The sequence below is a fragment of the Rhodococcus sp. RDE2 genome (assembly GCF_020885655.1).
Taxonomy (GTDB): Bacteria; Actinomycetota; Actinomycetes; order Mycobacteriales; family Mycobacteriaceae; genus Rhodococcus; species Rhodococcus pyridinivorans.
This window is the reverse complement of sequence record NZ_AP025186.1, coordinates 3,151,328-3,266,670: the sequence shown is the minus strand read 5'-3', so window position 1 is coordinate 3,266,670 and position 115,343 is coordinate 3,151,328. Positions and strand designations below refer to the sequence as shown.

The 115,343-nt window shown below is 69.7% G+C and carries 103 protein-coding genes and 1 riboswitch (2 of these 104 running past the window's edge); of the genes, 66 read left to right on the top strand and 37 right to left on the bottom strand.

The genetic code is table 11. From position 1 onward, the window contains the following. Together sucB and LPH33_RS15205 are read right to left on the bottom strand one after the other, a co-directional pair. Positions 1–1,617, bottom strand: partial view of a 2-oxoglutarate dehydrogenase, E2 component, dihydrolipoamide succinyltransferase gene (sucB, locus tag LPH33_RS15210; RefSeq protein WP_088897260.1) — the 5' portion only. The gene continues 498 nt to the left of window position 1, outside the view; 1,617 of the gene's 2,115 nt are visible here — the first part of the coding sequence; it begins with the start codon at positions 1,615–1,617; its stop codon lies beyond the left edge, outside the window. A 297-nt stretch (positions 1,618–1,914) separates the two neighbouring features. Continuing rightward, the gene (locus LPH33_RS15205) at positions 1,915–3,426 is read right to left on the bottom strand and encodes a leucyl aminopeptidase (protein WP_160875714.1); all 1,512 of its coding nucleotides are present in this window, start codon (positions 3,424–3,426) and stop codon (positions 1,915–1,917) included. A 155-nt stretch (positions 3,427–3,581) separates the two neighbouring features. On the opposite strand from LPH33_RS15205, the gene gcvT reads away from it, so the two are divergent. Both gcvT and LPH33_RS15195 read left to right on the top strand, forming a co-directional pair. After that, positions 3,582–4,682 carry a glycine cleavage system aminomethyltransferase GcvT gene (gene gcvT / locus LPH33_RS15200; RefSeq protein WP_088897262.1) on the top strand — a complete coding sequence of 367 codons (1,101 nt, stop codon included), beginning with the start codon at positions 3,582–3,584 and terminating at the stop codon, positions 4,680–4,682. Between the two features lie 32 nt (positions 4,683–4,714). Continuing rightward, positions 4,715–5,821 carry a branched-chain amino acid aminotransferase gene (locus LPH33_RS15195; protein WP_088897263.1) on the top strand — a complete coding sequence of 369 codons (1,107 nt, stop codon included), beginning with the start codon at positions 4,715–4,717 and terminating at the stop codon, positions 5,819–5,821. 93 nt (positions 5,822–5,914) lie between these two features. Here the strand turns inward: LPH33_RS15195 and LPH33_RS15190 are convergent, their stop codons facing one another. Both LPH33_RS15190 and cobT read right to left on the bottom strand, forming a co-directional pair. Next, positions 5,915–6,679: an adenosylcobinamide-GDP ribazoletransferase gene (locus LPH33_RS15190; RefSeq protein WP_229565054.1), complete on the bottom strand. Its 765-nt coding sequence runs from the start codon at positions 6,677–6,679 to the stop codon at positions 5,915–5,917. Then, entirely contained in the window at positions 6,679–7,770 is a 1,092-nt protein-coding gene (gene cobT / locus LPH33_RS15185) for a nicotinate-nucleotide--dimethylbenzimidazole phosphoribosyltransferase (RefSeq protein ID WP_229565053.1), read from the bottom strand. Before cobT ends, LPH33_RS15190 begins: the two co-directional genes overlap by 1 nt. A gap of 123 nt (positions 7,771–7,893) precedes the next feature. On the opposite strand from cobT, the gene LPH33_RS15180 reads away from it, so the two are divergent. Next, positions 7,894–8,127, top strand: a complete 234-nt coding sequence (locus LPH33_RS15180; protein ID WP_016693857.1) for a hypothetical protein — start codon at positions 7,894–7,896, stop codon at positions 8,125–8,127. 13 nt (positions 8,128–8,140) lie between these two features. Here LPH33_RS15180 and LPH33_RS15175 read toward each other — a convergent pair whose 3' ends face one another. Beyond that, positions 8,141–8,815 (bottom strand): DUF3043 domain-containing protein, encoded by a 675-nt coding sequence (locus tag LPH33_RS15175; protein WP_088897266.1) that lies wholly within the window; start codon positions 8,813–8,815, stop codon positions 8,141–8,143. Positions 8,816–8,956: 141 nt separating this feature from the next. Here LPH33_RS15175 and LPH33_RS15170 point away from each other — a divergent pair, with 141 nt between their 5' ends. Next, a complete protein-coding gene (locus tag LPH33_RS15170; RefSeq protein ID WP_006554400.1) occupies positions 8,957–9,307 on the top strand; it encodes a HesB/IscA family protein in 351 nt (116 codons plus the stop codon). Between the two features lie 134 nt (positions 9,308–9,441). Next, complete coding sequence (locus tag LPH33_RS15165; protein WP_088897267.1) at positions 9,442–10,416, top strand: carbohydrate kinase family protein; 975 nt, start codon at positions 9,442–9,444, stop codon at positions 10,414–10,416. A gap of 73 nt (positions 10,417–10,489) precedes the next feature. Here LPH33_RS15165 and asnB read toward each other — a convergent pair whose 3' ends face one another. Beyond that, positions 10,490–12,415, bottom strand: coding sequence for an asparagine synthase (glutamine-hydrolyzing) (asnB, locus tag LPH33_RS15160; RefSeq protein ID WP_106199390.1), 1,926 nt, complete (start codon positions 12,413–12,415; stop codon positions 10,490–10,492). Between the two features lie 353 nt (positions 12,416–12,768). Here asnB and LPH33_RS15155 point away from each other — a divergent pair, with 353 nt between their 5' ends. Both LPH33_RS15155 and LPH33_RS15150 read left to right on the top strand, forming a co-directional pair. Further along, positions 12,769–13,854 (top strand): cytochrome c oxidase subunit II, encoded by a 1,086-nt coding sequence (locus LPH33_RS15155; protein ID WP_106199391.1) that lies wholly within the window; start codon positions 12,769–12,771, stop codon positions 13,852–13,854. A gap of 33 nt (positions 13,855–13,887) precedes the next feature. Beyond that, entirely contained in the window at positions 13,888–14,304 is a 417-nt protein-coding gene (locus tag LPH33_RS15150; RefSeq protein ID WP_145691205.1) for a cytochrome c oxidase subunit 4, read from the top strand. Positions 14,305–14,391: 87 nt separating this feature from the next. Here LPH33_RS15150 and LPH33_RS15145 read toward each other — a convergent pair whose 3' ends face one another. From LPH33_RS15145 to LPH33_RS15120, 6 genes are all read right to left on the bottom strand, one after another. Further along, positions 14,392–15,402: a MerR family transcriptional regulator gene (locus LPH33_RS15145; RefSeq protein ID WP_229565052.1), complete on the bottom strand. Its 1,011-nt coding sequence runs from the start codon at positions 15,400–15,402 to the stop codon at positions 14,392–14,394. 4 nt (positions 15,403–15,406) lie between these two features. Then, the gene (locus LPH33_RS15140; RefSeq protein ID WP_160875726.1) at positions 15,407–16,090 is read right to left on the bottom strand and encodes a HEAT repeat domain-containing protein; all 684 of its coding nucleotides are present in this window, start codon (positions 16,088–16,090) and stop codon (positions 15,407–15,409) included. Positions 16,091–16,252: 162 nt separating this feature from the next. Then, positions 16,253–17,914: a cytochrome b gene (locus LPH33_RS15135; RefSeq protein WP_160875728.1), complete on the bottom strand. Its 1,662-nt coding sequence runs from the start codon at positions 17,912–17,914 to the stop codon at positions 16,253–16,255. Beyond that, on the bottom strand, positions 17,911–19,038 hold the full coding sequence (locus tag LPH33_RS15130) for a ubiquinol-cytochrome c reductase iron-sulfur subunit (protein WP_059380914.1): 1,128 nt from the start codon (positions 19,036–19,038) through the stop codon (positions 17,911–17,913). Before LPH33_RS15130 ends, LPH33_RS15135 begins: the two co-directional genes overlap by 4 nt. Beyond that, positions 19,035–19,871 carry a c-type cytochrome gene (locus tag LPH33_RS15125; RefSeq protein ID WP_174479564.1) on the bottom strand — a complete coding sequence of 279 codons (837 nt, stop codon included), beginning with the start codon at positions 19,869–19,871 and terminating at the stop codon, positions 19,035–19,037. Before LPH33_RS15125 ends, LPH33_RS15130 begins: the two co-directional genes overlap by 4 nt. A 100-nt stretch (positions 19,872–19,971) precedes the next feature. Further along, a complete protein-coding gene (locus LPH33_RS15120; RefSeq protein WP_059380916.1) occupies positions 19,972–20,586 on the bottom strand; it encodes a cytochrome c oxidase subunit 3 in 615 nt (204 codons plus the stop codon). A 174-nt stretch (positions 20,587–20,760) separates the two neighbouring features. Here LPH33_RS15120 and LPH33_RS15115 point away from each other — a divergent pair, with 174 nt between their 5' ends. Together LPH33_RS15115 and trpD are read left to right on the top strand one after the other, a co-directional pair. Further along, the gene (locus tag LPH33_RS15115) at positions 20,761–21,216 is read left to right on the top strand and encodes a hypothetical protein (protein WP_160875730.1); all 456 of its coding nucleotides are present in this window, start codon (positions 20,761–20,763) and stop codon (positions 21,214–21,216) included. Positions 21,217–21,279: 63 nt separating this feature from the next. Continuing rightward, positions 21,280–22,359, top strand: coding sequence for an anthranilate phosphoribosyltransferase (trpD, locus tag LPH33_RS15110; RefSeq protein ID WP_229565051.1), 1,080 nt, complete (start codon positions 21,280–21,282; stop codon positions 22,357–22,359). 79 nt (positions 22,360–22,438) lie between these two features. Here the strand turns inward: trpD and LPH33_RS15105 are convergent, their stop codons facing one another. Both LPH33_RS15105 and LPH33_RS15100 read right to left on the bottom strand, forming a co-directional pair. Continuing rightward, the gene (locus LPH33_RS15105) at positions 22,439–22,714 is read right to left on the bottom strand and encodes an Lrp/AsnC family transcriptional regulator (protein ID WP_016693842.1); all 276 of its coding nucleotides are present in this window, start codon (positions 22,712–22,714) and stop codon (positions 22,439–22,441) included. A 32-nt stretch (positions 22,715–22,746) separates the two neighbouring features. Continuing rightward, a complete protein-coding gene (locus tag LPH33_RS15100; protein WP_160875732.1) occupies positions 22,747–24,495 on the bottom strand; it encodes a DEDD exonuclease domain-containing protein in 1,749 nt (582 codons plus the stop codon). Between the two features lie 450 nt (positions 24,496–24,945). Beyond that, positions 24,946–25,111: riboswitch (cyclic di-AMP (ydaO/yuaA leader) on the top strand. A gap of 15 nt (positions 25,112–25,126) precedes the next feature. On the opposite strand from LPH33_RS15100, the gene LPH33_RS15095 reads away from it, so the two are divergent. The 12 genes from LPH33_RS15095 to LPH33_RS15040 all read left to right on the top strand — a co-directional run bounded on the left by LPH33_RS15095 (position 25,127) and on the right by LPH33_RS15040 (position 36,173). Then, the gene (locus tag LPH33_RS15095) at positions 25,127–25,708 is read left to right on the top strand and encodes a C40 family peptidase (protein WP_059380920.1); all 582 of its coding nucleotides are present in this window, start codon (positions 25,127–25,129) and stop codon (positions 25,706–25,708) included. A gap of 275 nt (positions 25,709–25,983) precedes the next feature. Further along, positions 25,984–27,027 (top strand): NlpC/P60 family protein, encoded by a 1,044-nt coding sequence (locus LPH33_RS15090; protein ID WP_160875896.1) that lies wholly within the window; start codon positions 25,984–25,986, stop codon positions 27,025–27,027. Between the two features lie 76 nt (positions 27,028–27,103). After that, the gene (locus tag LPH33_RS15085) at positions 27,104–28,444 is read left to right on the top strand and encodes a hypothetical protein (RefSeq protein WP_016693838.1); all 1,341 of its coding nucleotides are present in this window, start codon (positions 27,104–27,106) and stop codon (positions 28,442–28,444) included. 85 nt (positions 28,445–28,529) lie between these two features. Then, positions 28,530–29,699: a glycosyltransferase family 4 protein gene (locus LPH33_RS15080; protein ID WP_229565050.1), complete on the top strand. Its 1,170-nt coding sequence runs from the start codon at positions 28,530–28,532 to the stop codon at positions 29,697–29,699. Positions 29,700–29,737: 38 nt separating this feature from the next. After that, complete coding sequence (locus tag LPH33_RS15075; RefSeq protein ID WP_198430731.1) at positions 29,738–30,127, top strand: polyketide cyclase / dehydrase and lipid transport; 390 nt, start codon at positions 29,738–29,740, stop codon at positions 30,125–30,127. A gap of 112 nt (positions 30,128–30,239) precedes the next feature. Further along, a complete protein-coding gene (locus LPH33_RS15070) occupies positions 30,240–30,677 on the top strand; it encodes an SRPBCC family protein (protein WP_016693835.1) in 438 nt (145 codons plus the stop codon). A gap of 23 nt (positions 30,678–30,700) precedes the next feature. Then, positions 30,701–31,909: an ArsA family ATPase gene (locus tag LPH33_RS15065; protein ID WP_016693834.1), complete on the top strand. Its 1,209-nt coding sequence runs from the start codon at positions 30,701–30,703 to the stop codon at positions 31,907–31,909. Then, positions 31,897–32,313, top strand: coding sequence for a hypothetical protein (locus LPH33_RS15060; protein WP_229565049.1), 417 nt, complete (start codon positions 31,897–31,899; stop codon positions 32,311–32,313). Before LPH33_RS15065 ends, LPH33_RS15060 begins: the two co-directional genes overlap by 13 nt. Next, positions 32,310–33,287: an ROK family glucokinase gene (locus LPH33_RS15055; protein ID WP_229565048.1), complete on the top strand. Its 978-nt coding sequence runs from the start codon at positions 32,310–32,312 to the stop codon at positions 33,285–33,287. The genes LPH33_RS15060 and LPH33_RS15055 overlap by 4 nt, the downstream gene beginning before the upstream one ends. A 161-nt stretch (positions 33,288–33,448) precedes the next feature. Continuing rightward, positions 33,449–34,237 (top strand): lysophospholipid acyltransferase family protein, encoded by a 789-nt coding sequence (locus LPH33_RS15050; RefSeq protein ID WP_088897298.1) that lies wholly within the window; start codon positions 33,449–33,451, stop codon positions 34,235–34,237. A 4-nt stretch (positions 34,238–34,241) separates the two neighbouring features. Further along, entirely contained in the window at positions 34,242–34,733 is a 492-nt protein-coding gene (locus tag LPH33_RS15045) for a polyadenylate-specific 3'-exoribonuclease AS (protein ID WP_026061497.1), read from the top strand. 54 nt (positions 34,734–34,787) lie between these two features. Beyond that, on the top strand, positions 34,788–36,173 hold the full coding sequence (locus LPH33_RS15040) for a class II 3-deoxy-7-phosphoheptulonate synthase (protein ID WP_016693829.1): 1,386 nt from the start codon (positions 34,788–34,790) through the stop codon (positions 36,171–36,173). A gap of 68 nt (positions 36,174–36,241) precedes the next feature. Here the strand turns inward: LPH33_RS15040 and pknB are convergent, their stop codons facing one another. Next, the gene (gene pknB / locus LPH33_RS15035; RefSeq protein WP_160875740.1) at positions 36,242–38,287 is read right to left on the bottom strand and encodes a Stk1 family PASTA domain-containing Ser/Thr kinase; all 2,046 of its coding nucleotides are present in this window, start codon (positions 38,285–38,287) and stop codon (positions 36,242–36,244) included. Positions 38,288–38,465: 178 nt separating this feature from the next. Between pknB and LPH33_RS15030 the strand changes: the two genes are divergently transcribed. Then, positions 38,466–38,837 (top strand): Rv2175c family DNA-binding protein, encoded by a 372-nt coding sequence (locus tag LPH33_RS15030; protein ID WP_229565047.1) that lies wholly within the window; start codon positions 38,466–38,468, stop codon positions 38,835–38,837. 32 nt (positions 38,838–38,869) lie between these two features. Here LPH33_RS15030 and LPH33_RS15025 read toward each other — a convergent pair whose 3' ends face one another. The 4 genes from LPH33_RS15025 to LPH33_RS15010 all read right to left on the bottom strand — a co-directional run bounded on the left by LPH33_RS15025 (position 38,870) and on the right by LPH33_RS15010 (position 44,072). After that, entirely contained in the window at positions 38,870–39,808 is a 939-nt protein-coding gene (locus LPH33_RS15025; RefSeq protein WP_016693826.1) for a phytoene/squalene synthase family protein, read from the bottom strand. After that, complete coding sequence (locus LPH33_RS15020; protein ID WP_229565046.1) at positions 39,801–41,387, bottom strand: alpha-(1->6)-mannopyranosyltransferase A; 1,587 nt, start codon at positions 41,385–41,387, stop codon at positions 39,801–39,803. Before LPH33_RS15020 ends, LPH33_RS15025 begins: the two co-directional genes overlap by 8 nt. A 100-nt stretch (positions 41,388–41,487) precedes the next feature. Then, complete coding sequence (gene crtI, locus LPH33_RS15015) at positions 41,488–43,020, bottom strand: phytoene desaturase family protein (RefSeq protein WP_229565045.1); 1,533 nt, start codon at positions 43,018–43,020, stop codon at positions 41,488–41,490. A 5-nt stretch (positions 43,021–43,025) separates the two neighbouring features. Next, a complete protein-coding gene (locus tag LPH33_RS15010) occupies positions 43,026–44,072 on the bottom strand; it encodes a polyprenyl synthetase family protein (RefSeq protein WP_160875746.1) in 1,047 nt (348 codons plus the stop codon). A gap of 219 nt (positions 44,073–44,291) precedes the next feature. Between LPH33_RS15010 and metF the strand changes: the two genes are divergently transcribed. After that, the gene (metF, locus tag LPH33_RS15005) at positions 44,292–45,236 is read left to right on the top strand and encodes a methylenetetrahydrofolate reductase [NAD(P)H] (protein ID WP_172414884.1); all 945 of its coding nucleotides are present in this window, start codon (positions 44,292–44,294) and stop codon (positions 45,234–45,236) included. Positions 45,237–45,260: 24 nt separating this feature from the next. Here metF and LPH33_RS15000 read toward each other — a convergent pair whose 3' ends face one another. Genes LPH33_RS15000 through LPH33_RS14980 form a run of 5 tightly spaced genes read right to left on the bottom strand, consistent with a single transcriptional unit; the run spans position 45,261 to position 50,281 of the window. Then, positions 45,261–46,478, bottom strand: a complete 1,218-nt coding sequence (locus tag LPH33_RS15000; protein WP_160875748.1) for a glycosyltransferase — start codon at positions 46,476–46,478, stop codon at positions 45,261–45,263. Then, entirely contained in the window at positions 46,448–47,170 is a 723-nt protein-coding gene (locus LPH33_RS14995) for an LppM family (lipo)protein (RefSeq protein ID WP_016693820.1), read from the bottom strand. Before LPH33_RS14995 ends, LPH33_RS15000 begins: the two co-directional genes overlap by 31 nt. Continuing rightward, positions 47,167–48,045 (bottom strand): carotenoid biosynthesis protein, encoded by an 879-nt coding sequence (locus LPH33_RS14990; RefSeq protein ID WP_229565044.1) that lies wholly within the window; start codon positions 48,043–48,045, stop codon positions 47,167–47,169. Before LPH33_RS14990 ends, LPH33_RS14995 begins: the two co-directional genes overlap by 4 nt. Then, the gene (locus LPH33_RS14985; protein WP_229565043.1) at positions 48,042–49,637 is read right to left on the bottom strand and encodes a phytoene desaturase family protein; all 1,596 of its coding nucleotides are present in this window, start codon (positions 49,635–49,637) and stop codon (positions 48,042–48,044) included. The genes LPH33_RS14990 and LPH33_RS14985 overlap by 4 nt, the downstream gene beginning before the upstream one ends. Beyond that, the gene (locus tag LPH33_RS14980; RefSeq protein ID WP_016693817.1) at positions 49,634–50,281 is read right to left on the bottom strand and encodes a GNAT family N-acetyltransferase; all 648 of its coding nucleotides are present in this window, start codon (positions 50,279–50,281) and stop codon (positions 49,634–49,636) included. The genes LPH33_RS14985 and LPH33_RS14980 overlap by 4 nt, the downstream gene beginning before the upstream one ends. A 323-nt stretch (positions 50,282–50,604) precedes the next feature. On the opposite strand from LPH33_RS14980, the gene LPH33_RS14975 reads away from it, so the two are divergent. The 24 genes from LPH33_RS14975 to LPH33_RS14860 all read left to right on the top strand — a co-directional run bounded on the left by LPH33_RS14975 (position 50,605) and on the right by LPH33_RS14860 (position 78,577). Next, on the top strand, positions 50,605–51,090 hold the full coding sequence (locus tag LPH33_RS14975; RefSeq protein ID WP_160875754.1) for an SAV_6107 family HEPN domain-containing protein: 486 nt from the start codon (positions 50,605–50,607) through the stop codon (positions 51,088–51,090). A 173-nt stretch (positions 51,091–51,263) separates the two neighbouring features. Continuing rightward, positions 51,264–51,683, top strand: coding sequence for a DUF3040 domain-containing protein (locus tag LPH33_RS14970; RefSeq protein WP_088897283.1), 420 nt, complete (start codon positions 51,264–51,266; stop codon positions 51,681–51,683). Between the two features lie 445 nt (positions 51,684–52,128). After that, entirely contained in the window at positions 52,129–52,560 is a 432-nt protein-coding gene (gene mraZ, locus LPH33_RS14965) for a division/cell wall cluster transcriptional repressor MraZ (protein ID WP_006554148.1), read from the top strand. 290 nt (positions 52,561–52,850) lie between these two features. Next, positions 52,851–53,891, top strand: a complete 1,041-nt coding sequence (gene rsmH / locus LPH33_RS14960; protein WP_016693815.1) for a 16S rRNA (cytosine(1402)-N(4))-methyltransferase RsmH — start codon at positions 52,851–52,853, stop codon at positions 53,889–53,891. A 3-nt stretch (positions 53,892–53,894) separates the two neighbouring features. Then, positions 53,895–54,737 carry a hypothetical protein gene (locus LPH33_RS14955; RefSeq protein ID WP_160875756.1) on the top strand — a complete coding sequence of 281 codons (843 nt, stop codon included), beginning with the start codon at positions 53,895–53,897 and terminating at the stop codon, positions 54,735–54,737. Positions 54,738–54,808: 71 nt separating this feature from the next. Next, positions 54,809–56,641, top strand: a complete 1,833-nt coding sequence (locus LPH33_RS14950) for a peptidoglycan D,D-transpeptidase FtsI family protein (RefSeq protein WP_160875758.1) — start codon at positions 54,809–54,811, stop codon at positions 56,639–56,641. A 206-nt stretch (positions 56,642–56,847) separates the two neighbouring features. Beyond that, the gene (locus LPH33_RS14945) at positions 56,848–58,473 is read left to right on the top strand and encodes a UDP-N-acetylmuramoyl-L-alanyl-D-glutamate--2,6-diaminopimelate ligase (RefSeq protein WP_229565042.1); all 1,626 of its coding nucleotides are present in this window, start codon (positions 56,848–56,850) and stop codon (positions 58,471–58,473) included. After that, positions 58,470–60,014, top strand: coding sequence for a UDP-N-acetylmuramoyl-tripeptide--D-alanyl-D-alanine ligase (locus tag LPH33_RS14940; RefSeq protein ID WP_016693811.1), 1,545 nt, complete (start codon positions 58,470–58,472; stop codon positions 60,012–60,014). Before LPH33_RS14945 ends, LPH33_RS14940 begins: the two co-directional genes overlap by 4 nt. Continuing rightward, positions 60,011–61,090 carry a phospho-N-acetylmuramoyl-pentapeptide-transferase gene (gene mraY / locus LPH33_RS14935; protein ID WP_016693810.1) on the top strand — a complete coding sequence of 360 codons (1,080 nt, stop codon included), beginning with the start codon at positions 60,011–60,013 and terminating at the stop codon, positions 61,088–61,090. The genes LPH33_RS14940 and mraY overlap by 4 nt, the downstream gene beginning before the upstream one ends. A gap of 2 nt (positions 61,091–61,092) precedes the next feature. Continuing rightward, positions 61,093–62,607 (top strand): UDP-N-acetylmuramoyl-L-alanine--D-glutamate ligase, encoded by a 1,515-nt coding sequence (gene murD, locus LPH33_RS14930; protein ID WP_229565041.1) that lies wholly within the window; start codon positions 61,093–61,095, stop codon positions 62,605–62,607. Between the two features lie 80 nt (positions 62,608–62,687). Next, entirely contained in the window at positions 62,688–64,175 is a 1,488-nt protein-coding gene (gene ftsW, locus LPH33_RS14925) for a putative lipid II flippase FtsW (protein WP_160875898.1), read from the top strand. Beyond that, positions 64,172–65,326 (top strand): undecaprenyldiphospho-muramoylpentapeptide beta-N-acetylglucosaminyltransferase, encoded by a 1,155-nt coding sequence (gene murG, locus LPH33_RS14920; protein WP_016693807.1) that lies wholly within the window; start codon positions 64,172–64,174, stop codon positions 65,324–65,326. The genes ftsW and murG overlap by 4 nt, the downstream gene beginning before the upstream one ends. Beyond that, positions 65,323–66,891, top strand: coding sequence for a UDP-N-acetylmuramate--L-alanine ligase (gene murC, locus LPH33_RS14915; protein ID WP_160875764.1), 1,569 nt, complete (start codon positions 65,323–65,325; stop codon positions 66,889–66,891). Before murG ends, murC begins: the two co-directional genes overlap by 4 nt. Further along, positions 66,888–67,661 carry a cell division protein FtsQ/DivIB gene (locus LPH33_RS14910; protein WP_419957092.1) on the top strand — a complete coding sequence of 258 codons (774 nt, stop codon included), beginning with the start codon at positions 66,888–66,890 and terminating at the stop codon, positions 67,659–67,661. The genes murC and LPH33_RS14910 overlap by 4 nt, the downstream gene beginning before the upstream one ends. 245 nt (positions 67,662–67,906) lie before the next feature. Then, positions 67,907–69,136 (top strand): cell division protein FtsZ, encoded by a 1,230-nt coding sequence (gene ftsZ, locus LPH33_RS14905; protein ID WP_160875766.1) that lies wholly within the window; start codon positions 67,907–67,909, stop codon positions 69,134–69,136. Further along, entirely contained in the window at positions 69,133–69,879 is a 747-nt protein-coding gene (pgeF, locus tag LPH33_RS14900; protein WP_229565040.1) for a peptidoglycan editing factor PgeF, read from the top strand. The genes ftsZ and pgeF overlap by 4 nt, the downstream gene beginning before the upstream one ends. Continuing rightward, positions 69,876–70,610: a YggS family pyridoxal phosphate-dependent enzyme gene (locus LPH33_RS14895; protein WP_229565039.1), complete on the top strand. Its 735-nt coding sequence runs from the start codon at positions 69,876–69,878 to the stop codon at positions 70,608–70,610. The genes pgeF and LPH33_RS14895 overlap by 4 nt, the downstream gene beginning before the upstream one ends. A gap of 32 nt (positions 70,611–70,642) precedes the next feature. After that, positions 70,643–71,305: a cell division protein SepF gene (locus LPH33_RS14890; protein ID WP_160875770.1), complete on the top strand. Its 663-nt coding sequence runs from the start codon at positions 70,643–70,645 to the stop codon at positions 71,303–71,305. A gap of 156 nt (positions 71,306–71,461) precedes the next feature. Next, the gene (locus LPH33_RS14885; RefSeq protein WP_006554132.1) at positions 71,462–71,752 is read left to right on the top strand and encodes a YggT family protein; all 291 of its coding nucleotides are present in this window, start codon (positions 71,462–71,464) and stop codon (positions 71,750–71,752) included. Between the two features lie 151 nt (positions 71,753–71,903). Next, positions 71,904–72,758 (top strand): DivIVA domain-containing protein, encoded by an 855-nt coding sequence (locus LPH33_RS14880; protein ID WP_016691808.1) that lies wholly within the window; start codon positions 71,904–71,906, stop codon positions 72,756–72,758. 63 nt (positions 72,759–72,821) lie between these two features. Beyond that, positions 72,822–73,094: a hypothetical protein gene (locus LPH33_RS14875; RefSeq protein ID WP_088898463.1), complete on the top strand. Its 273-nt coding sequence runs from the start codon at positions 72,822–72,824 to the stop codon at positions 73,092–73,094. 260 nt (positions 73,095–73,354) lie between these two features. Beyond that, positions 73,355–76,513, top strand: a complete 3,159-nt coding sequence (ileS, locus tag LPH33_RS14870) for an isoleucine--tRNA ligase (RefSeq protein ID WP_160875772.1) — start codon at positions 73,355–73,357, stop codon at positions 76,511–76,513. Between the two features lie 124 nt (positions 76,514–76,637). Continuing rightward, on the top strand, positions 76,638–77,948 hold the full coding sequence (locus LPH33_RS14865) for a DNA polymerase IV (RefSeq protein WP_160875902.1): 1,311 nt from the start codon (positions 76,638–76,640) through the stop codon (positions 77,946–77,948). A gap of 122 nt (positions 77,949–78,070) precedes the next feature. After that, entirely contained in the window at positions 78,071–78,577 is a 507-nt protein-coding gene (locus LPH33_RS14860; RefSeq protein WP_006554127.1) for a hypothetical protein, read from the top strand. Between the two features lie 82 nt (positions 78,578–78,659). Here the strand turns inward: LPH33_RS14860 and LPH33_RS14855 are convergent, their stop codons facing one another. Continuing rightward, a complete protein-coding gene (locus LPH33_RS14855; protein ID WP_229565038.1) occupies positions 78,660–79,616 on the bottom strand; it encodes a hypothetical protein in 957 nt (318 codons plus the stop codon). A gap of 66 nt (positions 79,617–79,682) precedes the next feature. Here LPH33_RS14855 and lspA point away from each other — a divergent pair, with 66 nt between their 5' ends. From lspA to dnaE, 5 genes are all read left to right on the top strand, one after another. Continuing rightward, positions 79,683–80,297 carry a signal peptidase II gene (gene lspA / locus LPH33_RS14850; RefSeq protein ID WP_016691813.1) on the top strand — a complete coding sequence of 205 codons (615 nt, stop codon included), beginning with the start codon at positions 79,683–79,685 and terminating at the stop codon, positions 80,295–80,297. 14 nt (positions 80,298–80,311) lie between these two features. Then, positions 80,312–81,220: an RluA family pseudouridine synthase gene (locus tag LPH33_RS14845; RefSeq protein WP_016691814.1), complete on the top strand. Its 909-nt coding sequence runs from the start codon at positions 80,312–80,314 to the stop codon at positions 81,218–81,220. A 3-nt stretch (positions 81,221–81,223) separates the two neighbouring features. Continuing rightward, positions 81,224–81,871, top strand: a complete 648-nt coding sequence (locus LPH33_RS14840; protein WP_160875774.1) for a hypothetical protein — start codon at positions 81,224–81,226, stop codon at positions 81,869–81,871. A 167-nt stretch (positions 81,872–82,038) separates the two neighbouring features. Next, on the top strand, positions 82,039–82,938 hold the full coding sequence (rarD, locus tag LPH33_RS14835; protein ID WP_026061060.1) for an EamA family transporter RarD: 900 nt from the start codon (positions 82,039–82,041) through the stop codon (positions 82,936–82,938). A gap of 38 nt (positions 82,939–82,976) precedes the next feature. Beyond that, complete coding sequence (dnaE, locus tag LPH33_RS14830) at positions 82,977–86,513, top strand: DNA polymerase III subunit alpha (protein ID WP_229565037.1); 3,537 nt, start codon at positions 82,977–82,979, stop codon at positions 86,511–86,513. A gap of 66 nt (positions 86,514–86,579) precedes the next feature. On the opposite strand, the gene LPH33_RS14825 is transcribed toward dnaE, so the two are convergent. After that, on the bottom strand, positions 86,580–86,807 hold the full coding sequence (locus LPH33_RS14825; RefSeq protein WP_160875778.1) for a hypothetical protein: 228 nt from the start codon (positions 86,805–86,807) through the stop codon (positions 86,580–86,582). Between the two features lie 138 nt (positions 86,808–86,945). On the opposite strand from LPH33_RS14825, the gene LPH33_RS14820 reads away from it, so the two are divergent. Both LPH33_RS14820 and ilvA read left to right on the top strand, forming a co-directional pair. Beyond that, the gene (locus tag LPH33_RS14820; protein WP_016695726.1) at positions 86,946–87,389 is read left to right on the top strand and encodes a nitroreductase family deazaflavin-dependent oxidoreductase; all 444 of its coding nucleotides are present in this window, start codon (positions 86,946–86,948) and stop codon (positions 87,387–87,389) included. Positions 87,390–87,513: 124 nt separating this feature from the next. Then, positions 87,514–88,833: a threonine ammonia-lyase IlvA gene (ilvA, locus tag LPH33_RS14815; protein WP_016695725.1), complete on the top strand. Its 1,320-nt coding sequence runs from the start codon at positions 87,514–87,516 to the stop codon at positions 88,831–88,833. 9 nt (positions 88,834–88,842) lie between these two features. Here ilvA and LPH33_RS14810 read toward each other — a convergent pair whose 3' ends face one another. After that, entirely contained in the window at positions 88,843–89,121 is a 279-nt protein-coding gene (locus LPH33_RS14810; protein ID WP_016695724.1) for a hypothetical protein, read from the bottom strand. A gap of 86 nt (positions 89,122–89,207) precedes the next feature. After that, positions 89,208–90,956, bottom strand: a complete 1,749-nt coding sequence (treZ, locus tag LPH33_RS14805) for a malto-oligosyltrehalose trehalohydrolase (protein ID WP_229565036.1) — start codon at positions 90,954–90,956, stop codon at positions 89,208–89,210. Between the two features lie 110 nt (positions 90,957–91,066). Here treZ and LPH33_RS14800 point away from each other — a divergent pair, with 110 nt between their 5' ends. Beyond that, positions 91,067–91,738 (top strand): TetR/AcrR family transcriptional regulator, encoded by a 672-nt coding sequence (locus LPH33_RS14800; protein WP_160875782.1) that lies wholly within the window; start codon positions 91,067–91,069, stop codon positions 91,736–91,738. Between the two features lie 10 nt (positions 91,739–91,748). Here the strand turns inward: LPH33_RS14800 and LPH33_RS14795 are convergent, their stop codons facing one another. Further along, positions 91,749–92,162, bottom strand: coding sequence for a YchJ family protein (locus LPH33_RS14795; protein ID WP_016695721.1), 414 nt, complete (start codon positions 92,160–92,162; stop codon positions 91,749–91,751). Between the two features lie 123 nt (positions 92,163–92,285). On the opposite strand from LPH33_RS14795, the gene LPH33_RS14790 reads away from it, so the two are divergent. Beyond that, on the top strand, positions 92,286–92,771 hold the full coding sequence (locus LPH33_RS14790) for a TIGR00725 family protein (RefSeq protein WP_060652834.1): 486 nt from the start codon (positions 92,286–92,288) through the stop codon (positions 92,769–92,771). A gap of 102 nt (positions 92,772–92,873) precedes the next feature. Here the strand turns inward: LPH33_RS14790 and LPH33_RS14785 are convergent, their stop codons facing one another. After that, positions 92,874–94,151, bottom strand: coding sequence for an amidohydrolase family protein (locus LPH33_RS14785; protein ID WP_229565035.1), 1,278 nt, complete (start codon positions 94,149–94,151; stop codon positions 92,874–92,876). A gap of 368 nt (positions 94,152–94,519) precedes the next feature. Between LPH33_RS14785 and LPH33_RS14780 the strand changes: the two genes are divergently transcribed. Together LPH33_RS14780 and LPH33_RS14775 are read left to right on the top strand one after the other, a co-directional pair. Beyond that, on the top strand, positions 94,520–94,741 hold the full coding sequence (locus LPH33_RS14780; protein WP_160875788.1) for a helix-turn-helix transcriptional regulator: 222 nt from the start codon (positions 94,520–94,522) through the stop codon (positions 94,739–94,741). Then, complete coding sequence (locus tag LPH33_RS14775) at positions 94,738–95,250, top strand: DUF2029 domain-containing protein (protein ID WP_160875790.1); 513 nt, start codon at positions 94,738–94,740, stop codon at positions 95,248–95,250. The genes LPH33_RS14780 and LPH33_RS14775 overlap by 4 nt, the downstream gene beginning before the upstream one ends. Here the strand turns inward: LPH33_RS14775 and treY are convergent. Genes treY through LPH33_RS14760 form a run of 3 tightly spaced genes read right to left on the bottom strand, consistent with a single transcriptional unit; the run spans position 95,247 to position 102,084 of the window. Then, on the bottom strand, positions 95,247–97,640 hold the full coding sequence (gene treY, locus LPH33_RS14770; RefSeq protein ID WP_420714448.1) for a malto-oligosyltrehalose synthase: 2,394 nt from the start codon (positions 97,638–97,640) through the stop codon (positions 95,247–95,249). The two genes, LPH33_RS14775 and treY, sit on opposite strands and share 4 nt — an antisense overlap. Next, entirely contained in the window at positions 97,637–99,934 is a 2,298-nt protein-coding gene (gene glgX, locus LPH33_RS14765) for a glycogen debranching protein GlgX (RefSeq protein WP_160875794.1), read from the bottom strand. The genes treY and glgX overlap by 4 nt, the downstream gene beginning before the upstream one ends. Before the next feature lie 47 nt (positions 99,935–99,981). Beyond that, complete coding sequence (locus LPH33_RS14760; protein WP_160875796.1) at positions 99,982–102,084, bottom strand: acyltransferase family protein; 2,103 nt, start codon at positions 102,082–102,084, stop codon at positions 99,982–99,984. A 148-nt stretch (positions 102,085–102,232) separates the two neighbouring features. Between LPH33_RS14760 and LPH33_RS14755 the strand changes: the two genes are divergently transcribed. Next, on the top strand, positions 102,233–103,522 hold the full coding sequence (locus tag LPH33_RS14755) for an adenosylmethionine--8-amino-7-oxononanoate transaminase (RefSeq protein ID WP_160875798.1): 1,290 nt from the start codon (positions 102,233–102,235) through the stop codon (positions 103,520–103,522). Positions 103,523–103,531: 9 nt separating this feature from the next. On the opposite strand, the gene LPH33_RS14750 is transcribed toward LPH33_RS14755, so the two are convergent. Beyond that, positions 103,532–104,320, bottom strand: coding sequence for an alpha/beta fold hydrolase (locus LPH33_RS14750; protein ID WP_160875800.1), 789 nt, complete (start codon positions 104,318–104,320; stop codon positions 103,532–103,534). Between the two features lie 99 nt (positions 104,321–104,419). Between LPH33_RS14750 and LPH33_RS14745 the strand changes: the two genes are divergently transcribed. The 6 genes from LPH33_RS14745 (at position 104,420) to LPH33_RS14720 (ending at position 110,204) form a co-directional block, all read left to right on the top strand. After that, on the top strand, positions 104,420–105,559 hold the full coding sequence (locus LPH33_RS14745; protein ID WP_229565034.1) for an 8-amino-7-oxononanoate synthase: 1,140 nt from the start codon (positions 104,420–104,422) through the stop codon (positions 105,557–105,559). After that, positions 105,556–106,269 carry a dethiobiotin synthase gene (gene bioD / locus LPH33_RS14740; RefSeq protein WP_229565033.1) on the top strand — a complete coding sequence of 238 codons (714 nt, stop codon included), beginning with the start codon at positions 105,556–105,558 and terminating at the stop codon, positions 106,267–106,269. The genes LPH33_RS14745 and bioD overlap by 4 nt, the downstream gene beginning before the upstream one ends. A 104-nt stretch (positions 106,270–106,373) precedes the next feature. Beyond that, a complete protein-coding gene (locus tag LPH33_RS14735; RefSeq protein WP_016694393.1) occupies positions 106,374–106,661 on the top strand; it encodes a hypothetical protein in 288 nt (95 codons plus the stop codon). After that, positions 106,658–107,494 (top strand): hypothetical protein, encoded by an 837-nt coding sequence (locus LPH33_RS14730; protein ID WP_145691179.1) that lies wholly within the window; start codon positions 106,658–106,660, stop codon positions 107,492–107,494. Before LPH33_RS14735 ends, LPH33_RS14730 begins: the two co-directional genes overlap by 4 nt. 45 nt (positions 107,495–107,539) lie before the next feature. Further along, a complete protein-coding gene (locus LPH33_RS14725) occupies positions 107,540–109,456 on the top strand; it encodes a fumarate reductase/succinate dehydrogenase flavoprotein subunit (protein ID WP_229565032.1) in 1,917 nt (638 codons plus the stop codon). Between the two features lies 1 nt (position 109,457). Then, on the top strand, positions 109,458–110,204 hold the full coding sequence (locus tag LPH33_RS14720) for a succinate dehydrogenase/fumarate reductase iron-sulfur subunit (protein WP_145691177.1): 747 nt from the start codon (positions 109,458–109,460) through the stop codon (positions 110,202–110,204). Between the two features lie 19 nt (positions 110,205–110,223). Here the strand turns inward: LPH33_RS14720 and LPH33_RS14715 are convergent, their stop codons facing one another. Continuing rightward, on the bottom strand, positions 110,224–111,219 hold the full coding sequence (locus tag LPH33_RS14715; RefSeq protein WP_145691175.1) for an iron-siderophore ABC transporter substrate-binding protein: 996 nt from the start codon (positions 111,217–111,219) through the stop codon (positions 110,224–110,226). A gap of 112 nt (positions 111,220–111,331) precedes the next feature. Here LPH33_RS14715 and LPH33_RS14710 point away from each other — a divergent pair, with 112 nt between their 5' ends. Then, entirely contained in the window at positions 111,332–112,936 is a 1,605-nt protein-coding gene (locus LPH33_RS14710) for an MFS transporter (protein ID WP_186455102.1), read from the top strand. Positions 112,937–112,987: 51 nt separating this feature from the next. On the opposite strand, the gene LPH33_RS14705 is transcribed toward LPH33_RS14710, so the two are convergent. Next, positions 112,988–114,145, bottom strand: coding sequence for a VWA domain-containing protein (locus LPH33_RS14705; RefSeq protein ID WP_229565031.1), 1,158 nt, complete (start codon positions 114,143–114,145; stop codon positions 112,988–112,990). Next, positions 114,142–115,343 carry the 3' portion of a DUF5682 family protein gene (locus tag LPH33_RS14700; protein ID WP_229565030.1) on the bottom strand. It continues 1,000 nt past the right edge of the window, so only the last 1,202 of its 2,202 coding nucleotides appear in the window; the start codon falls outside the window, past its right edge; the stop codon is at positions 114,142–114,144. Before LPH33_RS14700 ends, LPH33_RS14705 begins: the two co-directional genes overlap by 4 nt.

Sequence of the window (115,343 nt, the reverse complement as noted above, 5' to 3'; positions counted from 1 at the left end):
CGCGCGCAGCGCCTCGACGACGGCCTTCGCGAAGAACGGCAGGAAGGTGAGGTTGACGCCCTCGCGCTCGGAGAACGTCTTCTTCGCCTGGGCCCGCAGCTGGGCGATCTTGGTGACGTCGACCTCGAAGGTCTGGGTGAGCTGCGCGGTGGTCTGCAGCGACTCGAGGGTCTTCTTCGCCGTGATCTGGCGGATGCGGTTGACCTTCTGGGTCGTTCCGCGCAGCTTGGCGAGCTCGGGACGCACACCCGGAGCCGGACCGGCCGGAGCGGCGGGCTTCTGCTGCTCGCCACCGGCGGCCTTGCCACCCTCGGCGGCAGCGAGGACGTCCTGCTTGCGGATGCGGCCACCGACACCGGTGCCCTTCACCGTCGACAGGTCGACACCGTGCTGCGAGGCGAGCTTGCGCACGAGCGGGGTGACGTACGGGGTCGCACCGCTCGGGGTGGACTCCTCCTGAGGCGCGGGCTTCGGCGTCGTCGCCGCGGTCCCGACCGGCTTCGGTGCGGGAGCCGGGGTGGCCTGCTCCACCTTCGGGGCCTGCTGCTGGGCGGCGGGCTTCTGCGCCGGAGCCTCCTGCTTGGGAGCTTCCTGCTTCGGAGCCTCCTGCTTCGGCGCGGGCTTCTCCTCGGCCGGAGCGGACTGCTGGGCCGGGGCCTCGCTGCCGATGACGGCGAGCTGTCCGCCGACCTCGACGGTCTCGTCCTCCTGCGCGGAGATCTCGGTGAGGATGCCGGCGACGGGGGATGGGATCTCGGTGTCGACCTTGTCGGTGGAGACCTCGAGGAGCGGCTCGTCCACGGCGACCTCGTCACCGACGGCCTTGAGCCACCGGGTGACGGTGCCTTCGGTGACCGACTCGCCCAGTGCCGGCATGGTGACCGGGGTGCCCTCGCCGCTACCACCCGAGGATGCGGGCTGTGCGGGCTCGGACGGCGCCGGAGCGGCCTCCTCGGACGGCTCGGTGGTGGGCTCGGTTGCCGGCGCCTCTTCGGCGGGCGCGGACTGCTCGGCGGGGGCGCCACCGCCGATGACGGCGAGCTGTCCGCCGACCTCGACGGTCTCGTCCTCCTGCGCGGAGATCTCGGTGAGGATGCCGGCGACCGGGGAGGGGATCTCGGTGTCGACCTTGTCGGTGGAGACCTCGAGGAGCGGCTCGTCCACGGCGACCTCGTCGCCGACGGCCTTGAGCCAGCGGGTGACGGTGCCTTCGGTGACCGACTCGCCCAGTGCCGGCATGGTGACCGGGGTGCCTTCGCCGCTGCCACCCGAGGATGCGGGCTGCGCGGGAGCGGACTCCGCTGCGGGCTCCTCCGCGGGAGCCTCCTCGGCCGGCGCCTCTTCGGCGGCGGGTGCGGAATCTCCGCCGGCTTCCTCACCGGCGTCACCGATCACGGCCAGTTCGCCACCGATCTCGACCGTGTCGTCCTCCTGGGCGACGATCTTGACCAGCACGCCGGCTGCAGGCGACGGGATCTCGGTGTCGACCTTGTCCGTGGAGACTTCGAGCAGGGGCTCGTCGACTTCGACCGTGTCTCCTTCCTGCTTGAGCCATCGCGTGACAGTTCCCTCGGTGACGCTCTCACCAAGCGCTGGCATCTGGACGGAGAAGGCCATGTCTGTTGACTCCTCGACGGTTGTGTTCGTGTGTGTTGAGTTGTACCGACTCGTGGTCGCCGACCATTGTGTGGTCGTTGACCATTGTGCGCGGGGCGGGAACCCCGTGCCTGCTGGTTCACGTGTTCGGTCGGGCCGATACCGGCGGGGCATGGCCCCTCCCATCCTTGCACCTATCTTTCGGTGATGTTCGGGGAGGGGCGGATCACCTCACACCGTGGGTTCCGCTGTTGCCGATCACACCGGTCCTCTCCCTTGCCCGGGCGGGCCCGTAGGCGAGAGGACCGGTGCGGGAGATCATCCGTTGGCGGCGACGTCCTCGATCACGGCGAGCATCGTGCGCACGGGCACGCCGGTGCCGCCCTTGCCGACGTAACCGAACGGTCCGCCGGTGTTGAAGGCCGGGCCGGCGACGTCGATGTGCGCCCACTGCACACCCTCGGCGACGAACTCCTTCAGGAAGATGCCGGCCGTGAGCATGCCGCCCCACCGGTGCGGGGAGACGTTCGCGAGGTCGGCGACGCGGGACTCGAGATCACCGCGCAGTTCCTTCGGGAAGGGCATCGCCCAGCCGTTCTCGCCGACCTCCTGGGACAGCGCGGCCACGCGGTCGCGGAACTCGTCGTGACCCATGACGCCCGGCGTCCGGGTGCCGAGGGCGACCATCTGCGCGCCGGTGAGGGTCGCGGTGTCGATGAGGTAGTCGGGATCGTCCTCGCACGCACGCACGATGGCGTCGGCGAGGATCAGGCGACCCTCGGCGTCGGTGTTGATGACCTCGACGGTGGTGCCGCCGTACTGGGTCAGCACGTCGCCCGGACGCTGCGCGGTCGACGACGGCATGTTCTCGGCCATCGGCACGGTCGCGGTGACGTCGGCGGCGACACCGAGTTTCGCGGCGAGCACGACGGTCGCGACGACCGCGGCGGCGCCGGCCATGTCGGAGGTCATCGCCTCCATGCCGGCGGCGGGCTTGATGGAGATGCCGCCGGTGTCGAAGGTGATGCCCTTGCCCACGAGCGCGACCTTCGGGGCCTTGCGCTTCTTCGACGAGTAGGACAGACGGACGAGGCGCGGGGGACGCGACGAGCCCTTGCCGACGCCGACGATGCCGCCGAAGCCCTTCTTCTCGAGCGCCTTCTCGTCGAGGATCTCGACCTTCAGGCCGGCGGCCTCACCGAGTGCCTTCGCGCGCTCGGCGAACTCGGCCGGGAACAGGTGGCTCGGCGGGGTGTTCACGAACTCGCGGGCTGTCGCGACGGCCTCGGCGATCGCGACGGAGCGGGTGAGCGCCGCTTTCGCCGCGCGGTCGCGGGTCGACGGCACGAGCAGCTCCACCCGCGCGACCGGCCGTGCGTCCTCCTTGGGGGCGGACTTCTCCGACCGGAACTCGGTGTAGGTGTAGGCGCCGAGCGCGAAGCCCTCCGCCGCGGCCCCGAGGTCGACGGCGGACAGTGTGGTCGCGACCGTCTCCACACCCGTCAGTGCGCGTGCCGCGGTCCCGGCGGAGCGGCGGACCTGCTCGGCGTCGATCTTGTCGGCGTCGCCGAGACCGACGGCGAGCACGCTCGCCACGGGCAGGGAGGCAGGGGCCGGCACGCGGGTGAGTTCCTCGCCGCGGCCCTTCGCGCCCACGGCGACCAGGGAGTCGAGCAGTTCGCCGAGTACCGCCTCGTCGATCGGGGCGTCACCCGCGAGGATCTCCGGGGTGCCGTCGGACGAGGTCACGCCGATCACCAGGACATCGGCTCGTTTGGAAACCGAACCGGCGAGAACGAGTTCGGGAAGATCGGGAGTGGGTGCACTCACAGGGCATCTCCTTGGAGCTTGGTCGGGAACGAGCGAGTCGTTCTCTTGCGGCGTCGTTCGGTGCGAGGGGAATCGCCTCGATGCCATCGACCCTAATGACAACGACGCCCGGCGTCGCTGTCGGACACGGTGGCGGTGGGATAGCGTCGTACGCCATGAGCGACGAGGAACTGAAGCAGGGCCCCATCCACACCGTGCACGTCGAACTCGGTGCGACCTTCGCTCCGTTCGGCGGCTGGGAGATGCCGGTCTCCTACGCCGGGACGGTCGCCGAGCACACGGCCGTGCGCGAGAACGTGGGACTGTTCGACGTCAGCCACCTGGGCAAGGCGCTCGTCGCCGGACCGGGTGCGGCCGAGTTCCTCGACACCACGCTCAGCAACGACCTCACCCGCATCGGTCCCGGCAAGGCGCAGTACACGCTGTGCTGCACCGAGAACGGCGGTGTCGTCGACGACCTGATCGTCTACCACGTCTCCGACGACGAACTCTTCCTCGTTCCGAACGCGGCCAACACCGCGGCGGTCGTCGAGGCGCTGTCCGCCGCGGCGCCGGCGGACGTCACAGTGACGAACCAGCATCGCGACCACGCGGTGTTCGCCGTCCAGGGGCCGAAGTCCGTCGAGGTCCTCGAGGCGCTCGGCCTGCCCACCGACATCGCCTACATGGGCTTCGCCGACGCCGAGTACGAGGGTGCTCCGGTGCGCGTGTGCCGTAGCGGGTACACCGGTGAACGCGGCTACGAGGTGCTGCCGCGCTGGGACGACGCCGAACGCGTCTTCCGTGCCCTGCTCGACGCCGTCCGCGCCCAGGGTGGTCAGGCCGCCGGTCTCGGCGCCCGCGACACCCTGCGCACCGAGATGGGCTACGCGCTGCACGGGCACGAACTCTCGGTCGACATCTCCCCGCTCGAGGCGCGGGTCGGCTGGGCCGTGGGCTGGAAGAAGCCGCAGTTCTGGGGTCGCGACGCCCTGCTCCGCGAGAAGGAGACGGGCCCGGCGCGGAAACTGTGGGGCCTGCGGGCACTCGACCGCGGCGTCCTGCGTCAGGATCTGACCGTGCGTCGCGACGGCGACGAGGTCGGGCGGACCACCTCGGGCACCTTCTCTCCGACCCTCAAGATCGGTATCGCCCTCGCGCTGCTCGACACCTCCGCCGGACTCGAACCGGGCGACGAAGTGACCGTGGATGTGCGCGGACGATCGCTGCGTGCCGAAGTGGTGGCTCCGCCGTTCGTCGAGGACCACACCAGATAATGGTTTTGCGGGCGGTTGTACCATTGTCCTCCATGACAGGTGTCCTCGAATTCGCCCGCGTCCAGCATCCTTCACCGAGCTCTGCGGAGCGGCGACAGGAGATTCTGTCGAATCCCGGATTCGGGCAGCACTTCACCGATCACATGGTGTCGATCACCTACACCGACGGAATCGGCTGGCACGACGCGAAAGTCGAGCCGTACGCGCCGATCCCGCTCGACCCGGCCGCGATGGTCCTGCACTACGGGCAGGCGATCTTCGAGGGTCTCAAGGCCTACCGCCAGGCCGACGGCAGCATCGCGTCGTTCCGCGTGAACGCCAATGCCGCGCGCATGAACCGGTCCGCGGAGCGGCTCGCGATGCCGTACCTGCCGCCGGAGCTGTTCGTGAAGGCGATCACCGAGTTGGTCGAGGTCGACGACGAGTGGGTTCCCGCCGCCGGCGGTGAGGATTCTCTCTACCTGCGTCCGTTCGCGTTCGCGACCGAGCCGGCTCTCGGCGTGCGGCCCGCGAAGGAGTACAAGTTCCTCGTCATCGCGTCCCCGGCGGGTGCCTACTTCCCGCGCGGCGTGAAGCCCGTCAACGTGTGGCTCTCCCGCGAGTACGTGCGCGCCTCCCCGGGCGGCACCGGTGCCGCGAAGTTCGCCGGCAACTACGCGGCCTCGCTCGTCGCGCAGGCGCACGCTGCCGAGCAGGGCTGCGATCAGGTGGTCTGGCTCGACGCGATCGAGCGCAAGTACGTCGAGGAGATGGGCGGCATGAACCTGTACTTCGTGTACGGGTCCGGTGCCGATGCGCGCCTCGTCACGCCGGAACTGTCCGGCTCGCTGCTCCCCGGCATCACCCGCGACTCGCTGCTCACCCTCGCCAAGGACTCCGGTCTCGCGGTCGAGGAGCGTCGCATCAGCACCGACGAGTGGCGTGAGAAGGCCGGCAGCGGTGAGATCACCGAGGTGTTCGCGTGCGGTACCGCCGCGGTCATCACGCCGGTCGGCAGCGTCAAGGACAAGGACGGCGAGTTCACCATCGCCGACGGCGAGCCCGGCCCCATCACGATGGCCCTGCGCGACACCCTGACGGGCATCCAGCGCGGTACCTTCGCCGACACCCACGGATGGATGACGACGCTGCGCAAGTGACGTAGCCACGAACGACGCGAGGGGTGCTGCCGGATTCCGGCGGCACCCCTCGTCGTTTCGGGGGGAGCGCGATCTATTCGGGGGGAGCGCGATCTAGAGGAGGCTCGCCGCTGCGACTGCGACGGCGGCGACCGTGCCCTCGGTGACCGCGCCGAGCACGTCGCCGTTCGTGCCGCCGAACCGCGCGGCGCAGTGACGGGCGAAGAGCACCGCGACGACCAGCACCACCGTGACGACGACCGGTCCCGCCCAGACGGGACCGGGCAGGCACACGAGCGACAGTGCCACCGCGGCCACCGTCCACACCGCGATCGGCACGACGCCCTGCGTCCCTGCCACGAGTGCGCCGAAGCCGCTGCCGGGTGCGGCCGCTACGCCGCGCCGGCACGCGACGACCACGGCGACACGTCCCGAGAAGACCGCGAACGCGACCGCCCACCACGCGTCGGTGTCGGCGAGCGCGCCGAACGAGGCGGCCTGCAGACCGAGGACGACGACGAGCGCCGCGACACCGAAGGGACCGGCGCCGCCGCTGTGCATCACCTCGCGCGCCCGCTCGGGCGGGCCGTAGCAACCGAGACCGTCGGCGGTGTCGCTCAGCCCGTCGACGTGCATTCCCCGGGTGCCGACCGCCAACACCCCGACACACACCAGGCCCGTCACCAGTGGTGGCGTCTCGACGGCGGAACCGACCAGGCAGACGGCCGTGGCCGCGGCGGCGAGTACGGCACCGGCGATCGGCGCCGCGGAGATCGCACGTCCGGCGACCGTCCGGTCGATCTCCGACGGGCCTCGCGCGGGCAGCACCGTCAACCATGACAGGGCCAGCGCGACCCCGCCGAGCCAGGCGCGGATCATCAGTCGGCGGTCGCCGGGGTGCTCTCGTCGCGGGTGCTCACGCCCGCTTCGGAGAAGGTGGCCATCTGCGCGAGGATCGCGACCGCACCCTGCAGCACCGGCAGCGCCGTCACGGCTCCCGAGCCTTCGCCGAGGCGCATACCGAGGTCGACGATCGGCTCGAGCCGGAGGTGGCGCAACGCGATGGTGTGGGCGGGTTCGGCCGACCGGTGACCGGATATCCACCAGCGGGCCGCGCCGGGTGCGAGTTCCTCGGCGACCATCGCGGCGGCGGTGACGACGACCCCGTCGAGGATCACCGGCGTCCGGCGGACCGCGGCCTGTGCGAGGAAGCCCGCCATCGCCGCGAAGTCCGCGCCACCGGCGGTGCGCAGCAACGCGACGGGATTGCGCACGTGGGGCCGTGCCCGCCACATGGCGTCGCGGATCGCGGTGACCTTGCGCATCCACCCCGCGTCGTCGACGCCGGTGCCGCGGCCGACCGCGGCCACGGGTTCGGTGGAGGTGAGGGTGGCGATGAGAACGGTTGCAGGAGTGGTGTTCCCGATCCCCATATCGCCCGCGACGAGCAGATCCGCGCCTTCGTCGACCTCGCGGTCGGCGAGCGCACGGCCGGCCGCGATCGCGCGGACCGTCTCGTCGTGCGTCAGTGCGTCCTCGCGGTCGATGCTGCCGCTCGAACGCCGGATCTTGAACTCGGACACCTCGGGGGAGGTGTCGCTCTCGACGGCCATGTCGACGACTCGCACGCTCGCTCCCGCGGCGGCGGCGAGCACGTTCACGGCGGCGCCTCCCGCGGACAGGTTCGCGACCATCTGCGCGGTGACCTCCGGCGGGTAGGCCGAGACCCCGTTGCGCGCGACGCCGTGATCGCCTGCGAAGACCACGACCCGCGGCCGGCGGAAGGCATGGGGTGGGACCTCGCCCTGGCAGGCGGCGACCCAGCACCCGAGTTCCTCGAGCCGTCCGAGTGAACCGGCGGGCTTCGTCAGATCCCGCTGGCGTTCCTCGGCGGCGACGCGTGCTTCGAGATCGGGTAGGTCGACGCGCGGGAACTCGACGTCGGCGGGGGAATCGGAACCGCTGGTCACAGGTCACCTCTCGGACGGATCTTCACGCGAGAACGCTATCAATCGCCCGGTCTGGCAGAAATCCGACGTTGTGCGTCATTGCTGCCACTGTCGGGCGAACGAGTTCGGTCGGAGGATCGAAGCATGATCGAACTCACAGTCACCGTCGTGGTTCTGTCCACCCTGGTCGTCGGTCTCGAGGTGCTCCGCCGGCGGACCGCTCCCGCGCCGGCCTGGGTCCGGCGCGCACCCTGGCGGTTCCACTGGGAACGCCCCGCACGGACGACTCGGCCGCGGCACCGCATGTCGCAGGACATGCAGGCCGCGGCCGAGATCCGGCGGCTACCGCCGGTCGTGTGCGGTGCGCCTCACAACTGAGGTCGCTGGAAGGTCAGACGGCGTCGCCCGGGCCGACCCGGGGGAGCGGGGCACGCAGCTTCTTGATCTGGGAGGCGCGCACGAAGGCGTACCAGCCGAGCCCGAAGCCGCCGTCCGTCGAATCCGGGAAGCGCTCACGCGCCTTCTTGTTGACCATGCGCCCGAGGTAGATGCCCTCGATGATCATCAGGAACATCATCACGAACATCGCGAGCGTGACGTACTGCTGCACCACCGGTCCGAGGAACATCGACATGATGAGCACGAGCGCGAGCGGCATGAACAGACCGACGAGATTGCGCCGGCTGTCGACGATGTCGCGCACATAGGCGCGCACCGGGCCGCGGTCGCGGGGGAGCAGGTACTTCTCCTCACCCGCGAGCATCCGGTTGCGGCGCTCGGACGCGTCGGCGCGACGCTGCGCGGCGGCCGCCTTGCGTTCCTCCTTGCTCTGCGACTTGCGCGCGGCCTTGCGGCGCTCGCGTGCTTCCTTCGCAGTCAGGGGAGCAGGAGCGACGGGACCGCGACGACGGTTCTCGGCGTCGCGCCGCTTCGGCGTCGGACGCCCCTTACCGGTCGTCGTCTTCGCGGACGCGGAATCGTCGGGAGTCGCGGCCGGGGAGTCCTCGGTCGCAGGAACCTGGTGATCGGCGGAGTCGTCGGAACCACCGCGGCGTAGCAACTTCACACCACCAGGCTATGGGATAGTGGAGAGAAGCGGGAAATTCCGCACGCCATACCACGCTCGGCGCAACTCGTCCACGAGGAATAGATTCCGGCGCGGTACCGTTGAACCATCGGGTTTCGACACGAACGACAGGGAGCGCCCATGACTGTGCAGCAAGAGACCGATACTCACGGCGTCATCCTGACCGAGGCCGCCGCTGCGAAGGCGAAGGCACTGCTCGATCAGGAGGGCCGTGACGACCTCGCACTGCGTATCGCCGTGCAGCCCGGAGGCTGTGCCGGTCTGCGGTACCAGCTGTTCTTCGACGACCGCACGCTGGACGGAGACCTCACGAAGGAATTCGCCGGTGTGACGCTCGCCGTCGACCGGATGAGCGCGCCGTACGTCGAGGGTGCGTCGATCGACTTCGTCGACACCATCGAGAAGCAGGGCTTCACCATCGACAACCCGAATGCCACGGGGTCGTGTGCCTGCGGCGACTCGTTCAACTGAGCTGAGGACGCACTTCGGAACCCCGGCGCTTCACGGCGCCGGGGTTCCGTCGTTTCCGCGGTAGTACCGTGGGACCGCTACGGCTCTCCGTGTGAGCAGCCACACCATCGACATCCGCGGAAAGGCTCAGCCACGTGACCATCGCCGTGACCGGCTCCATCGCCACCGACCACCTCATGCGCTTCCCCGGCCGGTTCGCCGAGCAGCTGCTCGCCGACCAGCTCGCGCACATCTCCTTGAGCTTCCTCGTCGACGACCTCGTCGTCCGGCGCGGCGGAGTGGGCGGCAACATCGCCTTCGCGATGGGTGTCCTGGGCGGAACGCCGGTACTCGTCGGCGCCGTCGGTGCCGACTTCACCGAGTACCGCACGTGGCTCGAGGACCACGGCGTCGACTGCTCGTCGGTGCGGATCTCCCAGACCGCCCACACCGCCCGCTTCGTGTGCACCACCGACCTGGACATGGCGCAGATCGCCTCGTTCTACCCCGGTGCGATGTCCGAGGCCCGCGAGATCTCCATCGGCGACGTGGTGAACAAGCACGGCGTCGACCTCGTGCTCGTGGGCGCCAACGACCCCGACGCGATGATCCGGCACACCGAGGAGTGCCGCCGGCTCGGCGTCCCGTTCGTCGCCGATCCGTCCCAGCAGCTCGCCCGCCTGGACGGACAGCAGACCGAGCAGCTCATCGACGGCGCCGAATACCTGTTCACCAACGAGTACGAGTGGGGTCTGCTGCTGCAGAAGACCGGTCTCAGCGAGGACGAGGTGCAGGCGAAGGTCGGCATGCGCATCACCACCCTCGGCGGCGACGGCGCGAAGATCGTCGACCGCGACGGCAACCAGGTGCAGGTCGGTGTGGTTCCCGAGCGCGCCAAGGTCGACCCCACCGGTGTGGGCGACGCCTTCCGCGCCGGCTTCCTGCTCGGCCACCGCTCCGGTCTGAGCATCGAACGGGCCGCGCAGCTGGGCTCGCTGGTCGCGGTGCACGTCCTCGAGACCACCGGCACCCAGGAATGGACCTTCGACCGCACCGATGCCCTCAAGCGTCTCGCCGACGCCTACGGCACCGCGGCAGCCGACGAGATCGGCGCGGTCCTCGGCGCCTGATCGCCGGCCCCGGAACGACGAACGGCCGCGAGCACCCGGTAGGGGAGCTCGCGGCCGTGTCTCGTCGTGACCGTCAGATCTCGACCGGGTAGGCCGGCTCCTGGATCTGCGGCACGATGCGCTTCTCCACGAAGATGCCGTGCCAGATCATGAAGCACAGCACCGTCCACAAGCGGCGGCTGTGATCGATCGGGCCGGTGCGGTGCTCGTCGAGCATCTTCGCCACCGCGGCCTTGTCGAGCAGGTGGTCGGTCTGCGACTCGGCGATCACCTCGTGCGCCCAGTCGAACAGCTCCGTGCCGGCCAGCCAGTGCCGCAACGGCACCGGGAAGCCCAGCTTCGCGCGGTGCAGCACGTGCGGCGGGACGATGCCCTCCAACGCCTGCCGCAGCGCGTACTTGGTCGTCTGTTTGGTGATCTTCTGCTCCAGCGGAACCTGCGACGCCACCCGGAACACCTCGGAGTCCAGGAACGGCACGCGCAGCTCGAGCGAGTTCGCCATCGTCATCTTGTCGGCCTTGACGAGGATGTCGCCGCGCAGCCACGTGAACAGGTCGAGATGTTGCATCCGCGCCACCGGATCCCAGCCCGCCGACTGCGCGTAGATCGGCGCGGTGACGTCCTGATGCGTCCACTCCGGACGGAAGTCGCGCAGCACCGAGCGCAGCTGCGCGTCGTTGAAGCTGCGGGCGTTGCCGTAGTAGCGCTCCTCGAGCGTCATCGAGCCACGGTGCAGCAGGCTCTTGCCGCGCGTGCCCTCCGGGATCCGCTCCGACAGCTTTCCGGCGGCCCGCCGCAGCGCCGGCGGCAGGAACTCGAACGGACGCAGCGACAGCGGCTCGCGGTAGATCGTGTAACCGCCGAACAGCTCGTCGGCACCCTCACCGGACAGCACGACCTTGACGTGCTTGCGCGCCTCGCGGGCGATGAACCACAGCGGCACGAGCGCCGGATCGGCCACCGGATCGTCGAGGTACCAGATGATCTCCGGGATGGCCGCGGCGAACTCGCTGGGGGAGACCACCCGCACCACGTGCCGGGCACCGATCGCGGCGGCCGACTCCGCGGCGACGTCGACCTCGGAGTAGCCCTCCCGCTCGAAACCGGCGGTGAAGGTGATGAGCTTCGGGTTGTGGCGCATCGCCAGCGCGGCGATGGCCGTGGAGTCGATGCCACCGGAGAGGAACGACCCGACGGTCACGTCGGCGCGCATGTGCTTGGCCACCGAGTCCTCGAGGGCCTCGGCGATCTCGCGATAGCGATCCTGCTCGCGGCCGGCCGCGAACGGCCGGACCGGGAAGGTGGGGTGGAAGTAGCGCGTGATCTCGGGCTCGGCGCCGGGCGTGATGCGCGCGTAGCAGCCCGATTCGAGGCGGCGGATCCGCCGGTGCAGCGTCTCGGGCTCGGGAACGTACTGCAGCACCGTGTAGTGCTCGATCGCACGGGGATCGAGCTCGGTGTCGATGCCGATCACGTCGGCGAGCTCGAGCAGGCTCTTCTTCTCGCTGCCGAAGGCCGTACCGCCGGTACCGGTCGCGAGGAACAGCGGCTTGATGCCGAACTGGTCGCGGGCGACGAACAGCTCGCGGGTGTGCGTGTCCCAGATCGCGAAGGCGAACATGCCCCGCAGGCGCTGGACGGCGCGCACGCCCCAGTGGTGGTAGGCCGCGACGATCGCCTCGCTGTCGCCCTCGGTCGCGAAGGAGGTGCCGAAGGTCTCGGTGAGTTCCTTGCGCAGTTCGAGATAGTTGTAGATCTCACCGTTGAAGGTCAGCGCGTAGCGGTCGGGCTGCTCCGGCGGGCCCCAGCGCAGCGGCTGATGCGAGTGCGCGATGTCGATGATCGACAACCGGTTGAATCCGAAGACGAGGTCGGCGTCGTGCCAGGTGCCGTGCTCGTCGGGGCCGCGATGGCGCAGGCAGTGCATCGCGGAGTCCACCTTCGCGACGGCGTCGTCGCTGGTGCCGTCAGTGGTCAGAAACCCGAGCAATCCGCACACGCGTGGGTTACCTCATTCCGGTCGGGGGTGTCGCGAAGAACCCCGGTGGGTGCCCAGCGCGGGACACCGCACCGCGCATGACACCGGGAACTACCACTCGGGGTCCGGCGTTCGTTCTACCGAAGTATGCCGCAGACGGTCGACACCGGGCAGCCGCGCCCGGGCGCCACCGATGATCACTCGTCCGACAGGAGAAGACCGACGTCACGAGCCGGGTCTTCCGGTCGAAACGCCCAGTCCGACACTTTCTTCGTGCCCCGGCGATGGATAGCGCCCGGGTTTGGTCTACGCTGCGTAGTAATTGGGCCGGCCCTCCGGGTGTGCCCTAGTGGAATTGCGGCGATCAGGAAGGCGTGAACGTGGCGCAAGGTCGGATCCTTCGGCGGTTCGGGCTCGCAGCATCACTCGGCATTGCAGCCTTGGTGCTGACCGGGTGCTCGAGCGAAGAAATCCTTCGTTTCGGCTGGCCGGAGGGCATCACTCCTCAGGCCGAGCGTATGCGTGAACTGTGGACGTGGTCGGTTGTCGCCGCCCTCGTCATGGGAATTCTCGTGTGGGGACTCACCTTCTGGGTGATCATCGCCTACCGGCGTCGGAAGGACGATCCGGAGTTCCCGCGTCAGACGGCGTACAACGTGCCGCTCGAGCTGGCTTACACCGCGGCGCCGTTCGTCGCCGTCTGTGTTCTCTTCTACTTCACGGTCGTGGTGCAGAACTACGTCCTGGAGAAGGAGGACAACCCGAACGTCGTCGTCGACGTGACGGCATTCCAGTGGAACTGGAAGTTCGGTTACCGGACCATCGATCTGCAGGACGGCACCGCGCGGTACGACGGCACCGACGAGGTCGCCCAGGACGCGGTCGCACTGCAGCCGTACGAGCCGGGCACCGACGGCGAGCACTCGAACGACGAGGGCGGACATGGTGAGGCTCCGGGCCCCATCCACGGTAAGCCCACGGAGGACCTGTCCTACCTCCACTACGACAAGATCGAGACGATCGGCACCAGCGAAGAGATTCCGGTGCTCGTGCTTCCCACCGGCAAGCGCATCGAGTTCCAGCTGGCGTCCTCCGACGTCATCCATTCCTTCTGGGTGCCGGAGTTCCTGTTCAAGCGTGACGTGAACCCGAACCCGATCGAGAACAACTCCGATCCGGTCTTCCAGATCTCCGAGATCGATCGTGAGGGCTCGTTCGTCGGCCGCTGCGCCGAGATGTGCGGCACCTACCACGCGATGATGAACTTCGAGGTCCGCGCGGTCAGCCCGGAGGACTTCGCCCGGTACATCGAGCTCCGCAAGCCGGTCGAGGACGGCGGCGAAGGCCTGTCGAACGCTCGTGCGCTCGAAGCCATCGGCCAGAGCCCGATCGCTACCTCGACGACTCCGTTCAAGACCGACCGCACGGACCGGTCGGCGACCGTCGCCGCAGGCGAGTGACGGCCACCTCCACCGACAAGGACAAGTGCTGATATGAAGATCGAAGCCAAGCTCTTCGAGGTCGTGACGGTGTTCTTCGTGCTCGTCGCCATCGTGTACGGCACGTTCACCGGGCTGTCGGACAAGGGCATCGAATGGGCCGGCCTGACGGCCATCGTCCTCTCCGCCGGACTGACCCTGATCGTCGGAACCTACTTCCGTTTCGTCGCACGTCGTCTCGACACCCGTCCCGAGGACTACGAGGACGCGGAGATCAGCGACGGTGCGGGCGACCTCGGTTTCTTCAGTGCGGGTAGCTACTGGCCGATCCTGCTCGCCGGTGCGGCAGCTTTCGCCGCCATCGCGCTGGCCTTCTACCAGCCGTGGATGATCGTCCTCGCGGTCGCACTCATCCTGGCTGCAGCCGCCGGTCTCGTGTTCGAGTACCACATAGGACCCGAGAAGCACTGAGCCGACACTCTCGACGCACACGGGCGCCGCACCTTCGGGTGCGGCGCCCGTGTCGTTCTCGGGGTGTCGTTCTCGGGGTGTCGTTCTTCAGGGAGCCCGGCGGGTGGTGAGGACGACCCTCGCGGTCGCCGCGACCGTGCGATCCGGGTCGTCGCTCAGCGCCGCGAGAGCGTCGTCGGCGGCCGGTCCGGGGATCTCCGCGAGTGCCTGCGTGAGACGCAGCCGGACACCGGCATCGCCCGCGCCGCCGAGTGCGAGCTGCAGCGACCGCACGATCTCGACGGACGACAGCGCCCGGTCCGCGAGCACGCCCAGAACCTCGGCGGCCTCGACGTCCGACCGGCCCTCCACGATCATCTCCACGAGCACGGGTACCGCGGCGTCCACCCCGCGCGCCCCGAGCGTCAGAGCCGCCGTGGCGCGCGCCTTGGCATCGGCGTCGCCGAGAGCCTCCTCCAGGAGCGTCGTCGATTCGGGCACACGGAGTTCCGCGAGCGTCGCGATCACCCGTCGCCGCACCGGCACCTCGTCGGAACGCAGGCCCTCCGCAAGTGCCGGCAGCGCAGCGTCGACCGCACCCACCGATCGGGCGAGCGACCAACGCAGAGCGCCGGCGACGAACGGATCCTCCTCCGACAGTGCCGCCCGGACCAGCGCTGCGACCGGCAGCGTCGTGTCCTCGTCCTGGGACAGGATCGCCTGCTGGCGCCGCGAGCCGGAATCGGATTCGAACGCGCGCAGCAAGGCGACGAGGCGCAGGACGTCGTCCCAACCCGTGGGGGAGGCCGAGTCGACGCCCTCCAGGCGGGCGAGGAGCTCGGTCTCGGCGGCGATCCGTTCGCGCGTGTGCGCGATCAGCTCCTGCACCAGCTCCGCCGGCGCGAAATCCGGCTCCCGCAACGCTCGTCCGACCTCGTCGAGAGACAGACCGAGACTCCGGAGACTCTCCACGTGGAAGAGCCTCCGGAGATCGTCGTCGGTGTACTCGCGGTAACCACCCGAGGTGCGGCCCGTCGGCGTCACCAGCCCCAGGCGGTCGTAGTGCCGCAGCATGCGGGTGCTGACACCGGAGCGCCGCGAGACCTCACCGATCAGCACCGGCTCACTCCCGGATCCCGTCCGCGCCGAGTGCGGCGACGCGTTTCGCCGACTCCACGGAGAGGACGAACGCGCTGTCGGGGTCGACGCGGATCCTTTCGGTGGCCTCCGCGTGGGCGCGGACGCGCGGGTCGGAACTGTTCATCGCCGCGTGCAGGACCGGCACTGCGGCCTCGTCGAGCGCCGCGAGAGCGCGACCGAGGCTCAGTTGCAGGTCGTGGTCGCCGCGGCCCAGTTCGGCGCCGAGAGCCGCAGCGAGGCCGCTCTCCGAGCCCGGTGGCACGAGAGCGACCGCCGCGCGCCACGCGCTGCGTGCCACCTCGTCGTGCTCGTCGTGGAGCATCCCCGAGACCTTCGGCCACGCGACGGGATCGCCGATCTTCGACAACGTGTGCAGGGCCTGACTGCGCGCCTGCGAGACATCCGAACCGAGCTCGGCGAGCAGCCGCGGCACCGTCACCCCGGCCGGCAGGCGGCACAGCGCCCAGGTCAGCATGTCGCGGACGAAGAAGTCCGGCTCCACCGCGCACCGGTCGACGAGAGCCGTCACCGTCCCGGGATCGGCTGCGGTACCCGACTCGAGTGCGGCGCGCAGACGCACGGAGGCGTCGTCGGCGGACAGGGCCTCGACGAGGCAGGTGGACGGGGCCTCGACGAGGCGGGTGGACGGGTCGTGATGTGTGCGCATGGGAGGCACCTCCTTCACGACCCATTCGAGCGCTTGTCACAGTGTCAAGGTCAAGACGTACGCTACGGACGATATCCGGTGGGGGAGGGGAGAACCCCCGAACGACGAACGGGGCCCCGGACCGTGATGGTCCGGGGCCCCGTTACGAGCCGCTGATGCGGATCAGTGCTGCGACTTGTCGGGCAGCTGGGCTGCGCCGTCTCCGTTGCCGTGGACGCGCTCCTGGTACTCGCGGAGCGTGTTCCGCAGCTCGAGCTCGGCCTCGTGGTGGGCAGCCTCGAGAGCAGCGGCCTCGTCGGCCGGGTCCGGGCTCCACCAGCTGCCGGAGCCGGGCTTGCCGGCGGTGCCGAGCTTGTTCATCCGCTTCGGAACCGGGGCGGCCTGGTACTCCAGCGGGATCGGATGGCCGTGCTCGTCCACCGGGCCGAGCGGCTGGTGGATCTCGATGTACTCGCCGGTCGGCAGGCGACGGACGATGCCCGTCTCGATGCCGTGCTCGAGCACCTGACGGTCGCTGCGCTGCAGACCCAGGCAGAACCGGTACGCGATGTAGTAGGCGAGCGGCGGAAGCAGGACGAGGCCGATACGGCCCATCCAGGTCGTCGCGTTGATCGAGATGTCGAACTTGTACGCGATGATGTCGTTGACACACATGATCGTGGCGACGGCGTAGAACGCCAGGGCCATGAACCCGATACCGGTGCGGACCGGCACGTCGCGCGGACGCTGGAGCAGGTTGTGGTGTGCGTCGTCCTTCGTGAACTTCTTCTCGATCCACGGGTAGACCGTGAGCACGACGAACACCAGGCCCATGATCAGCGCGATCCAGAACGGCTGCGGGATCGTGTACCGGCCGAACAGGTACAGCTCCCAGGCGGGCCAGATACGGGCCATGCCGTCCGTCCACATCATGTAGATGTCGGGCTGCGAGCCGGCGGACACCTGCGACGGGTTGTACGGGCCGATGTTCCAGACCGGGTTGATCTGCAACAGGCCGGACATCAGGGCGAGTACCGCGAAGGTCATCGCGAAGAACGCACCCGACTTGACGGCGAAGACCGGGAGGATACGAACGCCGACGACGTTCTGCTCCGTGCGGCCGGGGCCGGGGAACTGCGTGTGCTTCTGGTACCAGACCAGCGCGAGGTGCGCGGCGATCAGGGCCAGGATGATGCCCGGGACGAGCAGCACGTGCAGCACGTAGAAGCGCGGGATGATCAGCTCACCCGGGAAGTCGCCACCGAAGATCGCCCAGTGCATCCACGAACCGATGATCGGGATCGAGAGCGTGATGCCCGAGAACGCGGCGCGGAGGCCGGTGCCCGAGAGCAGGTCGTCGGGGAGCGAGTAACCGAAGAAGCCTTCGAACATCGCCAGGATGAGCAGCAGCGAGCCGATCACCCAGTTGGCCTCACGCGGACGCCGGAACGCACCGGTGAAGAACACGCGCAGCAGGTGGACGACGATCGACGCGGCGAACATCAGTGCTGCCCAGTGGTGGATCTGTCGCACGAACAGACCACCGCGGACCTCGAAGGAGAGGTTCAGGGTCGTCTCGTAGGCGCGGGACATGCCCACACCGCGCAGCGGCGTGTAGACGCCGTCGTAGATGACGTGCGCCATCGACGGGTCGAAGAACAGGGTGAGGAAGACACCCGAGATCAACAGGATGACGAAGCTGTAGAGCGCGATCTCACCCAGGAGGAAGGACCAGTGGGTGGGGAACACCTTGTTGATCTGGCGGCGGATGCCCGCGGACAGGTGGTAGCGAGAATCGAGATTCTCGCCGATCTGTGCGGCGCGGGACGGGGTTGCAGTACTCACGGGCGACGCTCCCAGAATGCCGGGCCGAGTGCCTCGATGAAGTCACCGTTGGCGACCAGGAAGCCCTCTTCGTTCACTGTAATCGGAAGCTGCGGCAGTGCGCGAGCAGCGGGACCGAAAATCGGCTTGCCGTACTCCAGCGCATCGAACTGCGACTGGTGGCACGGGCACAGGATGCGGTGCGTCTGCTGCTCGTAGAGCGAGGTCGGGCAGCCGAGGTGCGTGCAGATCTTCGAGTACGCGAAGTAGTCGCCGTAGTTGAAGCTCTCCTGGCCCTTGCGCTTGACGACACGCTCGGTGTCCTCGGTGCGCAGGCGGATGAGCATGACGGCGTTGCGGATGCCGCGCAGGCTCTGCAGCAGAGCGTGGTCGTCACCGCGATCGGACTCGCGGAACGGGAACACCGTCTCCATACCGCCGGCGTCGAGGTCCTCCGGGCGCACCAGGACGATGTCCTGGGGACGACCGGTGTCGCGACGCAGGTAGATGGTCTCGCCGGGGTAGCGCGGGGTCCAGCCCGACACCCACAGCGACGACTGGTCACCCTCGGCCCACGGGTTCTTGATCAGGCCGCCGAGCGGCATGATCAGACCGAGGCCGAGCGCGCCACCACCGAAGATCGCGGTGCGCTTGATCAGCTTGCGACGCGGCAGGGTGGACGTCTCGAGCGAGTCGGAGAGCTCGGCGACGATCGTCTTGCGATCGACCTCGGGCGAGCCGCCGTCGTGCCGATCCTGGATCGACACCTCCTCCGGGATGAACTTCTTGGTGAACTGCACCGCGCCCACGCCGATGCCAAGGATGGCCAGACCCAGGGTCAGGCCGAGCATCGGGGTGTAGAGGCTGTACCAGCCGTAGTTCTCGTCGCCGATGCCCTGGTACTCCCACGGCCAGAACAGGTAGATCGCGATGAACGCGACACCCGCGATGCCCGCGAGGGCGAACCAGAAGGCGACGTTGCGCTCGGCCCGCTTCTCGGCACGGGTGCCTTCGACGGGCCAGCGGTCCTTGCGGAACGCGACGTCGACGCCGTCGAGGTTCGTGCCGAGCGTGACGAGGTCGTCCCGGCTCATCCGGTCGAGATCTTCGACCGTGTGCTTGTTCGGCGTTTCGCCGCCACTCATGACCTTGCTCCGATCCACAGTGCAGCGCCGACGACGGCGACCATGCCGACGACCCACATGGTCGGCCCTTCGGCACCGGGGCCGAAGCCGCCGAGCCCGTAGCCACCCGGGTCTCTCGTCTCACTGGCGGACTTGATGTACGCGATGATGTCCTGCTTCTCCTCGACCGTCAGCTGACGATCGGAGAACTTCGGCATGTTCTGGGGGCCGGTGAGCATCGCGGTGTAGATCTGCTGCTCGTTGGCCGGATCCAGGTTCGGTGCGAACTTGCCGGACGAGAGCGCGCCGCCGCGTCCGGTGAAGTTGTGGCACGACGCGCAGTTCTGGCGGAAGAGCTCCGAACCGCGTCCGATGTCGTTGCCGCGCAGCGACGACTGGGCGATCTCGCCGTTCTCGTCGCGGATGACCGTCGGGCCTCCACCGTTGGCCTGGATGTACGCGCCGAGGGCGTCGACCTGCGCACCGTCGAACTTCGGGTCCTTGCGGAGGGCCTGGGCCTCGTTGCGCATCATCGGCATGCGGCCCGAGGAGACCTGGAAGTAGACGGCGGCCTCGCCGACACCGATCAGGCTGGGACCGCGGTCCTGGACACCCTGGAGGTTGACACCGTGACAGGTCACGCAGGAGGTCTCGTAGAGCTGTTGACCCTCGCGGATCAGAGCGCTCTGGTCGTCCTGCGCTGTAGCCACCTGCGGGGCAGGTGTCAGCGCGGAGGCGATGAAGCCTGCGCTGAGGAGACCGAGCGCGAGGACCAACGCTCCGGTGACGCGCCGGCGCATCTTGCGCTGGCGGCGGGACTTCGCAGCATCGGCTGCAGAGGATCGACCGGGCATGTCACCCTCGGAGGCGAGAGGTGGGGATGAACTCATCTGTATCCCTTTTTTTATGTCGGGACGGACTGGACGTCAGGGGGCTGCCTGGGCGTTCAGCTGGCTAACGGATGAAATAAATCGTGGCAAACAGCGCGATCCAAACGATGTCGACGAAGTGCCAGTAATACGAAACGACGATGGCTGCAGTGGCCTGCGCAGGCGTGAACTTGCTGACCTTCGTGCGGAACAGCAGGAACACGAATGCGATGAGGCCGCCGATGACGTGCAGGCCGTGGAAACCGGTGGTCATGTAGAACACCGAGCCGTACACGCTGCCGGGGATGGTCGTGCCGTCCTTCACCAGGGTGATGTACTCGTAGCCCTGGCCGAGCACGAAGAAGGTGCCCATGGCGAGGGTGACGATGTACCACCGTCGCAGGCCGAAGACGTCGCCGCGCTCGGCGGCGAAGACGCCCAGCTGGCAGGTGAAGGAAGAAGCGATCAGCACCATGGTGATCGGTACCGCCAACCACAGGTTCAAGTGGGTGGGCGGGGGCGGCCACATGCCCTCCGGGGCCTGTGCCCGTGCCACGAAGTACATGGCGAAGAGCCCTGCGAAAAACATGAGCTCACTGGACAACCACACGATGGTGCCGACGCTGACCAGGTTGGGCCGGTTCAACGAGTGCACGCGCTGTGTGATTGCAGATCCTGAAGTCCCTACTGCGCTCGTCACGCTGGCTAGTATGACCCGTCGTAGTACGTCTTGGGCAATCGGGGCCGAAATCGGCGCGTCCGTGCAGGTCCCGGACCTGTATTTCTCCAGGTGGGCACTCGGTGGCGGGTGCTCGGAGGGGTGCCACACGGGACATTTCGGAGGGTCGCGGAGGTCACGTGCGATCGTGGTGACATGAGTACCGGAAAGGGTCTTCGGGGGTGGCTGCGGTCGCTGGTCGGCCGGCGCAGCGAACCGCTCGACGCGAACCGGGCCGACCTGGTCGTGGTCGTCTCGTCCTTCGACGACGCGGAGGCGTGTTCGACGGCGCTCGAGCGTGCCGCCGAGGCGACACCTGCGTGGCAGGCCGAGGACGAGACGGTTCTGCGGCACCACCTCGCCCTGCCCGCCGACAGGGTGGACCGGGCGGCGGAGTTGGCCGGGCAGGACGGCTACGTCGTGGCCGGGACCGGCGACGGGAACGTCCCACCCGCGGCCGTCGATGGCGCTTCGGTGATCCTGCAGCGCGTGCAGGTCCTCGATGCACTGCACTGTGCGCAGGAGAAGTCGCGCATGGCCTCGCTCGCCCAGCGGCTCGGTGGAACGGCCCTGGGATGGGACGCTCTGCAACCGCAGGATTCCGCTGGCTAAGCTGACCGGTCGGAGGGCACGCCGGTGCCCGGTGAGGAGCGAGATGCGGCGAGGGCAGGTGCGATGAACGCGACGCGAGACGCGGACGAGGTGACGCAGAACTGGCCCTCCGTCCTGGGAGTGCTCACCGCCGGGCAGAACCTGTCCGCCGCGGAGGCGCGATGGGCGATGAGCGAGATCTTCTCCGACAACGCCACTCCCGCTCAGATCGCGGCCTTCGGTGTCGCTCTGAAGATGAAGGGCGAGACACCCGAGGAGGTGCGGGCACTCGCCGACACGATGCTCGACTACGCCCGGTTGGTCCCGGTCGACGGTGACGTGGTCGACGTCGTGGGCACCGGTGGCGACCGCGCGAACACCGTCAACATCTCCACGATGGCCTCGCTGGTCGTCGCCGCAGCGGGTATCCGCGTGGTCAAGCACGGCAACCGCGCCGCCTCGTCCAAGAGCGGCGGCGCCGACGTGCTCGAAGCGCTCGGAGTGCACATCGACCTCGGGCCCGACGAGGTGGCCCGCTCGGTCGCCGAGGCAGGGATCGGATTCTGTTTTGCGCCGGTCTACCACCCGGCACTGCGTTTCGCGGCCGCACCGCGCAAGCAGATCGGTATCCCGACGGTCTTCAACGTCCTCGGCCCGCTCACCAATCCGGCCCGTCCGAGCGCCGGCCTGATCGGATGCGCCTTCGAACCGCTCGTCCCGACCGTCGCGGGCGTGCTCGCGCAGCGCGGCAATTCGGCGCTCGTCGTGCGCGGCGACGACGGTCTCGACGAACTGACCACCTCCACGACCTCGAGCGTGCACATCGTCCACGGTGGCGAGGTTCGGGTCGTGACGCTCGATCCGCGCGACCTCGGTATCGAACGGGTTCCGCTCGAGGCGCTCCGCGGGGGCGACGCCACGGAGAACGCGGCGGTCGCGAGGGCCGTCCTGGCGGGGGAGAAGGGACCGGTGCGCGACGCCGTGCTCCTCAACGCTGCCGGGGCGATCGCAGCCTTCCGGGGTGTCGACGGCGTGCTCGAGGATGCCCTCGCGGCCGGACTCGAGACGGCGGCGGAGGCGATCGACAGCGGCCGGGCCACGGCCGTCCTGGAGCGGTGGGCCGAGGTCACCACGCGGCTGGGTGCCGGTTCCGGACAGAAGTGACCGGAGAACAGTAAGGACACACGAACGGGCCCGCACTGCACAGGTGCGGGCCCGTCGGTCGTCGGTGGTGCTGCCGGTGTCAGTTCCCGATCGAGAAGCCGGCCTCGACGTCGGCGCTCGAGTACGACTGGAACGCGATGTGGGTGACGGTCTTCGTCACGCCGTCGATCTTGTTGATGCCCCGGGTGACGACGTCGGCGATCTTCTCGTGGTCGCGGACCCGGACGACGGCCACGAGGTCGACGTCGCCCGCGCAGGAGTACACCGTGTCGACGCCGTCGAGGTCGGCCACCGCTTGCGCGGTCTCGGGGATACGGTTCGCCTCGGCATCGATCAGGACGATCGCGTTGATCATGGGGTCTCCTTCAACCTTCCTCGGGGATTGCATCAGCCTAAGCGGTGCGGCTCGTCGGCGGAGAGGAGCCTGCGGACAGCACGGGCGTCGCGTGCGAGCTCGGCCCACGCGCTCCACCGGCCCGCACCCCGCGTCGGTTCGCACCAGCCGTCGCTGGCCCGGACGATGCGGATGCCCTCGCCGTCGAGCCATCGCGCCACCAGACCGATCTCCTCCGGGGACGCGCCGCGGAGCGGGCCGGGTGACGGCCGCACCGTCTCGGCCGCGGCGACAATCGCCTCGACGACGGGCATCGGGCGCACACCGCGCGGTGCCACTCCGGCGGACGCGAGACGACCGGCGCGGACGACGGCGAACTCCCACCCGCCCTCGGCCCGCGGTCGCGCGGCGACGAGTTCGTCGACAGCCGCCAGTGCCGCGAGGCGTTGCGTGCGCCGCAGTGCGACGAGAGCGGCGGCGAGGCGGTCGCGCAGGCGGGCGGCGTTCTCGAACAGTTGGTCGCGTACGAGGGCATCGAGGCGCTCCTGCGCCGTCTCGACGGCATCGTCGGCGGTCCCGCGGACGACTGCGCGCGCACGCTCGACCTGGGCCGCATAGGCGGAAGCGTCCTGGACCCCGAAGGAGGCGGCGGCACAGCCCCCGACGGCGACAGGCGGGCAGCGGTCGCCGTGGCGGGCCGTACGGCCGATCCTGCGCGTGCATGTGCGCAGACCGCACATCTCCGCGAGCAGTGCCGCGACGTCCGCGGCGTCGGCGCGCACCGAGAACGGGCCGACCGAGTCGGGTCCGGGGGTGCGGCTCACGGCCAGGCGCGGGAACGCCTCATCGGTGAGGATGATCCACCAACCGCGCATCGGATACTTCGATCTGCGGTTGTAAGGAGGTGTGTGGGCCGCGATCAAGCGGAGTTCGCGGACACCTGCCTCGAGCCCGTGGGCGCATTCGACGTGATCGATGCGCGTGGTGAGCGCGACCATCTCGCGCAACCGCGGTCGTGTCTCGGAGCCGGTGAAATAGGTACGGACACGCCGGTGCAGATCGACCGCCGTGCCGACGTACAGCACCTCGTCGGACGGTCCCCGGAACATGTAGACGCCCGGTCTGCGCGGCAGATGCGCGGCGAGCGCGCGTTTGGCCCTCTGCTCGGCGGTGACCACCGGCATGTAGTCGCGCAGTTCGGTGAGGCTGTGGACGCCCTGGTTGCCGACCCGCTCGATGAGGGCGTGCAGGACGTCCACGGTGGCGCGCGCGTCGTCCAGGGCGCGGTGGGTGGGCACGGTGGAGACCCGGAACAGTTCGGCCAATGCGGACAGCTTCACCGACGGCGCTTCGTCGCGTCCGAGGACGCGGCGGGCCAGCTTGACGGTGCACAGCACCTGGAAGCGGGGCCACGCGAGTTCGCACTTCGCGGTGGCGGCCTTGAGGAAGCCGACATCGAATCCGGCGTTGTGTGCGACGAGCACCGCTCCGGACGCGAATTCCAGGAAGGCGGGCAGCACCTCCTCGATCTTGGGCGCCGCATAGACCATCGCAGTGGTGATGCCGGTGAGCTGCACGATGTACGGGGGAATGGGTCGTCCCGGATCGACGAGGGTCGCGAACTCGCCGAGCACCTCGCCCCCGCGGATCTTCACCGCGCCGATCTCGGTGATGGCGTCCTCGGCAGCCTTCCCTCCCGTCGTCTCGAGGTCGACGACGACGAAGGTGGTCTCGCGCAGGGGAGTGTCGAGCTCGTCGAAACCGAGTTGCACGCCGAGGGCGGATGGTTGCGGCGAGGTCATGCGGCAGAGCCTAGGAAGCGTCACCGACACACCGCCGAGCGGGCTTCGGAGCGGCCGCCGGAGGGGGTGGAGACGAGGATCACATCGCGCTTTTCTCGGCCCGATAGGGGGTAGACGAAGGCCGGAAAACAGACCGATCGGCCTCCGAGCACGACAAACCGGCGAATCGGGCGCCTCGCCTCGTGAACAGCCGGTGGGTCCGGACGTTCTGACCTGGTTCTTCCGGAAAGGACTCGGGTGAAACGGGCGCCGGACCTCCCTCGGGTAGAGGTGTGCCGAACAGGGGCCGTTACCGCGCCGTTATCGGACCGTTGCTCCGCGACGGCATTCCCCCAGGAGCGGGCCGAAACGGTCGGCTCGCACGGCGAGGCGGTCGACTTCACCGATGCCGTTTCGTAATCTTTTCGAGACCGAGCGGAGAGTTTTCCGCCCCACCCCCGGGTCGGAGCCGCACGGTTACCGCCTAATCGCTTCTCCCCGTCCTCGGGAGCGGCGAGCCGGGGACCCACACGTAGTACTCGGGGTGAATCCCCTCCGCCGCTCGCGGGGAGGGGTAGGGCTGATCTTCCGGCCCGAACCCGTCAGCTAACTCGGTCGGCGGGTGAACGGAAGAAACGGAGAACGTCCCCTCGTGGTTTCGAACAACAGCAAGCGCACCGTCCGGCGCGCACTCGTCGCCGGTGCCATTGCTCTCGGAGCAGTCACCGTCTCGGCCGGCCCGGCGATGGCCGAGCCGATCAACATTCCCGGTGTCGGAACGTTCGACCTCCCGGCCGGTGTGACCGTGCCGCCGGAGATCGCCAACATCGTTCCGCCGGCCCCCGAGGCCGCCCCCGCGCCCCAGGCCGGTTCCTTCACCGCCCCCTTCAGCTCCGTCGGCCAGCGCGCTGCCGACGCCGCACAGTCGAAGATCGGTGCCCCCTACGTCTACGGCGCTGCCGGCCCGAGCTCCTTCGACTGCTCGGGTCTCGTGCAGTGGGCCTACAAGCAGGCCGGTCTGAGCGTCCCGCGCACCAGCTACGAGCAGGCCTCCGCCGGTGCTCCGGTCGACGTCGCGGCTCTGCAGCCCGGTGACGTCGTGTCCTTCTACGGCGGCAGCCACACCGGCATCTACATCGGCGGCGGCAACATCGTGCACGCGTCCACCTCGAGCCAGCCGGTCAAGATCGCACCGCTGAACTCGATGCCTGTCGACGGCGCCCGTCGCTTCTGATCGGTCGGCGCACGTCGCTTCTGATCGGCCGAAGCTCCCCCCGCTCCAGCGCCGACGCACTTCGCGAGGAGGGTGGGTCCGGTACGTACCGGACCCACCCTCCTCGTGTGTCTGCCCGTCCTTCCCGGTGCAGGAACTGCTTGCACAAACGGCCGTGGCGCGGGAGGGCTACTCGCAGGTAGACACAAACCTATGCAATTCCGTAACCTGATCGAGACCTTTGGGAAAGGATGCGAGCCCACGTGGTTTCCGACAGGACGAAACACCTCGTACGAGTGCAGGACAGGCGACGGACCGGCCGTCCGGCGCTCGTCGTCGCCCTCGTGATGATGGTCCTCGGTTTCACTCTGGCGCCGGCCACGGCGCAACCCGCAGGTGAGAGTCCGGCCGCACGCCTGGAGCACCTCGCGGATCTGTCGCGTCGCAGCGAACAGGCCACCGAGGCACTGCACGCCGCCGGTGCGGATCTCGAAGCGAAGGTCGCAGCGCAGCACGAGGCAGAGGTGCGTGCCGGCCAGGCCGACGAGGCCCTCGGCGCCGCTCGCGCCGAGATCGCCCGCTTCAAGCCCACCGTCGACAAGCTCGCGCGGGCCAACTACCGCGGTGCGCGCACCAACCGGTTGTTCGCCGTGATGGTGAGCGACTCGCCCCAGCAGATGCTCGACCAGATGGTCCTGCTCGACGTCCTGGGCGAGCAGACCTCGCGTGAGGTCGAAGGCTTCCGGGCGGCCACCGCCGCTGCGGCCGAGGCGGCCGTGGCCGCACAGCACGCCGCCGACGAGGCACGTGCCGCCGCTGAGCAGGCCCAGACCCTCCGCGACGAACTCCAGCGGCGACAGGCCGAACTCGAGGAGCAGATCGAAGGGGTCCTGAACGCCTTCGAGGCGCTGAGCGACGCGGAGAAGGCCGAACTCGCCGGCACTCCCTTCCCTCCGGGCCTCGACGCCGAGAAGATCCTGCAGCACCTCGTCCCCGGCAGCAACGGCGCCGCGCTCCGCGCCGCGCTGTCGCGCATCGGCTCGCCGTACGTGTGGGGCGCTACCGGCCCCGACCAGTTCGACTGCTCCGGTCTGATGGTGTGGGCGTACCAGCAGGTCGGCAAGTCGCTGCCCCGGTCGAGTCAGGCCCAGGCGCAGGGCGGCATCCCCGTCTCCCGCGGCAATCTGCAGCCCGGCGACCTCGTGATCTTCTACGACGACGCCTCCCACGTCGGCATGTACGTCGGCGACGGCAACATGGTGCACGCCTCGACCTTCGGCGTGCCGGTGAAGGTCCAGTCGATCGATCGCTTCCCATTCCACAGCGCCCGGCGGTACTGACCGGGTAGAGGCGGGATCGCCGCCGGTGGGCGAGGGCGTACGGGACCACCCTCGGACACCGACCTAGACTGACGCGGTGCCCGCGCGATCGTCCTTCACCGCCGGTACCCGCAAGTGGGAACGTCTCGGCCTGGCCGGACTCGTGGTCGCCCTGGTCACGGCAGGACTGCTGCTGGCCGTCGACCCCGTGGACACCGACGACGCCGACAGCCGGGTACGGGCCGAACTGCAGGTCGTGCTCGACGACTGGGCGCACGCCGTCCGGACCGGCGACGACGGATCCCTCGCGGAGCTGATCGACGACGCGTCCCCGGAACTCCTCGACGCCGAGCGGGAGCGGATCGCGGCGATCTCCGCCGTCCCCCTCGCCGATCTCGGTTACGAACTCACCTCCGAACCCGCGCTGCCCCTGCCGCCCGGGACGGTCGCCCGGTTCGCAGCCGACGAGGTACGGGCGCACCGCGTCCACCTGCGGTACGCCGTGGACGGTGTCGACGACGTACCCACCCGGCGACCGGTCACCGTGCTGTTCGTCCACCGGCCGCAGGGCTGGCGGATCGCCGACGACGCACCCGACCTCGCGGGGGCGCAGACCGTGACCTGGCGAGGGCCGTGGGACCACGGCAGCCTGCATCTCGCGACCGCGCAGACCGAGGGTGGTCGCTCGCTCGTGATCGGACACCCGGACAACGCCGCCTTCGTGGACGACCTGGCCGAGGACCTGCCGTCGGTGGTCGAGGCCGTCGACGACCTGTGGGGCGATTCCTGGCCGCGACGCGCACTGGTGGTCGTGACGTCCTCACGCGAGGAGTTCTCGCACCTCGTCGGTCCGCGGCACGACGGCGACGACATCGCGGCCGTCGCGGTTTCCGACGATGTCGACCACGAGCGCGGGATCGCCACCGGTCAGCGCATCGTCTTCAATCCGGCTGCGAGCGAGCGGCTCGACGACACCTCCCGACGGATCGTGCTCGCGCACGAGACGGTGCACGTCGCCGCGCGGGCCGGCACGGTGGACGGCTCACCGATGTGGGTCCTCGAGGGCTTCGCCGACTACGTCGGCCACCGCACGACCGCGGAGGGTCTCGGCACAGGGCCGGTCGACGTGCAGCGGATCGCGCCGACGCTGACCCGGCAGATGCGGGCGTCGGGTGCACCGACGTCGCTGCCCGCCGATGGCGACTTCACCGGCGACCGGTCGGCGCTCGCCTACGAGAGCTCGTGGTCGATCGCCGCGTACACCGCGGACGAGTTCGGACACGACAGCCTCGTCTCCCTGTACCGCGCCCTCGCCGCGGGTCCCGTTACCGACGAGCGGCTCGACGACGTGCTGGTCGACCTGCTCGGTGTCGACACCGCCGAGTTCGTGGACGGCTGGGGTCGCTGGCTCGGGGAACGCATCCGCGACATCCGCTGACGGGGCACCGTCCGGAACCTGCGACCGTCGCCGCCGCCCGGGACCCGTCGACGCCTTCCCGTCGCGCTGCTTCTACGGTGGTCCCATGTCGCGGACCCTGCTGGTGACGAACGATTTCCCGCCCCGACCCGGGGGCATCCAGTCCTATCTGCACGCCTTCGCGAACCAGCTTCCGTCCGACGACCTGGTCGTCTACGCGCCGCGGTGGCGCGGCGACAGCCACGTGAAGTTCGACGCGCGGGTCCCCTTCGAGGTCGTCCGTCATCCCACGACACTGATGCTGCCGACCCCCGACGTCGCGCGACGGGCCACGCGACTGCTCACCGAACACGACTGCGACACCGTCTGGTTCGGAGCGGCTGCACCGTTGGCGCTGCTGGCGCCCGTGCTGCGCCGTGCCGGCGCCCGTCGCATCGTCGCCAGCACGCACGGCCACGAGGTGGGATGGTCGATGTTGCCCGCCGCCCGGCAGGCGCTGCGGCAGATCGGCGAGCACACCGACACCGTCACCTACGTCAGTCGCTACACGAGGGGGCGGTTCGCCTCCGCCTTCGGCCCCGAAGCAGGTCTCGAACATCTGCCGTCCGGGGTGGACACCGACGTCTTCCGGCCCGATCCGGCGGCGCGCGCCGAACTGCGGGCGCGCTACGGCCTCGGCGACCGGCCGACGGTGCTGTGCCTGTCGCGCCTCGTGCCGCGCAAGGGGCAGGACGTGCTCATCCGCGCGCTGCCCGCGATCCGGAAGCGGATCGACGGTGCCGTCCTCGTGATCGTCGGCGGCGGACCGTACGAGTCGCGCCTGCGGGAGCTCGCCCGCCGCACGGATGTCGAGGAGCACGTCGTGTTCACCGGTACAGTGCCGTCGGCCGAGCTCGCCGCGCACCACACCATCGCCGACGTGTTCGCGATGCCGTGCCGGACCCGCGGCGGCGGTCTCGACGTCGAGGGCCTGGGCATCGTGTACCTCGAGGCGTCCGCGACCGGGGTGCCCGTCGTGGCCGGCCGGTCGGGCGGTGCCCCGGAGACGGTGCGCGACGGGCGCACCGGCTACGTCGTCGACGGCACCTCCGTCACGGCCGTGGCGACCGCGGTGTCCGGTGTCCTGGCCGATCCCGATCGGGCCGCCGCGATGGGGGCGGCCGGTCGTGAGTGGGTCTCCACCGATTGGAGATGGGACGTCCTGGGCGCCAGATTGCGCGGTTATCTCGACGCCTCGGCGCCCCCGAACGAGACCGTGGCGCCGTCGGCGGGGTGACCGGACGGGCCGCCGGGCGATATGTGAAGCTGTCCTGCGTGAGCAGCATTCAGGTGGCGGATCAGACTTTCGTAGCGGCGCCCCCGGAGCGCATCGCCGAGGAGGTCGCGGCCCTCGATCGGTGGCGTGCGTGGTGGCCCGATCTCGCACTGACCGTGCGGGAGGACCGGGCCGAGAAGGGCATCCGGTGGGCGGTGTCGGGTCCGCTCGAAGGGACGATGGAGGTGTGGATCGAGCCGGTCCTCGACGGCGCGGTGATCCACTACTTCCTGCACTGCGAGCCGGCGGGTGTCGCGCCCGAGCGCATCGCGGGTCTCGACCTCGCGGGAATGAACCGCACGCGCCGGGTCCAGGGGAAGGTGATGACCTTCGAGGTCAAGCAGCGTCTCGAGGCCGGTCGTCCGGCCGGTGAACCGCCGCGGCACTGAAGCCACCGAAGGAGCGTCGTCCCGATACCGTTGTTCCCACGTGTGTGATAGACCCTCGGGGCGGGACTGATCGGTGTACACCCGAGGGACCGAGAAAGGGAGCCGTCACCACATGGCCGAGAAGACGAAGAGGTCGATCACCATCGACGCGCCGGCCGAGCGTGTCATGGAGGTCATCGCAGATTTCGATGCCTATCCGACGTGGGTGTCGGCGGCGAAGACCGTGGAGGTCGTGGAGCATCGTCCCGACGGCCGGGCCGAGCGCGTGCGCTTCGTCCTCGACGCCGGCATCGTCAAGGACACCTACGTCCTGCGGTACAAGTGGGCGTCCGACAACCGTGCTGTGAGCTGGGAACTCGAGAGCGGTGAGATCCAGAAGGCCCAGTCCGGCTCGTACGTGCTGACCGAGACCCCCGACGGCACCACGGTCGTCGACTACCAGCTCACCGTGGATCTCACGATCCCGATGATCGGTCTGTTCAAGCGCAAGGCGGAGAAGGTCATCACCGACACCGCGCTGAAGGAACTCAAGAAGCAGGTGGAGGGCTGAACGTCCGGCACGCCCCGGCCCGCGTGCGATGGTTCCTCGGCAAGGGCGGCGCCGGGAAGACGACCCTGGCCGCGGCCGAGGCGCTCGCGACCGCCCGTACGGGAGAGCCCGTGCTCGTCGTGTCCATCGACCGGGCGCACTCCCTCGGCGACGTGCTCGACCTGCCTCCGGCCACGAACCGGGACACAAGCGCGACGGACATCCGCACCGTCGAGGACAACCTCGACATGGTCGAGATCGACTCGTTGCAGCTGCTCCGCACGCGGTACGCGGTCCTCGCGTCGATGGCGGCGCTCGCCGGGACGCACGAGCACGCCGATCGGTTCGACCTGCCCGAGCCCGACGAACTGACCGGACTTCCCGGCGTCGAGGAACTGTTGGTGCTCGCGGAGGTCGCGCGACTCGCGGACAGCGGGAGGTGGGTTCTCGTCGTCGTCGACGCCCCGGCCTCCGGCGACGCCCTGCGCACCCTCACCGCGCCGCGTACCGTCGCCGACTCCCTCGAACGGATCTGGCCCCAGCACAGCCGGGTGGCGGCGGCCACCGGTCCGGACCCCCGCACGAGTGTCTTCGTCGCCCTGTTCGACCGGCTGCTGTCGGGGATCACCGCGGTCCGCGACCTGCTCGACGATCGCGGACGCAGCGACGCAGTGATCGTGGCGACGCCCGACCGCGCCGGTCGTGCCGAGCTCGCCCGGATGCGGTCGTGGCTCGCCCTCTCGGGTCTCCGCGTCGACGCGGTCGTCGTCAACGGCGTCGTCCCTGCGATCGGCGGTTCGGGTGCGGCCGCGCGGCTGCTCGCCGACCAGCGGGCCGCGCACGAGGCGATCGTCGCCGAGATCGGGGCGACCGTCACCGACGTCCCCGTGATCGTGTGCGAGCGCCGTGCCGCGGAGCCGGTAGGGTTGGTAGCTCTGGAGGAGCTCGCCACGGCGCTCCGCCGCGACGCGCCCGTTCCCTCGTCGGAGACCGACGAGCCGGTCCGGGTGCAGCACGAATCGGGAACGGGGGTGGGGTCGGTGTACGCGATGCGCATGTACCTGCCGCTCGCCGACCCCGCGTCCCTGACACTCGGGCGGATCGGCGACGATCTCGTCGTCGGCGCCGACGGCATGCGCCGCCGGGTGCGACTCGCGTCGGGGCTGCGCCGGTGCACCGTCTCCGACGCCGAGTTCGACGGAACCGATCTGGTGGTGCGATTCGTACCGGATCCGGCGGTGTGGCCGCTGTGAGGGACGATCACGAAGCCCTGATCTCCGAGTTGTTGCTGCTCGCCGACGCCGTGCTCGACCGTGTCGAGGGCACGGTGCAGCAGTTCGTCGCTGCGACCGGCGAAGCAGCTCCGCATCCCGCCCCCGATGCCGCGACCGGTTCGGCGGCGCCGGGTGATACCGCGACGTCCCCGAGCGGATGCGCGTGGTGCCCGCTCTGCGCCGCCGCAGCCCTCGTTCGCGGCGAGAACCACGAACTGGTCAGCAGGCTGGCGTCGAAACTGGCGGCGTTGATCGCGCTCCTGCGGGAGTTCCTCGCACAGTTCCTGCCCTCGACCGGCGGCGTCCCGCCCGAACCGACACCCGATCCGCCGACGCGGGATCGTCCGGCCTTCGAGCCGATCTCCGTCAACCTCCTCACGTGAACACGCACGATCCCCGCCTCACCGTCGGGATCGACATCGGGGGCACGAGCATCCGGGCCGCGGCCGTCGACCGGGACGGCGACGTCGTCGACAGTGTGCGCACGCAGACGCCGTCCTCCGCGGTCGCCCTCGAAAACGCGCTGCACCGGCTCGTCGAGCATCTGCGCGACCGCAACGACATCGCGGCGGTCGGGCTGGGGGTCGCGGGTTTCCTCACCGAGGACCGCACCACCGTGCGGTTCGCGCCGCACCTGCCCTGGCGCGACACGCCGCTCGCCGAGACTCTCACCGACCGTTTCGGACTGCCGGTCGTCCTCGAGCACGACGCCAACGCAGCCGCCTGGGCCGAGTACCGCTTCGGCGCCGCCGCGGGTAGCACGATCGCGGTGATGGTCGCGCTCGGAACGGGCATCGGCGCCGCGCTGCTGCTCGACGGCAGGATCTATCGCGGTGCCTACGGTGTGGCGCCCGAACTCGGTCACCTGCAGGTCGTGCCCGACGGTCGACCCTGCCCGTGCGGCAAGCAGGGGTGTTGGGAAAGGTATTGCAGCGGAACGGGTCTCGTGGACACGACCGTTGAGATGCTCGCGGCCGAACCCGGGCGGTCCGTTCTCGCGGGCGAGATCGCCTCGGATCCCGGATCGCTCACCGGCCGGCGGATCGCCGGCGCGGCCCACGACGGCGACCCCGTCGCGCTCGCGGCCTTCGACGATTTCGCCCGCAGGCTCGGGCTCGGACTGGCGCTCGTCGCCGACGTCTACGACCCCGAGCTCATCGTCATCGGGGGAGGGGTCTCCGGTTCCGCGCCGCTGTTCCTCGACGCCGCGCGCGAGCACTACGCGGCCGTGACCACCGGCTCCGGCCATCGTCCCCTCGCGCGCGTCCGGGTCGCGCAGCTCGGCGACGCCGCCGGGCTCATCGGTGCCGCCGATCTCGCCCGATCCGCGATCGAAACCTCACGACCGCCGCTGTAGGTGAGATTCGCTGTAGGTGAGATTATCGTCACGTCGACGGTGAAAGGGTGGGGTCGGGCACTGAGGCGATGTGCGAGTGGTAGTCGCGTCGTCGTAGAGTCGACCGGCGGGCGGTGCTGCACCGATCCGCGTGGGGGATGATCGGATTCGGGAAGGATGCCATGTGGTACTGGCTGTTCAAGTACGTCCTCCTGGGACCGCTGCTGTGGCTCATAGGACGTCCGAAGTTCGAAGGCGGCGAGAACATTCCGGCCCACGGACCGGCGATCCTGGCCAGTAACCACCGGGCCGTCCTCGATTCGTTCTACCTTCCCCTCCTCGTGCGCCGGCGGATCACCTTCCTGGCCAAGAGCGAGTACTTCACCGGTACCGGACTCAAGGGCGCCTTCCAGCGCTGGTTCTTCTCCTCGGTCGGGCAGGTCCCCATCGACCGCACCGGCGCCGACGCCGCGCAGGACGCGCTCAACGCCGGGGTTCGGGTGCTCGGCCAGGGCAAGCTGCTCGGCATCTACCCCGAGGGCACCCGCTCGCCCGACGGCCGTCTCTACAAGGGCAAGACCGGCCTGGCGCGACTGGCGCTGGAGACCGGCGTCCCGGTGATCCCCGTCGCCATGATCGGCACCGACCGGATGAACCCGATCGGGTCGAAGATGTGGCGACCGGCGAAGATCACCGTGCGGATCGGCGAGCCCATCGACTTCTCCCGGTTCGAGGGCATGGGCGGCAACCGCTTCGTCGAGCGCACCGTCACCGATGAGGTCATGTATTCGCTCATGCAGTTGTCGGGCCAGGAGTACGTCGACATCTACGCCGCCTCCCTCAAGAACAAGAGCTCGGCGGACGAGTCGGGCACGGCCGGGAACACGGACGCGTCGACGAACGGCAGTGCCGCGACTGCGCCGCAGGACGGTTCCGTCGCGGACCGTGTTCCCGACACGCGTGCCGGGTGAGCAGGTGCGCTACTTCTACGACTGCGAGTTCATCGAGGACGGACGCACGATCGAACTCGTCTCGATCGGTGTCGCCTGCGAGGACGGCCGCGAGTTCTACGCGGTGTCGACCGAGTTCGACCCGACCCGGGCCGGTGCCTGGGTGCGTCGCAACGTCCTCCCGAAGCTCCCGCCCCCGGCGCACCCCGCCTGGAAGTCGCGATCGAGGATCCGCGACGACCTGCTGAAGTTCCTCGTGCCCCGACCGGGCATCCGGCCCGAACTGTGGGCGTGGATCGGGGCCTACGACCACGTCGTGCTCGTTCAGCTCTGGGGGACCATGCCCGAACTCCCGGACGTCCTGCCCCGCTTCACCCGTGAGCTCCGGCAGTACTGGGAGGACTCGGGCTCCCCGCCCCTGCCCCCGGCGCCGGACGACAACCACGACGCGCTCGCCGACGCCCGTCACAACCTCGCGAAGTTCGAGGCGATCGAGGCTGCTCGCCGATCGCGGTGACGCGGGTAACGGGGTGCTGCGCCGCTTTCGGCCGTCACGCCATATCCTGGACGGGTGAACTGGACTGTCGACGTGCCGATCGACCGCTTGCCCGAACTTCCCCCGTTGCCCGAGGAGCTGCGTGCCGACCTCGACGCGGCGCTCGCAAAGCCGGCGCTGCAGCAGCCCAGCTGGCCCGAGGAACAGGCCGCGGCGATGCGCACCGTGCTCGAGAGCGTGCCCCCCATCACCGTGCCCCGCGAGGTCGAGGAGCTGCAGACCCAGCTCGCCGCCGTCGCTCGCGGTGAGGCCTTCCTCCTCCAGGGTGGCGACTGCGCCGAGACGTTCGCGGACAACACCGAGCCGCACATCAAGGGCAACATCCGCACGTTGCTGCAGATGGCGGTGGTGCTGACCTACGGTGCGTCGACGCCGGTCGTGAAGGTCGCGCGGATCGCCGGCCAGTACGCCAAACCGCGTTCGTCCGACACCGACGCGCTCGGTCTGCCGTCCTACCGCGGCGACATGGTCAACTCGCTGGTCGCCGATGCCGAGGTGCGCAGGCACGATCCGTCGCGCCTCGTGCGCGCCTACGCGAACGCGAGCGCCGCGATGAACCTCGTGCGTGCCGTCACCGCCGCCGGTGAGGCCGACCTGCATCGCGTGCACGACTGGAACCGGGCGTTCGTCTCGGCCTCGCCCGCCGGTGCCCGGTACGAGGCGCTCGCCTCCGAGATCGACCGCGGCCTGCGGTTCATGGACGCCTGCGGTGTCGTCGACCCGAACCTGCGCGCGGCGACGATCTACGCCAGCCACGAGGCTCTCGTCCTCGACTACGAGCGCGCGATGCTGCGCCTCGACAACTCGGGCGACAAGCCGCGCCTGTACGACCTGTCGGCCCACTTCCTGTGGATCGGCGACCGCACCCGTCAGCTCGACGGTGCGCACATCGCGTTCGCGGAGCTGCTGTCGAACCCGATCGGTCTGAAGATCGGTCCGTCGACCACCCCGGAGATGGCCGTCGAGTACGTCGAGCGCCTGGATCCGCACAACACGCCGGGCCGGCTGACCCTGATCTCCCGGATGGGTCATTCGAAGGTCCGCGACCTGCTGCCCGGCATCATCGAGCGGGTCGAGGCCTCCGGTCACAAGGTGATCTGGCAGTGCGACCCGATGCACGGCAACACCCACGAGGCGTCCACCGGCTACAAGACCCGTCACTTCGACCGCATCGTCGACGAGGTGCAGGGCTTCTTCGAGGTGCATCGCGCGCTCGGCACGCATCCCGGTGGCATCCACGTCGAGCTCACCGGCGAGGACGTCACCGAGTGCCTCGGCGGTGCGCAGGACATCTCGGATCTCGACCTGCACGGTCGCTACGAGACGGCGTGCGATCCGCGGCTGAACACGCAGCAGTCGATCGAACTCGCGTTCCTCGTGGCGGAGATGCTCCGCGGTTGATCACAGGGGAGATGCTCCGCGGTTGATGACAGCGGAGATGCCCCGCGGGTAGGGGAAAGGCGGTCGGATCAGGGCAGTGCGGTCAGCGTGACCGTGCTGCCCTGTTCTGCTCTCCGGCCCGCCCCGGGATTCTGGCCGATCACGACCGAGCGGTCGGAGTCGCCGAGCTGCCGCACCTCGACCTCGAATCCGAGGCGGGTGAGCTCGTCGCGGGCCGAGCCCACCGAGCGTCCCAACATCGACGGCACCTTCACTGCATTGGATACAAGGAGGGTGACGGTTCCGCCGGCACCGACGTCTTCGCCCTCCTCCGGGTCGGTGCCGACGACCCGTCCCTCGTCGACGTCGGCGTCGAAGACCTCACGGATCTCGCCGACGGTCAGTCCCGCTTCGTCGAGGATGCGACGCGCCTCGTCGACCGGGCGTCCGGTGAGGTCGGGCAGGGTCACCGGGGGTGATCCCTTGCTGATCACGAGCGCGACCTCCGCGCCTACGGGCAGGACGGTTCCGGGGGCGGGGTCGAGCGCGGCCACTCCACCCTCGGGCACCGTGGTGCTGAACGCGGTGCCGCCCTCGACCGGTTCGAAGGTGCGGCTCCGCAGTTCGTCCTCGACGACGGACCTCTCGCCGGCGCCGGGAATGGACGGGACGGTGGGCCTGCCGAGCGACACGAGCAACGCGATCGTGTCGCCGTCGGGGACACGTGAGCCCGCGGTGGGGTCGGTGCCCAGGACGGTGTCGACGGGAACGTCGTCGGAGTACTCGCCCCGGATCTCGCTGGACAACCCGGCCGTCTCGATCGCGGACACGGCCGCCGCCCGGTCGAGTCCCAGGACGGTCGGGACGTCGGTGAGGCGGCCGGCGCCGAGCCACCACCCGGCGATCCCCATGAACAACGCGAGCACGATGATCGCGGCGATCCAGCCTGCGGCGGACCGGCGTTGACGGCGACGGTCGGCGGCGTAGTCGGGCCGGGGTGCCACCGGTTCGGTGTCGGGACGCGGATGGGTGCGGGTCGCGACCCTGGTCGGATGCGGACGTGTGGCCGGTGCATCCGGGTCGGGCGTAACCGGCACGGCGGTCTGCACGGTCGTCGGCGCGTGCGAGTTCGCGGCGGCGGAGCCGGGAAGGACCGTCGTCGCCGGAGCAGGATCGGCGTGCCCGGCAGCGGCGCCGTCGACGGTACGGGTCGGTGCCGCGGCGTCGGAGTCCACCACGGGAGGCGTCCGCACCGCGGATCGTCTCGGAGCCGGAACCCGGTAGCGGGGGAGATCGAGCGTGTCGCAGATCTCGCCGAGCGCGTCGGCCATCACCTGCGCGTCGGCGTAGCGTTCCGACGGTTCGCGTTCGGTGGCCCGGCGGACGAAGGTGTCCAGTTCGGGCGGGACCCCGTCGATGGCCGAACTCGGATCCGGCACGTCCTTCTCCACGCGCTGGTATGCCACCGACAGGGACGTGTCGCCGGTGAAGGGGGTGCGGCCGGTGAGCATCTCGTAGACGAGCACACCGGCGGAGTAGACGTCGCTGCGCGCGTCGGCGCTGCCGACGGTCACCTGCTCCGGGGACAGGTACGCCGCGGTGCCGAGAATCACGCTGCGCGAGGTGGTGGTCGCGGCGGCGACCGCCCGGACGAGCCCGAAGTCGGCGATCTTCACCTCACCATTGCCGGAGATGAGGATGTTCTCGGGCTTGATGTCGCGGTGCACGAGACCCGCCCGGTGGGCGACCGCGAGGGCTCCGAGGACCGGCGCGGCCACGGCAGCTGCGGCGTGCGGCGGCATCGGCCCGCGTTCGCGCAGCAGTTCGCGCAGGGTGCCGCCCTCGACGAGCTCCATCACGAGGAAGACGTGATCGCCGTCCTGGCCCTGGTCGTAGACCGCGACGAGCCCGGGATGCGTCAGTCGTGCGACGGACCTGGCCTCGAACTCGAACCGTGCCAGGAACTGGGGATCGGCCGCGAACTGCGGATCCATGATCTTCACGGCGACGGGGCGGTCGAGACGCAGGTCGGTGCCGCGATAGACGGTCGACATGCCGCCCCGCGCGATCTGCGATTCGATGCGATAACGCCGGTCGAGCACGACGCCGACCAGTCGGTCGCCTCCAGCGGTCACCCGGTGTACCCCCGTGTCTCGTGATGGTGGGACGCCGGTACCCGGGCCTTCGAGGTATCGACGTGACGAAGCTCCGGCTCCGCGTCGGCGGAGCGATTTCGTCCCCGTCGATCGTAGCCAGCTCCCGTGGACGGTAGCCGCGTAGCTGCCCGCGAGGCCGCAGCGATAACGTGGTGGGGTGAGTGCAATCCCTTACTGCGACGACGTTCTCGACCGCTCCGTCCCCGTGGTGCAGCTCGTCGACGTGGCCAAGAGCCTCGGCGTCGCCACCTCCCGCGTGCAGCAGATGGTGCGCGACCGGCAGCTGCTGGCGTTCAAGCGCGACCGCGTGCCGGTCCTGCCCGAGGCCTTCCTCGACGACGAGGGGGACGTTCTCAAGGGTCTTCCCGGCCTGATCGCGGTGCTGCACGACGGCGGTTACGAGGACGACGAGATCCTGCGGTGGCTCTTCACCGAGGACGATTCCCTTCCCGGTGGATGCCCGGTGGCCGCGATGCACACGCAGTCCGCGCGCGAGGTCATGCGTCGGGCGCAGGCGCTCGCCTTCTGAGTCTCCGGGCCTTCTGAGTCTCCGGGGCGCCGTTATCGCTGCCGGAGCAGTGAGCCGGCGACGTACTCGGTGAGCATGACCGCGGCACGCGTGCGGCGCGGAACCGTCGCGCGCCGGTCGAGCACCCGGAACCCGCTGCGTTCGACCTCGTCGAGGATCCGCCCGTAGAGCGTGAAGGCCGCGCGGATACCGGGCCGGATCCGGTCGGGGAGTACCGCCAGCCCGGGTTCGGCCCTGCGATACTCGGCGCGGGTCAGCGCGACCGCGTGGGCGAGCGCCCGCCGGACCCTCGGATCGACCGCGCCGGTGCGCCGGCACTCCTGCAGCAGGTCGATGTCGACCCCGAACGCCGACCACAGGTCGAGCGGGATGTAGACGCGTCCGCGCCCGAGGTCCTCGCCCACGTCGCGGATGAAGTTGGTGAGCTGGAACGCCTCCCCGAGCGCGGCTGCGGCCGGCGGGGCGGCGGGATCGTCGACGTCGAGGATCGGCAGCAGTTCGAGACCGATCACCGCCGCCGAGCCGTACATGTACTCGCGCAGTTCCTCCATGGTCCGGTAGTGGGGCCGGAACCCGGGCGTGCCGGGCACGTCCATGCGCATGGAGCGGATGAAGGCGTCGAAGTACTCGATCGGGATGCGGTACTGCCGGATCGTGTCGGCGAGCGCGCGGACCACGAGACCCGTGTCGTCGAGTGGGCCGGGATCACCCGTGAGTGCGGCGTGCAGGCGGGTGTGCGCGTCGTCGACACCGCGGATCGCGGCCTCGGGGTCGTCCACGGCGGTGACGTCGACGATGTCGTCGACATGTCTGGCGAAGCCGTAGAGCGCGTGCACGGCGTGTCGTCGCGGCGCCGGCAGCAACCGGGTCGCGAGGTTGTAGGTGCGTCCGTGTTCGGCGGTGAGCTCGGCGCAGTAGGCGTAGGCCCGGGTGAGATCGTCGGCCGCGATCCCCGTGGGGCGGTCAGGCACGGTCGTCCCGGGCGGCGACGGCGGGCGATGCCGCTCGTGGCCGCAACCGCAGACGCAGCGGGTCGTAGGTGACCAGCGACCGGGCCGCGACGATCGAGGCGAACACCGCGAGTGCGACGTGCGCGATGTTGTACATCCCGATCGACCCGTCGGGGTTGAAGATCAGCATCAACCAGGTCGACAACGCGACGAGCACCATGAGCACCCGGGGGGACATCGCGAAGGCGGCGGCGACGGCGAGCGGCCAGGAGTAGTACCAGGGCAGCGCGGCGGGCGAGAGCAGGGTCACCGCGGTCAGTGCCACCACGATCCCGAAGATCGCGTCGCGTTCGGTGCGGCGGAAGCGCCACCACGCCCACACGAGGATCACCACCAGCGCGATCGCGCAGAGCATGCGCGTGATGTCGAGGACCGATCCGAGCCGCCACGGGGTGACCCAGGTGACGGCGTGCGCCATCATCGTCGGCAGCGACAGCCAGTTGATGATCTTCGACGAGCCGGACAGGGCGGTGAGCCACCCGATGCCCACACCGGCGAGCAGCGAGGTGCCGCCGAAGACCGCGGCGAAGACGACCAGTCCCAGACCGGCGGCCTTGGCGAACAGTCGGACGGGCGCTGCCGGCTCGCGTCCCTCGGCGCGCGCACGATCGCGTTCGTGGATCATCCACACCCACACCAGGAAGGGCAGCGCCAATCCTGCGGTGGCCTTGATCGCGGCGCCGAGCGAGACCAGGGCGATGCCACTGATGTGCCGGCCCTCGAGCACGAGCACGATGCCGGCGATCATGAGACCGACCATCAGCAGTTCGTTGTGCACACCGCCGACGAGGTGGATCAGCACGAGCGGGTTCAGGACCGCGAGCCACAGGGCGATCGCGGGATTCCCACCCATGCGACGGGCGAGTTTCGGCACGGCCCACGCCATGAGCGCCAGGCCGGGAAGCATGGTCAGGCGCCACAACCAGGTGCCCGTCACCACGTTGTCGTCGGTGATGGACGTGATGCCCGCACCGAGCAGGAGGTGGACGGGCCCGTACGGCGTGGTGGTCGTCGTCCACACGTTGCTGACGTTGTCGAGCAGGACGCCCGGATTGACGACCGGGCCCACCTCGTACGGATCGAAGCCGCCGCGCAGCAGTGCGCCCTGCGCGAGGTAGGAGTAGGCGTCGCGGCTGAACATCGGGGTCGCGACCAGCAGAGGAGCGGTCCATGCGGGCAGCACCGTCCACAGATCGCGCACCGTGACGTGGCCGGCGAGGGTCGCCCGGCCGACGCGCACCCACGCCGCGATCATGACGAGCACACCGACCCACAGGATGATCCGCGAGAGTAGCTGGCCGTGGCCGAAGCGCAACCACGACAGGTAGATGTCCTCGAGCAGCGGGTCGACGCGGCGGACACTGCCCGACCCGAAACTGCCGAAGGTCATGAGTACCGCGCCCCACGCGCCGAGCAACGCGGCGTGGCCGGCGGGACTCCTCAGGAATGCCTGCTTCGGACGCTCACCCGTCGGCGCCACCGTCCCCTCCGGCGCGGTCGAGGTCTGCGGCTCGGCGTCGGGCGAGGCAGGGGACGACATCGGTACGGTTCCTCCCCCGTGGACGTGTGGATGCGCGGCGCGCAGATAGCTGGCGAACGAGGACAGTTTAGTGGAGACGCGGAGCACGGTGCGCCCGGTGTCACCGCCTTCGCGGAACACCGAGACGTTCGGCGGCGAGCCTTCCGGACAACAGCACGGTGGGGACACCGACGCCCGGCACCGTCGCCGACCCCGCGAGCACCACGCCGGGAACGGCCGGATCGAGGTTGCGACGCCGGAACGGTCCCGTCTGCCGGAAGACGTGGGCGCTCGAGAACGGGCTGCCCGCCTGCATGCCACGAGCGTGCCAGGTGGCGGGCGTGTCGATGTGGTCGACGCGGAAACCGTCCGTGATCCCGCCGTATCCGCGGCGGGCGAGGACGTCGAGCAGCTCGTTGCGGTAGGGCACCGCGAGCTCGGCCCAGGCGAGCGGAGCGCTGTCGAGGTTCGGGCACGGCGCCAGCACCGACAACGGTTCGTGTTCGACCCCCTCACGGGTGAACCGCAGGCCGGGATCGGACAGGGCCGGTCGCGTGATGAGCAGCGACGGATCCGACATCGGCCGGCCGCGTCCGCGGCTGCGGGTGATCTCCGCGAAGGTGCGGTCCCACTCGCCACCGAAGTCGATCACGTGGTGGTGTTGCGCCGCCCAGCCGCGGGTCACCCCGGTGGGGATCGACCCGTGCAGCACCACGGCCGACGGTGCGGCCAGCGTGCGGCGGCGCCGTCGGCGGGGCAGCAACCCGTCGACCACCGGGGTGTCGGGGGTCAGAACGGCCGCGTCGCACGGGAAACGCTCACCGTCGCGGGTGCGGACACCGTCGACCCGTCCGCCGGACAGATCGAGCGAGGTCACCTCCCGCCCGAGTTCGAGCCGTCCACCGGCCTCGACGAACGCCGCGGCCATCGCGCGGGCGACGGACCGCATACCGCCGTCCACCGCGTACACGCCCAGCGAGGTGTCCATGTGCGCGATCGCCCCGTAGACGGCGAGGGCCCGCGCCGGAGCAACCCCCGCGTACAGCGCCTGGAACGTGAAGACGCGGCGCAGGCGCGGGTCGGTGATCCTGCGGTTCACCTGAGCGCCGAGCCTGCCGAACCCACCCAGCCGGAGCAGACGCGCCAGGTCGCGCAGCGCCGCCGGGGACGAGACCAGGTCGAGCGGCGAGTCGAAACTCGCGTCCATGAAGCGGTCGAACTCGGCGTCGAAGATGTCGGCGAGCCACGCGCGCAACCGCAGATAGCGGCGTGCCTCCTCCGGTCCGCACACCCGCGAGATCTCCGCGACCATGGCGTCGGGATCGGAGTGCACGTCGATCGAGGTGCCGTCGGCGAACCGTGCGTGATAGGCGGGGGACAGTCGCCGGGTGCGCAGGGCCGGCCGGACGGAGTTCCGGTCGGCGCCGACCGCGGCGAGCGCGTCGTCGATCAGCTCGGGCATCGTCAGCACGGTGGCTCCGTTGTCGATCTCGTAGCCCGGGCCTCGATAGCTGCCGACTCGGCCACCGACGTCGTCGGCGCGTTCGAGCACCGTCACGTCCCTACCGGCACCGCGCAGGTACAGGGCCGCCGACAGACCGGCGAGACCGGCACCGACCACGACGACCCGGTCGGCGCCGGGAACCGTCCGCACCGTCCTCACGCCACCCGTCGGGTCGCGGCGACCGCCGACTCGCGCAGGAGGGCCTTGCCCTCCTCGGTGGCGCCGGACGACTCGAGCGCCTCGAACGCGCTGTCGGTCAGTGCCGTGATGCGGTTCTCGATCCGGGCGACCGCGCCGAGATCGACGAGCAGCGAGCGGAGCTGCTCGACCTGCCCGTCGGACAGATCGGTCCCGATGGAGGTGCGCAGCAGCTCGGCCGCGGCAGGATCGGACGCGTCGGCCGTCTCGAGCGCCAGCGCGTACAGGACGGTCCTCTTGCCCGAGCGCAGGTCGTCGCCCGAGGGCTTGCCGGTGACCTCGGGGTCGCCGAAGACACCGAGCAGGTCGTCGCGCAGCTGGAACGCCAGGCCGATGTCGGTGCCGAAGCGGCGGTAGGCGGCGATGAGGTCGTCGTCGGCGCCGGCGAGGGCAGCGCCGATGTGCAGCGGGCGTTCGATCGTGTACGCCGCGGTCTTGAACCGGTTGACCCGAGTGGCGGCCTCCACCGATTCGTCCGCCGCCACCTCGTTGGCGATGTCGAGGTACTGCCCGCCGAGCACCTCGGTGCGCATCGCGGCCCAGGCCGGGACCACGCGCGCGACGGTCGCGGGGTCGAGCCCGGCCGAGTGCAGCATGTCGTCCGCCCACACGAGGGCGAGGTCGCCGAGCAGGATCGCGACCGACTCGCCGAACTGCTCCGACCTGCCGTGCCAGCCGGCCTTCCGGTGTTGCTCGGTGAACTCGACGTGCACGGTGGGGAATCCGCGACGCGTGGTGGAGGCGTCGATGATGTCGTCGTGGACGAGTGCCGCGGCCTGCACGAGCTCGAGCGCGGAGCACGCCTGCAGGACGGCCTCGGCCTCCGGCCCGGTCGGGTCACCGCCGGCGCCGAGCCAGCCCGTCCACGCGAAGCGCGGACGCACCCGCTTGCCCCCGCGCAGCACGAACGCCTCCAGAGTGTCGACGGCCTGCCGGTATCCACCGCCCACCGAGTCGACCAGGTCGGAGCGTGAGGTGAAGAACTGCCGGAGGGAGTCCTCCACCCGATGGGGGAGCTGCTCGGCAGACAAGTGATCGGCGCCGGTAGACAGGACGAAACCTCCAGGTCGATGGGTGACGGCGCCTCGGAGGCGGGTGAGCCGGAGGTGCCGCGACCAGCCTATCCGCACAGTCGGGTCGTCGCCGGTAGCGACCGCCCCGGGGGCGCCACCTATGCTGGACCGGTGACAAGCGACTTCGTCAGGGCAACCGAGGACGGCGGGATTTCTCGGACCCCGTCGATCGTGGACCGTCTCGGGTCCGCGCGTTCGGGCCGCATTCCGTTCTCCGTCGAGTTCTCCCCGCCTCGCGACGCCGAGGCCGAGGGACGACTGTGGCGTGCCGTGCGGACGTTCGAACGTCTCGGTCCGGCCTTCGTATCGATGACCTACGGCGCCGGGGGATCCACCCGCGACCGTACGGTCCGGGTCACCGGACGTCTCGCCGAGGAGACCACCCTCCTGCCGGTCGCGCACCTCACGGCCGTCGGGCACAGCATCGACGAACTGCGCGCGATGGTCGGCGCCTACGCCGATCGCGGCATCACCAACATCCTCGCCCTGCGCGGCGACCCGCCGGGCAACCCGCTCGGCGAGTGGGAGAAGCACCCGGAGGGTCTCGAATACGCCGACGAACTCGTGCGGCTGGTGCGCGATCTCGGCGACTTCCACGTGGGCGTCGCGTCGTTCCCCGAAGGACACCATCGGTCCCCGGACCTCGACCACGACACCCGCTATCTCGTGCAGAAGCTGCGTGCGGGTGCCGAGTACTCGATCACCCAGATGTTCTTCGACGTCGAGCACTACCTGCGTCTGCGCGACCGGGTCGTGGCCTGCGACGCCGAGCAGGGACTCAAGCCGATCATCCCCGAGATCATGCCCATCACCTCGCTGCGCTCGGCGCGGCGCAGCCTCGAACTGTCGGGTTCGCATCTGCCGCCCGTACTCGAGGAGCGGCTGCGGCGCGCGGCGGGCGACGGTCCGGAGGAGAATCGGGCCGCGGTGCGCGAGGTGGGCATCGAGGTGGCGACGGAGATGTGCGAGCGGCTGATCTCCGAGGGTGCGCCGTGCCTGCACTTCATCACGCTCAACTTCGCCCGCGCGACCGGCGAGGTGCTCGACCGTCTCGGCTACGAACTCGAAGCTCCCGCCGTGGTGCAGCCAGCCTGACATCCGTCCCGTTCCGGCTGGGGGTCAGGGCAGGACGCGGGCCTTCCACGCCGCGCGTCCGCTGCGCCGGGCTCGGATCGACGACGCCGTGAGCGCACCGAAGGCCAGGACCGATGCCGGGTGTGCCGCGGCGTCCAGCAGGTCGTCGACGGGACGGTCCGGAGCATCCGGGTGTGTGCGTCCTCCCCGTTCGGTGGCGCGCGCAAGGAGCCGTGACGCCATGCCCGCGGCGGTACCGGCCACGCCCCAGCGCCGCGTCCGCCCCTCGCCGAGAAGCGCCGCCGCCGGGGGCACGAGATAGGCGAGGAGATACAGCGCGACCACCGCGGCCGCGCCGGCCGGGGAACCGAACGCCGACCACAACCAGCGGGTGTAACCGCCGATCAGCGGGCGGGGCCCGTCGTACATCCGGCACGACGCCAGCCCGCCCGCGGCCGCGACCGTCGTACGCAGTCCGGCGCGACGCAGTGCCCGGGCCAGATCCAGATCCTCCGTGGGACTCGCCGCGACCGCGGCGTGCCCGCCGATCGCCGCGTAGGCGCGCGCGTCGAAGACGAGGAACTGCCCGCACGCAACCGCCATCGACGGCCGGTGGGTGCGGTGCGAGACCGCGACGGGCAGCACCGAGAACCACGACCAGAACAGCAGCGGCTGCACGAGCCGTTCGAGCGCCGATCCTGTGAGCTGGTACGGGAACGGTGAGACGAGCGCGGCGTCCTGGCGGCGCAGCGGAGCGACGGCGGCGGCGAGCGAGTCGGGTGCGAGCCGGACGTCCGCGTCGACGAACACGACGACGCCGCTGTCGGCTGCCGTTCCGGCGTGGGCGACGGCTGCGGCACACGCGGCCGCCTTTCCGGTCCATCCTTCGGGAGGCGGCTGTGTCGACCGGACGACGGTGATGCGCTCGTCGCCCTCGGCGGCGGCCCCGGCCACCTCGGCGGTGCCGTCGGACGAGTCGTCGTCGAGGATCACCACGCGCAGGGCGCGCAGTCCTGTCTGGGCCCGCAGGTCGGAGACGATCGCGGCGATGCGGGGCGCCTCGTCGCGGGCGGGGACGACGACGGTGACCTGCTCGTCGACCACCGGTCCCGGCACGAGGCTGGGGAGCGCGACGCGGTTCGCGAGAGCGACGGCCGCGCCGTAGGAGGCGACGAGAGCGCCACCGGCGACGAGTCGCGTGAGACCGGGGGACGGGTCGCGCGGAAGGCGGGTCAGGACCGCGTCCCGTTCGCCGACGACCACTGCGGCGCGGGATTGCGGGTGAACCAGGCCGCGCCGGCGATGATCAGCGTGACACCGAAGGCGCCGCCGGCCATGATTCCGGCCCAGCCCGCGAAACCGCGCGTGTTGGGATCGGCGTAGCGCACCTCCGCGCGGAGGGTGCTCACCTCGCCGGCCGGAAGCTTCCAGGTCACGACCGAATCCGACTCGCGGGTGCCGTTGGTGGTCGCCACCCGGGCGGGGAACGCGATGGTGAACTGCACGTCGGTGCCCTGGGTGGGAGCGGACTCGAGATCCACGCGTCCGTTCAGGGCCACCAGATCGCCGGAGCGCTGCAGGTTGAGCTGGAACATGCCGGCGCTCTGATCGGACATCGTGGCGAGCTGCTGGACGTCGCCGAAGGTGAGGTCGTTGAAGAAGACCTGGCTCCCGACGTAGCCGTCCTGCGAGTACTCCTGCACCCGCACCTTCCCGGCCAGGGCCGAGGGAGCGGTGAGCTCGGGACCGGGATCGTTCTCGTCGGCGGGGATGGTCGCGGCGACGATCTGCCCCGACACACGGTCGTCGGAGGAGATCCCCATCGTCGCCTGCACGCGCAGGCAGCCGGTGAGGAGCGGGAGGCCGAGGAGGACGAGCCCCACGACCGCGACGACACGACGGCGGACGGACAGGTTGGACGACTGCACGGAGAACATGGTGCCAGGCACGGTCATCCTCGTCGGTTCTTCGGGTCGCTCGCGGCGAGTCGTGCCTCGTCGGCTCCGGGACCGGACGCGCTTCCGCGCCACGACCGGACGAGCGAGACCAGCAGGGGAACACCCAGTACCCCCATGACGAGCAACCCGTACACCGCGGAGTAGCGGAGTTCGGGAGCGTCGAGGAAGACGCTGTGGGCGAGGGCCGAACCGAGCCACGTCCACAGGAACAGCGCGATGGGCACGGCATCGTGCCGGGGCGCGTCGGCACGGTCCGAACGGGAATCGACGAGCACGAGCACGGTCGCCATGATCGCGGCGACGAGGAGCCAGCCCGCGTAGTTGGTGAGCGGAATGTGCTCGATCCCGGGCAGTCCGCCGGCGTTGCACCACGACCAGTGCCCGTCCGCCACCATCTGGGGGTCGAGATAGAGATCCCAGCCCAGCATGCCGACGGTGACCGCCGCGACCCGGCCGGGACCGTTGCGGACGAGGCGGGAGGCCACGCACCAGACGGGGTACAGACCCGCCGACCACGCCAGCGGCACCACCAGCGGGACGTCGAAGGCGGCCGGTCCGAGCCGGTCGGTGACATAGCTGTAGCAGCCGTAGGGATAGCCGGTCATCGTGCCGACCACCTCGGACAGATATCCGATGCCGGCCGAGCTGACGAACAGGACGACGGCGAAGGTGAGGCCGCGGTTCAGCGCGGCATGGACGAGGCACGCGGCGGTGAGCAGCGTGACGACCGCGACGGTCGCGGCGTCCCGGGCATCACCCGCGGTGAGGGGATAAGCGATCTGGGCGAGGACCGCGGCGACGGCCGGGACGATCGGAAGGATCGTCCGCCACCGGGCCGGCCGGGGCGGTGCGGGGACGCGGGTGTCGGTCACCGCGACACCCAGCCCTTCACGCGGTCGACGAGGCTCCCCTTGGCGTCGGCGAGGGCGACCCGGGCGGCATTGCGGCCGCTCGCACCGGAGACACCACCACCGGGATGGGTCGAGGCGCCGGTGAGATAGAGGCCGGGCGCGTCGGGCACCCGGTAACCGGACAGCTCCGGCAGCGGCCGCCACAGGAACATCTGGTCCAGCGACATCTCCACGTGCATGACGTTCCCGCCGAGCAGGCCGAGTTCGCTCTCGATATCCGCGGGGGTCTGCACGTGACAGTGCTCCACGCTCGCGGTGAATCCGGGAGAGCGCGTCTCCATCTCGGCAAGGATGCGGTCGGTCTCGGCGCCGGCGATGTCCGCCCAGCGACGTCCGCCGCGCAGCGAGTACGGATGCCACTGGGACCACAGCGTGATCTGGTGCTTGCCGTCGGGTGCGATCGTCGGGTCGAGGGCGGAGAAGCTCATCGCGAGGACGGCCGGTCGCGGCGGCAGGTCTCCCGCCATCGCGGCACCGTGCGCGGCGCGCAGATCGGCGCGGTCGTCGACGAGCAGTTGCAGACCGGAGGTCGTCAGTTCGGGTTCGTCGCAGCCGCGGTAGCGGGGCAGCGAGTCGGTGCCGAGCCGCAGGACCATGCCGATGCCCGGGCCGACCCGCATGCTGCGACGCCAGCCCTCGAGCCGGTCGCGGTCGTATCCGCCGCGGTCGAGCAGATCCAGTGTGGTCAGCACGTGGCATCCGGCGACGACCCTGCGGGCCCGCACCGAGCGTCCCGATTCGGTGCGCACGGTCCACACATCGCCGGTCCGGCGGATCTCGGTGGCGGCGTCGCCGCAGGTCACCGTGCCGCCGTCGGACCGCAGCCGCGACAGCAGGGCCTGGGTGAGCGCGCCGCTCCCGCCGATCGCGCGGCCCGGGGGCAGGGTGTGCATGAGGGCTGCGAAGCCCACCATCGCCGCGGTGCCGGGTTCGGACATGGGCGGCCCGGACTGCGCGCCGAACCAGGCGAGGGCCGCCTTGAGAGGTTCGTCGTCGAAGTACTCGTCGAGCAGGCTGTCGCCGGTGGTGAGGAACCGGCGGGACAGGGCGCTGCCGCCCTCACCGGCGTCGAGTCCCCAGAACGACGACAGCAGGTGCCGGCCGGTCGGGGGACGGGTGAACGACTTCATCACCGCCGCGCTGCGCGGGCCCCGGTCCTGCACGAAGCGGCGGTACGCGTCGGCCTCGCGACGTCCGCAGGCGGCCTCGACGGAGGCGCAGGTCCGGTCGAGATCGCGGTGGAAGACGATGCCGGGACGGTCGGAGTCCGCCGGCGGCGGCGCGTACGCCCACGGGTCGCAGTCGATGTAGCGCAGGCCGTGGGCGGCGAGATCGAGTTCCTCGACGATCCCCGAATGGCGCACCATGATGTGCGCCGAGGAACCCCGGTCGACGGCATATCCGGGGAAACGTTCGACGGTGGAGACGGCGCCGCCCGGCACGGTGTCGCGTTCGAGGATCTCCACCGACCATCCGTCGCGGGCGAGATAACACGCGGAGACCAGGGCGTTGTGGCCCGAGCCGACGACGACGACGTCGAGTGTGGAGTTCATGGGGTACCGCTTCCGTCCGGATCGTCGATCGTGTGGTGGTGGTGCGGAACGAGGTCCGGCTCGAGGGGCAGGCTCCTGCCGAGGACCGCGAACGGGCGGGCGTCGCCGGTGAAGACGAACCGGCGGACGACATCCTGGAATCCGAACCGACGGTACAGCCGCCACGCCCGGTTGTCCTCGCCCGGCACCTCGGGGGTGGACAGCAGTACGGCTGCTTCGGTGCGTTCCCGCAGCAGCGCCGACAGGAGCAGTTCACCGATGCGGCGACCCTGCATGTCGGGTCGGACGTGCAGTTCGGTGAGCTCGAAGTAGTCGGAGAGGACGCGATCGATCTCCTCGGGGGACCGTCCCGAATGGCGCATGCCGGCGCGCACCTGCTGGTTCCACCACTGGCGGGTGTCGCCCCGATAGCCGTACGCGATTCCGACGACGGTGTCCGGATCCTCGGGGAGACTCGCGGCGAACGCCTGCCATCCCGCGCGGGCCGAATGCTCGGACCACATCGGCGCGCGGTGGTACTCCGTGCCGCGGGGATACCGCATCGCCGCGACGTAGACGGCCAGCAGCTGGGGCAGGCGCGCACGGAAGTCCGCGGGGGAGAGTTCGGTGAGGATCGGGGCGTCGTGGCGGGGGTCGGTGGTCATGCGTGACTCGTTCGGGTGGCTCGCGCTGCGTCGGAGGTGCTCGGGTCTCGCTGATCGTTCGGGATGACGTGGCCGCTTTCTCTTGACGGGTTGTCGGTGGGTCCAGCTATATTGAATACGTCGAACGCATGTTCGACACCGGTGATCCGGGGATGTTCGAGGGAAGCGAACATCCCCGGATCACCCTGGGGTCTCCCGCTCGGCGTCCGTGTCGGGCCTCACTCGAGGACAGTGATCTCCGTTCCTCGGCGTTTCGGCGGGAATGCCACCGGATACCGCTCGTTGTAACGAGTGGTGAGACCACGCCGAGGAGGTGCGTGAACATGGCCAACGGTCAGGTCGCGAGTCGAGGCCCGCGTCGGACGTCTCCCACGCTCGGACCGTCCGCATGCATCGACCGTGCCACCTCGGCGCGCGCGGCGACGCTGTTGCGCAAGGCCGACGATCTGCTCTCGGGTGCCGCCGGTGCCGGCGATCCGGGCGAGCGGTTCCGGCTCGCCTATCTGGCAGCGCTGCGCGGTGCCGGTGCGGTGGTCGCCGCCGCGGAGCTGCGGTCCGGGATCCGGCCCCGCCGCCCCGCCACGCGCAACGCATGGGCACTCATGGCGCGCGCCGACGAGTCCTTCGCCGTCTGGGCCGACTACTTCGCCGATCGTTCCGCCACCCGTACCGCGGTCGAGGCGGGGGTCGCGCAGGCGGTGGGAGCCGACGAATCCGGTGCGTTCTACGACGAGGTGGGCCACTTCCTGCACGACGTGGAGGGTTATCTCGACGCCGAAGCAGAGCCGGAGGTCGGTGTCGGTGGGTGACTTTCGCCCCCTCACGAGGGCCTTCGCCGAAGAGGGGATCGAACTCACGTGTGGAGTTTGTGGTCCACAGCGACATCTGCTCGTATTATTGACTCAGGCGGCCGTACGGACGGCCCCCCGCCGGATTCGCCCCACGGATCCGGTGGCCACCGTTTAGTGCCGGGGGAGGTACCGTGCCACTCTCCGAGCACGAGCAGCGCATGCTCGATCAAATCGAGAGCGCGCTCTATGCTGAGGATCCCAAGTTCGCCTCGACCGTGCGTGGCAGCCGGTTGGGGATGGCGTCGAACCGGCGGCGGCTGCAGGCCGGCGCCTTGTTCGTGTTGGGCCTGACGCTGTTGATCGCCGGCGTTGCCCTGCCGCTCAAGCCGGGCGGCTTCCCGATCATCAGTCTGCTCGGGTTCCTCGTGATGTTCGCCGCCGGAGTCCTGTTGCTCCTCGGCGGTCGTCGGTCGTCGACTCCAGGGGCGACGGGCGGTAGTTCCGGTTCCGGAAAGACCGGTCGAAGTTCCCGCGGCGGCAAGAAGTCCTCGGGTGGTGGCTTCACCAACCGCATGGAAGAGCGGTTCCGGAGGCGTTTCGAGCAGGACTGACCTCCTCGACCATCAGGTGTATCGACGACGGCGCGACCCACGGGTCGCGCCGTCGTCGTTTCTCTGTCGACCGACCTCTGGACCTCTGCCCGTCCGTCCGCTCCACTGTCCCTCCACCACCGTGCCCCACCCGCGCGTTCCCCGTCTCCCCACCGCCTCCCACCCCGGCTCCGGACGCAGTGTTTTCCCTGGTCGCCGATTGCTCGGTCCTCGCTCCGCCGGTGGGGCGGAGCGTCGGGGCGCCGACGACGGTCAATCCGGTGTCGTCGCGCGAGGGCGTGTCCCCATTTTTCGCCACCTGCTCTGAGCTGGGAATGTGACGACAACACGCGTGGCCGGGCGGCAGTAATCCGTTTCCGGTGGGGCAAAGTGGGGTAATGTGGGGCGCGGCGGGACAAGGTGTCCTGTCGCGCGAAGCATCCGTCCGGCAGCGGGGAGGCGCCGAGTGTTCCTCGGTACCTACACCCCGAAGTTGGACGACAAGGGCCGGCTCACGCTGCCGGCGAAGTACCGAGACGAGCTGGCGGGAGGGTTGATGATCACGAAGGGGCAGGATCACAGCCTCACCGTGTTCCCTCGCGACGAGTTCGCCGCTCTGGCCGAACGCGCTGCGAGTGCCTCACGGAGCAACCCGCAGGCACGTGCGTTCCTGCGGAGTCTCGCGTCGGGAACGGAGGAGCAGCGACCCGACTCACAAGGCCGGATCACGCTGTCGTCGGCCCACCGCAAGTACGCCGGTCTCACCAAGGACTGCGTGGTGATCGGTTCGGTCAGGTACCTCGAGATCTGGGACGCGACGGCATGGGAGACCTACCTCGCCGAGCACGAAGAAGACTTCTCGGAAGCGAGAGACGAAGCACTACGCGACATCTTGTAACCACGGCTCGGGCTGCGCGGCGAGTGCCGCGAGGCCTCTGCCCGATGTGCCGGCCCTGACGCACTTCCCCAGCGCCAGGTACGGACCGGAGGGCCCTGACGCACTTCCCCGGCGTCAGGTCTCTTCGGACTCGGACAGAGACCTCGAGGCATTCGCCGTCTTCCGTATCCACCCCCGTGGCGGCGAGCACGGTAGCGAGACGAGCGACAGGCAGGCACGAGGCACACCACCGTCCACCCGACGAGTACCCCACAGACCGTAAGCGGCCCGAGCAGGATTCCGGAGGACACATGGTGGACGGCGAGCACGAATCCGTCGATGGTACGGATGAGGCCACCGGTGCCGATGTGACATCTGCGGCGGAGTTCGGCCACGTGCCCGTCATGCTCCAGCGGGCCGTCGATCTTCTCGGCCCCGCTATCGAGAGCGTCGGTCCCGACGGTGAGGGCGCGGTCTACGTCGACGCGACGCTCGGTCTCGGTGGGCACTCCGAACACTTCCTGACGATCTACCCGAAGCTGAGGCTTGTCGGCCTCGACCGCGATACCGACGCACTCGCGATCGCCCGCGAGCGACTCGCACGGTTCTCCGACCGCACCGACTTCGTCCACACCCGCTACGACGGGATCGCCGACGCGCTCGAGAGCGTCGGCCTCGACCGGTACGGCTCGGTCCACGCGGCCCTGTTCGATCTGGGCGTGTCCTCGATGCAGCTCGACGAGGCGGAGCGCGGCTTCGCCTATTCCAAGGACGCCCCGCTCGACATGCGGATGGATGCCACCACCGGCATCACCGCGGCCGATGTCCTCAACACCTACAGCCACGGCGACCTCGCCCGCATCCTGAGCACCTACGGCGAGGAGCGCTTCGCCGGCAAGATCGCCTCCGAGATCGTGCGGACCCGGGCCAAGGCTCCGTTCCGGACGAGCGGCGAACTCGTCGAACTGCTGTACCGCACGATCCCGGCCGCGACCCGCCGTACCGGTGGTCACCCGGCCAAGCGCACCTTCCAGGCGTTGCGGGTCGAGGTCAACGCGGAGCTCGACTCGTTGCGCAACGCGATCCCCGACGCTCTCGACGCTCTCGCGGTGGGCGGCCGGATCGTCTTCATGTCCTACCAGTCGCTCGAGGACAAGGTCGTCAAGCAGGAACTGACTCCGCGTGCGAAGTCCCGCAGTCCCGAAGGGCTTCCGGTCGAACTGCCCGGGATGGGGCCGGAACTGCGCATCCTCACCCGCGGTGCGGAACGGGCGACGGACGACGAGATCGAGGCCAACCCACGTTCGGCGCCCGTCCGCCTGCGTGCTGCAGAACGAATCGCCAGGAGGTAACCGATGACCGTACAGGTGGCACCCCCGCAGCGCCGGAATCCGGGGCGATCGACCGCAGCGCAGCGTGCCTATCAGCGACGGTCGCAGCGCGCAGCACAGCTCGGGGTCGAACAGGTGCAGACCCGCGGGCGCACGACGGGGGCCGGACGTGTCCGCACCCGGATCCCGTTCGTCGCCACCATCATCGGGCTCCTGGGCGTGGGCATGGCCGTGACCCTGTTGCTGACCACCCGCGCGACCGAGGACTCCTACGAGCTGAGCGCGGCGCGGTCCCTCAACGAGGAACTCGCCCAGAAGCGGGCGGTGCTCCAGCGCGACGTAGCCACGGCCGAGTCGGCTCCGGCGCTCGCGGTCGCCGCGGCGGAGCTGGGCATGATCCCCACCGGGCAGGTCGCGCGGATCGTCGTCGCTCCGGACGGTTCGGTGCAGGTGGTGGGCGATCCGGTTCCGGCCCAGGGTGCCCCGCCGGTCCCGCTGGATCCGCCCGCCCGGGAGGACGCCCGCGTCCAGACCCCGCTGGCGGGTAGCGCCGGAGCGGAGACACCGCGGCCGCTCGGGGACGTGAGCGAGGAACCCCGGCCGCGTACCGACACCGAGGACACGCGTCGGGCAGCGCCGTCGGCCGACGGCCGCCCGGTGGGCGAGGAACCGGCACCGGCTCCCGCACCCGCGCCGGAAGCTCCTGCGGGCGCCACGCCGGACGTCGAGGGTGCCGCACCCGTTCCGCCCGCGGCGGGACAATCGGTACCCGTGAGCGAACTGCCGCAATCCGAAGCGCCCCGTGAGGCCGCGCCCGAAGCACCTGTCCAGGCCGTGCCGACGGAACCCGAGGGCGGGCCTCGGTGAACAACCGCTCCACCCCTCGGCGTGCACCGCAGCGACGTTCCACCCCGGCGACGCGCGGCGGGCGCGCTCGAATGCCCGCGCCGCGCGATCGCACACAGCGAGACCGGACGAGTTTCACGTTCCGCAACAAGTGGGGCCGGCTCGGCATGTTCGGCGCTCTGGGCATAGCCGTCGCACAGTTGCTGTCCGTGCAGCTCGTCCAGGCCCCGACCCTGTCCGCCGAGGCGGCCAGCCAGCGCACCACCCGACTCGTCGAACCCGCGACCCGCGGCACCATCGCCGATCGCAACGGCGAACCGCTCGCCTACACGATGGAGGCGAAGGCGCTGACCTTCCAACCCGTGCGGGTGCGCAAGGAACTCGAGGAGGAACGAGCCAAGGATCCGTCCCGGCCCGAGGTCTCGGAATATCTCGAGGGCGTCGCGTCGGCGATCCACGAGGCGCTCGGCGCTGCGGCGCCCGAGAAGGACGTGCTCGAGATGCTCGAGAGCGACGAGACCTTCGTGTACCTCGCCCGAGGTGTCGATCCGGGGGTCGCGGCGGAGATCGTCGACGAGTACGACAAGGTCGGCACCGAACGTCAGGACATCCGTCTGTATCCGGGCGGATCGCTCGCCGCCAATCTCGTCGGCGCGACCGGCTGGGACGGGCACGGCCTGATCGGGCTCGAAGCGTCGATGGACGCCGTACTGGCGGGTACCGACGGTTCGTCCACCTACGACCGGGGGTCCGACGGCGCCGTCATCCCGGGCAGCTGGCGCGACCGCCAGCCCGCCGTCGACGGTTCCTCCGTCGAGCTCACGATCGACAACGACCTGCAGTACCACGTGCAGCAGGAGGTGCAGCGCGCCAAGGACCTGTCCGGGGCGAAGAACGCCTCCGCCGTGGTCCTCGACGCGCACACCGGCGAAGTGCTCGCCATGTCCAACGACAGCACCTTCGACCCGTCGATCGGTGTCGCGAACAACCCGCCCGACGCCGAACAGGGCAATCTCGCGGTCAGTTCGCCGTTCGAACCCGGATCCGTGAACAAGATCATCACTGCCGCCGCGGCGATCGAGGACGGCCTGACCCGCCCCGACGAGGTCCTGCAGGTCCCCGGCACGATCACCATGGCCGGCGCGACCGTCAAGGACGCCTGGGATCACGGGGTCGTGCCGTACACCACGACGGGTGTGTTCGGGAAGTCGTCGAACGTCGGCACGCTCATGCTCGCCGAGCGGATCGGTGAGGACCGCTTCGCCGAGATGCTGCAACTGTTCGGTCTCGGTCAGCGCACCGATGTCGGCCTGCCCGGCGAATCCGCGGGTCTGCTGCCCAGCCGTGAGCAGTGGTCGGGTGGCACCTTCGCGAACCTGCCCATCGGCCAGGGTCTGTCGATGACCCTGCTGCAGATGACCGCGATCTACCAGACCATCGCGAACGACGGGGAACGTGTCCCGCCGCGGGTCGTGCGCGCGACCATCGCGCCGGACGGCACGCGCACCGAGACGCCCCGTCCCGATCCGGTGCGGGTGGTGAACCCGCAGACCGCCGCGACGGTGCGCGACATGTTCCGTTCCGTCGTCCAGTCCGATACCGGCAACCAGCAGGGCACCGGTGCGGGCGCCGCCATCGAGGGCTATCGGATCTCGGGCAAGACGGGTACCGCCCAGCAGATCGACCAGAACTGCAAGTGCTACTCGAACTCCGACTACTGGATCACCTTCGCCGGCATCGCGCCGTCCGACGATCCGCGCTATGTCGTGGGCATCATGCTCGACGCCCCGACCCGCAGCTCCGACGGCAGCGGGGGCCAATCGGCCGCGCCGCTGTTCCGCAACATCGCGTCGTGGTTGCTGCAGCGCGACGGCGTGCCGCTGTCGGCCGAACCGGAGAGCAAGTTGATCCTCCAGGTCGACTGACGAGGTGACCGTGGCGCCTCGGTAGGCTGACACGTCGGTAACGTGACACGACGGTCGTCGCCGAGACCGGATCGGGAACGAACCCGGGAACATCCGTCGGAGTGCCTGCAGACGAGCTGCAGCGAAGCGAGAGGAAACTGGTGCCTGTGCCATCGAGTCCGGATCCGGCTCCTCCGGAGGAGGGGCGGAGACCCGAGCACCCACCGATGACGCAGATCTCGGTTCTCGCCGACGCCATCGGGGCGCGCGTCGAGATCGTCAATGCAGCCGCCGGAGAGGACGCGGCCCGTGCGGCCGCGATCACCGGCATCGACCTGCGCGCCCAGGGCATCCGCCCCGGCGACGTATTCGCGGCGCTGCCCGGCGCGCGCGCCCACGGCGCCTCCTACGCGGGCACCGCGCTCGAACGTGGAGCGGTCGCCGTGCTGACCGACGAGGCCGGTCGCGACCTCGTCGCCGAGGCCACCTTCGATCCGGTCGCGGTCCTCGTCCATCCCGAGCCGCGTGCCGCGCTGGGGGCGGCGTCGGCCACCGTCTACGGACATCCCTCCCGGAGCATGCAGGTCATCGGCATCACGGGCACGTCCGGTAAGACCACGACGTCCTATCTCGTCGAGGCAGGCCTCGTCGCGGCCGGACGCGTCGTCGGTCTCGTCGGGACCGTGGAGACCCGGATCGAAGGCATCCGCGTGCCGAGCACCCTCACGACCCCCGAGGCGCCGCAGCTGCACGCCCTGTTCGCCGTCATGCGCGAACGCGGTGTCGACACGGTCGTGATGGAGGTCTCCAGCCATGCCCTCGCACTCGGTCGCGTGGACGCCACCGAGTTCGCCGTCGGCGGGTTCACCAACCTGTCCCAGGACCATCTCGACTTCCACAAGGACCTCGACGACTACTTCGGCGCGAAGGCCCGGCTGTTCGCCGAGGACTCGCCGGTCCGGGCACGCCGCGCGGTGGTGTGCACCGACGACGTGTGGGGACGCCGCATGGCCGAGGTCGCATCGGCCGGCCGCGACGACGCGACCGCCGTCCGCACGGTCATCACGGGTGGCGACGGTGACGCCGCTGACGCCGCTGCCGACTGGACGGTCACCGACGACGTCCCCGACGAGACGGGCGTGCAGCAGTTCACCCTGACCGGCCCGGACGGGACCGCCCGCCGCGCCACCGTCGGCCTGCCGGGCCGCTACAACGTCACCAACGCCGCTCTCGCCGTGGCGCTCTGCGCCGAGGTGGGCGCCGACATCGACGCCGCGATCCGCGGTATCGCCGACGTCGCGGTGCCCGGCCGGGTCGAACGCGTCGAACGCGGGCAGGACTTCCTCGCCGTCGTCGACTACGCCCACAAGCCCGCCGCGCTCGAAGCGGTCATCGGAACCCTGCGCGCCGCGACCGAGGGACGCATCGCCGTCGTCGTGGGTGCGGGCGGCGACCGCGACCGGACGAAGCGGCCGATCATGGGCGAGGTCGCGGCGCGGGCCGCCGACCTACTGGTCGTGACCGACGACAACCCCCGAACCGAGAACCCCGCCGCCATCCGCGCGGCGGTCCTCGACGGTGCACACTCCGTCCCGCCGGCCGAACGCGGCGAGATTCTCGAGATCGGCGACCGCGCCGCCGCGATCGACGCCGCGGTCGCGTGGGCCCGCCCGGGCGACGTCGTCCTCGTCGCCGGCAAGGGCCACGAGACGGGGCAGGAGATCGAAGGAGTCAAGCACCCCTTCGACGACCGAGAGGTCCTCGGCGCAGCACTCGACAAGTACCGGACCGCAGGACCCGACGGTCACCATCCGCCTGCTGCGGGCGGTTCGCATCACGGAGGCAAGGCATGATCCCGATGACACTGGCTCGGATCGCGGAGGTCGTCGGGGGCACCCTGCACGACGTCGACGATCCGTCCGCGGAGGTGACCGGTTCCGTCGAGTTCGACTCGCGACGGATCGGTCCCGGCGGCCTGTTCCTGGCGCTGCCCGGTGCGCGCTCGGACGGGCACGATCACGCTGCGGCCGCCGTCGCCGCCGGTGCGGTCGCGGTCCTGGCCGCACGGCCGGTGGGTGTGCCCGCCATCGTGGTGCCGCCGATCCCGCCGACCGAGACCAACGCCCTCGCGCTCGAACACGACAGCGACGGATCCGGCGCGGCCGTGCTCGCCGGCCTCGCGAAGCTCGCCCGCACCGTGGTGGACACGCTCACCGACGCCGGCCTCACCGTCGTCGGTGTCACCGGTTCGGCGGGCAAGACGTCCACGAAGGACATGATCGCCGCCGTGCTCGCACCGCTCGGTGAGGTCGTCGCCCCGCCCGGCTCGTTCAACAACGAACTCGGCCACCCCTGGACCGCGCTCCGCGCCACCGAATCCACCCGGTTCCTCGTCCTCGAGAAGTCGGCGCGGGGTCCCGGACACATCGCGACCCTGACCCGCATCGCCCCGCCGCGGATCGGTGTCGTACTCAACGTCGGTACCGCCCACCTCGGCGAGTTCGGTTCGCAGGAGGTCATCGCCAAGACCAAGGGCGAACTCGTCGAGGCACTGCCCAGCGCCGCCGAGGGGGGAGTCGCGATCCTCAACGCCGACGACACCCTCGTGTCGAAGATGGCGACCCGCACCACCGGTCGCGTGGTGACCGTCGGGACCGGGTCCGGTGCCGCCTACCGCGCCGAGGACATCCACCTCGACGATCAGGCGCGTGCCTCCTTCACCGCCGTCGTTCCCGGCGCCGACGGACAGGAGCGGCGTGTGCCCGTGCGCCTGGCCGTGCACGGCGAACACCAGATCGGCAACGCCCTGTCGGCGATCGCCGTCGCCGTGGAATGCGGTGCGACGGTCGAGCAGGCCGCCGAGGCGCTCGCGACGGCGGGTCCCGTCTCGGCGCACCGCATGGCGGTACAGACCCGATCCGACGGGGTGACCGTCATCGACGACGCCTACAACGCCAATCCCGATTCCATGCGCGCAGCCGTGAAGGCCCTGGTCACCATGGCGCGGTCCGGCCCGGCTCCCCGGCGCACCTTCGCGGTGCTGGGGGAGATGGCCGAGCTCGGGGACGACGCCGTCGTCGCCCACGACGCCATCGGACGCCTCGCCGTGCGCCTCGACGTCACCCGCATCATCGCCGTCGGCGCCACCCGACCGGTCCGGGGTCTGTTCCAGGGCGCCGTGATGGAAGGATCGTGGGGTGAGGAAGCGAGCCACGTCCCCGATGCCGACGCCGCGATCGCGTTGCTGCGCGACGAACTGGAACCGGGCGACATCGTGCTCGTGAAGGCATCGCAGTCCGTGGGACTGTGGACCGTCGCCGAGGCCGTCCTCGCGGACGACCCGGCCGGTAACGGAAACAACGACGCTGCTGTGGGGACGGAGGACGCCCGGTGAGACAGATCCTGTTCGCGGCGGGCATCGCGCTCGCAGTCTCGATCCTGCTCACCCCCGTCCTGATCAAGATGTTCTCCCGGCAGGGCTTCGGGCAGGAGATCCGGGTCGAGGGCCCACAGAGCCACCAGTCCAAGCGCGGCACCCCCACCATGGGCGGCGTCGCGATCCTCGCCGGTCTGTGGGCCGGTTACTGGGGATCGCATCTCATCGGCATGGGATACGACGCGGAAGGTCCCACCGCCTCCGGTCTGCTCGTGCTCGGCCTGACGACCGCGCTCGGTGGCGTCGGCTTCCTCGACGACTTCATCAAGATCCGCAAGCAACGCAATCTCGGCCTGAACAAGACGGCCAAGCTCGTCGGCCAGCTCGTCGTCGCCGTGGGCTTCGGCATCCTCGCGCTGCAGTTCCGCAATGCGGACGGCCTCACCCCGGCCAGCACCGATCTGTCCTACGTGCGCGACATCGCCACGGTCTCGATGGGCTCGATCGTGTTCATCCTGTTCGTCTACCTGCTGGTCAGCGCATGGTCTAACGCGGTGAACCTCACCGACGGCCTCGACGGTCTCGCTGCCGGTTCGATGGCGCTGGTGCTCGGCGCCTACGTCATCATCACCTTCTGGCAGTACCGCAACGCGTGCGCCGTGGAACCGACCGCCGGCTGCTACGACGTCCGCGACCCGCTCGACCTGGCGTTGCTGTGCGCCGCCGGCGCCGCCGCCTGCATCGGCTTCCTGTGGTGGAACGCCGCACCGGCCAAGATCTTCATGGGTGACACCGGCTCGCTCGCCCTCGGTGGCATGCTCGCCGGTCTGTCCATCACGACCCGCACCGAGCTGCTCATGGTGGTCATCGGCGCGCTGTTCGTCGCGGAGGCCGCCTCGGTGGTCATCCAGGTCGCGGTCTTCCGGTCCAGCCGCAGGCGGGTGTTCCGGATGGCACCCTTCCATCATCACTTCGAACTCGGTGGATGGGCCGAGACCACGGTGATCATCCGGTTCTGGTTGCTCGCCGCCATCGCCTCGGCGATCGGTCTGGCCCTCTTCTACAGCGAATACCTCGCGGCGATCGGGGACTGACCGTGACCGACGAACTCGAACGGCTCAGGGGACGGGCGGTGCTCGTCGCCGGGGCAGGGGTGTCCGGCCGCGCGACGATCCAACCCCTCACCGATCTCGGCGCCCACGTCACCGTCACCGACCGCAACGAGCGGGCACTGGCCGAGTGCGCGGCGCTCGGCGCCCGGACTGTCGACCACGACAGCCTCCTCGACGACCCCACCGCGCTGCGGGAGTTCGCCCTGGTGGTCACGAGTCCCGGATTCCCGCCCGACGCGCCGTTGCTCTCGCGTGCGGCCGGTGCGGCGATACCCATCTGGGGCGACATCGAACTGTCCTGGCGCATCGACCGCGCCGAGGTCTACGGTCCGGCCCGACGCTGGCTGGTGGTCACCGGGACGAACGGCAAGACCACCACCACCATGATGCTGCACGCGATCCTCGAGGCCGCCGGTCTCGGCAGCGTCGCGTGCGGCAACATCGGTCTTCCCGTGCTCGACGCCCTGCGCCGCGACGAGCCGCGGGCCGATGTCCTCGCCGTCGAGTTGTCGTCCTTCCAGCTGCACTGGGCGCCCTCGGTTCGGCCCGAGGCCGGTGTCGTGCTCAACATCGCCGAGGACCATCTCGACTGGCACGGCGGCATCGAGAACTACATCGAGGCCAAACTCGGTGCCCTCACCGGCGCCGTCGGGGTCATCGGTCTCGACGACCCGATCGCCGGTGGTCTCGGCGACCGTTCCCGTGCCGTCCTCACCGTGGGTTTCACCCTGGGTTATCCGCAGGAGGGTGAACTCGGGATCAGCGGAGAACTGCTCGTCGACCGGGCGTTCGCCGATTCCGCTGTACTCGCTCGCGTGGACGACGTGACGCCGCCCGGCCCCGCGGGACTGTCCGACGCCCTCGCGGCCGCCGCCCTCGCGCGGGCGATCGACGTGCCGGCCTCGGCGGTGCACGACGGCCTGCGACGGCACCGCGTCGGCCCGCACCGCGCCGCGCCGGTCGGACAGGTCGACGGCGTCGAGTACATCGACGACTCGAAGGCGACCAATCCGCACGCGGCCCGCAGTTCGCTGCTCGCCCGCGACCGCGTGGTGTGGATCGCCGGTGGTCTGCTCAAGGGCGCCCGCGTGGACGACCTGGTCGCCGAGGTGGCGCCACGACTGTCCGGAGCCGTGTTGCTCGGCCGCGATGCCGGCGAAATCGCCGAAGCGCTGGCGCGACACGCCCCGCAGGTCCCGGTCGTCGTCGTCGACACGGGCGACGATGAAGCGATGACCGATGCGACGAGCGAGACCGACACCGCTTCGGTGAACGCGACAGGCACTGCTCCGGTGCGGAGGGCCGCGGCGCCGGGCGCCGACGGTCCCGCCGCGATGCGCGTGGCGGTCCGGGAAGCGGCCGCGCTCGCCTCGCCGGGGGAGACGGTGCTGCTCGCGCCGGCCGCGGCATCGCTCGACATGTTCGCCGATTACGCGGAACGCGGCCGTAGCTTCGCGTCCGCGGTCGAGGAACTCCGCGGGGGCGGGACGCAACCGTGACCCCTCGGGCAGGAGCGACCCGAGCAGGGGCGAACACCGACGAGCCGGTGGTCGGAGTACGCGGCCGGTTCGGGGCCTGGATGGCGCGACCGCTCGCGTCGTTCCATCTCGTGGTGACGATCGCCGTCCTGCTCACCGTGCTCGGCCTCGTCATGGTGCTGTCGTCGTCGAGCGTCGGCGCGGTGGCCGCGGCGGGATCGGCCTACGGACTGTTCACCTCCCAGGTGATCTTCGCCGTCCTGGGCATGGTGATCTTCTACATCGCGCTGCAGATCCCGGTCCGGGTGATGCGACGCTTCGCCTTCCCGGCGTTCGCGTTCTCGGTCGTGCTGCTCGTGCTCGTGCTCATACCGGGCATCGGTACGGTCTCGCAGGGCACCCGGGGCTGGTTCGTCATCGCCGGTATCTCGCTGCAGCCGGCGGAGATCGCCAAGATCACGCTCGCCGTATGGGGCGCGCACCTGCTCGCGTCCCGGCGCGGCGAGAACTCGACGCTGCGCGAGATGCTCGTCCCGCTCGTCCCGGCCGCCCTGCTCGTGACCGGCCTGATCGTGCTCCAGCCCGACCTCGGCACCACCGTGTCGATCGTGATCATCGTGCTCGCCCTGCTGTGGTTCGCGGGCCTGCCGCTCAAGGTGTTCCTCGGGATCGTCGGCACGGCCGCCACACTCGCGGTGATCCTCGCTCTGACGGCCGGCTACCGCTCGCAGCGTGTGCGGGCCTTCTTCAACCCCGGCGACGACCCGCAGGGCGCCGGTTATCAGGCGCGACAGGCGAAGTTCTCCCTCGCCGACGGCGGCCTGTGGGGTCGCGGGCTCGGCCAGAGCCGCGCGAAGTGGAGCTATCTGCCCAACGCCCACAACGACTTCATCTTCGCGATCATCGGTGAGGAACTCGGCTTCCTCGGCGGAGTGGCCGTCATCGGCCTGTTCGGTCTGTTCGCCTATGTCGGACTGCGGATCGCGATGCGCTCGGCCGACCCCTTCCTGCGCCTGTTCACCGCGACTGCGACGACGTGGATCATCGGCCAGGCCTTCATCAACATCGGCTACGTCGTGGGACTGCTGCCCGTGACCGGCCTGCAGCTGCCGCTCGTGTCGGCCGGTGGCACCTCGACGGCCACCACCCTGCTGATGTTCGGTCTGATCGCCAATGCGGCCAGACACGAACCCGAAGCGATCGCGGCGCTGCACGCGGGACAGGACGGCCGGTTCGCCCGGTTGTTGCGCCTGCGCAAGCCGGAGGCCTACCGGGCCGGTCGTTCCTCGGCGGCGCGTACGGTCGCAGCACGACAGCCACGAGCACGGGCCGCGGTCCCCGAGCGCAGTGCCCGCCCCGCGGCGGGTGGTGGGGGCTCGCGCAAGCGGCAGACCCCGGCGCCGAACGAGCGGCAACGGGGAGCTGCGCAGGACCGCCGGGGATCGGCGGGCCGGACGCAACCCCGCGAGGGGACCGGCCGGGCCCGGCGCACGCAACCCGCGCGCGAACCCGCCCGGGGCCGGCAGCAGACGAACCGCACGACACGCGGATCGAACGGACGAAGCGGAGAGAGAGGGAACCGTAGGTGAGTGGGGAGAGGCCGGCACTGTCGGTGGTGGTGGCCGGAGGCGGCACGGCCGGTCATATCGAACCGGCGCTCGCGGTGGCCGACGCCGTCCGCGCACTCGTGCCCGACGCGCGGATCACCGCGCTCGGCACCGAACGGGGACTCGAGACGACGCTGGTGCCGCGCCGCGGATATCCTCTCGAACTCATCCCACCGGTGCCGCTGCCCCGCAAGCCGACGACCGACCTGCTGAAGTTGCCGGGCCGGGTCGTCTCGTCGGTGCGCCGCACCCGGCAGATCCTCGACGAGGTCGAAGCCGACGTCGTCGTCGGTTTCGGCGGGTACGTGGCGCTGCCCGCCTATCTCGCAGCCGGCGCCGGTCCGCTGCGTCGACGCCGGCGCATCCCGGTCGTCGTCCACGAGGCCAACGCCGGCGCGGGCATCGCCAACCGGATCGGTGCCCTGCGGGCCGAGCGTGTGCTCGCCGCCGTCCCGCGCTCGGGCATCGTCCGGCGTGGCGACGCGCAGATCGTGGGGATCCCGGTCCGCTCGTCGATCACCGGTCTCGACCGCGCCGGGCTGCGCGCGGAGGCACGACGGCACTTCGGTCTGCCCGACGACGTGCCCGTGCTGCTCGTGTTCGGCGGGTCGCAGGGTGCCCGCTCGCTGAACGAGGCCGTGGCCGGCGCGTCCGCGGCGCTCGCGGAGGCCGGCATCGCCGTGCTGCACGCGCACGGACCGAAGAACACCGTGGACATCCCCGCCCATCCCGGTCACGCCCGCGCCCCGTACGTCACCGTGCCCTATCTCGAACGGATGGACCTCGCGTACTCCGCCGCCGACGCGGTGGTCTGCCGGTCCGGGGCCATGACGGTCGCGGAGGTCTCGGCGGTGGGGCTGCCCGCCGTGTACGTGCCGCTCCCGCACGGGAACGGTGAACAGGAACTCAACGCCCGGCCCGTCGTCGAGGCCGGTGGTGGCAGGATCGTCGCCGACGGCGACCTGAGTTCGGACTATGTCGCCACGGAAGTGGTGTCGTTGCTCGGCGACGAGCGGAGACTCGTGGAGATGGGGCGCAGCGCCGCGGCCGCCGGTCACCGCAGTGCCGCGGACGAGATGGCTCGCATAGTGCTCGAGGTTGCCGGAGTGGAACCGAACAGGAGTGAACGATGAGTGCGCAGTTGCCCGCCGAACTCGAGCGGGTGCACATGGTCGGTATCGGCGGTGCCGGGATGTCGGGCATCGCCCGGATCCTGCTCGCCCGTGGGGGACAGGTGTCGGGTTCCGACGCGAAGGAGAGCCGCGGTGTGCTCGCGCTGCGGGCGCGCGGTGCGCAGGTCCGCATCGGCCATGCCGCCGAGGCGCTCGACCTGCTCGAGGGTGGCCCCACCGCCCTGGTCACGACGTTCGCGGCCATCCCGAAGGACAATCCCGAGCTGGTCGCCGCCCGCGAGCGGGGCATCCCGATCCTGTTGCGCCCCGCGGTCCTCGCCTCGCTGATGCGAGGGAACCGCACCTTCCTGGTCTCGGGCACCCACGGCAAGACCTCCACGACGTCGATGCTCGTCGTCGCGTTGCAGCACTGCGGCTTCGATCCGTCCTTCGCGGTCGGCGGTGAACTCAACGAATCCGGGACCAACGCGCATCACGGCAGCGGGGACGTCTTCGTCGCCGAGGCCGACGAGAGCGACGGCTCGCTGCTGCAGTACGACCCGAACACCGTGATCGTCACGAACATCGAGGCCGATCACCTCGACTACTTCGGCACGCCGGAGGCGTACACGGCGGTCTTCGACGAGTTCGTCGCCCGCATCGCGCCCGGCGGCCTGCTCGTCGTGTGCCTCGACGATCCCGGCTCGGCGGCCCTCGCCGAACGCGTCGTCGCCCTCGGCCGCGACGACCTGCGGGTGCAGGGTTACGGCACCGCCGACGTCATCGGCACGGCAGGCGACCACCGCGGCGTTCCCGTCGGGGTGCGGCTGCTCGGCTGGGAGGCCAAGGATGTCGGCGGCGTCGCCGAGTTCCACCTCGCGGGTGAGGATTCGCCGCGCACCGTGCGACTGTCCGTCCCCGGCCGGCACATGGCGCTCAACGCTCTGGCTGCGCTGCTCGCCGCGCTCGAAGCGGGAGCGCAGGTCGACGAGGCGCTGGAGGGACTCGCCGGTTTCGGCGGTGTGCACCGGCGGTTCCAGTACACCGGCCGCGAACACGGCGTGCGGGTGTTCGACGACTACGCCCACCATCCCACCGAGGTCCGCGCGGTCCTCGCGGCCGCGGCCGAACTCGTCGCCGGAGAGCCGCTGCGCTACACCGAGACCGGCACCGAACGACCCCGCGTGATCGTCGTCTTCCAGCCGCACCTCTACTCGCGCACCGAGGCGTTCGCCACCGAGTTCGGGCAGGCGCTCGACCTCGCCGACGAGGTCGTGGTGCTCGACGTCTACGGCGCCCGGGAGGAACCGATCCCCGGGGTGAGCGGTGCGCTGGTCGCGCGGGCGGTGAGCAAGCCGGTGCACTACCAGCCGAATCTGTCCGCGGTGCCCCGGCAGGTCGCGCGCCTGACCCGGCCGGGCGACGTCGTGATCACGATGGGCGCCGGTGACGTCACGATGCTGGGGCGGCAGATCCTCGACGCGCTGCACAGCAAACCGGGTCGTTTCCGTCCGGCCGGGGCGGTTCCCGAGCCCGGTGGATTCCGCGCACCCGGCGGTTCCGGACCGGAGCCGATCGGCTCGTGACGCCCGCCGCCGTCTCGTCACGCCGCCGTCGCGGGCGACCGTCACGCGAATCCCGTGAGCCCGACGAAGCCCGTGAACGCAGCACCGCCCGGCGCCCGTCCGGGCGGTCGGTGCGCCTGCGGACCGTGCTCGTCGGGGCGGCTGTCGTGGCGGTGCTCCTCGGAGGCATCGCGGTGGCCTGGTTGTCGCCGTTGCTGTCCGTGCGGGTGATCGAGGTGGACGGGATCGAGGTCGTCACCTACGACGAGGTGGTCGACGCGCTCGCGGTCGCCGAGGGCACGCCGCTGCTCCGGGTCGACACGGCCGGGGCGGCCCAGCGGGTCGCGACGATTCCGCGCGCGGCGTCGGTCCGGGTCCAGCGGGTCTATCCCTCCACCGTGCGGGTGACGGTGACCGAGCGCGAGGCGATGGTCTTCTTCGATGCACCCGACGGCACCCATTCGGTCGACATCGAGGGGGTCGACTTCGCGGTCGAGCCGCCTCCGATGTTCACTCCCCGCCTCGTCACCCCGACGCCGGGCACCGGCGATCCCGCGACCCGCGCCGCCGTGGAGGTGCTCGACAGGTTGCCGCCCGAGCTGCGCGTGCAGGTGGAGACGATCGAAGCGCCCTCCCCGTCCGACATCTCGATCGTCCTCACCGACGGGCGTGTCGTGGTGTGGGGCGGAACCGATCGTTCCGAGCGGAAGGCGGCGGTCGTCGGCCCGCTGCTGACGCAGCCGGGGGAGCGATTCGACGTGGCGAGTCCCGACCTGCCGACGGTGAGGTGAGGGATCGACGAAATTCGTCCGGCGTGTCCGGCGCGTCTACTGGCTAATCCCGGTACCCGTGCCATAGCGTTTCGGACAGTCGCGTTACTTGACATAACCTTCAAGCTGTGGTTGAGGGTTTGTCGGGGCAGCGCGCTGCGGAGCCGTCCGCCCGACCGGCGGACGTGACCGACATCGAGCCAGACCCAGACCCAGCACCACCCGGACACCATGCACCACCCGGAACTTCAGGAAGGCGAGAGCACATGACGCCCCCGCACAACTACCTCGCCGTAATCAAGGTCGTCGGTATCGGCGGTGGCGGCGTGAACGCGGTCAACCGCATGATCGAGCAGGGACTCAAGGGAGTCGAGTTCATTGCCGTCAACACCGACGCGCAGGCCCTGCTCATGTCGGATGCCGACGTCAAGCTCGACGTCGGCCGCGAACTGACCCGCGGACTCGGCGCCGGCGCAGACCCGGAGGTCGGCCGCAAGGCCGCCGAGGATCACAAGGACGAGATCGAAGAGGTGCTCAAGGGCGCCGACATGGTCTTCGTGACCGCAGGCGAGGGTGGTGGAACCGGTACCGGCGGCGCTCCCGTCGTCGCGAGCATCGCCCGCAAGCTCGGTGCGCTCACCGTCGGTGTCGTCACGCGTCCGTTCTCCTTCGAGGGCAAGCGCCGCGGCAGCCAGGCCGACACCGGCATCCAGACGCTGCGCGAGTCCTGCGACACGCTCATCGTCATCCCCAACGACCGGCTCCTCCAGCTCGGCGACGCCGCCGTCAGCCTCATGGACGCCTTCCGCTCCGCCGACGAGGTGCTCCTCAACGGTGTCCAGGGCATCACCGACCTCATCACCACCCCGGGTCTGATCAACGTCGACTTCGCCGACGTCAAGGGCGTCATGTCGGGTGCCGGCTCCGCATTGATGGGCATCGGTTCGTCGCGCGGTGAGGGTCGTGCGATCAAGGCCGCGGAGGCCGCGATCAACTCGCCGCTGCTCGAAGCGTCGATGGAAGGCGCGCGCGGTGTTCTGCTGTCGATCGCCGGCGGATCCGATCTCGGCCTGTTCGAGATCAACGAGGCCGCCTCGCTCGTGCAGGAGGCCGCGCACATCGACGCCAACATCATCTTCGGCACGGTCATCGACGACTCGCTCGGCGACGAGGTCCGCGTGACCGTCATCGCCGCCGGTTTCGAGGGCGGAACGCCCACTCGTCGTCCCGTCGAGGTGGGGCAGCAGCAGCCGGGACAGGCGCAGCAGCAGCCCCAGCAACAGCAGCAGCCGACCGGTCGGCCCGGTGCGATCGGCGTGGCGCGTGCCGGCGAACTCGGCCGTCCCGAGCGCGAGCCCGTCGAACCCACCCCGGTGCGTGAGCAGCCCCCCGTCGGCAACCAGCCGCCGGCCGGAGGCGGCAACGCACCTCGCAGTGTGGACATCGACGACGACGGTGACGACGACGTCGACGTGCCGATCTTCATGCGCCGTTGACGGCTCCGCACCGCCTGCTGCGCGCCCGCCGGGTCGTGACCACACGAGCCGGCGGGGTGTCCGCAGCTCCGTACGACAGTTTCAACCTCGCCGACCACGTCGGTGACGATCCGGCCGCAGTCGCCGCCAACCGGCGGCGGCTCGCGTCCGTCATCGGGCTGCCGCCCGAGCGGTTCGTCTGGATGGAACAGATCCACAGCCGCAACGTCACCGTGGTCGACGGGCCGGTGTCCGAACCCGTTCCTGCCACCGATGCGCTCGTCACCCGCGAGACCGGGCTCGCGCTCGTGACCCTCAGCGCCGACTGCGTGTCGATCCTGCTGTCCGACGAGGTGGCCGGGGTGATCGCCGCGGTGCACGCCGGCCGGGTGGGGGCGCGCATCGGGATCCTCCCGCGCGTGCTCGACGTCATGGTCGATCTCGGCGCCCGCCCCGATCGCATCGGCGCGCTGCTCGGACCGGCCGCGAGCGGCCGGCAGTACGAGGTGCCCGCGGCGATGAGGGCCGATGTCGAGGCACACCTGCCCGGCAGCGCGACCCGCACGAACCGCGGTACTCCCGGACTCGACCTGCGTGCCGGACTGCGCCGCCAGCTCGCCGCTCACGGCGTGACCGCCGTGGTGGAGGATCCGCGCTGCACGATCGAGGACACCTCTCTGTTCAGCCACCGGCGCTCGGCACCCACGGGTCGGTTCGCCTCGGTCGTCTGGCTCGAGGAGGCCGGCGAGGAGGGAACGGCGTGAGCGCCCCCACCTCCGAGGAGCGGCGCGACGAACTCGCCGGACGTCTCGCCGCCGTACGCGAGCGGCTCGACGCCGCGGCGCGCGCGGCCGGACGTGATCCGTCGGACGTCGCGTTGCTGACGGTCACCAAGTTCTTTCCCGCCTCCGACGCCGTGCTCCTCCACGAGCTGGGATGCGAACGCTTCGGCGAGTCCCGCGAGCAGGAGGCGGGCGCGAAGATCGCCGAGTTCCGGGAGAGCGTCACCGCGCCGGTGGAGTGGCACATGATCGGGCGGGTGCAGCGCAACAAGGCCCGTGCCGTCGCCCGCTGGGCGCACACGGTGCACTCGGTCGACAGTCTCCGTCTCGTGCAGGCCTTCGAGAAGGGGGTGCGGGCCGCCCTCGACGCCGGCGAACGCACCGCCCCGCTGCGGGCGTTGCTGCAGGTCAGCCTCGACGGCGATCGGGAGCGCGGTGGCGTGGTCGCCGAGGATCTTCCCGCCCTCGCCGAGGCGGTCGCCGCGTCCGAGGTCCTCGAACTCGGAGGCCTGATGGGGGTGCCGCCGCTCGGGTGGGAGCCCGAGCGGGCATTCGAGCAGCTGCACGACATGCACGCCCGGTTGCTGCAGGACCACCCGGCGGCGGCGGAGTTGTCCGCCGGCATGTCGGGTGACCTCGAACACGCGGTTCGATGGGGTTCGACGTGCGTGCGTGTCGGAACGGCCGTCTTGGGGTATCGACCGTTAGCCTGAATGACATCCGCCGCGCGAGGGAAAGGCGATCGATGAGCACACTCCACAAGTTCAAGGCGTACTTCGGGATGGTGCCGCTCGAGGATTACGAGGACGAGTACCTCGACGATCCGGCGAGTGGCCGCCGCGACCGTAATCGCGACTACGGCGAGGCCACCTACGGCGGCTACGCGCCGTCGCACCGCGACGAGTACGCCCCGTCGCACCGCGAGGAACCGGTTCGCGAGTTCGAGCACGACGAGTTCGACCGGTACGAGCCGGCACCGCGTCCGCGGGTCGAACCCATCACGGCCCGCAGCCCCCGTCCGGCGCCCACCCCGGCCCGCGCGGTTCCCAGCCGTGCACCACTGACGGCCGAGAGCCGGCTCGAGCGTGCCGAGCCTCGGCGTGGTGCGCTCTTCGACGAGGGAGGTCCGTTGTCCAAGATCACCACGTTGCGCCCCCGCGACTACAGCGAGGCGCGCACGATCGGTGAGCGTTTCCGCGACGGAACGCCGGTCATCATGGACCTCGTCGAGATGAGCAACGCCGACGCCAAGCGTCTCGTCGACTTCGCGGCCGGGCTCGCCTTCGCGCTGCGCGGTTCGTTCGACAAGGTGGCCACGAAGGTCTTCCTGCTCTCGCCCGCCGACATCGACGTCTCCGCCGAGGAACGTCGGCGTATCGCCGAGACCGGCTTCTACAACCAGCAGTAGTCGACGCGCGCTGCGCAGGCGTGCACACGGCACGTCCGTCGCCGCATGCCCGCCGCTGTCCCTCGAGCGTCCCGACACGCCCGGCCATGATGCAGATCACTGCAGGCCGGGCGTTTCGGTTTTGATCGACCCGTCATCGTCGGGCATTGTGGGCAGGTGGCCGTTTTCGAGGTGCTGTGGTTCCTGCTGTTCATCTTCTGGCTTCTGCTGATCGGACGGATCATCGTCGAGTTCATCAGAACCTTCGCGCGGGAGTGGAAGCCGTCCGGCTTCGTGGTCGTCGTTCTCGAGGCGATCTTCACGGTCACGGATCCGCCGGTGAAGCTGCTGCGGAGACTGATTCCGCCGCTCAATCTCGGTGGTGTACGGCTCGATCTGTCCATCATGGTCTTGCTGTTCATCGTGTATTTCCTCATGGCATTCCTGCCCAGGGGCGGCGCAGCATGATGCCTGTGTCCGACGTCGTGTCGGGCCGTCCCGGAGCTGCCGTGTGCCACAATGGAGTGCCATATACAGTGGGTTTTGATACGCGTAACGCACTGTCGATTACTCAGAACGCCTGCTTGACCGCTTACTCGACGCGTGAAGGGATCCTTCCATGCCGCTGACACCAGCTGATGTGCACAATGTCGCGTTCAGCAAGCCTCCGATCGGGAAGCGTGGTTACAACGAGGACGAGGTCGACGCCTTCCTCGATCTCGTCGAGCAGGAGTTGACGAACCTCATCGAGGAGAACGCCGACCTGCGTCAGCGGGTCGCCGAACTCGACCAGGAGCTCGCCGAGGCCAAGAAGGCGCCGCGCAGCGCGTCGTCGTCCGCGCCGGCGGCCCCGTCCAAACCCGAACCCGCACGTGTCGTGGAGACACCCAAGCCGGAACCCGCTCCGGCGCCGGCTCCGGCACCCGCCCCGGTCGCCGCGGCACCGTCGAGCGGCGACGCGAGCATGCAGGCCGCCAAGGTCCTCGGACTCGCGCAGGAGATGGCCGACCGCCTCACCGGCGACGCCAAGGCCGAGGCCGAGGAGCTCGTGCGCAACGCCCGGACCAACTCCGAGCAGCTCGTCTCCGACGCCCGCACCCGCAGCGAGGCGATGATCGCCGACGCGCGGCAGAAGTCCGACGCGATGCTCGCCGATGCGCGCACCCGCTCGGAGACCCAGCTGCGTCAGGCCAAGGAGAAGGCCGATGCGCTGCAGGCCGACGCGGAGAAGAAGCACACCGAGATCATGGCCACGATCAACCAGCAGCGTTCGGTGCTGGAGGAGCGCATCGAGCGGCTCAAGACGTTCGAGCGCGAATACCGGGTGCGCCTGAAGTCCTACCTGGAGTCGCAGCTCGAAGAGCTCGAGCAGCGCGGTTCCGCCGTTCCGGTGGACGGTGGACAGGAAGTGTTCAACCAGTCCAACTCGTCGTCGTCGTTCGGATCGTCGTCCTTCGCGAAGGGCAACAGCTGACCGACGGTCTCTCCGGCTGGTGCTGTACGGCCTGGTGCTGTACCTCGGTAGAGGAGGAGCGTCGTGCTCGTCGTCACGCTGGTACTCGCAGCTGTCGGATTCGGTCTTCTCGTGATCGCGTTGATGACCGGTTCGGTGCTCTGGGCATGGGGTTGTATCGCGGTGTGCGTCGTGGGAGCGGTGCTCCTGCTGGCGAGCGCACTCGGCGGACGGAGTTCGGCCGAAGGTGAGTGGGCCGATCCCCGTTCCGTCGGGCAGGCCGGCACCTCGGGCGGACGTCCCGGTCGACGCGCACCGCGCCGGCGTCCCGGCGACCGGAATTCGTCGGATCGCTGAAGCGTCCTACAATATGCATCACCGAGCGTGAAGCTCGATCCCGCGATCGCGGGCGGCGTCGATCCGGCCATCACCGGGGAGCCTCCGGAAGAACGGCGACCTTGCCGGTCGCCCAGTAGAACCGGACGGGTGGGCCCGTCACAGCCCGAACGAGTGGCCGTCCCTCGGGACGTGCAAGCGGGGTGGTACCGCGGTGGCCGTGCACGCGTACGGCGATCGTCCCCGTGCCGAGACGTATCCAGGCACGGAGGAGCCACGCTGTGACCGAGAACCACGCTGCACCGGATCCCACCGCAGCAACCGCCGGCAGTACTGCCGGATATCCGCGCGTCGACTACGACCTGCCGCGCGATTCGGGTGTCGACTTCCCGGCGCTCGAGGAGCGTGTGCTCGCACAGTGGGCCTCCGACGGCACCTTCGAGGCCTCGCTGCGCAACCGCGACGGCGCCGACGAGTTCGTCTTCTACGACGGCCCGCCCTTCGCGAACGGCCTCCCGCACTACGGGCACCTGCTCACCGGCTACGTCAAGGACGTCGTCCCGCGCTTCCAGACCATGCTCGGCAAGAAGGTCGACCGCCGTTTCGGCTGGGACTGCCACGGCCTGCCCGCCGAGCTCGAGGCGGAGAAGCAGCTCGGCATCAAGGACAAGTCCGAGATCGACTCGATGGGACTGGCCGAGTTCAACGCCTACTGCAAGCAGTCGGTGCTGCGCTACACCGGTGAGTGGCGCGACTACGTCACCCGTCAGGCCCGCTGGGTCGACTTCGACAACGATTACAAGACCCTCGACCTCGACTTCATGGAGTCGGTCATGTGGGCGTTCAAGTCGCTGTACGAGAAGGGCCTGATCTACCAGGGCTTCCGCGTGCTGCCCTACAGCTGGTACGAGCAGACGCCGCTGTCGAACCAGGAGACCCGCCTCGACGACGCCTACAAGATGCGTCAGGACCCGGCGGTCACCGTCGACATGGTGCTGCGCGCACCCGGCTCCGAACTCGACGGCGCGTGCGCGCTCATCTGGACCACCACGCCCTGGACCCTGCCGTCCAACCTCGCGATCGCGGTGCACCCCGAGATCGAGTACGTCGCCGTGCGCGGCGCCGACGACAAGACCTACGTGCTCGCGCAGGACCGTCTCGGCCACTACGCCCGCGAACTCGGCGAGGAGCCCGAGGTGCTCGGCCGTTACCGCGGCACCGACCTCGTCGGCCTCGCCTACGAGCCGCCGTTCGACTTCTTCACCGGCCGTGAGAACGCGCACCGGGTGATCGCCGCCGATTACGTCACCACCGAGTCCGGTACCGGAATCGTCCACCTCGCACCGGCTTTCGGTGAAGAGGACATGGAGTACTGCCAGCGCAACGGCATCGAGCTCGTGCAGCCGCTCGATCCGGGCGGCAAGTTCACCTCGATGGTGCCGCCCTACGAGGGCCTGCAGGTCTTCGACGCCAACCCGGTCATCATCAAGGACCTCAAGGCCGCCGGAAAGCTGTTGCGGCACGAGACCATCGAACACTCCTACCCGCACTCGTGGCGGTCGGGTCAGCCGCTGATCTACATGGCGGTGCCGTCGTGGTTCGTCGCCGTCACCCGTTTCCGCGACCGCATGGTCGAGCTCAACCAGCAGATCACGTGGGTGCCCGAACACATCCGCGACGGTCAGTTCGGCAAGTGGCTCGAAGGCGCCCGCGACTGGAACATCAGCCGTAACCGCTACTGGGGCAGCCCGATCCCGGTGTGGGTCTCGGACGATCCGGAGTACCCGCGCGTCGACGTCTACGGTTCGCTCGACGAACTCGAACGCGACTTCGGTGTGCGGCCCACCGACCTGCACCGGCCGATGATCGACGAACTGACCCGGCCGAATCCCGACGACCCGACCGGGAAGTCGACCATGCGTCGCGTCCCCGAGGTCCTCGACTGCTGGTTCGAGTCCGGCTCGATGCCGTTCGCCCAGGTGCACTATCCCTTCGAGAACCGCGACTGGTTCGACACCCACTACCCGGGCGACTTCATCGTCGAGTACAACGGCCAGACCCGCGGCTGGTTCTACACGCTGCACGTCCTGGCCACCGCGCTGTTCGACCGTCCCGCCTTCAAATGCGTTGCCGCCCACGGCATCGTCCTCGGCGACGACGGCCTGAAGATGAGCAAGTCGAAGGGCAACTACCCCGACGTCAACGAGGTCTTCGCCCGCGACGGCTCCGACGCGATGCGCTGGTTCCTCATGTCCTCGCCGATCCTGCGCGGCGGCAACCTCGTCGTCACCGAGCAGGGCATCCGCGAGGGCGTGCGGCAGGCGCTGCTGCCGTTGTGGAACGCATGGAGCTTCCTGCAGCTGTACGCGTCGAAGCCGGGCACCTGGCGGACCGATTCGACGAACGTGCTCGACCGGTACATCCTCGCCAAGCTCGCGCAGACCCGCGACGTCATCACCGAGGCACTCGAGACCGTCGACATCGCCGGGGCGTGCGACGAGCTGCGCACCTTCTGCGACGCGCTGACCAACTGGTACGTGCGCCGCTCCCGGAACCGGTTCTGGGACGAGGACACCGACGCGATCGACACCCTCCACACGGTGCTCGAGGTCGTCACGCGCCTGGCCGCGCCGTTGCTGCCGATGGCCTCCGAGGTGATCTGGCGGGGTCTGACCGGTGGCCGGTCGGTGCACCTGGCGGACTGGCCTGCGGCCGACGACCTGCCCTCGGATCCCGCGCTCGTCGCGGCGATGGACGAGGTGCGCGGTGTGTGCTCGACCGTGCTGTCGCTGCGCAAGGCCCAGAAGCTGCGCGTGCGGCTGCCGCTGCCCGAGGTGACGGTCGCGACGCCGGGTTCGTCGCATCTCGATCCGTTCGTCGACCTCATCAAGGACGAGGTCAACGTCAAGCGGGTCGTGACCACCGACGACGTCGAGGCCCACGGCCGGTTCGAGGTGGTCGTCAACGCGCGTGCCGCCGGTCCGCGTCTGGGCAAGGACGTGCAGAAGGTCATCAAGGCCGTCAAGGCGGGCGACTGGACGCAGGCGGAGGACGGCACGGTCACCGCGGCCGGCATCGCCCTGCTGCCCGAGGAGTACACCAGCCGTCTCGTCGCGGCCGAGCCGGAATCCACCGCCGCGCTGCCGGGTGGCAACGGCCTGGTGGTCCTCGACACGGCCGTCACCGAGGAACTCGAGGCCGAGGGTTGGGCCAAGGACCGCATCCGCGAGTTCCAGGACGCGCGCCGCAACCTCGGCCTGGAGGTCTCCGACCGCATCTCGGTGCGGTTCGAGGTTCCCGCCGAACGCGCCGAATGGGCTGCCCGCCACCGGGATCTGATCGCCGGCGAGATCCTCGCCACGACCTTCGAACTCGGTGCTCCCGAGGGCGAGGCGATCGAACTCGGCGAAGGAACCCGCGCGTCCATCGTCAAGGCGTGACCGGGCCGGTGCTTCCGGAAGGGCCGAGTGCCCTTCCGGAAGCACCGACCTGCGGCCTCCCACCGGACGTGTGGGTGCGGCGCACTAGTCTCGACACGTGCCCGCTTCCGTGAGTCGGCGCTGGGTGTTGCACCTAGATCTCGATGCGTTCTTCGCGTCCGCCGAGCAGTTGACCCGGCCGACCCTGCGGGGCCGGCCGGTCCTCGTCGGTGGGCTCGGTGCCCGCGGGGTGGTGGCCGGCGCGAGCTACGAGGCCCGCGTCTACGGTGCGCGCTCGGCCATGCCGATGAGCCGCGCACGCCGCCTCGTCGGACCGGCGGCGGTCATGCTGCCTCCGCGCGGAATCCTGTACCGCGAACTGAGCGGACTCGTCTTCGACACCCTGCGCGCCCGGATCCCGATCCTCGAGACCCTCTCGCTCGACGAGGCGTTCGCCGAACCTCTCGAACTGGCCGGCGCCGACGCCGACGAGGTCGAACGCTTCTGTTCGGAGCTACGCGAACACGTCAGGGAGAAAACAGGTCTCGTCGCCTCCATCGGAGCCGGATCGGGTAAGCAGATCGCGAAGATCGGATCCGGTCTCGCGAAACCGGACGGGTTGCTCGTCGTCCGGCCCGAAGGCGAACTTCCGCTCCTGCACAGCCTGCCGGTGCGCAAGCTGTGGGGGATCGGTCCGGTGGCCGAGGACCGGTTGCGGCGACTCGGTATCGAGACCATCGGAGATCTCGCGGCGCTGCCCGTCGCCGAGGCGGCGTCGATCCTCGGCGGCACCATCGGGCCGGGACTGCACCGGCTCGCCAACGGATTCGACGACCGGCCCGTCGCCGAACGCGCCGAGGCGAAACAGGTCAGCGCCGAGACCACCTTCCCCACGGACATCGTCGCGATGCCCGGACTGCGACGGGCGATCGCCGCGTCCGCGACCGCCGCGCACACGCGCCTGCGCAAGGACGGGCGTGCCGCCCGCACGGTGGTGCTCAAGCTGCGTAAGGCCGACATGTCGGTGCTCACCCGGTCGTCGACCCTGCCCTACGCCACCGAGGACGTGCAGGTGCTCACCGCCGCCGCCCAGCGCCTCGCGCTCGATCCCCTCGAGATCGGTCCCGTCCGGCTCGTCGGGGTGGGCTATGCGGGTCTGTCCGCGATCGCGCAGGACACCCTGTTCCCCGAACTGGACCGGACGACGACCGAGGAGACCGGGCCGGCCGAGGAGGACGACGAGGAGCGCGTCGCGGCGAGCGGACCGGCCACGCGGTGGACGCCGGGCGCCGACGTCTGCCATCCGGAATTCGGGCACGGATGGGTGCAGGGTGCGGGGCACGGTGTGGTCACCGTCCGCTTCGAGACACGCAGCACGGGTCCGGGACCAGCGCGGACGCTCGACGAGAACGATCCCGACCTCACTGTCGCCGATCCGCTCGCGAGCCTGAACTGAAACATGTTCCCGGCGCCCTCATGGTCTTCTTACTACCGCCGGGTACTCTTGCGGGCGATCCGCTGCCGGATGACCGAGCACGACGAACACATCGTGCACGACCGAACGAGAAGGACGAGAAGTTGAAGCTTCGCAAGATCACCGTCGCCACCGTGGCGCTCGCCGCCGCCCTCACGATGTCCGCCTGCAGCTCGGACGACGGCGGTAGCTCCTCCGAGACGACCGCGAAGACCAGCACGACCACGACCGCCGCGGCCCCGGCCGTCGACTACCCGCCGGTGCCGACCGTCGAGGAGCTCAACGCCGATCTCGCGCGCGCCTTCGACCTGAGCGTCCCGGCCGCCGAGAAGACCGACCTGGTCCAGGGCGCCGAGGAGGATCCGGAGCTGATCAACATGGTCGCCCAGGCGGCCAACGACGCCGGTGTGCAGGTCAACGTCGTCGACGTGACCGACAACGAGAACGGCACGATCACCGCCGGTGTCGAGATGGCGCTCGCGGGCAGCGACCAGCCGTCCTTCGGCACGGTCGACTTCGTCGCCGAGGACGGCACCTGGAAGGTGTCGAAGGACTACGCGTGCTCCATCGTCATCAACATGGCGCAGCTGCAGTCCCCGGCCTGCGCGTGATGTAGTACTCGTCCCGAACGACCCGACGGCCGGCGCGGAATGTCCGCGCCGGCCGTCGGCGTTCGTCGGTCCGTCTCCCGGACTACTGCTCCGGGGTGTTCCAGCCCACCCGGTCGACCTGCGACTGCGACAGGCGTGTTCCGCCGTCCGGCTCGACGTAGGTCTGATCGCCCCGCACCGTCAGTTCTCCGCCGACGGGCAGGGGGAGCGACGCGTCGATCGTCATCGACCCCTCACCGGCCATCGTGTACTGCTCGATGTCGAGACGGCCCTGCCCGTTCGGCAGCACCCAGGTGGACTCGCGCGGTGTCTGTTCGACCCTCACGTCGACCGTGATGCGGTCGTCGTCCCGCTCGACGAGCGTCGCCGTCCCGACCTGGTCGAGGGTGATCCCCGCGCTCATCACCTGCTGGTGGATCTCCCACACGGCGCCGACACCGACGGCTTCCTCCGGGAACGAGACGATGCGGTAGACGGCCTGGTAGAACGCCTGCTCGATCGCCGACCGTGCGATGTTCGCCGCATCGGGAGCGGGCTCGAGGCGCAGCGCACTGATCGCGCCGGTCGGCCCGATCGTCAGTCCGGCTCCGGAACCCTCTGCATCGGCCAGCGCGGAGCCGAGCGTCTCGTCCGGCGACGTGGCCGATCCGACGGTGATGTCGACCACGGTGCTCGGATTCTCGTCGGAGACCGCCTGCTCGACCGTCGCCGAGAGCGGAAGGGTCAGCTCGGGAGTGGAGAAGTCCTGCTGCGGGTCGTCGCCGACGCGCTGGAAGACCTCGGACCGGGTGGTGAGGACGACGCCCTGCTGCATTCCCGCCTCGGGTGCGAGCCGCACCACCGATCGGGGTTCGGCGCCGGGGTCGAGCACCGTCGTGGTCACTGCCGACACCGGCACCGTCACCTCCGTCGATGTCGCCGCCGTGACGGCGGGCGCGCCGTCCGAAGGACCACCGCAACCGGCGACGAGAGCGGAGAGGGACAGCACAGCCGCGAGGGCACATGGCCCCGAGCGGGGGAATCTGGACAGCGCAGGCACGCCACCCAGGGTAGCCACGGCGGGTGGGGGAACCGCCGCGGTCGTCCGGTAGGGGATGATGGAGCGGTGACGAACGAAGCTTCCCGACCCGACCGCGACGCGGAGACGCCGGTTCCCGGTCGTGCCGACGAGCCGTCCCCGTCCATCGGCCGGCGCATGCTGCGGCCGCTGCTGCTCGTGGCGCTCGTCGTCTACGTCGCGGATCTGGTGACGAAGGTGCTCGCCGTCCACTACATCGACCCCGCCGACCCGATCTCGATCGTCGGCGACACGGTCACCCTGACACTCGTCCGTAATCCCGGTGCCGCGTTCTCCATGGCCACGGGCATGACCTGGCTGCTCACGCTGGTCGCGATCGCCGTCGTCGTCGGTGTCGTGAAGATCGGCCGGACCCTGAGATCGGGATGGTGGGCACTCGGCCTCGCCCTCGTCCTCGGGGGAGCGCTCGGCAATCTCACCGACCGTCTGTTCCGCTCGCCCGGACCGCTGCAGGGCCACGTCGTCGACTTCGTGTCGGTCGGATGGTGGCCGGTGTTCAACGTCGCCGACTCGGCCATCGTGTGCGGAGCGATCCTGCTCGTGGCCCTGACCGTCTTCGGCGTCGAACCCGACGGTGGTGCCTCGAAGGGCCGGGGCGCAGCGCCGGATGCGGACGAAACGAGAAAGGAATCACACCAGTGAGGGAAACCCGCGCGATGCCCGTACCCGACGGGCTCGACGGGATGCGTGTCGATGCAGGCCTCGCGCGCCTGCTCGGTCTGTCCCGGACCGTGGTCGCCACGCTCACCGAGGAGGGCGCCGTCGTGGTCGACGGCGCGGCGGTGGGCAAGTCCGACCGACTGTCCGCCGGCTCCTGGCTCGAGGTGGAACTGCCCGAGCCGCCCCGCCCCCTGACCATCGAGGCCCAGCCCGTCGAGGGCATGGAGATCCTCTACGCCGACGACGACATCGTCGCGGTCGACAAGCCCGTGGGTGTCGCCGCCCACGCGAGCGTCGGCTGGACCGGACCGACGGTGATCGGCGGCCTCGCCGCCGCCGGCTACCGGATCTCCACGTCCGGCGCCCACGAACGCCAGGGCATCGTGCATCGGCTCGACGTGGGCACCTCCGGCGTCATGGTGGTCGCGACGTCCGAACGTGCCTACACCGTCCTCAAGCGCGCGTTCAAGGAACGCACGGTCGAGAAGCGGTACCACGCGCTCGTCCAGGGGCATCCCGATCCGAGCAGCGGCACCATCGACGCCCCGATCGGCCGCCATCGCAGCAGCGACTGGAAGTTCACGGTCACCGCAGACGGCAAGCCCAGCGTGACGCACTACGACACGATCGAGGCGTTCCAGGCCGCGAGCCTGCTCGACATCCATCTCGAGACCGGTCGCACCCATCAGATCCGGGTGCACTTCTCGGCGTTGCGTCATCCCTGCTGCGGCGACCTCACCTACGGAGCCGACCCGCGTCTCGCGGCGCGTCTCGGTCTCGAGCGGCAGTGGCTGCACGCGTGCACCCTCGGGTTCTCGCACCCCACGCGTGGGCACTGGGTCGAGATCACCAGCAAGTACCCGCCGGATCTCGAACACGCGCTCGCCGTGTTGCGCAACGCCTGACCGATGGGACGCGTCCTGCCCTGGGCGGCGGTCGTCGTTCTCGTGGTCGCCGTGCTCGTCGCCGGGTGGACCTCACCGCCGCGGCCGACCCCGGTCGGCAGCGACACCCTCGGTCCCGACAACGGGGAAGTGGTCGCCGACTATCTGGCACGGGCCGCGGACAGCCTGGCCGAGGCCGAGGCGGACGGAGACCTCGAACACTGGGGACTGGTGTCGTTCACCGACACCGTCGGCATCGACCGGGTCGTCGAACTCACCGACGAGGTGCGCGTGGCGCAGGTGCTCCTCCGTGTGCCGATCGACCGCGTCCAGACACCATTGGTGCCGGTCGCGGTGCCGGAGAACGCGGAGGCGGTGCGTCGTGCCCCCTCGGTCGCCGCGGGCCGGCTGAGCCTGGTGGAGTTCGGGACCGAACGCGCCGCACGGGTCGGGGCGGTCTCCGCGCAAAGTCTTGCCGACGGCTGCGACTGTGTCGTCGCGGCGGTGCTCCGTGGCACTCCCGCACAGTTCCGGGCCGTCGCCGACGCGCCGGACGTGCGGGCCGTGGAGGTCCTGCCCGCCGACGCGATCGCCGGACGCTTCGCGGTGACCCCGTTGCTGCCCACCCACGTCGAGACGGTCGTGCCCGGACCGGACGACGGGGAGGTGTGAAGGCGCGGTGCGATCCCGTCCCGAAACGGCGGTGTCTCGAACAGCGGTGTCTCGAAACGACGGTGTCTCGAAACGACAGCGCAACGGCGGCGCCGTAGGGTGAGCCGGTGAGCGACTCGGGGCAACAGGGCGACTCGGGGGAACGGAACGACTCGGGGCAGCGGAACATCGTGCGCACGGGGGTGCTGTGCGGTCTGGGCGCCTACGGATTGTGGGGACTGTTCCCCGCCTACTTCGGTCTGCTCGAACCCGCCGGCGCCGTCGAGATCCTCGCGCACCGCGTGCTGTGGACCCTCGTGCTCATGCTGATCGTGCTCGGCGTCATGGGACGCCTGGGCACCCTGCGCGGCCTGTCCGCCCGCACCTGGGGCCTGGTCGCCGCGGCGTCCACCGCGATCGCGGTCAACTGGGGCGTCTACATCTACGGCGTCGTCTCGGGCCGGGTCGTGGAGACCGCGCTCGGCTACTTCATCAACCCGCTCGTCAGCGTGGTGTTCGGTGTCCTGTTCTTCCGGGAACGACTGCGGCCGGCGCAGATCGCGGCGCTGGTGCTCGCGGTGTGCGCGGTGGTGGTCATCACCGTCGACTACGGCCGACCGCCGATCATCGCCCTGACCCTGGCGCTGTCGTTCGCGTCCTACGGGGTGATCAAGAAGATCGTGCCGCTCGATCCGCGCACCTCCCTCACAGGGGAGGGGATCGTCGCGGCCCCGTTCGCGCTCGGGTACGTGATCTTCCTCGCGGTGACCGGCACCGGCACCTTCCTCGGGCACGGCATCGATCACACCGCCCTGCTCGTGTCGGCGGGCCTGGTGACCGCCGTACCGCTGCTGCTCTTCGGCGCGGCCGCACAGCGGGTCCCGCTCGCGACACTCGGCATGCTGCAGTACCTCACGCCGAGCCTGCAGATGACGTGGGGTGTGGTGGTGCTCGGAGAGGACATGCCCGCCTCGCGGTGGATCGGTTTCGTCCTGATCTGGATCGCACTGGCGGTCTACAGCACGGACGCGCTCGTGCGGGCCCGTCGTCAGCGTGCCGTGGTCACCGCGGAGCCTCGCGCGGCTTAGACTCGTCTCTGCCCACAGACATCCCGGGAGAGGCACGCGTGGCTGACTCGTTCGTTCATCTGCACACCCACACCGAGTACTCGATGCTCGACGGTGCCGCGAAGGTCGGACCGTTGTTCAAGGAGGCCGAACGGCTGGGGATGCCGGCCGTGGGCATGACCGACCACGGAAACATGTACGGCGCCAGCGAGTTCTACAACGTCGCCAAGAAGTTCGGCATCAAGCCGATCATCGGTATCGAGGCGTACGTCGCGCCGGAGTCGCGCTTCTCCACCAAGCGTGTGCAGTGGGGCGATCCCGGCCAGAAGTCCGACGACGTCTCCGGCTCGGGTGCCTACACCCACATGACGATGGTCGCCGAGAACTCGACGGGTCTGCGGAACCTGTTCAAGCTGTCCTCGCTCGCGTCGATCGAGGGTCAGCTCGGCAAGTGGGCCCGTATGGACGAAGAGCTCATCGCCCACCACCACGAGGGCATCATCGCCACGACCGGCTGCCCGTCGGGCGAGATCCAGACGCGCCTGCGCCTCGGCCACGAACGCGAAGCGCTCGAGGCCGCCGCGAAGTGGCAGGAGATCTGGGGCAAGGACAACTTCTTCCTCGAGCTGATGGACCACGGCCTGTCTATCGAGCGCCGGGTGCGTGAGGGCCTGATCGAGATCGGCCGCAAGCTCGACATCCCGCCGCTGGTGACCAACGACTGCCACTACGTCACCAAGGATGCGGCCGCGAACCACGAGGCGCTGCTGTGCATCCAGACCGGTAAGACCCTCTCCGACCCCACCCGCTTCAAGTTCGACGGCGACGGCTACTACCTCAAGTCGGCGCAGGAGATGCGCGAGCAGTGGGACCGCGAGGTGCCGGGTGCGTGCGACAACACGCTGCTCATCGCCGAGCGCGTGCAGTCCTACGAGGACGTGTGGACCCACCGCGACCGCATGCCGGTCTTCCCGGTGCCGGAAGGGGAGACGCAGGCGAGCTGGCTGCACAAGGAGGTCATGCGCGGCCTCGACCGGCGCTTCCCCGCCGGCCCGCCCCGCGAGTACGTCGAGCGCGCCGAGTACGAGATCAGCGTCATCAACCAGATGGGCTTCCCCGCCTACTTCCTCGTCGTCGGCGACCTCATCAACCACGCCCGCGAGGTCGGAATCCGCGTCGGCCCCGGCCGTGGTTCGGCCGCCGGTTCGCTCGTCGCCTACGCGATGGGCATCACCAACATCGACCCGATCCCGCACGGTCTGCTGTTCGAGCGGTTCCTCAACCCCGAGCGCGTGTCGATGCCCGATATCGATATCGACTTCGACGATCGCCGCCGCGGTGAGATGGTGCGCTACGCCACCGAGCGGTGGGGCAACGACAAGGTCGCCCAGGTCATCACGTTCGGCACCATCAAGACGAAGGCCGCGATCAAGGACTCCGCGCGAGTGCAGTTCGGCCAGCCCGGATTCGCGATCGCCGACCAGATCACCAAGGCCCTGCCGCCGCCGATCATGGCGAAGGACATCCCGGTCTCGGGTATCACCGACCCGAGCCACGAGCGCTACAAGGAAGCCGCCGAGGTCCGCCAGCTGATCGAGTCCAATCCGGACATCAAGAAGATCTACGACACCGCCCTCGGACTCGAGGGCCTGATTCGCAACGCCGGCGTCCACGCCTGCGCGGTGATCATGTCGTCCGAGCCGCTCATGGACGCGATCCCGCTGTGGAAGCGCGCGCAGGACGGCGCGATCATCACCGGCTGGGACTATCCGTCCTGCGAGGCCATCGGCCTGCTGAAGATGGACTTCCTCGGTCTGCGCAACCTCACCGTCATCGGCGACGCGATCGAGAACATCAAGGTCAACCGCGGGATCGATCTCGACCTCGACACCCTCCCGCTGGAGGATCCGGCGACCTACGAACTGCTCGCGCGCGGTGACACGCTCGGCGTGTTCCAGCTCGACGGCAGCGCCATGCGCGACCTGCTGCGCCGCATGCAGCCCACCGGCTTCGAGGACATCGTCGCCGTGCTCGCGCTGTACCGCCCCGGCCCGATGGGCATGAACGCGCACAACGACTACGCCGACCGCAAGAACGGGCGGCAAGAGGTCAAGCCGATCCACCCCGAGCTCGAGGAACCGCTCGAGGAGATCCTCGCCGACACCTACGGCCTGATCGTCTACCAGGAGCAGATCATGCAGATCGCTCAGAAGGTGGCCGGTTACTCGCTCGGACAGGCAGACCTGCTGCGTCGCGCGATGGGTAAGAAGAAGAAGGAGATCCTCGACGAGGCCTACGACGGCTTCGCGCAGGGCATGAAGGACAACGGCTTCTCGCAGGCGGCGATCACCGCGCTGTGGGACACCGTTCTTCCCTTCGCCGGTTACGCGTTCAACAAGTCGCACGCCGCCGGCTACGGTCTCGTCTCGTTCTGGACCGCCTACCTCAAGGCGAACTACCCGGCCGAGTACATGGCCGGTCTGCTCACCTCTGTCGGCGACGACAAGGACAAGGCCGCGGTCTACCTGTCCGACTGCCGCAAGATGGGCATCACGGTGCTGCCGCCGGACGTCAACGAGTCGCACACCAACTTCATGTCGGTGGGTGAGGACATCCGGTTCGGCCTCGGCGCCGTCCGCAACGTCGGCACGAACGTGGTCGCCTCGATCATCAAGGGACGCGAGGAGAAGGGTCGCTACACCGACTTCTCCGACTACCTCAACAAGATCGACACCGTCGCGTGTTCGAAGAAGGTCACCGAATCCCTCATCAAGGCAGGCGCATTCGACTCGCTCGGGCACCCGCGCAAGGGATTGATGCTCGTCCACGCCGACGCGATCGACGCGGTGATGAGCACGAAGAAGGCCGAGGCGATCGGCCAGTTCGACCTGTTCGGCGGCGACGACGCCGACGAATCCGTCGCCGCGGTGTTCAACGTCCGCATCCCCGAGGAGGAATGGGACACCAAGCACCGCCTCGCCCTCGAACGGGAGATGCTCGGCCTGTACGTCTCCGGGCACCCGCTCAACGGCGTCGAGCACGTCCTCGCGTCCCAGGCCGACACCCAGATCCCCGCGATCCTCGAAGGCGCGCTCAAGGACGGCAGCCAGGTCACCGTCGGCGGCATCCTCGCCTCGGTGAACCGGCGCATCAACAAGAACGGTCTCGCCTGGGCGTCCGCGCAGCTCGAGGACCTCACCGGTGGCATCGAGGTGCTGTTCTTCCCGCAGTCCTACGCCGTCTACGGCATGGACGTCGTGGAGGACTCGGTGGTGCTGGTCAAGGCCCGGGTGTCGATCCGCGACGACCGGATCTCCCTGATCGCCAACGATCTCGCCGTCCCCGACCTGTCGCAGATCGGGGTCGCGAAGCCGGTCTCGGTGTCGATGCCCACCCGGTTGTGCACCCCCGACAAGGTCGGTGCCCTCAAGAACGTGCTCACGCGCCATCCCGGTTCGTCCGACGTGCACGTGCGGCTCATCACCGGCAGCAAGGTCACCGTCCTCAAGCTCGACGACAGCCTGCGGGTCGAAGCGTCGTCGGCGCTCATGGGCGACCTCAAGGCCCTGCTCGGGCCGGGCTGCCTGGCCACCTAGCGGTCCGCCGCGCGGCGCGAGCCCTTCGGTGAGCGCCGCGCGGGAAGCCGGGGTCGGCCGGTTCGCCTACGCGCGCCGTGTGTGCTGCTGGATCCTGCGGACCCACCACACGACGACGGTGACCGCAGCGGCACCGAGGACGGCGCTCTGGACGCTGGTGGTGACGACGAGGACCACGAGCAGGGTCAGGAGACCGGCCGCGAGTGCTTCGAGCTTGTACAAAGGCCAGATCGTGCCGGCGATGTCCACACCGTCGGTGCGCTCACGGCGTATCCGGGTATCGAGCACGGACATCGCGGTGCACCTCCTGTGGACAGGGCGGCTGTAGGCCGCGCGGAATTCTTTCTTCAGGATAGGCGCAGGGAAGAGTTCGGGCCACCGAACTCGGCGATCGGGCGGCGACTGTCACAACGAGTGTGTTGACTGGTCGGTATGCCACTGCACGGAGAATACGAACCGAGTCCCGTCGAATGGAGCGCCAAGCAGGTCGAGGAGTACGAGTCGTCGGGCGGAACCCGCGGCACGACCCTCCAGGGGCGGCCGGTCATCATCCTGACCACGGTCGGCGCCAAGTCCGGCAAGCTCCGCAAGATCCCCCTCATGCGGGTCGAGCACGAGGGCAGGTACGCCGCTGTCGCCTCGCTCGGCGGGGCGCCGAAGCATCCCGTCTGGTACCACAACATCGTCGCGAACCCGCACGTCGAGGTGAGGGACCACACCGAGGTATGGGACATGACCGCCCGCGAGGTCCACGGCGAGGAGAAGGCGCAGTGGTGGGAACGTGCCGTCGAGGCGTTCCCGCCCTACGCGGAGTACCAGGAGAAGACCGACCGCGAGATCCCCGTCTTCGTTCTCGAACCGGTCGAGGGCTCGTAGACCGGGCACGATCGGACGGACTGTGCTGCCACCCCTCGATGCGGGTCCCGCCGTAGTGGGCGAATCGGGGGAGTGGCAGCATTGACGGGTGACCTCCACTTCGCGAACAGCAGAACCGACGCTTGTGACCGCCGTGCCCCGCGCGGCCGACATCGATGCGGCTGCCGAGCGAATTTCGGAGGCGGTCGCCCCCACGCCGCTCGAGCGCAGCCCTCGACTCTCGGCGCTCGTGGGCGCAAACGTCTACCTCAAGCGTGAGGACCTCACCCGGGTGCGGTCCTTCAAGCTCCGTGGGGCGTACAACGCCATGGCGCAGCTCGACGCGGCCGAGCGCGCCGCGGGCGTCGTCACGGCCAGCGCCGGTAATCACGCGCAGGGTGTCGCCTACGCGTGCCGGGTGATGGGAATCCAGGGCCGGATCTACGTGCCCACCCGCACGCCCAAGCAGAAGCGCGATCGGATCCGTGTCCACGGCGGCGACAGCGTCGAACTCATCGGTGTCGGCGACACCTTCGACGCCGCGGCCGCAGCGGCAGCCGACGATGCGATCCGCACCGGGGCGACGATGATCCCGCCCTTCGACGACGCCCGCACCGCTGCCGGGCAGGGCACCATCGCGCGCGAGGTCCTCGAACAGCTCGACGGCGATCTCGACGTCGTGCTCGTCCCCGTGGGAGGGGGCGGCCTCATCGCCGGTGTCGCCGCCTATCTGCGCGAGAGGTCCCCACGTACGTCGATCGTCGGCGTCGAGCCGGCCGGCGCAGCGTCGATGACCGCCGCGCTGGTCGCGGGCGGTCCCGTCACGCTGCCGGAGGTCGAGCCGTTCGTCGACGGTGCTGCGGTCAAGCGGATCGGTGACGTCCCCTACGCCGTCGTCTCCGAACTCGGTGCCGAGGTCGTGTCCCATTCGAGCCTGCCGCTCGTGGCCACGCTGCGCCGGGAGGGGCTCGGCCGGGCCCCGTTCGGGATGACCCAGATCGACGAGGGTGCGCTGTGCACCACGATGCTCGATCTGTACCAGAACGAGGGCATCATCGCCGAGCCCGCCGGCGCCCTGTCCGTCGCTGCCCTCGAGTCGATCTCGGTGCAGCCCGGAGCGAACGTGGTGTGCCTGGTGTCGGGCGGCAACAACGACGTCTCACGCTACGGCGAGATCATCGAGCGGTCGCTCGTCCATCGCGGGCTCAAACACTATTTCCTCGTGGACTTCCCCCAGGAGCCCGGCGCACTGCGCCGGTTCCTGGACGAAGTCCTCGGACCGGACGACGACATCACCCTGTTCGAGTACGTCAAGCGCAACAACCGGGAGACCGGCGCTGCCCTCGTCGGTATCGAACTGGGTGCCGCGGAAGACCTTTCGGCCCTTCTCAATCGCATGGACGCGTCGCCGATCGACGCGCAGCGACTCGAGCCGGGGTCGCCGGCCTACCGTTATCTCACCTAGTCGGAGCCGCTACCAGGGTGAGCACACCAGCCAGGGGCCGAACCAGAAGCAGTCGGGACGCCACGGATTGTCCCAACGGCGGTCCCAGTCCCTGTTGTGGTGCTTGCCGTGGTCGCGATCCTTCCAGTGATCGTTGTCGTGGTGCTTGTCGTAGCCGCGGTGGTCGTGGTTGACGGCGACGACGCCAGGGGAGGTGTCGACCACCGGTGACGCCGAGGCAACCCCCGCAGGGGCGAGGACGAGGGCGGTGCTGAGGAATACGCTCGCCAGAATCTTCTTGGGTTTCATGGTGATTCACCTCGAGAATTCGACGGTACTTGAGACGGTACTCGCCCACTCGTGGCATAATCAACGACTTTTTCGCCTGACGAACGTTATCGGCGTGGCGTCTCGGGAGCCTCCAGGATCGCGAAGGACCAGCCCGGGATCAGCACTGCGGACTCGGTGCGGTTGACCACCGGTTCGTCCCACCAGAGCAGCGGCCTCCCGCCGACCGGAACGGTGACGGGGTCGGGTCCGAGATTGCACGCCACGCGCAGCGCACCGCGGTGCACGACGAGCCATTTCTCGTCCTCGTCGTACGTCACGTGCACGTGCTCGAGCCAGGGATCGGTGAGCTCGGCGCGGTCCCGTCGGAGCGCGATGAGCGCGCGGTAGCACTCCAGCAACCGGGCGTGCCCGTCCTCGTCGCGTTCGTCCCAGCGGAGCTTCGAGCCGGTGAAGGTCTCCGGAGCCTGCGGGTCGGGTACGTCGGCCGCGTCCCAGCCGTGTTCGGCGAACTCGCGCCGGCGACCCTCGACGACGGCGGCGGCGAGTTCCGGTTCGGGATGCGACGTGAAGTACCGGAAGGGGGTGCTCGCACCCCACTCCTCGCCCATGAACAACATCGGCGTGAACGGGGAGGTGAGCACGAGGGCGGCCTTGAGTGCGAGCTGACCGGGTTCGAGATAGGCACCCGGCCGGTCGCCGAGCGCCCGGTTGCCGACCTGATCGTGCGTGCAGGTGTAGGCGACCAGACCGCTCGCCGGTGTGCGCCGGGTGTCGAGCGGGCGCCCGTGGACCCGGCCTCGGAAACTCGAGTACGTCCCGGCGTGGAAGAAACCGTGCCCGAGCGTGTACGCGAGGCAGTCCAGGGAACCGAAGTCGCCGTAGTAGCCCTGCCGTTCACCGGACACCGCCGCGTGGATCGCGTGGTGGACGTCGTCGGCCCACTGTGCGTGCAGTCCGTATCCACCGCCGGGCCGGGGAGTGATCAGCTTCGGATCGTTGAGGTCCGATTCGGCGATCAACGACAGGGGGCGACCGAGATGGGCGGACAAGCGGAACGTCTCGACCGACATCTCCTCGAGGAGGTGGGTGGCGGTGTGGTCGATGAGCGCGTGCACGGCGTCGAGCCTGAGCGCGTCGATGTGGAACTCGCGGAACCAGCGCAGCGCGTTGTCGAGGATGTACCGGCGTACCTCCCCGGATCCGGGGAGGTCGAGGTTGATGTTGTCGCCCCAGATGCCCGGCGCCGCGGAGAGATAGGGGCCGAAGCGCCCGAGATAGTTCCCCGACGGACCGAGGTGGTTGTAGACGACGTCGAGCGCCACTGCGAGGCCGCGCGCGTGGGCGGCGTCCACGAAACGCTGCAGGGAGTCGGGGCCGCCGTAGGGTTCGTGCACCGCGTACCAGAGCACGCCGTCGTAGCCCCATCCGTGGGTGCCGTTGAACGCGTTGAGCGGCATGAGTTCGACGAACTCGACGCCGAGGTCCACGAGTTCGTCGAGACGCTCGATCGCCGAGTCCAGAGTGCCCTCGGGTGTGAAGGTCCCCACGTGCATCTCGTAGACGATGCTTCCCGTCAGCTGCCGGCCGGTCCAGCCGTGGTCGGTCCACTTCGACTCGTCGAGCACGTGCAGCTGCGACGGCTCGTGCACGCCCTCCGGCTGGCGCGGCGACCGGGGATCGGGAAGGACCGTCCCGGTGTCGTCGTCGAGCACGAAACCGTATCGGGCGTCGGGAGCGACCTCGACGGTGGTGCGCCACCAACCGTCGCCGTCGCGTTGCATGTCGTGGAGCCGTCCGTCGGCGAACAGCCGGACGGACGACGGGATCGGAGCCCAGACCTCGAAGGTGTGCACTCGACCAGCATGCCGTGTCGACGGCGCCGGTGCAGGGGATGGCGCCGACCGGCGGCCCACCTGCCGCGCGTCAATTTTGTTGCAGCTGCTGTGCACTCGATACTGGGGGAGTGAACCCGAATCCCGAGCGAGCCCGCCGACGGTACACCTCACCGTTGCGGGAGGAAGCGGCCCGCCGAACCCGCGAGACGATCCGCGACGCCGCGGCGCGGCTGTTCGTTCGCGACGGCTACGTCAGCACCACCGTCAAGAACATCGCGGACGAGGCGGGCGTCGCGGTGCGGACGGTGTTCACCGCCTTCCCCGGCGGCAAGGCGGAGATCTTCCGCGAGGCGCTCGATCACGCGGTGGCCGGCGGCGGTGATCCGCGCGCGGCCGCGGCGGCGGACCCGGAACCGTCCCACGGCAGCGGCGCGGTGTCGCACGTCGATCTGGTGGTCGAGCAGGTGGTCCGCTACGGCACCGCGATGCTCGAACGCGCGGGCGGGTTGCTCATGACCTCCGTGGAATCATCAGGGGCCGATCCCGACATGCGTCGTTTCGCCGCGGACGACGCGAAGGCGACGGCCGAGAACGCCCGCACCCTCGCGGAAGGACTCGAACACGCAGGCTGGCTGCGCGAGGACGTCACCGTCGAGCACGCGGCCGATGTCCTGTTCACCCTGAGTTCCCCACAGGTGCACGCGCTGCTGAGGCGAGACCGCGGATGGGACGTCGACCAGTACCGTCAGTGGCTCTCGGGGACGCTGCGCGCGACGCTGTTGCGGCAACCTGCACCGTGACCGATTCGGCTCAGTCGTCGCCGCGGTCGTCGAGGTAGAGCCACTCGCCGTCCTCCCGCACGAACCGGCTGTGCTCGCGCATCGAATCGGGCACCCCGTCCGCCGTCCAGTGCGCGCGGAAGTCCACCGTGCCGGTGGTGTGCAGGAATCCGCCTCCGGTGGTGTGCAGGACCTCGAGCCCGGTCCAGCGCTGACCGGGATCGAACTCGATCGAGCGCGGACGCGTGGAGGGGTGCCAGGTGCGCAGCAGGTGCGCCGCATCACGCGTCGCGAATGCCGTGTATCGCGAACGCATCAGCCGTTCGGCGGTGGGCGCGCTCGCGCCGGCCAGCAGCGGCCCGCAGCATTCGGACAGGGGAACGCCGCGACCGCACGGGCACGGGGAGTCCGGGCTGATGTCGGCGCTGCGGTCGGCTCTGCTCATGGCCACAGTCTCCCCTGAGGGGCTCGATCGGCCGACCTCGGGGCGGTGCCTGCAGGAGCGGACGATCACCGGGCGTGAATGATGTTCTCGGACCGCGCGCTCCGGAGCGCTCCATGATGCAGAATGCCGAACATGAATGCGCAGCGCTATGTCGGGGTCGTGGGGCCGGGTGAAGCCACGCCCGAACAGCGACGCCTCGCCCGCCAGGTCGGGGGACTCCTCGCCGGACGCCGGGCCGTCGTGGTCACCGGCGGTCTGGGTGGGGTGATGGCGGCAGCCTGCCGTGGCGCTGTGGAAGCCGGTGGGACGACCCTCGGCCTGCTTCCCGGAGACGACCGTGCCGAGGGCAATCCCTATCTGACGGTGGCCGTTCCCACGGGCCTCGGAGAGATGCGCAACGCGTTGCTCGTGCGCAGCAGCGACGCGTTGATCGCGGTGGGTGGAAGCTGGGGCACCATGAGCGAGATCGCGCTCGCCGTGCGCATCGGTGTGCCGGTCATCGCGATCGGAGGCTGGCGGATGCCCGCCGCGGGAGTGCTCGACGTCGAATCGCCCGCCGAGGCCGTCGAGTGCCTGCACGCACTGCTGTGGCGCAAAGACCCGGTATGAGCCGACCGTGACACGACGGTAGGCAGGACCCAGCAGACACGACGATGCCCGCCGATCCGGATCGGCGGGCATCGTCTGTTGTGGGCTTTTGTGGAGCAGGCCCTACGAGCCGGAGTTGGCGAGCTCGTAACGGCGGCGGTACTCCTCCTTGGATGTCTCGCTGATGTCGACGTCGGTGGCGCGGGCGCGAAGGGCGCCGACGGTGGCCTCCTCGCGCGGGATGTGCTCGAACGGATCCCAGCCGAAGAACTTCGCGGCGTTCGCGAAGGTGATCTTGTCGATCTCCTCGTCGGTGCACTCGCACGCGTCGAGTTCCTCTTTGAGCATCTCGGGGGAGTTCGGCCACGTCGAGTCGGAGTGCGGGTAGTCGCATTCCCACGCGATGGTGTCGACGCCGAGCCTGTGACGGTTGTTGAGCCCGCTCGGCTCGGTGATGTAGCAGGCGAGGAAGTTCTTGCGCCACACGTCCGTCGGGCTCATCCCGGCCGGCAGGAAGCTGGTGCCGGTCCAGGACTGGTTGACGATGTGCCGGTCGAGACGGTCGAGCCACGGGGCGACCCATCCGACCCCGCCCTCGCTCATCGCGACCTTCAGATCGGGGAACTTCTGGAAGGCGCCGCTGAGCATGATGTCGGTCGCCGCAATGGTGGAGATGAGCGGCGTGAGGATCATCATGTCGTCGATGTTGAAACCGGCCGGGCGCTTGACCAGGTTGATGCCGCCGCCGATGTGCAGGGACAGCACGATGTCGTGCTCGACGCACGCCTTGAAGATCGGGTCCCAGTGCCCGGACTTGAAATCGGGATAACCCTCACCGACGCCGTACGGCGTCTCCGGGATGCTGATCGACCGGCATCCCATGGCGGCGATGCGCTCGATCTCCTTCACCGATTCATCGGCATCGTAGAACGGGACGATGCCGATGGGGATGAACCGCCCCGGGTGGGCGTCCGGGACCTCGCCGACGACCCAGTCGTTGAACGCTTTCAGGGCGGCGAGGGAGAGTTTCTTGTCGGGCAGGCTCGCCAGGTGGGTGCCGGCGAAGCCTGGGAAGGTGGCGAACAGGGTCGCGGCGAGGGTGCCGTTGGCGTCCATGTCGCGCACCCGCAGGTCCATGTCGTAGACGCCCGGCCGCATCTCGGCGTAGCCGGTGGGGTCCATGCCCCATTCGTGCTTGGGCCACGAGACGACCGCGTTGAGGCCGGAACTGCCGACAACGGTGCCCTGGAACTGCCAGGCCTGCACAGTGGGGTTGCGGGGATGCGCGGTGAGTTTGGGAGCCTGGTCCATCAGGCTCTTGGGGAAGTGCTTCTCGAAGATGTCCGCGGGTTCGACGACGTGGTCGTCGATGCTGATCATCACCATGTCTTCGGTTTTCATCGAATCCTCTCCCTGGGCTGCGCAAAGGTCCTGCCGGCGTCGGCGCTCGCGATGAGAACTAGATTTCCGTATTCGAGAACATAAATCAAGGATCGCTGCGTATCGGGTGGATTTCGTGGGCGGAGGTGTCGAATCCATCCCTCGCCGAGATGGGGATCTACTCGGAAATCGGCGCATTGTCGCACGATTCGTCGAAGACCGGAGTGTTGTCGGAGCCTTCGATCGAGAGAATGTAATTCTCGATTCCGTGATCGACTGCGTCGAGGGGTGGTCGGATGTCCGGCTCGACAGGTGTGCCGTGGTGGTTCGATGATCGAAAATGACAAGAATGCTTGACGCAAAATGACAAGCAGAGTTTACTTCTGGCCGTGACCGACACACCGAGGAGCAACAGGGTCCGCGAATTCCGCAAGCAAGCGGGACTCACCCAGGCCGCGCTCGGCGACGCGGTCGGCGTCAGCAGGCAGAGCATCGTCTCGACCGAGAAGGGCGACTACGCGCCCAGCGTCTACCTCGCCCTTCGTCTCGCCCTCAGACTCGACACCACGGTCGAGGAACTGTTCCCGCTCACCACCAAGGAGCTCTCATGACCGTCTTCCTGAAAACCGCGCGCTTCATCGGCGATCTCGACGACGAGTTCTACCGCGACGAACGTCAGCGCGACGTGTGGAACGAAGCCTCGGCCGTGGGATTCCAGTTGTCCCAATGGATCGCGCTGGTCGCGGCGGCGCTGCTCCCGTGGCTCGCCGGCCGCCCCGGGGCGTGGACGGCGCTGGGCCTCCTCGTGGCCTGGTTCGTCGTGTCGATCGTGACCCAGTTGTACGCGCGGCAACGCGACGTCGACCTGTACGCCACCGCGAAACTGTGGCGACCCCGCAGTGCCGCCGCCGCCGCGCTCTATCTCGTCGGCGTCGCCGGCATCTTCCTCCGCTTGCGCTACGAGAGCCGGCCTTTCGAGAACGACGCCGCGACCTGGGCGGGGCGCGTCGCCGGCGCGGCGGTCGTCATCGTCCTCACAGGACTGGTTCTCGCCTGGAGTCGGCGACGCACCCAGCGCCGGCTCGACGCGGAAGAAGCGCTCGACGCGCTCGAGGACTAACGGGCGCGGACGAGCGCTGCGACCGGCAGGGAGTCGAGCAGATCGGCGACCCGGACCCGACCGGTGAAGGAGCGTCCGGTCAGGGCGTCCGACCAGTCGCCGTCCGGCAGGTCGACGGTGGTGTCCTTCCACCCCGAGCGCGACAGCGCCACGGTGCGGCGGGAGGCCACCGCGAGTACGTCGAGGTCGTCCGGCGCCGGACCGCGGCCGAATGCGAGCAGGTGCTCGGCGGCCGGACCGGTCGCGAGGACCGGAACGTACGCCCCGCCGACGAAGCTCGCGGGTCGTTCGCGGCGCAACCGGAGCGCGGTGCGCACGATCGTGAACTTCGCCGGGGCCGAATCGGGGGCGTCGAGCAGTCGCCGTCGGGCGTCGAAGTCCACCGGCCGCCGGTTGTCCGGGTCGACGAGCGAGTCGTCCCACAGTTCGGTGCCCTGATAGACGTCGGGGACGCCGGGGCCGAGCAGTTGCAACAGTTTCTGGCCGCACGAGACGGCCGCGACGTGCGGTTCGACCTCGGTGACGAATGCGGTGAGCTCACCGGCGACCGGCCCGTCGAAGATCGCGTCCAGCCAGTTGCCCACGGCGGTCTCGAATTCCTCGTCGACCTCGGTCCACGTGGTGCGGGTTCCGTTCTCGCGCAGCGCCTTCTGCGCGTAGGCGTGCATCCGTTCGCGCAGTTCGGCGGTCACCACTCCGTCGAGCGGCCAGACTCCGAACAGGGTCTGCCACAGGAACAGGCCGATCGCCGGATCCGGTGCGGGCGCACGGTCGTTCCACGTCCCGAGCCGGCGGGACCACTCGTCGGCGACCTGTGAGAGCACGCCGATCCGCGCGCGGACGTCCTCGCTGCGCTTGGTGTCGTGGGTCGACAGGGTGGTCATCGCTCGCGGCCACTGCCGCGCCCGCTGGGTCCACGCGAGATGGAACTCGGCCGGGGTGACGGAGAAACGGGCGGGTTGCCCGCCGACCTCCTGCAACGAGATCAGCCGCGCCGCCCGATAGAACAGGCAGTCCTCGACGGCTTTGGCGGTCGCGGCACCGCAGACCTGGCCGAAGCGTGTCGCGGCCTCGCCGCCGAGGGCCAGCGCCCGGGCGAACACCGCGAGCGCCGGGTCGAGCGAGGGTTGTGTCCGGGCGAGGTCGCCGACGATGCGCGGCACCAGGGTCGCGAGCGGCGCGTAGTCGGCGCGGTAGACGGGAAGTTGTGCGGCGACGGCGATCACGGCCTCGTGCAGCGCCGCGTCGTCGCAGTCGGTGTCGCCGGTCTCGCGTCGGATCGCCCGCACGAGTCGGCGCACCTCCGGCGCGAGTCCGCTGCCGAGCACCGAGCGTTTGAGGTCGTGTTCGCGAGCGTGCAGCCACGCCGCGTCGCCCTCGGTGCCGGTGAACCTCCGCGATGCGGCGTTCAGTTCCGGCTCACCGGACGGATCGACGAACACCGCCGACAGTTCCCCGAGCGCGTCGTAGCCGGTGGTGCCGTCCACCGGCAGGGTCGCGTCCAGCGGTTCCGCGTCGCCGAGGATCTTCTCGATCACCAGCCACCGATCGGGACCGATCACCTCGCGCAGACGCGCGAGATAACCGGCCGGATCGGCGAGACCGTCGGGATGGTCGACGCGGATCCCGTCGACCAGATCGTCGGCGATCCACGACGCGACCTGCTCGTGCGTCGCGTCGAACACCGCCGGATCCTCCACCCGCACGGCGGCGAGATCGTCGACGGTGAAGAAGCGGCGGTATCCGATCAGGCCCGAGTCCCACGCCACGAGCCGATAGGCCTGCCGCGCATGGACCTCTTCGCCATCGCCGTCGTCGGTTCCGGGGGCGATGGGGAATCTCTTGTCGTAGTAAGCGAGCAGAGGCTCGTCGCCGGAACGGTCGACGGTCAGTTCACGGACGTCGTCGTCGGATCCGAGCACCGGCAGGGCGATCCGTCCGTCCGCGCCGTTGTCGCCGGCGAGGTCGAGATCGAAGAAGGACGCGTACCGGGACCCGGAGCCGTGCTTCAGTACGTCCCACCACCACGCGTTCTGCCGCGGATCCGCTACCCCGACATGGTTCGGGACGATGTCGACGACCAGCCCCATGCCCCGGGCGCGTGCCTCACGCGACAACCGCTCCAGCCCCTCGCGTCCCCCGAGCGACTCGGAGACGGTGCCGGGATCGACCACGTCGTATCCGTGGGTGGATCCGATCGTCGCGCTGAGGACGGGGGAGAGGTAGACGTGCGAGACACCGAGGGCGTCGAGGTAGTCGAGCAGGGCGACGGCGTCGGCGAAGGTGCACTCGTCGCCGCGCATCTGGAGTCGGTAGGTGGACAACACCGGCGCAGTATTCCCCGCGCCGCCGCCGCTCACACCTGCCGACTCCGTGCCGCCGGTCGTCACCGGGTCTTCCGGAGCACCAGCACCGAGCGCGCCTGCACCCGGACCGGCTTACCGGCGACGACCGTCTCCTCACGTAATCCGTCGGGAACGTCGGTATCGAGCGCGACCGTCCATTCCTCGGCGTGCGGGCCGTCGGGGGTGACGAACTCGATGGGTTCGTGATGGGCGTTGAAGCACATCAGGAACGAGTCGTCGACGACGCGTTGCCCCCGCTGGTCGGGTTCGGGGATACCCTCGCCGTTGAGGAAGACCGCGAGCGACTTGCCGAAACCGCTGTCCCAGTCCTCGGGCATCATCTCGTCGCCGGCCGGCGTGCGCCACGCGATGTCGCGGGACTGATCGCCGCTGCGGATGGGCCGGCCCTCGAAGAACCGGCGACGACGGAAGACCGGGTGCTCGGTGCGCAGCGCGATCACGTTACGGGTGAACGCGACCAGGTCGGCATTGGACTCGGCGAGCGACCAGTCCACCCATGACAGTTCGTTGTCCTGGCAGTACACGTTGTTGTTGCCCTGCTGGGTACGACCGAACTCGTCGCCGTGGGCGAGCATCGGCGTGCCCTGTGACAGGATCAGCGTCGCGAGCATGTTGCGTTGCTGGCGCCCGCGCAACGCGAGGACCTCGGGATCGTCCGTGGGGCCTTCCACTCCGCAGTTCCACGACCGGTTGTGCGACTCGCCGTCGCGATTGTCCTCGCCGTTGGCGTCGTTGTGCTTCTCGTTGTACGACACCAGATCCGCGAGCGTGAACCCGTCGTGGGCGGTGACGAAGTTGACCGACGCGCCGGGACGGCGACCGGTGTCCTCGTACAGATCCGACGAGCCGGTCAGGCGCGACGCGAACTCGCCGAGGGTGGCCGGTTCGCCGCGCCAGTAGTCGCGGACCGTGTCGCGGTACTTGCCGTTCCACTCCGTCCACTGACCGGGGAAGTTGCCGACCTGGTAGCCGCCCTCACCGACGTCCCACGGCTCGGCGATGAGCTTGACCTGCGAGACCACCGGGTCCTGCTGGACGAGATCGAAGAAGGCCGACAGCCGGTCGACGTCGTGCAGCTCGCGCGCCAGGGTCGACGCGAGATCGAACCGGAAGCCGTCGACGTGCATCTCGGTCACCCAGTAGCGCAGCGAGTCCATGATCAGCTGCAGGGTGTGCGGGTGACGGGCGTTGAGGCTGTTGCCCGTTCCCGTGTAGTCCATGTAGTAGGCCTTGTCGTCGTCGACGAGGCGGTAGTAGGCGGCGTTGTCGATGCCGCGGAAGCAGATGGTGGGACCGAGATGGTTCCCCTCGGCGGTGTGGTTGTAGACCACGTCGAGGATCACTTCGATGCCCGCCTCGTGGAAGGCCCGCACCATCGCCTTGAACTCGGCGACCACGGCGCTCGGCTTGGTCGACGACGAGTACTCGGCGTGCGGCGCGAAGAACCCGAAGGTGTTGTATCCCCAGTAGTTCCGCAGTCCCTGGTCGATCAGCACCTGGTCGTGCATGAACTGGTGCACGGGCATCAGCTCGATCGCGGTGACGCCGAGATCGAGGAGATGGTCGATGATCGCCGGGTGGGCGAGACCGGCGTAGGTGCCCCGCATGTGTTCCGGGACGTCCGGATGCGTGGCCGTCATGCCCTTGACGTGGGCCTCGTAGATGACCGTCTCGTTGTAGGGGCGACGGGGCTGGCGATCCATCGCCCAGTCGAAGAACGGGTTGATCACCACGGTCGTCATGGTGTGGCCCAGCGAATCCAGGCCGGGCAGCTCCGCGGCGGCGTCGGAGGTCTGCCCCGTCGCGATCGCCTCGGGCTCGGCGTCGTCGGCGGCCGCGGCCTCGCCGGTGTCGGTGTCCTCGGTGCCCGGGTCCTCGGTGTCGTCCGTGCTCTCGTCCGCGCCGCTGTCGGTCTCGGACTCGGCACCGGGCAGCGGATAGGAGAACAGCGACGGGTCGCCGTCGAACGACCCGTCGAACGCCTTCCCGTACGGGTCGAGGAGCAGCTTGCTCGGATCGCAGCGGTGGCCGTTCTCCGGATCGAACGGACCGTGCACGCGGTAGCCGTAACGCTGACCGGGGGAGACCGTCGGAAGGTAGGCGTGCCAGACGTAACCGTCCACCTCCTCGAGCGGGACGCGGGTCTCGGTCCCGTCACGGGAGATCAGGCACAGCTCGACCTTCTCGGCGATCTCGGAGAACAGTGCGAAGTTCGTGCCCGCCCCGTCGTAGGTCGCGCCGAGGGGATACGGGGATCCCGGCCACACTTCCAGGGTCTCGGGCATCTCGTCGTTAGCGCTCGCTTCGGTGGGCTCCATGTCCGCCAACAGTAGCCTTCCGGCGGTCCGGGCACCGGGTGAGCGCGTCACCACCAACCGGTGGCGGGACCGAGTTGTCGGCCGAGCTCGGGCGTCAGCGTCCGGACGTAGGTCGTGGTGAGGTGGTTCTCGTCGCGGTAGATGAGGATGTTTCCCTCCACCGCCCGGCACAGATCCTGCCGGCAGAACTTGTCGGACAGGTCGAGCAGCGACACCGTGGGCAGGTGCGCGGACGCGGCGACGGCCGGGTCGACCGGGTCCAGCGCCTCCTCACGGGGCACGCCACACGTCTCCGCGGTGCCGCCTCCGGCGAGGCAGTCGGCGGCCCGATAGGCGACGTCGCCGCGGAACAGCCACGGGTTGTCGCGGATCGCGACCACCGGGATGCCGTAATCGGCGAGCGTCTCCCACAGATCGACGTACCAGAACGGGACGAAGTCGCCCGGTCCCTCGCCCTGGTCCTTGGTGCGCGTCGACGTGGTGAACACGTAGTCGGGCGGATCGGCGCGCAGTTCCGCGAGGACGGCGGTCGACCACGTGTCGCACTCGACCGTCGGGGACTCCTCGACCAGCGGGGCGAGGGGATCGGAGAGCGGGCACCCGACCTTGAGATAGGTGTCGAGGCGGAAACCGTGTTCGATGCCGAGCGCGTCGAGCGCGGCGAGCCAGTGCTCCGAGTGCGACCCCCCGACGATCACCATGCGGCGCGTCGCGAGCGGGTCGCCGTAGGTACAGGTCAACGGTGTGCGGTTGGTGTGCTGGGCAATACAGTTCTCGAGCGTCGCAGGAGGCAGGTCGCGGTGGGCGACGAGCAGCGGAGGTTGCACCGGTTGCGGCTCGGTGGAGACGGCGGGATCGAACACCGCCGCGCCGGGATACAGCTCCGTCGGCAGGGCGGCGATGTCGTCGAGGGTCTCCGTCGAACGGTCGACATGGGTGTGCCAGAGGTTCGCGGCCCCGACGAGGGCGACGGCCAGGACCGTCACGACACCTACGAGCGCGGTGCGGGACGGCCGAGGGGGTTCGACGCGGCGGATCGGGTCCTCGAACCACCGGGTCGACGCCTCGGCGAGCAGCAGCGACAGGGCGATCACGACGAGCCCGCCCACGAGGCCGACCGACGTATGGCCGCGCACGATCAGGTAGCCGATGAGGATCGGCCAGTGCCACAGGTACAGCGCGTAGGCGATCGCCCCGAGGCGCACCATGGGCGCGGACGCCAGCAGTCGCGCCGACGGTGTGTCGTGCTCGGCGCCGGAGTCGGAGTCAGGACCGGAGCCGGAGCGGATGCCCGCGACGACGAGCGCCATCGCCGCACCGACGGGGACGAGTGCCCACGGGCCGGGGAAGAGGGAGTTGCCGTCGAGGACGAAGCCGCACGCGAGCAGCACCGCGAGGCCGAGGGCGCCGAGCACGATCCGCAGGACGCGCGGAACCCGCAGCCACGGCGACAGGCACATCAGCAGTCCACCGAGGGTCAGCTCCCACGCACGGGCGGCGCTGTCGTAGTACAGCCACGACTGCGGCCGGTCGGCGAGCACCGCATACGCCAGCGACGCCGCGGTGAGGACGGCCAGCAGCACCGTCAGTGGCAGACGGACAGGCACCGACATCCGTCGCAGCAGCCACGCGAAGCCGAACACCACCACGAGCGCCGCGATGTAGAACTGGCCCTGCACGGCGATCGACCACAGGTGCTGGAGCGGACTGACCATCGGATCGGCGGCCAGATAGTCGCTCGCCGTGCGGGCGAGGTGCCAATTCTGGAAGAACAGCAGCGACGCGCCGGTCTGGTCGGCCACCTCGAGCCACTGCGTGAACGGCCGCAGCACCACCGTGGCGGCCGCGACGGCGGTGAGCACGACGACGAGCGGCGGCAGCAGACGCCGGCCGATCCGCCGCAGGACCGGACGCGGATCGAGCGGGGCCGAGGAGTCGGCCGTCCGCAGGAGCGTGCCCACGAAGAAGAAGCCGGAGAGCGCCAGGAAGACGTCGACACCACCGGAGACGCGACCGAACCAGACGTGAAAGATCACCACGAGCGCGATCGCGAGACCGCGCAATCCGTCGATGTCGGCACGACGTGCGGGGCGCGTGCCTGCTGCCCGCGCACCACTCTCGAGTTCCGGTCCCGAGGTGTGGACGGACATGTGACGGATACCCCCGGTGTCTTACGTGTTCGGCTGTGCTGCGAACCGGCGACGAGCGCACCGGTCGATTGCCGTGAGCGTCGTTCACGGCAACTCGGGCAGACTACGCGGCTGCGGGCGGCGACTTCCAACCGCCTACAGTCTGGGCGTGGGCAACTCTCCTCTCCCGGTCGAGCGGATCCGCACCCTCGACGCTCGGCACCTCTGGCACCCCTACGGCGCGTTTCCGGCGACCACCGAATCGTTGGTGGTCGACCGTGCCCACGGTACCCGGATCGTCCTCGCCGACGGTCGTGAGCTGGTCGACGGCATGAGTTCGTGGTGGGCCGCGGTGCACGGATACGGGCATCCGGTCCTCGACGCCGCCGTCCGCGATCAGCTCGACCGCATGAGCCACGTGATGTTCGGCGGTCTCACCCACGAGCCCGCCGCACGGCTCGCGGAACTGCTCGTCGACATCACCCCCGACGGTCTCGACACGGTCTTCCTCGCCGACTCGGGTTCGGTGTCGGTGGAGGTGGCCATGAAGATGGCGGTGCAGTACCAGCGTGCCGTCGGCAGACCGGGACGGCGTCGCCTGCTCACCTGGCGCGGCGGCTACCACGGCGACACCTTCGCCCCGATGAGCGTGTGCGACCCGGAAGGCGGCATGCATGCACTGTGGACCGACATGCTCGCACGGCAGGTCTTCGCGCCGGCCCCACCGGCTCACTTCGATCCCGGCTACGTCGCGCAGTTCGAGGCGGTTCTGCTCGAGCACGTCGACGAGCTCGCCGCGATCGTCGTCGAGCCGGTCGTCCAGGGTGCCGGCGGCATGCGCTTCCACGACCCGCGGTATCTGCGCGAGCTGCGCAGGATGTGCGACGAGCACGGACTGGTGCTGATCTTCGACGAGATCGCGACCGGTTTCGGGCGCACCGGCGAACTCTTCGCCGCCGACCATGCACAGGTGAGCCCGGACGTGATGTGCGTGGGCAAGGCACTCACCGGCGGATACATGACCCTCGCCGCGACACTGTGCACGCGGGCCGTCGCCGAGGCGATCAGCGCGGGGGAGGGCGGTGGCGTGATGCACGGTCCGACCTTCATGGGCAACCCGCTCGCGTGCGCCGTCGCCGTCGCGGCGGTCGAACTGCTGCTCTCCCGCGACTGGAGGGCCGAGGTGGCGGCGGTGAACGCGGGACTGACGGAAGGGCTCGCGCCGGCACGCGAGTTGCCGGGGGTCGCGGACGTCCGCGTCCTCGGAGGCATCGGCGTGATCGAACTCACCGATCCGGTGGACATGCGCGCGACCACCGACGCCGCTGTGGCGGCCGGGGTGTGGCTGCGGCCGTTCCGCAATCTCGTCTACGCGATGCCGCCCTACATCTGCTCGGCCGACGATCTCGCGGCGATCACCTCGGGGATGATCGCCGCCGTCGGCGCGAACACCCGGTGACCGCCGCGGTCAGCGGACCGCGGTGAGGAACTCCGCGATCGCGTCGGCCACCGCCGTGGGGGTGGTGACGTGCGCGAAGTGCTCGTGCCCCGAGAACTCGACCAACCGGGTGTCGGGCATGACGGCCCGCAGGGCCTCGGTGGCCACGACGTGGTGCTGCGCGGTCCGCGAGCCCTGCAGGAACAGGGTCGGGGTCGTGACGGAGGCGTACCTCGCGACATCCGGCCCGTGACCGTCGATGACGCGCAGTTCGCGCACCCAGGTGGGTGCCAGCTCCGCCATCCGGGACCAGATCGGGGTGCCGCGCAGCCGATCGACCCCTGCTGCGGGGACGCGGAGGATGTCGATCATGGCGATGGTGAGCGCGCGGTCGAGGTCCCCGGCGTCCACTGCTGCCGCATACGGTGCGAGGGCGGCTCCGGCGAGCGGCCCGGCGACCGGCACCGGCGGTTCGTAGAGGACGAGTCCGGGCACGTCGACTCCCGAGGCGACCGCCGCGAGGGCGCACAGTGCGCCGTAGGAGTGCCCGACGAGCGAGGCGTCCGGTCCGGCGGCGTCGAGAACCGCGGCGATGTCGGCGATCTCGGTGTCGATCGAGTACGCGTCGGCGTCGCCGCTGAGCCCGCGCCCGCGCCGGTCCACGAGATGGACGGTGAAGCGGTCCGCCAGGACGGAGGCCACGCGCGACCATTCGTCCCCGGTCGCGATGCTGCCGTGCACGACGACGAGACCCGGTCCCTGCCCGAGCCTGCGGAATCCGATCGTCGTTCCGTCCCGGGACTCGATGTGGACGACCACGTCACCTGCCTTTCGTCGGGGTCTGCCGGACCGTCCGAGCCTACGATCCGAGCCGACCGATATGGCGACTTGAACGGTGTTCAAGTATGGTCACCGCTCATGACCGCACATCCCGCCCTGGCGTGGCTCGACGACACCGCGGCGGCGCGACGCGCAGCGGGTCTGCACCGCGACCCCGTCGTCCGCACCCCCGGCTCGACCGTCGTCGACCTCGCCTCCAACGACTATCTCGGCCTGACCGGCCATCCCGAGGTCCTCGCGGGAGCCACCGCTGCCCTGCGGCGATGGGGAGCCGGTGCCACCGGATCGCGTCTGGTCACCGGCACCACCGCCGAACACGAACTCCTCGAACGTGAACTCGCCGACTTCGTGGGGGCCGACAGCGGCCTGGTGTTCTCGAGCGGATATGCCGCGAACCTCGGTGCCGTCGCCGCCCTCGGCGGCAGGGACGCACTGATCGTCTCGGACGCCGGTGGCCACGCCTCGCTCGTCGACGCGTGCCGACTGTCCCGCTCGAGGATCGTCGTCACGCCCCACAACGACGTCGACGCGGTCGCGCACGCCCTCGCGACGCGCACCGAGGCCCGCGCGCTCGTCCTGACCGACTCGGTGTTCAGCACCGACGGCGACCTCGCGCCGTTGCGGGAACTGCATCGCGTCTGCCGAGCACACGGCGCGTTGCTCCTCGTCGACGAGGCCCACGGAGTGGGGGTCCGCGGCGCGGGGGGCCGCGGACTCGTCCACGAAACGGGCCTCGCCGGCGAGCCCGATGTGGTCGTCACCGCGACGCTGTCGAAATCCCTTGCCTCCCAGGGTGGAGCCGTCCTCGCCGACGGGCGTGTGCGGGAACATCTCGTGGACACCGCCCGCACCTTCATCTTCGACACCGGACTCGCCCCGGCCGCCGTCGGTGCCGCCCGGGGCGCGCTGAAGGTGCTGCGCGCTGAACCCGCCCGTGCCGCTGCCGTGCTCGAGCAGGCCGCGCACCTGGCTCGTCTCACGGGCGTCGAGGCGCCGCCGTCCGCGGTGGTGTCGGTGATCCTCGGCGATCCGCACGTCGCCGCCGACGCCGCGGCGCGATGCCGCGACCGCGGTGTGCACGTCGGCTGCTTCCGTCCGCCCTCGGTGCCGGCCGGCACCTCGCGGCTGCGCCTGACGGCCCGCGCGAACCTCACCGCCGACGAACGCGCCCTCGTCGACGAGGTGCTCACCGACGTCCTCGCGGGAGCCCGCGCGTGAGCGTCCTCGTCGTCACCGGCACGTCGACCGATGTGGGCAAGACCGTCGCGACCGCCGCGCTCGCCGCGAACGCCGTGGCTGCGGGACTGCGGGTCGCGGTGTGCAAACCCGCCCAGACGGGCGTGAGGGACGACGGGCCGGGTGACCTGCAGGAGATCCGGCGACTGGCCGGGGACCGTGTCCGGCTCGTCGAACTCGCGCGGTACCCCGATCCGCTCGCACCCGACACCGCCGCGCGGCGCAGCGGACGCCCGCTGCTCACCCTCGACGAGATCGTCGGCACCGTCCGGAGGCTCGACGCCGAGCACGACCTCACCCTGGTCGAAGGTGCGGGAGGTCTGCTCGTCCGGCTCGGCGCGGGTGGCTTCACTCTCGCCGACGTCGCGGCCGCGCTCGGAGCGCCGGCGGTGATCGTCGCCGCCGCCGGATTGGGCACACTCAACCACACCGCGCTCACCGTGGCGGCGCTCCGCTCGGCGGGGGTCGAGTGCATGGGGGTGATCATCGGATCCTGGCCTGCCGCACCGGATCTGGCGGAACAATGCAATCTCCACGACCTCCCCGACGTCACCGGCGTCCCTGTCGTGGGCCGGATCCCGGCCGGCAGCGGCGCACTCGCTGCCCGTGTCTTCGCCGCCCGTGCCTCCCGGTGGTCGGATCTGCCGCTCCCGACGAAACGGCGTGCGGGCGGATCTTCCGCTGTACTGTGATGGATGCCACACTGCAACTGGCCTGTTCCCATCGTGTCGGCCGGCGCGACATGCCGATACCCGCTACGGAAGGGACATGTCGACCGCTCGGCCCGGAGGTACGGATGTCCATCAGCGAATTGCAGGAACTTCAGCGCACCGCCGCCCACCTGCGCCAATGCCTCGGATCCCTACGATCGCGCTACGGGGACGCAGCCCCGGTGAAGAGGCTGTCGAACGACGTCGAACGTCTCGACATCGACATACGCGACTTCGCCGAACATCCTCCGCGCGAGGTCGTCAACAGTCTCGGTGAACGCATCCCGATTCCCGATACGCCGTACGACGATTCGTTGTTCCGCGGAACGGATACGGACGACGAAGGTCTCGGCGGGCTGCACGGCTCGCGGTGAGCACCTCCGAGGCGACGCCGGCGGCGCGCGGTGAGCCGGCCACCGGCGTCCGCTCCGAGGGCCGCGCACGGATCGCCGCGCGGACGCTGCGGATCGATCGCTGGTGGCAGACACCCGCACTCACCGTCCTCGGTCTCGGTGTGTTCGTGGTGTACGCGACGATCCGCTCGTTCGTGCGTAGCGCCTACTACGTCGAGGACTACCACTACCTCACACCGTTCTACTCGCCGTGCGTGAGCGCGTCGTGCGTAGAGGGCGCCCGCCATTTCGGCACGTGGGTCGGCGAACTCCCGATGTGGATCCCGCTCGCCTTCCTGTCGCTGCCGTTCCTCCTCGGCTTCCGGCTGACCTGCTACTACTACCGCAAGGCCTACTACCGATCGTTCTGGTTGTCGCCGCCCGCGTGCGCGGTCGCCGAACCGCACCGGCGCTACACCGGCGAGACGCGGTTCCCGCTGATCCTGCAGAACTCGCACCGCTACTTCTTCTACGCCGGCTTCGTGGTGTCGCTGATCAACACCTACGACGTCGTCCTGTCCTTCCGCGGTCCGAGCGGGTTCGGCATCGGACTCGGCAACCTGATCCTGCTGGTCAACGTCGTGCTGCTCTGGGGCTACACGTTGTCGTGCCACTCCTGCCGGCACGTCACAGGCGGCCGGCTGCGGCACTTCTCGAAACACCCCGTGCGCTACCGGATCTGGACGTTCGTCTCGAAACTCAACACCAGGCACATGCAGTTCGCGTGGATCACGCTGGGAACCCTGATCCTCACGGACTTCTACATCATGCTCGTGGCGAGCGACACCATCGCCGATCTGCGGTTCATCGGCTGACGCGCACGGCACGACACCGGCGGCACCGGAGGAGGGGGAACACGGATGGTGGATGTCGAACGGCACAAGGTCGACGTCGTGGTGATCGGAGCAGGCGGTGCCGGGCTGCGCGCGGTGATCGAGGCGCGGCAACGCGGCTTCTCCGTCGCGGTGGTGTGCAAGTCGCTGTTCGGCAAGGCCCACACCGTGATGGCCGAGGGCGGATGCGCCGCCGCGATGGGCAACGCCAACCCCCGCGACTCCTGGCAGGTGCACTTCCAGGACACGATGCGCGGTGGCAAGTTCCTCAACAACTGGCGGATGGCCGAACTGCATGCCCGCGAGGCCCCCGACCGCGTGTGGGAGCTGGAGACCTACGGAGCGTTGTTCGACCGCACCTCCGACGGCCGGATCAGCCAGCGCAACTTCGGCGGTCACACCTATCCGCGGCTCGCGCACGTCGGCGATCGCACCGGACTCGAACTCATCCGCACGATGCAGCAGAAGATCGTGTCACTGCAGCAGGAGGATCACGCCGAGCACGGCGACTACGAGGCCCGGGTGCGGGTCTTCGCCGAATGCACCATCACCGAACTGCTGAAGGACGCGGAGGGACGCATCGCCGGCGCGTTCGGATACTGGCGCGAGACCGGACGATTCGTGTTGTTCGAGGCGCCCGCGGTCGTCATCGCCACCGGTGGTATCGGCAAGTCGTGGAAGGTCACGTCGAACTCGTGGGAGTACACGGGCGACGGTCACGCCCTCGCCCTGCGTGCCGGCGCCACCCTGATCAACATGGAGTTCGTCCAGTTCCACCCGACGGGGATGATCTGGCCGCCGAGCGTGAAGGGCATCCTCGTCACCGAGGGTGTGCGCGGCGACGGCGGAGTGCTGAAGAACTCCGAGGGGGAGCGGTTCATGTTCTCCTACATCCCGCCGGTGTTCAAAGGCCAGTACGCGGAGACAGAGGAGGAGGCCGACCGCTGGTACGAGGACCAGGAGAACAATCGCCGCACGCCCGACCTGCTCCCGCGCGACGAGGTCGCCCGCGCCATCAACTCCGAGGTCAAGGACGGCCGGGGGACTCCGCACGGCGGTGTCTTCCTCGACATCGCCTCGCGGATGCCGGCCGACGAGATCATGCGCCGCCTGCCGTCGATGCACCACCAGTTCAAGGAACTCGCCGACGTCGACATCACCGCCGAGGCCATGGAGGTCGGCCCGACCTGCCACTACGTGATGGGCGGCATCGAGGTCGACCCCGACACCGCCGCTGCGGCAGTCCCGGGGCTGTTCGCCGCCGGGGAATGTTCCGGTGGCATGCACGGATCGAACCGGCTGGGCGGGAATTCGCTGTCCGATCTGCTGGTCTTCGGTCGCCGAGCAGGTCTCGGCGCCGCCGACTACGTGCAGGGCCTCACGTCGCGGCCGATCGTCGGCGACGCCGACATCGACGCCGCCGCCCGCGCGGCGCTCTCGCCCTTCGATCCGGCCGATGCCGATCGCGCCGAGAACCCGTACACCCTGCACACCGACCTGCAACAGGTCATGCAGGATCTCGTGGGCATCATCCGGCGCGCGGACGAGATCGAACGCGCGCTGCGCGAACTCGACACCCTGCGCGCACGGATCCGCAACGTCGCGGTGGAGGGCCACCGCCAGTTCAACCCGGGCTGGCATCTCGCCCTGGACCTGCGGAACATGCTCCTCGTGTGCGAGTGCGTCGCGCGGGCCGCGTTGCAGCGCACCGAGAGCCGCGGGGGGCACACCCGCGACGACCACCCGTCGATGGACCCCGAATGGCGTCGCACCCTGCTCGCCTGTCGCCTGGACGGCGGCGACCCGTTCGTCCCCGACGTGACGGTCACCGCCGAATGGCAGCAACCGATGCGCCCCGACCTGCTGGAGCTGTTCGACATCGACGAACTCGGGAAGTACTACACCGACGAGGAACTCGCGGACCATCCCGGACGGAGGGGTTGAGATGGGCTACCAGGCGGCGTTCAGGATCTGGCGGGGCGACGCCGCCGGCGGGGAACTGCGGGACTACACCGTCGAGGTCAACGAAGGGGAGGTCGTTCTCGACATCCTGCACCGCCTGCAGGCCACCCAGGCACCGGATCTCGCCGTGCGCTGGAACTGCAAGGCAGGCAAGTGCGGATCGTGTTCGGCGGAGGTCGACGGTCGCCCGCGCCTGACGTGCATGACCCGCATGTCGCTGTTCGATCCCGACGCGACGATCACCGTGACCCCGATGCGCACCTTCCCGATCATCCGAGATCTCGTCACCGATGTCTCGTTCAACTACCGCAAGGCACGCGAGATACCGGCCTTCGCGCCGCCCCCGGATCTGGCGCCGGGGGAGTACCGGATGCAACAGGTCGACGTGCAGCGCTCCCAGGAGTTCCGCAAGTGCATCGAATGCTATCTGTGCCAGAACGTCTGCCACGTGGTGCGCGACCACGAGGAGAACAAGGAGGCCTTCGCCGGTCCCCGCTATCTCATGCGCATCGCGGAACTCGAGATGCACCCGCTCGACGTCGCCGACCGGCGCGACGTCGCGCAGGACGAGCACGGCCTGGGTATGTGCAACATCACCAAGTGCTGCACCGAGGTGTGCCCGGAGAACATCCACATCACCGACAACGCGCTGATCCCGATGAAGGAACGCGTCGCCGGCCGTCGCTACGACCCGATCGTCTGGCTCGGCAACAAGCTGTTCCGGCGCTGAACCGGACGCAGGAACCGGCTCAGTTCACGCGTTCGGCGACCAGCGGAACCAGCTCGTCGAGCGCGAACGGCACCGACAGCACCGAGTTCGTCGAGAACGCCGCGGAGATGTCGGAATCGCTGTCGAGCACGAGGAACCGGCCGTCGCGCACCGCCGGGATCTGCTGGAAGACCGGATTGTCGGTCACCTCGGCGGCCGGCACGTAGATCGGCAGCACGATCAGCAGGTCGGAGTCGAGCATGTCGAGGTTCTCGTCGGAGACGGTGATGAAGAAATCGTCCGTCGCCGCGGCCTGCACCTGCGGATTGTTCACGAAGCCGAGCTCGGTCATGAAGTCGACGCGCGAGTCGCCGACGACGTAGGCGCCCCACCCCTCCGACGTATAGGACGCGACGGTGACGGTCTTGCCCGCGAACTCCGGATTGTCGGCGGCGGCCTGCTCGAAATCCGCATCGATCTGCGACAACAAGTCGGCACCCTTGTCCGGGACACCGAGCGCCGCTGCCACGGAGGTCACCTGGTCGTCGAGCGACGTGAGATAGGCGTCGCTGCCTTCCGGGCCGCCGACGGTCGGGGCGATCCCCGACAGAGTCTCGTAGCGGGCCTGCTCACCGGAGCTCTTGGTGTCGAGGATCAGATCGGGTTCCTGCGCCGCGAGCAGCTCGAAGGACGGTTCGATCGTGCCGATGAGTTCCGGCGGCGAGTCGTACAGGCCCTGCGCCCACGGCCCCACGCCGTCGCCGCCGAAGGCGAGCCAGTCGCTCGCCGCCACCGGCTGAACACCGAGCGCCAGTGCGGTTTCGGCGTCGCCCCAGCCCAGAGCCGCGACGCGTTCGGGGGCGGACTCGATGGTGACCTCCCCGAACTTCGTGTCGACGGTGACGGGGAAGGCGCCGTCGGCCGGAGCCGAACCGGAGTCGGACTCCGTGTCGGAGGATCCGCACGCGGTCAGCGCGATCGCGGTGGCTGTGAACAGAGCGGCGGAACGGAGCAACGCAGCGGATCGGCGTGTCATGACGGGCCTCGAGTCTGTCGAACAACAAGTGAGGCGATCCTAACCCGGTGGGGTGACCGAAGGTGAAAACCCGCCGGAAACCGCGCAGGACGGCTGCTCGAGCGCGCACTATGTGTCCGTGACCCCACCTGACGACGGTCGGCCGGCACGGGCGAAGCTGGTGCTCGCCTCCTTGATCCTCGTCGCCGCCGTGGCGAACCTGAACCTCGCCGTCGCGAACGTGGCACTGCCCGACATCGGGAAGGCGTTCGACGCGAGCCAGACCCAGCTCAACCTGGTCGCAGTCGGCTATTCCGTCGGCCTCGCCGCGTCGGTGCTCTACCTCGGGGCCGTCGGCGACCGCTACGGACGCAAGACGATGCTGCTGCTCGGCATGGCCTTGTCGGTTCCCGCCTCCGCAGTCGCCGGATTCGCGCCGAACACCGACGTGCTCTTCGCCGCCCGGGTGCTCGGCGGCGTCTCCGCCGGTCTGGCGTTCCCCACCACCCTGGCCCTGATCACCGCCCTGTGGTCGGGCGCGGCGCGCACGCGCGCCATCGCGTTGTGGTCGTCGATCGGTGGCGGCCTGACCGCGCTCGGCCCGCTCGTCGCCGGCATGTTGCTCGAACAGTTCTTCTGGGGATCGGTCTTCCTGGTGACGATCCCGCTCGCGCTGATCGCGCTCGCCCTGACCTGGATGTTCGTGCCGAGCCACGTCAACGAGTCGACCGACCCGGTCGATCATCTCGGCGGCCTCGTCTCGGTGGTGCTCGTCGGTTCGCTCGTCCTGGGCATCAACTTCGTGCCCGTCGACGGGATGAAGACCATCGCGGTGTCCGCCCTGGTGATCGCTCTCGTCGCGGTGATCCTCTTCGTGATGCGCCAGCTGCGCGCGGCGAATCCCCTGTTCGACCTGCGGGTCGCCCGGCGTCGCGTGTTCTGGGTCGCGGCCGTCGCGGGCATCATCGTGTTCGGCACCCTGATGGGCACGATGTACATCAGCCAGCAGTACCTGCAGAACGTGCTCGGCTACTCGACGCTCGCGGCAGGATCGGCGGCGCTGCCCGCCGCATTCGTGATGGTGCTGGTCGCACCGCAGTCGGCGAAACTCGTCGGGTCGCGCGGCTCCCGCTTCACCCTGCTGTCGGGTTACGTCGCGATCGTGGCCGGACTCGTCGTCGCACTGATGCTGTGGAACGAGGACGCGCACTACTGGGTGATCGCCCTCGGATACATGTGCCTCGGCGCCGGCGTCGGTCTCGCCGGTACCCCGGCCTCGCATTCGCTCACGGGATCGGTGCCGGTCTCCCGCGCCGGAATGGCCTCCGGCACCGCCGATCTGCAACGCGATCTCGGCGGCGCGATCGTCCAGTCGATCCTCGGAGCGCTGCTCACGGCCGGATACTCGGCCTCCCTCGCCGCGACGATCGCGGCGAGTCCTCAGGCCACGGCCGTCGACGAGCAGACCGAGACCGCACTGGAGAAGTCGTTCGCGGGAGCCGTCGGGATCGCCGAGCACTATCCGCAGTACGCGCCGCAGATCATCGAGGCGGCCCGGTCGGCCTTCCTCGACGGCGACACCCGCGCCTACACGGCCGCGATCGCGATCGTGCTGGTCGGAGCAGCGTTGGTGGCTCTCGCGTTCCCCTCACGCACGGCCGAGATCGCGCTGCTCGAGCGGTACGCCGAGGAGGACGGCGACGCGACGGTCGACTTCCCTGGGGAACCGGCCCACTGAACCTCGGATCGACACATCGCCGTCATCGCCCCGTATGCGTCGGTCCGGCCCTCACCCCGAGTGCGACCAGCGTCCGACGTCACCCCGCTCGAGCGCGACGGCGAGCAGTTCCGGGAAACGGTCGGGCGTGCACGCGAAGGCGGGAACTCCGAGTTCGGCGAGTGCCGCCGCGTTGTCGCGGTCGAAGGACGGTGCCCCGTCGTCGGACAGCGCCAGCAACACCACGACCTGCACCCCCGCGGCGAGCATCTCCCGGATGCGCGAGAGCATCTCGGCGCGGATACCGCCCTCGTACAGATCCGAGATGAGCACGAACAGCGAATCGGCCGGGCGCGTGATCAGCGACCTGCTGTAGGCGATCGCCCGATTGATGTCGGTGCCGCCGCCGAGCTGGGTGCCGAACAGCACGTCCACCGGGTCGGCGAGCTTGTCGGTCAGATCCACCACCGCGGTGTCGAAGACGACCAGCGAGGTGCGCAGCGCCCGCATCGACGCCAGGACCGCCGCGAACACCGACGCGTAGACCACGCTCGACGCCATCGACCCGGACTGGTCCACCGCGAGCACCACGTCGCGTTTCACCGCCTGGGAGCGGCGCCCGTAACCCACCAGCTTCTCGGGCACCACCGTGCGATGCTCCGGCAGGTAGTGGGCCAGGTTCGCGCGGATCGTGCGATCCCAGTCGATGTCGCGCAGCTTCGGATTCGACGTCCGCGACGACCGGTCGAGCGCACCTGTGACGGCGGCACGGGTGTGCTGCGCGATGCGAGCCTCGATCTCGCGCACGACCTTCTCGACGACCGTCCGTGCCGTCGCCTTGGTGGTCTCCGGCATCACGCGGTTCAGGCTCAGCAACGTGCCCACGAGGTGCACGTCCGGTTCGACGGCCTCGAGCATCTCGGGTTCGAGGAGCAGCCGGGTCAACCCGAGCCGATCCACTGCGTCGCGCTGCATCACCTGGACGACGGATGTCGGGAAGTAGGTGCGGATGTCGCCGAGCCAGCGCGCCACCCGAGGTGCGGATGCGCCGAGACCTGCGGTACGCGGTGCGGTGCCGTCGCCGGGCGCGGTGTCGTACAGCGCGGCGAGCGCGGTGTCCATCGCGCTGTCGTCGGACGAGGACAGTGAGCCCGTGGAGTCCTCCGCGGCCTCGCCGAGTGCGAGCCGCCAGCGGCGCAGGCGTTCGGTGTCTCCGGATTCGGTTGTCATGCCGACACTCCCAGGATCGACGCGGTGGCGGTCAGGGCGATCCGGCCGCGGTCCACGGCGGGCGGTGCCTCCGTGCGGCGGGTGCGTTCGCCGCGCACCGTCTGCCCGAGCAGGCGTCGCTCACCGAAGGCGAACGACCCGAAGGTGCGTCGGAGGACAGGCAGGACGTCGACGAAATCGTCGTCGGTGAGGCCGCTGATCCATTCGTCGACGAGGTCGAACAGTGCGCTGTCGTGGACGAGCAGGAGCCCGCCCCCGCCGAGGAATCCGTCGATCCAGCGTGCCTTCGCGGGTGCGGGTGACCCCACCGACAATGCCCGCGCGACCCGCACCGCCGCGTCGTGTTCGCCGAGTCGGCCGGTGTCGCGCAGCATCCGGGTGGTGCGCCCGACGAGCAGACCGTCGACGTCGTCGCGCTCGCTCACCGACGTCAGCGTGTCGAGCCATCGACCGGTCGCGCTCGGGTCCTCGCGCAGCGCGAGAGCGAGGTGCACATCGTCGATCGCGGTGCGCAGCGCATCGGCGGCGTCGTGGTCGAGACCGGTGACCGCCGCCGGGAGACCGGCGCACACCCGCGCGAGCAGGGCGTCGCAGACGTGGTCCAGGGAGGACAGATCGGTGCCCCGCACATCGCCGTACCGGACGGTGCGCACGAGGGTCGGTAGTGCGCTCATCAGGTGCAGCACATCGTGATCGAGTGCGGCCGCCGCGTCGATCGCCGTCACCAGCAACGGGATCGTGGTCCGCAGGTCGGCGAGCAACGCCCGTTCGAGCAGTTCGGTGAGGTCGGCGAGCGCGATCCCGGAACGTGCGGCACGGTCGGCCACGGTGGCGCCCGCTGCGGATTCCACCGTCGTGCCCCACCGGGACGCCTCGACGATCGCCACCGACAACTCGGGTTCCCACCGCAGCGTCCAGGTCTCGCGGAACGTACCGGTCGAGCGCACCTCGCTCTCCGTGGGCGTGCCCCAGTCGATCCCGAGCAGAGCCAGGCGGTGCAGCAGTCGCGACCGCGCGACGTCGATCTCGCGGCGCAGGTCCAGATCGAGGTTCTTCGCTTCGGCGGACCGCTTGAGGCGCAACGACTTCGCATTCCGCTGCAGGTCGGTGTCGAGCGGGACGGTGGGGGTGTCCTCGGAGACGGAACCGAGTGCCTCGCCGACGACGAGCCGCCGCGTGACGAGGTCGAGCAGGACGT

Excerpts from the sequence above, each read along its gene's own strand:
- gcvT (WP_088897262.1), top strand. The coding sequence starts at position 3,582 with ATGAGCGACGAGGAACTGAAGCAGGGCCCCATCCACACCGTGCACGTC.
- LPH33_RS15195 (WP_088897263.1), top strand. The coding sequence starts at position 4,715 with ATGACAGGTGTCCTCGAATTCGCCCGCGTCCAGCATCCTTCACCGAGC.
- LPH33_RS15190 (WP_229565054.1), bottom strand. The coding sequence starts at position 6,679 with ATGATCCGCGCCTGGCTCGGCGGGGTCGCGCTGGCCCTGTCATGGTTG.
- LPH33_RS15180 (WP_016693857.1), top strand. The coding sequence starts at position 7,894 with ATGATCGAACTCACAGTCACCGTCGTGGTTCTGTCCACCCTGGTCGTC.
- LPH33_RS15170 (WP_006554400.1), top strand. The coding sequence starts at position 8,957 with ATGACTGTGCAGCAAGAGACCGATACTCACGGCGTCATCCTGACCGAG.
- LPH33_RS15150 (WP_145691205.1), top strand. The coding sequence starts at position 13,888 with ATGAAGATCGAAGCCAAGCTCTTCGAGGTCGTGACGGTGTTCTTCGTG.
- LPH33_RS15140 (WP_160875726.1), bottom strand. The coding sequence starts at position 16,090 with ATGCGCACACATCACGACCCGTCCACCCGCCTCGTCGAGGCCCCGTCC.
- LPH33_RS15130 (WP_059380914.1), bottom strand. The coding sequence starts at position 19,038 with ATGAGTGGCGGCGAAACGCCGAACAAGCACACGGTCGAAGATCTCGAC.
- LPH33_RS15125 (WP_174479564.1), bottom strand. The coding sequence starts at position 19,871 with ATGCCCGGTCGATCCTCTGCAGCCGATGCTGCGAAGTCCCGCCGCCAG.
- LPH33_RS15115 (WP_160875730.1), top strand. The coding sequence starts at position 20,761 with ATGAGTACCGGAAAGGGTCTTCGGGGGTGGCTGCGGTCGCTGGTCGGC.
- trpD (WP_229565051.1), top strand. The coding sequence starts at position 21,280 with ATGAACGCGACGCGAGACGCGGACGAGGTGACGCAGAACTGGCCCTCC.
- LPH33_RS15105 (WP_016693842.1), bottom strand. The coding sequence starts at position 22,714 with ATGATCAACGCGATCGTCCTGATCGATGCCGAGGCGAACCGTATCCCC.
- LPH33_RS15100 (WP_160875732.1), bottom strand. The coding sequence starts at position 24,495 with ATGACCTCGCCGCAACCATCCGCCCTCGGCGTGCAACTCGGTTTCGAC.
- LPH33_RS15080 (WP_229565050.1), top strand. The coding sequence starts at position 28,530 with ATGTCGCGGACCCTGCTGGTGACGAACGATTTCCCGCCCCGACCCGGG.
- LPH33_RS15070 (WP_016693835.1), top strand. The coding sequence starts at position 30,240 with ATGGCCGAGAAGACGAAGAGGTCGATCACCATCGACGCGCCGGCCGAG.
- LPH33_RS15050 (WP_088897298.1), top strand. The coding sequence starts at position 33,449 with ATGTGGTACTGGCTGTTCAAGTACGTCCTCCTGGGACCGCTGCTGTGG.
- LPH33_RS15020 (WP_229565046.1), bottom strand. The coding sequence starts at position 41,387 with ATGTCGTCCCCTGCCTCGCCCGACGCCGAGCCGCAGACCTCGACCGCG.
- LPH33_RS14995 (WP_016693820.1), bottom strand. The coding sequence starts at position 47,170 with ATGACCGTGCCTGGCACCATGTTCTCCGTGCAGTCGTCCAACCTGTCC.
- LPH33_RS14985 (WP_229565043.1), bottom strand. The coding sequence starts at position 49,637 with ATGAACTCCACACTCGACGTCGTCGTCGTCGGCTCGGGCCACAACGCC.
- LPH33_RS14980 (WP_016693817.1), bottom strand. The coding sequence starts at position 50,281 with ATGACCACCGACCCCCGCCACGACGCCCCGATCCTCACCGAACTCTCC.
- LPH33_RS14975 (WP_160875754.1), top strand. The coding sequence starts at position 50,605 with ATGGCCAACGGTCAGGTCGCGAGTCGAGGCCCGCGTCGGACGTCTCCC.
- rsmH (WP_016693815.1), top strand. The coding sequence starts at position 52,851 with ATGGTGGACGGCGAGCACGAATCCGTCGATGGTACGGATGAGGCCACC.
- LPH33_RS14955 (WP_160875756.1), top strand. The coding sequence starts at position 53,895 with ATGACCGTACAGGTGGCACCCCCGCAGCGCCGGAATCCGGGGCGATCG.
- LPH33_RS14950 (WP_160875758.1), top strand. The coding sequence starts at position 54,809 with ATGCCCGCGCCGCGCGATCGCACACAGCGAGACCGGACGAGTTTCACG.
- LPH33_RS14945 (WP_229565042.1), top strand. The coding sequence starts at position 56,848 with ATGACGCAGATCTCGGTTCTCGCCGACGCCATCGGGGCGCGCGTCGAG.
- LPH33_RS14940 (WP_016693811.1), top strand. The coding sequence starts at position 58,470 with ATGATCCCGATGACACTGGCTCGGATCGCGGAGGTCGTCGGGGGCACC.
- ftsW (WP_160875898.1), top strand. The coding sequence starts at position 62,688 with ATGGCGCGACCGCTCGCGTCGTTCCATCTCGTGGTGACGATCGCCGTC.
- murC (WP_160875764.1), top strand. The coding sequence starts at position 65,323 with ATGAGTGCGCAGTTGCCCGCCGAACTCGAGCGGGTGCACATGGTCGGT.
- ftsZ (WP_160875766.1), top strand. The coding sequence starts at position 67,907 with ATGACGCCCCCGCACAACTACCTCGCCGTAATCAAGGTCGTCGGTATC.
- LPH33_RS14890 (WP_160875770.1), top strand. The coding sequence starts at position 70,643 with ATGAGCACACTCCACAAGTTCAAGGCGTACTTCGGGATGGTGCCGCTC.
- LPH33_RS14880 (WP_016691808.1), top strand. The coding sequence starts at position 71,904 with ATGCCGCTGACACCAGCTGATGTGCACAATGTCGCGTTCAGCAAGCCT.
- LPH33_RS14845 (WP_016691814.1), top strand. The coding sequence starts at position 80,312 with ATGCCCGTACCCGACGGGCTCGACGGGATGCGTGTCGATGCAGGCCTC.
- LPH33_RS14840 (WP_160875774.1), top strand. The coding sequence starts at position 81,224 with ATGGGACGCGTCCTGCCCTGGGCGGCGGTCGTCGTTCTCGTGGTCGCC.
- LPH33_RS14825 (WP_160875778.1), bottom strand. The coding sequence starts at position 86,807 with ATGTCCGTGCTCGATACCCGGATACGCCGTGAGCGCACCGACGGTGTG.
- LPH33_RS14820 (WP_016695726.1), top strand. The coding sequence starts at position 86,946 with ATGCCACTGCACGGAGAATACGAACCGAGTCCCGTCGAATGGAGCGCC.
- LPH33_RS14810 (WP_016695724.1), bottom strand. The coding sequence starts at position 89,121 with ATGAAACCCAAGAAGATTCTGGCGAGCGTATTCCTCAGCACCGCCCTC.
- LPH33_RS14795 (WP_016695721.1), bottom strand. The coding sequence starts at position 92,162 with ATGAGCAGAGCCGACCGCAGCGCCGACATCAGCCCGGACTCCCCGTGC.
- LPH33_RS14790 (WP_060652834.1), top strand. The coding sequence starts at position 92,286 with ATGCCGAACATGAATGCGCAGCGCTATGTCGGGGTCGTGGGGCCGGGT.
- LPH33_RS14785 (WP_229565035.1), bottom strand. The coding sequence starts at position 94,151 with ATGAAAACCGAAGACATGGTGATGATCAGCATCGACGACCACGTCGTC.
- LPH33_RS14775 (WP_160875790.1), top strand. The coding sequence starts at position 94,738 with ATGACCGTCTTCCTGAAAACCGCGCGCTTCATCGGCGATCTCGACGAC.
- glgX (WP_160875794.1), bottom strand. The coding sequence starts at position 99,934 with ATGGAGCCCACCGAAGCGAGCGCTAACGACGAGATGCCCGAGACCCTG.
- LPH33_RS14760 (WP_160875796.1), bottom strand. The coding sequence starts at position 102,084 with ATGTCCGTCCACACCTCGGGACCGGAACTCGAGAGTGGTGCGCGGGCA.
- LPH33_RS14745 (WP_229565034.1), top strand. The coding sequence starts at position 104,420 with ATGACCGCACATCCCGCCCTGGCGTGGCTCGACGACACCGCGGCGGCG.
- LPH33_RS14735 (WP_016694393.1), top strand. The coding sequence starts at position 106,374 with ATGTCCATCAGCGAATTGCAGGAACTTCAGCGCACCGCCGCCCACCTG.
- LPH33_RS14725 (WP_229565032.1), top strand. The coding sequence starts at position 107,540 with ATGGTGGATGTCGAACGGCACAAGGTCGACGTCGTGGTGATCGGAGCA.
- LPH33_RS14720 (WP_145691177.1), top strand. The coding sequence starts at position 109,458 with ATGGGCTACCAGGCGGCGTTCAGGATCTGGCGGGGCGACGCCGCCGGC.
- LPH33_RS14715 (WP_145691175.1), bottom strand. The coding sequence starts at position 111,219 with ATGACACGCCGATCCGCTGCGTTGCTCCGTTCCGCCGCTCTGTTCACA.
- LPH33_RS14705 (WP_229565031.1), bottom strand. The coding sequence starts at position 114,145 with ATGACAACCGAATCCGGAGACACCGAACGCCTGCGCCGCTGGCGGCTC.